104 protein-coding genes, 2 tRNA genes and 2 pseudogenes (1 of these 108 cut by a window edge) are annotated in these 115343 nt (G+C 41.7%); 50 read left to right on the forward strand and 58 right to left on the reverse strand.

Annotation, left to right across the window (positions count from 1 at the left end):
- From NOS7524_RS06710 to gmk, 4 genes are all read left to right on the forward strand, one after another.
- On the forward strand, nt 1-553 hold the 3' portion of the coding sequence (locus NOS7524_RS06710; RefSeq protein ID WP_015137724.1) for a hypothetical protein. The gene continues 425 nt to the left of window position 1, outside the view; the window shows 553 of its 978 coding nt (coding positions 426-978); its start codon lies beyond the left edge, outside the window; it ends in the stop codon at nt 551-553.
- 363 nt (nt 554-916) lie between these two features.
- Nucleotides 917-3244, forward strand: coding sequence for a transglutaminase TgpA family protein (locus NOS7524_RS06715; RefSeq protein WP_015137726.1), 2328 nt, complete (start codon nt 917-919; stop codon nt 3242-3244).
- Between the two features lie 306 nt (nt 3245-3550).
- On the forward strand, nt 3551-3817 hold the full coding sequence (gene remA / locus NOS7524_RS06720) for an extracellular matrix/biofilm regulator RemA (RefSeq protein ID WP_015137727.1): 267 nt from the start codon (nt 3551-3553) through the stop codon (nt 3815-3817).
- Nucleotides 3818-3998: 181 nt separating this feature from the next.
- On the forward strand, nt 3999-4598 hold the full coding sequence (gene gmk / locus NOS7524_RS06725) for a guanylate kinase (RefSeq protein ID WP_015137728.1): 600 nt from the start codon (nt 3999-4001) through the stop codon (nt 4596-4598).
- A gap of 162 nt (nt 4599-4760) precedes the next feature.
- Here gmk and NOS7524_RS06730 read toward each other — a convergent pair whose 3' ends face one another.
- The 3 genes from NOS7524_RS06730 to NOS7524_RS06740 form a co-directional block, all read right to left on the reverse strand.
- Complete coding sequence (locus NOS7524_RS06730; protein WP_015137729.1) at nt 4761-5279, reverse strand: photosystem I reaction center protein subunit XI; 519 nt, start codon at nt 5277-5279, stop codon at nt 4761-4763.
- Between the two features lie 272 nt (nt 5280-5551).
- Nucleotides 5552-5701 carry a photosystem I reaction center subunit IX gene (psaJ, locus tag NOS7524_RS06735; protein WP_015137730.1) on the reverse strand — a complete coding sequence of 50 codons (150 nt, stop codon included), beginning with the start codon at nt 5699-5701 and terminating at the stop codon, nt 5552-5554.
- A 39-nt stretch (nt 5702-5740) separates the two neighbouring features.
- Complete coding sequence (locus tag NOS7524_RS06740) at nt 5741-6235, reverse strand: photosystem I reaction centre subunit III (RefSeq protein WP_015137731.1); 495 nt, start codon at nt 6233-6235, stop codon at nt 5741-5743.
- A 177-nt stretch (nt 6236-6412) separates the two neighbouring features.
- Between NOS7524_RS06740 and tsaD the strand changes: the two genes are divergently transcribed.
- Entirely contained in the window at nt 6413-7462 is a 1050-nt protein-coding gene (gene tsaD / locus NOS7524_RS06745; protein WP_015137732.1) for a tRNA (adenosine(37)-N6)-threonylcarbamoyltransferase complex transferase subunit TsaD, read from the forward strand.
- Between the two features lie 77 nt (nt 7463-7539).
- Here the strand turns inward: tsaD and NOS7524_RS06750 are convergent, their stop codons facing one another.
- Entirely contained in the window at nt 7540-8472 is a 933-nt protein-coding gene (locus NOS7524_RS06750) for an alpha/beta fold hydrolase (protein ID WP_015137733.1), read from the reverse strand.
- A gap of 190 nt (nt 8473-8662) precedes the next feature.
- Nucleotides 8663-9382, reverse strand: a complete 720-nt coding sequence (locus tag NOS7524_RS06755; protein WP_015137734.1) for a hypothetical protein — start codon at nt 9380-9382, stop codon at nt 8663-8665.
- Nucleotides 9383-9769: 387 nt separating this feature from the next.
- Here NOS7524_RS06755 and NOS7524_RS06760 point away from each other — a divergent pair, with 387 nt between their 5' ends.
- The 6 genes from NOS7524_RS06760 (at nt 9770) to NOS7524_RS06785 (ending at nt 14723) form a co-directional block, all read left to right on the forward strand.
- The gene (locus NOS7524_RS06760; RefSeq protein ID WP_015137735.1) at nt 9770-10321 is read left to right on the forward strand and encodes a GNAT family N-acetyltransferase; all 552 of its coding nucleotides are present in this window, start codon (nt 9770-9772) and stop codon (nt 10319-10321) included.
- Nucleotides 10322-10514: 193 nt separating this feature from the next.
- Nucleotides 10515-10588, forward strand: a tRNA-Pro gene (locus NOS7524_RS06765).
- 660 nt (nt 10589-11248) lie between these two features.
- Entirely contained in the window at nt 11249-12082 is an 834-nt protein-coding gene (locus NOS7524_RS06770; protein WP_015137736.1) for a Tic22 family protein, read from the forward strand.
- A 2-nt stretch (nt 12083-12084) separates the two neighbouring features.
- The gene (gene prmC, locus NOS7524_RS06775) at nt 12085-13008 is read left to right on the forward strand and encodes a peptide chain release factor N(5)-glutamine methyltransferase (protein WP_015137737.1); all 924 of its coding nucleotides are present in this window, start codon (nt 12085-12087) and stop codon (nt 13006-13008) included.
- Between the two features lie 43 nt (nt 13009-13051).
- Nucleotides 13052-13648, forward strand: coding sequence for an L-threonylcarbamoyladenylate synthase (locus NOS7524_RS06780; protein ID WP_015137738.1), 597 nt, complete (start codon nt 13052-13054; stop codon nt 13646-13648).
- Between the two features lie 154 nt (nt 13649-13802).
- Nucleotides 13803-14723 (forward strand): sensor histidine kinase, encoded by a 921-nt coding sequence (locus tag NOS7524_RS06785; protein ID WP_015137739.1) that lies wholly within the window; start codon nt 13803-13805, stop codon nt 14721-14723.
- Here the strand turns inward: NOS7524_RS06785 and NOS7524_RS06790 are convergent.
- The 8 genes from NOS7524_RS06790 to hemB form a co-directional block, all read right to left on the reverse strand.
- Nucleotides 14683-15150 carry a GNAT family N-acetyltransferase gene (locus NOS7524_RS06790; protein WP_015137740.1) on the reverse strand — a complete coding sequence of 156 codons (468 nt, stop codon included), beginning with the start codon at nt 15148-15150 and terminating at the stop codon, nt 14683-14685. The genes NOS7524_RS06785 and NOS7524_RS06790 overlap by 41 nt on opposite strands.
- A 203-nt stretch (nt 15151-15353) precedes the next feature.
- Nucleotides 15354-15755: a hypothetical protein gene (locus tag NOS7524_RS06795; RefSeq protein ID WP_015137741.1), complete on the reverse strand. Its 402-nt coding sequence runs from the start codon at nt 15753-15755 to the stop codon at nt 15354-15356.
- Nucleotides 15756-15928: 173 nt separating this feature from the next.
- Entirely contained in the window at nt 15929-16912 is a 984-nt protein-coding gene (gene secF / locus NOS7524_RS06800) for a protein translocase subunit SecF (RefSeq protein ID WP_015137742.1), read from the reverse strand.
- Entirely contained in the window at nt 16909-18333 is a 1425-nt protein-coding gene (gene secD / locus NOS7524_RS06805) for a protein translocase subunit SecD (protein ID WP_015137743.1), read from the reverse strand. Before secD ends, secF begins: the two co-directional genes overlap by 4 nt.
- 176 nt (nt 18334-18509) lie before the next feature.
- Nucleotides 18510-19493 carry an alpha-ketoacid dehydrogenase subunit beta gene (locus NOS7524_RS06810; RefSeq protein WP_015137744.1) on the reverse strand — a complete coding sequence of 328 codons (984 nt, stop codon included), beginning with the start codon at nt 19491-19493 and terminating at the stop codon, nt 18510-18512.
- A gap of 194 nt (nt 19494-19687) precedes the next feature.
- The gene (locus tag NOS7524_RS06815) at nt 19688-19978 is read right to left on the reverse strand and encodes a helix-turn-helix domain-containing protein (RefSeq protein ID WP_015137745.1); all 291 of its coding nucleotides are present in this window, start codon (nt 19976-19978) and stop codon (nt 19688-19690) included.
- Between the two features lie 202 nt (nt 19979-20180).
- The gene (locus tag NOS7524_RS06820) at nt 20181-20651 is read right to left on the reverse strand and encodes a DUF3592 domain-containing protein (protein WP_015137746.1); all 471 of its coding nucleotides are present in this window, start codon (nt 20649-20651) and stop codon (nt 20181-20183) included.
- Nucleotides 20652-21013: 362 nt separating this feature from the next.
- On the reverse strand, nt 21014-21994 hold the full coding sequence (gene hemB / locus NOS7524_RS06825) for a porphobilinogen synthase (protein ID WP_015137747.1): 981 nt from the start codon (nt 21992-21994) through the stop codon (nt 21014-21016).
- A 632-nt stretch (nt 21995-22626) separates the two neighbouring features.
- Here hemB and prfC point away from each other — a divergent pair.
- Nucleotides 22627-24255: a peptide chain release factor 3 gene (gene prfC / locus NOS7524_RS06830; RefSeq protein WP_015137748.1), complete on the forward strand. Its 1629-nt coding sequence runs from the start codon at nt 22627-22629 to the stop codon at nt 24253-24255.
- 130 nt (nt 24256-24385) lie between these two features.
- A complete protein-coding gene (locus NOS7524_RS06835) occupies nt 24386-26587 on the forward strand; it encodes a M48 family metalloprotease (RefSeq protein WP_015137749.1) in 2202 nt (733 codons plus the stop codon).
- A 63-nt stretch (nt 26588-26650) separates the two neighbouring features.
- Here the strand turns inward: NOS7524_RS06835 and NOS7524_RS29860 are convergent, their stop codons facing one another.
- Complete coding sequence (locus NOS7524_RS29860) at nt 26651-26815, reverse strand: hypothetical protein (protein ID WP_171815352.1); 165 nt, start codon at nt 26813-26815, stop codon at nt 26651-26653.
- A gap of 385 nt (nt 26816-27200) precedes the next feature.
- Here NOS7524_RS29860 and NOS7524_RS06840 point away from each other — a divergent pair, with 385 nt between their 5' ends.
- The 4 genes from NOS7524_RS06840 to NOS7524_RS06855 all read left to right on the forward strand — a co-directional run bounded on the left by NOS7524_RS06840 (nt 27201) and on the right by NOS7524_RS06855 (nt 32167).
- A complete protein-coding gene (locus tag NOS7524_RS06840; RefSeq protein ID WP_015137750.1) occupies nt 27201-27695 on the forward strand; it encodes an RNA recognition motif domain-containing protein in 495 nt (164 codons plus the stop codon).
- A gap of 1169 nt (nt 27696-28864) precedes the next feature.
- A complete protein-coding gene (locus tag NOS7524_RS06845) occupies nt 28865-30133 on the forward strand; it encodes a glycosyltransferase family 4 protein (RefSeq protein WP_015137751.1) in 1269 nt (422 codons plus the stop codon).
- Between the two features lie 281 nt (nt 30134-30414).
- A complete protein-coding gene (locus NOS7524_RS06850; RefSeq protein ID WP_015137752.1) occupies nt 30415-31584 on the forward strand; it encodes an aminotransferase class V-fold PLP-dependent enzyme in 1170 nt (389 codons plus the stop codon).
- 223 nt (nt 31585-31807) lie between these two features.
- On the forward strand, nt 31808-32167 hold the full coding sequence (locus NOS7524_RS06855; protein ID WP_015137753.1) for a hypothetical protein: 360 nt from the start codon (nt 31808-31810) through the stop codon (nt 32165-32167).
- A gap of 278 nt (nt 32168-32445) precedes the next feature.
- Here NOS7524_RS06855 and NOS7524_RS06860 read toward each other — a convergent pair whose 3' ends face one another.
- Nucleotides 32446-33219: an MlaE family lipid ABC transporter permease subunit gene (locus NOS7524_RS06860; RefSeq protein ID WP_015137754.1), complete on the reverse strand. Its 774-nt coding sequence runs from the start codon at nt 33217-33219 to the stop codon at nt 32446-32448.
- Between the two features lie 333 nt (nt 33220-33552).
- Between NOS7524_RS06860 and NOS7524_RS28330 the strand changes: the two genes are divergently transcribed.
- Nucleotides 33553-34507, forward strand: a protein-coding gene (locus NOS7524_RS28330) for an IS630 family transposase (protein WP_216087509.1) whose coding sequence is annotated in 2 segments (ribosomal slippage) — nt 33553-33896 and nt 33895-34507 — 957 coding nt in all. Because the reading frame shifts where the segments join, the coding sequence is not laid out codon by codon here.
- Nucleotides 34508-34811: 304 nt separating this feature from the next.
- Here NOS7524_RS28330 and NOS7524_RS06875 read toward each other — a convergent pair.
- Nucleotides 34812-35675, reverse strand: coding sequence for a M56 family metallopeptidase (locus NOS7524_RS06875; RefSeq protein ID WP_015137757.1), 864 nt, complete (start codon nt 35673-35675; stop codon nt 34812-34814).
- Nucleotides 35675-36094, reverse strand: coding sequence for a BlaI/MecI/CopY family transcriptional regulator (locus NOS7524_RS06880; RefSeq protein WP_015137758.1), 420 nt, complete (start codon nt 36092-36094; stop codon nt 35675-35677). Before NOS7524_RS06880 ends, NOS7524_RS06875 begins: the two co-directional genes overlap by 1 nt.
- Before the next feature lie 344 nt (nt 36095-36438).
- Here NOS7524_RS06880 and NOS7524_RS06885 point away from each other — a divergent pair, with 344 nt between their 5' ends.
- A complete protein-coding gene (locus NOS7524_RS06885) occupies nt 36439-37176 on the forward strand; it encodes a 2-phosphosulfolactate phosphatase family protein (protein WP_015137759.1) in 738 nt (245 codons plus the stop codon).
- 279 nt (nt 37177-37455) lie between these two features.
- On the opposite strand, the pseudogene NOS7524_RS06890 reads toward NOS7524_RS06885, so the two are convergent.
- The 5 genes and pseudogenes from NOS7524_RS06890 to NOS7524_RS06910 form a co-directional block, all read right to left on the reverse strand.
- Nucleotides 37456-38266, reverse strand: a pseudogene (locus NOS7524_RS06890) (IS5 family transposase).
- 298 nt (nt 38267-38564) lie between these two features.
- On the reverse strand, nt 38565-38861 hold the full coding sequence (locus NOS7524_RS06895) for a hypothetical protein (RefSeq protein ID WP_015137760.1): 297 nt from the start codon (nt 38859-38861) through the stop codon (nt 38565-38567).
- Between the two features lie 7 nt (nt 38862-38868).
- Nucleotides 38869-39486 carry a DUF3226 domain-containing protein gene (locus NOS7524_RS06900; RefSeq protein ID WP_015137761.1) on the reverse strand — a complete coding sequence of 206 codons (618 nt, stop codon included), beginning with the start codon at nt 39484-39486 and terminating at the stop codon, nt 38869-38871.
- A complete protein-coding gene (locus NOS7524_RS06905) occupies nt 39486-40568 on the reverse strand; it encodes an AAA family ATPase (RefSeq protein WP_015137762.1) in 1083 nt (360 codons plus the stop codon). The genes NOS7524_RS06900 and NOS7524_RS06905 overlap by 1 nt, the downstream gene beginning before the upstream one ends.
- Nucleotides 40569-40786: 218 nt before the next feature.
- The gene (locus NOS7524_RS06910) at nt 40787-43234 is read right to left on the reverse strand and encodes an ATP-dependent Clp protease ATP-binding subunit (protein ID WP_015137763.1); all 2448 of its coding nucleotides are present in this window, start codon (nt 43232-43234) and stop codon (nt 40787-40789) included.
- Nucleotides 43235-43464: 230 nt separating this feature from the next.
- Here NOS7524_RS06910 and NOS7524_RS06915 point away from each other — a divergent pair, with 230 nt between their 5' ends.
- Entirely contained in the window at nt 43465-43761 is a 297-nt protein-coding gene (locus tag NOS7524_RS06915) for a DUF3288 family protein (RefSeq protein WP_015137764.1), read from the forward strand.
- A 72-nt stretch (nt 43762-43833) separates the two neighbouring features.
- On the opposite strand, the gene NOS7524_RS06920 is transcribed toward NOS7524_RS06915, so the two are convergent.
- On the reverse strand, nt 43834-45222 hold the full coding sequence (locus tag NOS7524_RS06920; protein WP_015137765.1) for an MlaD family protein: 1389 nt from the start codon (nt 45220-45222) through the stop codon (nt 43834-43836).
- A 16-nt stretch (nt 45223-45238) separates the two neighbouring features.
- The gene (locus NOS7524_RS06925; RefSeq protein WP_015137766.1) at nt 45239-46021 is read right to left on the reverse strand and encodes an ABC transporter ATP-binding protein; all 783 of its coding nucleotides are present in this window, start codon (nt 46019-46021) and stop codon (nt 45239-45241) included.
- 73 nt (nt 46022-46094) lie between these two features.
- Here NOS7524_RS06925 and NOS7524_RS06930 point away from each other — a divergent pair, with 73 nt between their 5' ends.
- Nucleotides 46095-47615, forward strand: coding sequence for a phytoene desaturase family protein (locus NOS7524_RS06930; RefSeq protein WP_015137767.1), 1521 nt, complete (start codon nt 46095-46097; stop codon nt 47613-47615).
- A gap of 324 nt (nt 47616-47939) precedes the next feature.
- On the opposite strand, the gene NOS7524_RS06935 is transcribed toward NOS7524_RS06930, so the two are convergent.
- From NOS7524_RS06935 to NOS7524_RS06955, 5 genes and pseudogenes are all read right to left on the reverse strand, one after another.
- Complete coding sequence (locus tag NOS7524_RS06935) at nt 47940-49205, reverse strand: IS701 family transposase (RefSeq protein WP_015116159.1); 1266 nt, start codon at nt 49203-49205, stop codon at nt 47940-47942.
- A gap of 37 nt (nt 49206-49242) precedes the next feature.
- Nucleotides 49243-50541: a DUF389 domain-containing protein gene (locus NOS7524_RS06940; protein WP_015137768.1), complete on the reverse strand. Its 1299-nt coding sequence runs from the start codon at nt 50539-50541 to the stop codon at nt 49243-49245.
- Nucleotides 50542-50758: 217 nt separating this feature from the next.
- Nucleotides 50759-51607, reverse strand: coding sequence for an indole-3-glycerol phosphate synthase TrpC (gene trpC, locus NOS7524_RS06945; RefSeq protein ID WP_015137769.1), 849 nt, complete (start codon nt 51605-51607; stop codon nt 50759-50761).
- A 161-nt stretch (nt 51608-51768) separates the two neighbouring features.
- A complete protein-coding gene (locus NOS7524_RS06950; RefSeq protein ID WP_442789476.1) occupies nt 51769-52062 on the reverse strand; it encodes a HetP family heterocyst commitment protein in 294 nt (97 codons plus the stop codon).
- Nucleotides 52063-52201: 139 nt separating this feature from the next.
- Nucleotides 52202-53341 (reverse strand): annotated as a pseudogene (locus tag NOS7524_RS06955) (chorismate-binding protein); the annotation flags it as partial.
- 1431 nt (nt 53342-54772) lie between these two features.
- On the opposite strand from NOS7524_RS06955, the gene NOS7524_RS06960 reads away from it, so the two are divergent.
- Nucleotides 54773-55642: a response regulator transcription factor gene (locus NOS7524_RS06960; protein WP_015137772.1), complete on the forward strand. Its 870-nt coding sequence runs from the start codon at nt 54773-54775 to the stop codon at nt 55640-55642.
- A gap of 78 nt (nt 55643-55720) precedes the next feature.
- Here NOS7524_RS06960 and NOS7524_RS06965 read toward each other — a convergent pair whose 3' ends face one another.
- The 3 genes from NOS7524_RS06965 to rsmA all read right to left on the reverse strand — a co-directional run bounded on the left by NOS7524_RS06965 (nt 55721) and on the right by rsmA (nt 57968).
- Nucleotides 55721-56047, reverse strand: a complete 327-nt coding sequence (locus tag NOS7524_RS06965) for a DUF3082 domain-containing protein (protein WP_015137773.1) — start codon at nt 56045-56047, stop codon at nt 55721-55723.
- 92 nt (nt 56048-56139) lie between these two features.
- A complete protein-coding gene (gene ispE / locus NOS7524_RS06970) occupies nt 56140-57084 on the reverse strand; it encodes a 4-(cytidine 5'-diphospho)-2-C-methyl-D-erythritol kinase (protein WP_041555216.1) in 945 nt (314 codons plus the stop codon).
- A gap of 59 nt (nt 57085-57143) precedes the next feature.
- The gene (gene rsmA, locus NOS7524_RS06975; RefSeq protein WP_015137775.1) at nt 57144-57968 is read right to left on the reverse strand and encodes a 16S rRNA (adenine(1518)-N(6)/adenine(1519)-N(6))-dimethyltransferase RsmA; all 825 of its coding nucleotides are present in this window, start codon (nt 57966-57968) and stop codon (nt 57144-57146) included.
- Between the two features lie 167 nt (nt 57969-58135).
- Between rsmA and NOS7524_RS06980 the strand changes: the two genes are divergently transcribed.
- A complete protein-coding gene (locus tag NOS7524_RS06980; protein WP_015137776.1) occupies nt 58136-58393 on the forward strand; it encodes a HigA family addiction module antitoxin in 258 nt (85 codons plus the stop codon).
- Here the strand turns inward: NOS7524_RS06980 and NOS7524_RS06985 are convergent.
- Together NOS7524_RS06985 and NOS7524_RS31160 are read right to left on the reverse strand one after the other, a co-directional pair.
- On the reverse strand, nt 58390-58641 hold the full coding sequence (locus NOS7524_RS06985) for a type II toxin-antitoxin system RelE family toxin (protein ID WP_015137777.1): 252 nt from the start codon (nt 58639-58641) through the stop codon (nt 58390-58392). The genes NOS7524_RS06980 and NOS7524_RS06985 overlap by 4 nt on opposite strands.
- Entirely contained in the window at nt 58641-59081 is a 441-nt protein-coding gene (locus NOS7524_RS31160) for a DUF6888 family protein (RefSeq protein WP_068969770.1), read from the reverse strand. Before NOS7524_RS31160 ends, NOS7524_RS06985 begins: the two co-directional genes overlap by 1 nt.
- 257 nt (nt 59082-59338) lie before the next feature.
- On the opposite strand from NOS7524_RS31160, the gene NOS7524_RS06995 reads away from it, so the two are divergent.
- Nucleotides 59339-61291, forward strand: a complete 1953-nt coding sequence (locus tag NOS7524_RS06995) for a bifunctional serine/threonine-protein kinase/formylglycine-generating enzyme family protein (RefSeq protein ID WP_015137779.1) — start codon at nt 59339-59341, stop codon at nt 61289-61291.
- Nucleotides 61292-61420: 129 nt separating this feature from the next.
- Here the strand turns inward: NOS7524_RS06995 and NOS7524_RS29865 are convergent, their stop codons facing one another.
- Entirely contained in the window at nt 61421-61573 is a 153-nt protein-coding gene (locus NOS7524_RS29865; protein ID WP_171815353.1) for a hypothetical protein, read from the reverse strand.
- A 17-nt stretch (nt 61574-61590) separates the two neighbouring features.
- Here NOS7524_RS29865 and NOS7524_RS07000 point away from each other — a divergent pair, with 17 nt between their 5' ends.
- A complete protein-coding gene (locus NOS7524_RS07000; protein WP_015137780.1) occupies nt 61591-62145 on the forward strand; it encodes an REP-associated tyrosine transposase in 555 nt (184 codons plus the stop codon).
- Nucleotides 62146-62297: 152 nt separating this feature from the next.
- Here NOS7524_RS07000 and NOS7524_RS07005 read toward each other — a convergent pair whose 3' ends face one another.
- The 3 genes from NOS7524_RS07005 to NOS7524_RS07015 all read right to left on the reverse strand — a co-directional run bounded on the left by NOS7524_RS07005 (nt 62298) and on the right by NOS7524_RS07015 (nt 67618).
- Entirely contained in the window at nt 62298-62939 is a 642-nt protein-coding gene (locus NOS7524_RS07005) for a Uma2 family endonuclease (RefSeq protein ID WP_015137781.1), read from the reverse strand.
- A 142-nt stretch (nt 62940-63081) separates the two neighbouring features.
- Complete coding sequence (locus tag NOS7524_RS07010; protein WP_144050846.1) at nt 63082-66036, reverse strand: PAS domain S-box protein; 2955 nt, start codon at nt 66034-66036, stop codon at nt 63082-63084.
- 121 nt (nt 66037-66157) lie between these two features.
- Nucleotides 66158-67618: a TSC-22/dip/bun family gene (locus NOS7524_RS07015; RefSeq protein ID WP_015137783.1), complete on the reverse strand. Its 1461-nt coding sequence runs from the start codon at nt 67616-67618 to the stop codon at nt 66158-66160.
- Between the two features lie 130 nt (nt 67619-67748).
- On the opposite strand from NOS7524_RS07015, the gene NOS7524_RS07020 reads away from it, so the two are divergent.
- Nucleotides 67749-68273 (forward strand): sporulation/spore germination protein, encoded by a 525-nt coding sequence (locus NOS7524_RS07020; protein ID WP_144050847.1) that lies wholly within the window; start codon nt 67749-67751, stop codon nt 68271-68273.
- A 41-nt stretch (nt 68274-68314) separates the two neighbouring features.
- Here the strand turns inward: NOS7524_RS07020 and NOS7524_RS07025 are convergent, their stop codons facing one another.
- Both NOS7524_RS07025 and NOS7524_RS07030 read right to left on the reverse strand, forming a co-directional pair.
- A complete protein-coding gene (locus NOS7524_RS07025) occupies nt 68315-68581 on the reverse strand; it encodes a CopG family transcriptional regulator (protein ID WP_015137785.1) in 267 nt (88 codons plus the stop codon).
- Complete coding sequence (locus NOS7524_RS07030; RefSeq protein WP_041555607.1) at nt 68578-69168, reverse strand: ParA family protein; 591 nt, start codon at nt 69166-69168, stop codon at nt 68578-68580. Before NOS7524_RS07030 ends, NOS7524_RS07025 begins: the two co-directional genes overlap by 4 nt.
- Nucleotides 69169-70013: 845 nt before the next feature.
- Here NOS7524_RS07030 and NOS7524_RS07040 point away from each other — a divergent pair.
- Entirely contained in the window at nt 70014-71669 is a 1656-nt protein-coding gene (locus tag NOS7524_RS07040) for an MBL fold metallo-hydrolase (RefSeq protein ID WP_015137788.1), read from the forward strand.
- Between the two features lie 422 nt (nt 71670-72091).
- Here the strand turns inward: NOS7524_RS07040 and NOS7524_RS07045 are convergent, their stop codons facing one another.
- The 8 genes from NOS7524_RS07045 to NOS7524_RS07075 form a co-directional block, all read right to left on the reverse strand.
- Nucleotides 72092-72403 carry a DUF6679 family protein gene (locus tag NOS7524_RS07045; RefSeq protein ID WP_015137789.1) on the reverse strand — a complete coding sequence of 104 codons (312 nt, stop codon included), beginning with the start codon at nt 72401-72403 and terminating at the stop codon, nt 72092-72094.
- Between the two features lie 204 nt (nt 72404-72607).
- Entirely contained in the window at nt 72608-72769 is a 162-nt protein-coding gene (locus NOS7524_RS29870) for a hypothetical protein (RefSeq protein ID WP_171815354.1), read from the reverse strand.
- Nucleotides 72770-72935: 166 nt separating this feature from the next.
- On the reverse strand, nt 72936-73151 hold the full coding sequence (locus NOS7524_RS07050; protein ID WP_015137790.1) for a hypothetical protein: 216 nt from the start codon (nt 73149-73151) through the stop codon (nt 72936-72938).
- A 145-nt stretch (nt 73152-73296) separates the two neighbouring features.
- On the reverse strand, nt 73297-74088 hold the full coding sequence (locus tag NOS7524_RS07055; RefSeq protein WP_015137791.1) for a Nif3-like dinuclear metal center hexameric protein: 792 nt from the start codon (nt 74086-74088) through the stop codon (nt 73297-73299).
- Nucleotides 74088-74837, reverse strand: coding sequence for a hypothetical protein (locus NOS7524_RS07060; protein WP_015137792.1), 750 nt, complete (start codon nt 74835-74837; stop codon nt 74088-74090). Before NOS7524_RS07060 ends, NOS7524_RS07055 begins: the two co-directional genes overlap by 1 nt.
- Before the next feature lie 181 nt (nt 74838-75018).
- Nucleotides 75019-75432 (reverse strand): secondary thiamine-phosphate synthase enzyme YjbQ, encoded by a 414-nt coding sequence (locus NOS7524_RS07065; protein ID WP_015137793.1) that lies wholly within the window; start codon nt 75430-75432, stop codon nt 75019-75021.
- A 131-nt stretch (nt 75433-75563) separates the two neighbouring features.
- On the reverse strand, nt 75564-76637 hold the full coding sequence (locus NOS7524_RS07070; RefSeq protein WP_015137794.1) for a glycosyl transferase: 1074 nt from the start codon (nt 76635-76637) through the stop codon (nt 75564-75566).
- Nucleotides 76638-76659: 22 nt separating this feature from the next.
- Nucleotides 76660-77838, reverse strand: a complete 1179-nt coding sequence (locus tag NOS7524_RS07075) for an aminotransferase class V-fold PLP-dependent enzyme (RefSeq protein ID WP_015137795.1) — start codon at nt 77836-77838, stop codon at nt 76660-76662.
- A gap of 174 nt (nt 77839-78012) precedes the next feature.
- On the opposite strand from NOS7524_RS07075, the gene NOS7524_RS07080 reads away from it, so the two are divergent.
- The 13 genes from NOS7524_RS07080 (at nt 78013) to ftsH2 (ending at nt 92732) form a co-directional block, all read left to right on the forward strand.
- On the forward strand, nt 78013-79497 hold the full coding sequence (locus NOS7524_RS07080; RefSeq protein ID WP_041555609.1) for a TM0106 family RecB-like putative nuclease: 1485 nt from the start codon (nt 78013-78015) through the stop codon (nt 79495-79497).
- A 202-nt stretch (nt 79498-79699) separates the two neighbouring features.
- Nucleotides 79700-80878 (forward strand): esterase-like activity of phytase family protein, encoded by a 1179-nt coding sequence (locus NOS7524_RS07085; RefSeq protein ID WP_015137797.1) that lies wholly within the window; start codon nt 79700-79702, stop codon nt 80876-80878.
- Nucleotides 80879-81159: 281 nt separating this feature from the next.
- Nucleotides 81160-81342 (forward strand): hypothetical protein, encoded by a 183-nt coding sequence (locus NOS7524_RS07090; protein ID WP_015137798.1) that lies wholly within the window; start codon nt 81160-81162, stop codon nt 81340-81342.
- A 54-nt stretch (nt 81343-81396) separates the two neighbouring features.
- Complete coding sequence (locus NOS7524_RS07095) at nt 81397-83103, forward strand: ISL3 family transposase (RefSeq protein ID WP_015137799.1); 1707 nt, start codon at nt 81397-81399, stop codon at nt 83101-83103.
- A 32-nt stretch (nt 83104-83135) separates the two neighbouring features.
- On the forward strand, nt 83136-83486 hold the full coding sequence (locus tag NOS7524_RS07100) for a four helix bundle protein (protein ID WP_015137800.1): 351 nt from the start codon (nt 83136-83138) through the stop codon (nt 83484-83486).
- Between the two features lie 124 nt (nt 83487-83610).
- Complete coding sequence (locus tag NOS7524_RS07105) at nt 83611-83985, forward strand: helix-turn-helix domain-containing protein (protein ID WP_171815355.1); 375 nt, start codon at nt 83611-83613, stop codon at nt 83983-83985.
- Nucleotides 83986-84032: 47 nt separating this feature from the next.
- Nucleotides 84033-84557, forward strand: a complete 525-nt coding sequence (locus NOS7524_RS07110) for an IS630 family transposase (protein ID WP_015137802.1) — start codon at nt 84033-84035, stop codon at nt 84555-84557.
- Between the two features lie 252 nt (nt 84558-84809).
- On the forward strand, nt 84810-86414 hold the full coding sequence (locus NOS7524_RS07115) for a serine/threonine protein kinase (RefSeq protein ID WP_015137803.1): 1605 nt from the start codon (nt 84810-84812) through the stop codon (nt 86412-86414).
- 48 nt (nt 86415-86462) lie between these two features.
- A complete protein-coding gene (locus NOS7524_RS07120) occupies nt 86463-88007 on the forward strand; it encodes a serine/threonine protein kinase (protein WP_041555610.1) in 1545 nt (514 codons plus the stop codon).
- 78 nt (nt 88008-88085) lie between these two features.
- Nucleotides 88086-88159, forward strand: a tRNA-Asp gene (locus NOS7524_RS07125).
- Nucleotides 88160-88298: 139 nt separating this feature from the next.
- A complete protein-coding gene (gene gltX / locus NOS7524_RS07130; RefSeq protein WP_015137805.1) occupies nt 88299-89738 on the forward strand; it encodes a glutamate--tRNA ligase in 1440 nt (479 codons plus the stop codon).
- A gap of 325 nt (nt 89739-90063) precedes the next feature.
- Nucleotides 90064-90558, forward strand: coding sequence for a hypothetical protein (locus tag NOS7524_RS07135; protein WP_015137806.1), 495 nt, complete (start codon nt 90064-90066; stop codon nt 90556-90558).
- 287 nt (nt 90559-90845) lie between these two features.
- Nucleotides 90846-92732: an ATP-dependent zinc metalloprotease FtsH2 gene (gene ftsH2, locus NOS7524_RS07140; protein WP_015137807.1), complete on the forward strand. Its 1887-nt coding sequence runs from the start codon at nt 90846-90848 to the stop codon at nt 92730-92732.
- A gap of 48 nt (nt 92733-92780) precedes the next feature.
- Here the strand turns inward: ftsH2 and NOS7524_RS07145 are convergent, their stop codons facing one another.
- The 3 genes from NOS7524_RS07145 to NOS7524_RS07155 form a co-directional block, all read right to left on the reverse strand.
- A complete protein-coding gene (locus NOS7524_RS07145; RefSeq protein WP_235622407.1) occupies nt 92781-92993 on the reverse strand; it encodes a helix-turn-helix domain-containing protein in 213 nt (70 codons plus the stop codon).
- A gap of 90 nt (nt 92994-93083) precedes the next feature.
- Complete coding sequence (locus NOS7524_RS07150) at nt 93084-94610, reverse strand: TRAP transporter substrate-binding protein (protein WP_015137808.1); 1527 nt, start codon at nt 94608-94610, stop codon at nt 93084-93086.
- A 144-nt stretch (nt 94611-94754) separates the two neighbouring features.
- Nucleotides 94755-96071 (reverse strand): aminopeptidase P N-terminal domain-containing protein, encoded by a 1317-nt coding sequence (locus NOS7524_RS07155; protein ID WP_015137809.1) that lies wholly within the window; start codon nt 96069-96071, stop codon nt 94755-94757.
- 726 nt (nt 96072-96797) lie between these two features.
- Between NOS7524_RS07155 and NOS7524_RS07160 the strand changes: the two genes are divergently transcribed.
- From NOS7524_RS07160 to NOS7524_RS07170, 3 genes are all read left to right on the forward strand, one after another.
- On the forward strand, nt 96798-98030 hold the full coding sequence (locus tag NOS7524_RS07160) for an FG-GAP repeat domain-containing protein (protein WP_015137810.1): 1233 nt from the start codon (nt 96798-96800) through the stop codon (nt 98028-98030).
- 166 nt (nt 98031-98196) lie between these two features.
- Nucleotides 98197-98685, forward strand: a complete 489-nt coding sequence (locus tag NOS7524_RS07165) for a hypothetical protein (RefSeq protein ID WP_015137811.1) — start codon at nt 98197-98199, stop codon at nt 98683-98685.
- Nucleotides 98686-98716: 31 nt separating this feature from the next.
- Nucleotides 98717-99097 carry a DUF423 domain-containing protein gene (locus NOS7524_RS07170; RefSeq protein ID WP_015137812.1) on the forward strand — a complete coding sequence of 127 codons (381 nt, stop codon included), beginning with the start codon at nt 98717-98719 and terminating at the stop codon, nt 99095-99097.
- A 10-nt stretch (nt 99098-99107) separates the two neighbouring features.
- On the opposite strand, the gene trmB is transcribed toward NOS7524_RS07170, so the two are convergent.
- On the reverse strand, nt 99108-99755 hold the full coding sequence (gene trmB / locus NOS7524_RS07175) for a tRNA (guanosine(46)-N7)-methyltransferase TrmB (protein ID WP_015137813.1): 648 nt from the start codon (nt 99753-99755) through the stop codon (nt 99108-99110).
- Nucleotides 99756-100371: 616 nt separating this feature from the next.
- Here trmB and NOS7524_RS07180 point away from each other — a divergent pair.
- The gene (locus NOS7524_RS07180; RefSeq protein ID WP_015137814.1) at nt 100372-101487 is read left to right on the forward strand and encodes a metallophosphoesterase family protein; all 1116 of its coding nucleotides are present in this window, start codon (nt 100372-100374) and stop codon (nt 101485-101487) included.
- Between the two features lie 101 nt (nt 101488-101588).
- Here the strand turns inward: NOS7524_RS07180 and NOS7524_RS07185 are convergent, their stop codons facing one another.
- Nucleotides 101589-102800: an FIST signal transduction protein gene (locus NOS7524_RS07185; RefSeq protein ID WP_015137815.1), complete on the reverse strand. Its 1212-nt coding sequence runs from the start codon at nt 102798-102800 to the stop codon at nt 101589-101591.
- Between the two features lie 391 nt (nt 102801-103191).
- Here NOS7524_RS07185 and NOS7524_RS07190 point away from each other — a divergent pair, with 391 nt between their 5' ends.
- The gene (locus NOS7524_RS07190; protein WP_015137816.1) at nt 103192-103428 is read left to right on the forward strand and encodes a Calvin cycle protein CP12; all 237 of its coding nucleotides are present in this window, start codon (nt 103192-103194) and stop codon (nt 103426-103428) included.
- Nucleotides 103429-103552: 124 nt separating this feature from the next.
- On the opposite strand, the gene NOS7524_RS29875 is transcribed toward NOS7524_RS07190, so the two are convergent.
- Nucleotides 103553-103729 (reverse strand): hypothetical protein, encoded by a 177-nt coding sequence (locus tag NOS7524_RS29875; RefSeq protein ID WP_015137817.1) that lies wholly within the window; start codon nt 103727-103729, stop codon nt 103553-103555.
- A gap of 127 nt (nt 103730-103856) precedes the next feature.
- On the opposite strand from NOS7524_RS29875, the gene NOS7524_RS07195 reads away from it, so the two are divergent.
- The 5 genes from NOS7524_RS07195 to NOS7524_RS07215 all read left to right on the forward strand — a co-directional run bounded on the left by NOS7524_RS07195 (nt 103857) and on the right by NOS7524_RS07215 (nt 108310).
- Complete coding sequence (locus NOS7524_RS07195) at nt 103857-104453, forward strand: DUF3177 family protein (RefSeq protein WP_015137818.1); 597 nt, start codon at nt 103857-103859, stop codon at nt 104451-104453.
- 40 nt (nt 104454-104493) lie between these two features.
- The gene (locus NOS7524_RS07200) at nt 104494-104790 is read left to right on the forward strand and encodes a DUF7734 family protein (RefSeq protein WP_015137819.1); all 297 of its coding nucleotides are present in this window, start codon (nt 104494-104496) and stop codon (nt 104788-104790) included.
- 112 nt (nt 104791-104902) lie between these two features.
- Nucleotides 104903-106015 (forward strand): cobalt-precorrin-5B (C(1))-methyltransferase CbiD, encoded by a 1113-nt coding sequence (gene cbiD, locus NOS7524_RS07205; protein WP_015137820.1) that lies wholly within the window; start codon nt 104903-104905, stop codon nt 106013-106015.
- A 223-nt stretch (nt 106016-106238) separates the two neighbouring features.
- Entirely contained in the window at nt 106239-107861 is a 1623-nt protein-coding gene (gene guaA, locus NOS7524_RS07210) for a glutamine-hydrolyzing GMP synthase (protein ID WP_041555611.1), read from the forward strand.
- A 158-nt stretch (nt 107862-108019) separates the two neighbouring features.
- Nucleotides 108020-108310 (forward strand): nucleotidyltransferase family protein, encoded by a 291-nt coding sequence (locus NOS7524_RS07215; protein ID WP_015137822.1) that lies wholly within the window; start codon nt 108020-108022, stop codon nt 108308-108310.
- 21 nt (nt 108311-108331) lie between these two features.
- Here NOS7524_RS07215 and NOS7524_RS28010 read toward each other — a convergent pair whose 3' ends face one another.
- The 4 genes from NOS7524_RS28010 to NOS7524_RS07235 all read right to left on the reverse strand — a co-directional run bounded on the left by NOS7524_RS28010 (nt 108332) and on the right by NOS7524_RS07235 (nt 115198).
- The gene (locus tag NOS7524_RS28010) at nt 108332-111034 is read right to left on the reverse strand and encodes a PAS domain-containing protein (RefSeq protein ID WP_015137823.1); all 2703 of its coding nucleotides are present in this window, start codon (nt 111032-111034) and stop codon (nt 108332-108334) included.
- A 2-nt stretch (nt 111035-111036) separates the two neighbouring features.
- Entirely contained in the window at nt 111037-111492 is a 456-nt protein-coding gene (locus NOS7524_RS07225; protein ID WP_015137824.1) for a response regulator, read from the reverse strand.
- Nucleotides 111493-111589: 97 nt separating this feature from the next.
- Nucleotides 111590-113842, reverse strand: coding sequence for a sensor histidine kinase (locus NOS7524_RS07230; protein WP_015137825.1), 2253 nt, complete (start codon nt 113840-113842; stop codon nt 111590-111592).
- A 453-nt stretch (nt 113843-114295) separates the two neighbouring features.
- Nucleotides 114296-115198, reverse strand: coding sequence for a cation diffusion facilitator family transporter (locus tag NOS7524_RS07235; RefSeq protein WP_015137827.1), 903 nt, complete (start codon nt 115196-115198; stop codon nt 114296-114298).
- Nucleotides 115199-115343 lie beyond the last annotated feature (145 nt).

The raw sequence follows: 115343 nt of genomic DNA on the forward strand, positions 1-115343 counted from the left end.
TCAACAGATGGTGACATCTTCGCTACCTATAGGGGCAAAATTAGTACAAGTGGTGGAAGGCTTGTTTCCCAACGAGTCCTACTCAATTAACAATCTCGCTGGTTTGGTGCTAAGAAGCAGCTATCGGTCTGCGGATACTCTGGATGCAATGCCCAATATGCAGAGTGATTACTCAGATTTAGGGGCGCATCAACAAATGGCGCTGTCTTTAATGGCAGCGAAACAACTGTTAGATAACCTCACCTTACCAGTTTCACCCAGCAATCCAGTAGTAGAAAGACTCTGGTTGACTAGCGCAGGTGCGTTAACTCTGAGAGTAGAACACCATTCCCAAGGTGAAATGACACAGTTGCGTGTTTATGGTGATTTACCTACTCAAGGAATTTTGACACTGCGTGGTAATGACTCCATAGCAATGGCACAGTCATCGATTCCTGGTAGCTTGAGTGTAGAAATATCCTGCAAGCAACTACACCCAACTTACACTTTAGAAGTTGAGTGTCCAGAGCTTGATCAAGAACCGTTGTTGTTTGTAATTAATCCCACAATCTAGCTGAGATTACCATCGCTAGCACACCATGATTGATCAACACCAATAGATAAGAAAATTATCGTGGTTTTGCATCTAATATTTTTCTCAACAAGCGGTCATTAGGGCTTCTACAATCACCCGCAAAGAGAATGAAAATTTACAAGACATCTATGACTCCCAAAGGTTACTTTCGGGGAGTTCCTGTTTTCTTTAAGGAACTTCCCGAAAGTTTGTCTCTATCAGTCAGAGCTTATACAATGGGACTCTTCGTTATCGGAGGGTCTAGGGGTGTGAGGATTTTGAGTGCCTATACCCCTGACCTCAAACCTTAAATTTTGTGTAAGTTCTATCAGCATCTACTTTATCGCTTCGCTGGAATTAGAAATGTTTAATTTAACCAGGTTGAATCGATTTTGGCATCTACCTGTAAGTCATAACTGGCGACATCATCACCAGGGATCGCCATTACCGGAAGTAGAAGATTCTATTTCCTTGCGGGTATTAGTGCTAGCGTTGGTAATCACAGGGATTGTGGCGATGGATATTGCCTCCGAGACTACATTTAGTCTGTGGGCAATACCACTGAGTTTATTGGGTGCAGTTTGGAGTTACTACCGTCGTCGTCAAGCTAATGTCACCGTCAAGTTTTGCATTGCTATCGGGATGTTGATGGCTTTGGGTGCTTTCTTTGGACGGTTGTTTGGCGAATTGAATGATACACGCTTGGCTTTGGCTGAGTTATTAATTCAACTGCAAATCCTGCATAGTTTTGATGTGCCTCGGCGCAGAAACTTGGGCTATTCCATAGTTATTGGTTTGATTTTATTGGGTGTGGCGGCAACGTTGAGTCAAACGTTAGCATTCGCACCTATATTATTATTATTTTTAGCGATCGCATTGCCGACGTTAGTAGTAAATTACCGTTCACAGCTAGGACTAAATCAGTCAACAGTTAAAAGTCCAAAGTCCAAAGAATTTAAATTATCTCAACGCTTACCTGCTTATTTTTTACTATTTACTGTAGTTGTGGGGTTGGGGTTGGTCGTATTTGCATTTTTACCCCGCTTCCCTGGTTATCAACTGCGGACTTTTCCTGTAAGTTCTCCCATTGAGGTGAAAGGCGGCTTTACTGGTCGCACTATTATTAATCCCGGTTATGTCCGCCAAGGTAATGCGGAAAATCAAGGTAATGGTAATAGTGTAGAACCAGGTGACAGTGGTCAACCAGGCAAGGTAGATAGCGGTTTTTATTACGGTTTTAATAGCAAGATTAACCAAAACCTGCGGGGAGAGATGAAACCCCAAGTGGTGATGCGGGTGCGATCGCAAGCGGAAGGATTTTGGCGGGTGCTGGCTTTTGATCACTACACAGGTAAAGGTTGGGAAGTTTCCCGCAATGATGATGTCACCACTATCAAGCGATCGCCTTGGTCTTATCAGATTCATTTATCTCCACCCGCTATCTCTGTCAAAACCAGGGAAGTAGTACAGACTTACACTGTAGTTTCAGATTTACCCAACCTAATTCCGGCGATGTCGTATCCTAGGGAAATTTATTTCCCTACACCTGTGATCGCCGTTGACAAGGAAAATGGCTTGCGATCGCCTGTGGGATTATCGGAAGACCTCACCTATACAGTAATTTCTGATGTACCATACCGCGATCGCACTTTATTAGGCAAAGCTACTACAAATTACCCGCGCAACATCGAAAAGTATTATTTGCAAATACCCCCAGAAATTGCCCCCAAAGTTAGACAACGTACCGCAGAAATTTTAGCTAACTACAATCGGGAACGAGTCGGGAAATCTGAGAAAACCTTAGATTCAGCCTATGAAAAAGCTCTGTATTTAGCACAATACATCAAGCAAAATTATTCAATTCCTGAAAATCCCTTAGATTTACCTTATCTGGATGAAAAAGACGACTTAGTAGAAGCGTTTTTATTCAAACATAAAGGCGGCTATCCAGACCACTTCTCAACTGTTCTCACAGTCATGCTACGTTCCATTGGTATTCCGGCGCGGTTAGTAGCTGGGTTTGGTGCAGGGGAATTTAATCCTTTTACGGGGATGTATGTAGTCAGGAACACTGACGCTTATGCCATGACGGAAGTTTATTTCCCTAAGTATGGCTGGTTTACCTTTGACCCCATCCCCAATCATCCCCTGATTCCACCTTCCATCGAAGAAACTCAGACTTTTAGTGTGTTGCGGCAATTTTGGCAATGGGTAGCTGGGTGGCTACCTTCACCTGTGACAGGTTTTCTTAACAACGTAGTTGGAGCAGTATTTAGCTGGATGGGGAAAGCGATCGCTTGGTTTTTCGCTTTATTTACTCAAGGTTGGGTAGGTATATTAACTGGCTTAATTTTGTCCACTACCACCGCTTTTTTCAGTTGGCTAGGTTGGATGCAGTGGCGACAGTGGTTGAATCGTCGCCGCTTGAGTAAACTACCCCCAATGGAACGTCTGTATCAACAAATGCTGCAATGGACATACCAAAAAGGTTTAGGTAAACATCCAGCACAGACACCTTTAGAGTATGCCCAAGCATCATCACAACATCATACTCCGGCAGAGGCTCAGGTAATAAATGAGATTTGCCAAGCTTATGTTAGTTGGCGTTATGGAGGTAATACTCCGAACCTACATCAACTGCGACAAAAATGGCAGCAGATGAAAAATTCTCACCGCCATCAGACACAATAACTTAAGGAAATAATATTGATAATCTTCCCCAAAATATTAATATCTTGGGGAAGATGACGCTATTGGCAAATTACTTTTAGATACTATTAGTAATTAAACGTAGCACTACCTCTGATTGGTATAGTTTTTCCTGTCTCTTGAGGCATATTTTATGGCAATTTAAAGGAGAAACTCTTGAAAAAAGCGGCTGTTATCAAAAAACTCAATTTAGCTAGATTGAATGCGTTGTAACTCCCATTTTTTAGGGATAACATGGGAATTAATTCATTACTAGCTTAGTACACCACATGGGGTGTCAGTCTTTTTATGGAGATACAGTTAATTAACATTGGGTTTGGTAACATCGTCTCGGCCAACCGAGTTGTTGCCATTGTCAGTCCAGAATCTGCCCCGATTAAGCGGATTATTACCGATGCTAGGGACAGAGGTCAGCTAATTGATGCCACTTATGGTCGCCGGACTAGGGCTGTAATCATCACCGATTCCAGTCACGTAATTTTATCGGCGATTCAACCAGAAACAGTAGCTAATCGCTTCGTGATTTCTAGGGAGCATCATACGGTAGAGAATTGATCAGGGGTAGGAGTAAAACCCCACCTCTATTTGCACCACATCAGCAGTACCATGTGAATTAGATAGGTTTTCTGTCACTCGTGCTACAAATTCGTGAGTTAAGGATTGCCCTGGCAACACGTATCAGATTAAATTACTAATCTACGCATGATGTATTTTGATTAATTCACAGGTTTAACGGATGATGCAAGTTTTACCCATCCAGAGTTGTGCTACTACCACAGAAATTGCTTTGTCAGGCAAACTAATTGTTTTAACCGGGCCTAGTGGGGTCGGTAAAGGTACTTTAATGCAATCGCTTTTACAGCGTCATCCGGAACTTTATTACTCTGTATCCGCAACGACTCGCGCCCCCCGCCCAGGGGAAATTGATGGCAAAAATTATTATTTTATTAGCCGTAGTAAATTTGAACAATTGGTTGCTCAAGGCGAATTCCTAGAGTCGGCAGAATTTGCTGGTAACTACTATGGCACTCCCCGTGAAGCTGTGCTGAATCAAATTCAGTCTGGCCAGTTAGTGCTACTAGAGATTGAACTAGAAGGAGCAAGGCAAATTCGTGCTTCCTTTCCTGAAGCTTTGAGCATTTTTATTTTGCCGCCTTCCTTTGAAGAGTTAGAAAAACGCATTCGGGGACGGGGACAAGATTCCGAAGCCGCGATCGCCCGTCGTCTACAACGCGCCCATGAGGAAGTGCAAGCGGCTGATGAATTTGATATCCAAATCGTCAATGATGATTTTGAAACTGCTCTCAACGCCATTGAAGCAGCTGTGTTTGCTTGAACAAGTTGATCAGCATCACACCCAAACATACCAAAGAATGAATTTTTGTGTCTTTGTGTTTCAGAAGCGATTTCTGACCACATAGGTATAGAGAAGTAATTAGGCATGGGTAATAGTCAAAAATTAATGACAATCACCAATGCCCAATTACCAACCAGTAAATTAGCCTATTAGACCTTGGATGATAGCCAAATTGCTGGTTAAGAAGTAGGCTACTACCGCACCACCAATACCACCAATTAAGAAAGCACTGGCGAAATTGTTCCAGCCTTCTTTGGAGCTAAAAGCGTCTGGAGTATTGGGTACAGTTACACTAGCAAGTGCTTTGGGTGGGTTGCTGTTAGCATACAAAGATAGACAAGCGGTAAGAATCACCACCAAGCCAATAGATGCCAGCAATCCAGCTAAGTTAGCATTAGTAGCATTACGCAGGGGGCCTAATTTAGCAAAGGGACCAAATAGCAGGTAGCCATGAGCCATACCTACTTCTAGTCCACGTCTAAAGGGAGTTAGACCAGGGCGATAGGCAGGCAAGTTATTGATGAACCATTTAACTAGGGGATAAGCATTAACTGGGGTTTCCAGATTACCGATTTGCGGATCGCGTCCGGCAGGAAAAACAACTTCCCGGTTTCTAGGATCGCTAGGAGAATTTTTTGATGCGTCTACTGCTTGCGCCATATTTTATGTTTGCCTCTCAAATAAGAATGGTGGCATTTTTATATTAATAATAATTGTAGCTAAAGATGTTTTTTGCTAGGCAAGTTTAGAAAAATTAATTTAATAATTGAAAAAATATAAAACTCGTAAGCTGTGACAGCATTACGAGGTTAAAAAAAACTAATTTTACTGCCTATTTGGGCGATTATTTACTTAATAAAATTAAGCAAATTAATCACACAATTTTAGGCAAAAAGCAACAGATGAAACTGTCTTAAAATCCCGGTTTCAAATTATGGTAGAGGATGGAAAAGTAAGTCAGGGAAAAAGCGATTAAATTCAATCAAAATACCTGCTGTGATTGTCAGCCAGATAGTAGCTGCAACAGGTGCGGTGGAAATAAACTTAATCAAATAGCTGCTTTGGTCAGTTTTGTCCGCCATGATGTTAATCTCCAAAAAAAGTGTGTGAACTAAGCTGAATTAACGGGGAGAAACAGTAATTTCTGAGTCTTTAGCAGTTAACTCACCAGAAAGCAATTCTTTCACTGCTGCTGCTGGCCAAGCAAAGCCTGTAGCAATGATAGAGAGTGCTATACCCAAATCGATTTGGATTTCTTTTTGCTCAGTGTCAGATTCTTTTTTGATGGCTTGTAAGTAGGCACGACCTACCCAACCAATCCAACCAGCAATGTACAAGAACAGAATGCTAGGAATCAGGAAGTCGCCAGCGCGATCTAGACGGCCATCAACAATCAAGTGAGGATAGCCTTCGGGGCCGCATAGCGCCTGAGAATAACGTTCAAAACGCTTTTTACCAGATTCTGGATCGGCTGTAGTATTACGGGCATTTTGGGCTAGTGCTTGAAATGCAGGATTGTCTTTACAAGGGGTTAGATCGGCTCCTAGGGCTTTCGCAGGAGGAGCGAAACTAAATGAAAGACAAATCACTAAAATCAAAGCAAACAATCTTCGCATGGATATGTTTCCTTTTATTACAAAAGAAAAAGTTTTTTGTACAAAACGAAGCGGCTTGTACAGTCTTTATTTGCTTAACTAGCAAGTCATCATACTCTTGGGCGGGAATCGAGTAAAGTTAAAGTAAATAAAAGTTAAAGCTTCTCAAACAAGTCTCGATTGTGGTAAAGCCCTGGAATGACAACTGTTTTAGCCATAGAAACTAGCTGTGATGAAACTGCTGTGGCAATTGTTAAAAATCGTCAAGTTTGCAGCAGTATTATCACCTCGCAAATCCCCATACATCAGCAGTATGGTGGAGTAGTACCAGAGGTAGCTTCGCGTCAACACTTGGAAACGATAAATGGAGCGATCGCTCAAGCCTTAGAGCAAGCTCAATTAGATTGGGGAAAAATCGATGGGATCGCTGCCACTTGCGCTCCTGGACTGGTGGGAGCGTTATTAGTGGGATTAACAGCCGCCAAAACTTTGGCAATCTTGTACAATAAACCATTTTTGGGAGTTCATCACCTTGAAGGTCACATTTACGCTACTTATTTGAGTGAGCCAACTTTAGATCCCCCTTTTCTTAGCTTACTGGTTTCCGGCGGACATACAAGCTTGATTTATGTTAAGGATTGTGGTAGATACGAAACCCTAGGTGAAACTCGTGATGATGCGGCTGGGGAAGCCTTTGATAAAGTATCTAGGCTCTTAAAGCTGGGATATCCTGGTGGCCCAGCCATTGATAAACTAGCGCAAGTGGGTAATCCCCAAGCTTTTGCCCTACCAGAAGGGAAAGTGTCCTTACCGGAAGGGGGTTTTCATCCCTATGATGGTAGTTTTAGCGGCTTAAAGACGGCGGTACTGCGTTTAGTACAGCAACTAGAGAAAGAACAGGGACAAGTACCCGTAGCAGATGTAGCAGCCAGCTTTCAGGAAACCGTAGCCAAGGCATTAACCAAAAGAGCGATCGCCTGTGCCATTGACTACGGCTTAGATACAATTGCCGTTGGTGGTGGGGTAGCAGCTAACAGTGGATTAAGAAAACACCTACAAGCAGCCGCTACACAGCATAACTTGCGCGTCCTATTTCCTCCTTTGAAATTTTGTACCGATAACGCTGCGATGATTGCCTGCGCCGCAGCCGATCATTTATCTCGTGGTCACACATCCCCTGTTACCTTGGGTGTAGAGTCGAGGCTACCCCTGACTCAAGTTATGAAGTTATATCAGCCAAAGTCTTGAGGGAGCAGAGGGGCAGGGGAGCAGGGGAGATTTTTTCCCAATAATTCTTTAATTTTGAATTTTGAATTGATTGATGCCTATTGCCTATTGACTACTGATTCCTGTTTTGTCAGAATCGCCCGAATGTGATTAGCAACAGCATCTGGCTGTTCTAACATTGCCAGATGTCCACAATCAGGAATTTCAATCACATTGTCTCCACAATATTGGAAAAGCCTATGAAAACTAGCTAAATGACGAACATATTTAGGTTCCATCACTTTATCATCAGCACCAGCTAAGAAATACACTGGCTGTTTTAACTGAGAGACTAACTTGGGTAAACGGTTGACTTCTTCCTCAGTGGTAGACTCTAACAATGCTCCCAAAGCCGCTTCGGGATCAGCCACGACGAAATCAATCACTCGCTGACGCGCCCAATAGCGATCTAAAGGACGAGAGACAGTAACTCTGGTAAAAAGTAAATCAATTAACGGTACTTGGGATAACCAACGGGGACGGACTTGTAAAAATCGCTGCCCTGCCGCACGAAACTGTTCAAAAGCTTCCTTGAGGTAAATACCGCCACCTGCATTGATACAGATCACACCCTTGACAATTTCAGGCATTTGAGCAGCTGCCCACAGAGCGATCGTCCCTCCCAAAGAGTGACCAATCAGCCAAGCACTATTGATATTTAGTTGTTGCAACAGGATTGTCAAATCCTCAGCATAGGCAGCTGGCGTATGGAGAGACTCAAAAGATGAACTCATAGCCCGAATTGAGTTAGCAGAAAAACTGACAGCACTTTCTGCTGGACTAGAGTCAGTTTCTAGCGGGTACTGAGACTCACCAAAACCTCGTAAATCATATGACAGACACTGCAAACCAACTGACAAGCGGGAAATGACAGGTTGCCAGTATCCACGACTATTAAGCCAACCGTGGATGAATACTAAAGTATCAGGACAGGATGTGGGAGCTGTTAGCTCGTAGGCGTGTGGAAAGCCCAAAATTTCAATAGTTGCCATATTTATATCGTACCCTTAAGGGTGGGTGCGACCAAATACCGAATGAGAGAAGGCGGGAGTGGGGGAAGTAGGGGGAGCAGAGGAGCAGAGGAGCAGGGGAGAAAAACTAATCAATCTTGCCTATTGCCTATTGCCTATTGCCTATTGCCTACTAACTAATGACTTTGATCGCACTTGCTGAAATTCTTGATTACTTACCCAACAATCTCAGACGTACACCTTCGGCAATTTTGTGTCCCAGATACTCAGGAATCAGACTTTCATTCGGCCCCAACAAGTAAAGAATTAGCCGTGTACGTCCACGCCAAACTAACAAATTGGCATTGACAACCAAAAGGTCTTCTTGCCAAATGGCGTACATAACTTTGTAAAATAATCCTGGTTGATTATCAGCCTCAATCACTAAAGCTGGAAGATGAAAAACTGGATCAACATAGAACTCAGTTTGTACCTGTTCTAAACCCACATCTAGGTTGAATTCTACTGCCAGCATCTCTTCTACCTCAAACCGCCCTCCTAGAGCCTCACGAATGGCTCGACAAACATTTTCTGCGGTTTTCTCTGTCAAGGCTTTGCTTCCACGAGAGACCAACAGTTTGATAAACACTAACATTGGTGGTCGAATCTGTCCGTATAGACTCAAACTGTGGATAGTCAGCCCGTAAGCCGCCAACACACCAAAAATATCGCTGAGGAGAAATGATTGATTGCGGTAGGCAAAATGCAAAGCACTTTTACTACCTTCCGGCTTCAACTCAATTACGGCACGTCTGGATTTATAAAGACGATAGGCTAGCCGCAAATTTTGCAGTTGAATCTCACTGCTTACAAATTGCTCATAAAACTGGGGAAACGCTCGATTAAAGCGTTTGAGAAGTTCCAGTGTCGAAGATTTTAAACCAGAAGCCATCGTTAGGGGTAAGACTCACTTGCGGGGATTGGGGAGCCAGCCGCGTGGGCGGGTTTCCCGACTTTAGCGGACTGGCGTGACTGGGGATTGGGGACTAGGTAATTTAAGTATCACCCACTACCCATCAACTCATCCCTTCATTTATATACAATTCAGTGTAAGTATTCTCGCCTTTTTAGGAATTTCTCCTAGCCTTTACAACAAAGTGCTAAAGTTGAAAATGATTGGTGTGAAACACGCCGTAACTAGCTGTTACCATTGATAATCCCGAAGATACCCAAAAAAATTTGCGGGTGAGGGTTAAGCAATGGTATTAGACTGTAAAACGTGAATCAACACTTTTAATAGTGGCAACCAATTCAGTTATACTACCCGAACCACGTCGGCATGGGTTTTTGGAAAACTTGGTTTAGTACCTCTGAATCTGCGACAAGTAGAACCACCTCTTTTGAAGAGCATACACTAGACGCTAAGGGCAACTCTAACGCCAATAGCGATGCCTCCGGAGCTACACGGAGTGCAGAACGCATTGTTTTCAGTACAGAGCGAGACATCGACCTGTATGAACTAGAAGAACTGTGTGATGCCGTTGGTTGGTCACGTCGTCCTCTGAGAAAAGTTAAGAAAGCTATTGAGCATAGTTTTCTCGTAGCCTCCATGTGGCAGGTACGAGGAAACCAAAGACGGCTAATTGGTTTTGCGCGTGCTACCTCAGATCATGCTTTCAACGCCACTATTTGGGATGTGGTTGTTCACCCAGACTTTCAAGGTAAAGGACTGGGTAAGGCCCTGATGAAATACGTACTTAAAAAACTGAGGAGTGAAGAGATTAGTAATGTAACGCTCTTTGCCGATCCTCATGTTGTAGATTTCTATCGAACTATGGGTTTTATGCCAGATCCGGAAGGTATCAAAGGTATGTTTTGGTATCCTCATTAATTCCCCAGATCAAAAATAGCTGACTACAAAAAAGTCAGCTATAATGATATAATGTTCCTAACCTTGACTAACGTTATCGTAAAACTCGCCCTAGAATTTTAGTTAAATTCTGGGCATAACTACAGTAAAAAATACTTGCGTTTAGCAATTAGTAGTTTTTCCTGTAAAATTATGTTAAAATTAGCCTAAACATCGGGATGTAGCGCAGCTTGGTAGCGCGCCTGCTTTGGGAGCAGGATGCCGCAGGTTCAAATCCTGTCATCCCGATATAACAAGGTAAATAAGAAAACCCCAATCTGTTAAATGATATGGGGTTTTTCTGTAGGTAAGTTTAGAAAGTTCAAGTTATTGTTTGTATTTATTCATATTGCGCCTAAGTATAAATTTTAAATTAAGTTGATGAAAAATACTGAAATTAACTGTATTTTTGCGTAAAATAATCTTTGTCTGTTCATGGCCATAGCTTATTTGATGTGAACCAATGAAATTTTTTCTTTAAGAAAGAATACAAGCTAGATAAATTCTATGTATAAAAAGAAATATCTAATATGCCAAGAGTGGGTGGAACGATTCTCTATTGCATAACGTCACTCAGATTTGAGTAAAGACAATAGAATGGCATTGGCAAACTCAACAACAAGCTACATATAATCAGCATCTACAGTAAGGCGTAGTGAATAGTAAAGCAAAGCTGAGGAAAAGCTCACTCCAGCACGGTCAACAGGTAACAATGTCACTAATGGAATCTATAGGGGTTGGAAAATATCATGTATTCAGAGTAGATTGTTAGCATTTAACAATGCTCATGACTTTTTCCCATATCCAATGGATTGCTATATAACTGATAAAAGTTGGTACCAAATTGGTGCTGTGCAAATCAAACTATTTGTTTAAACTGAATTGAAATTATTGATGTAAGGAGCAATCATGAAAGCATTGGTTCGCTGGGGCGCAACATTAAGTTTAGTTGGAAGTACACTGCTAGGAACAGTTTTTGTAGGGAATTTCCCAGCACTGGCATTGTCAGAACAACAAATTAAAGAAAAATTAGACTCTGTACCCGTATATTTAATTACAAATGATAAGGGTTTACCATTGAGCCGTCCTTTACCAGCAGGGCAGAACGGACAAAAACCTGGGGGTTCGGTCACAGGGGCTTATTTGAGTCGGCAAGAGGCACAAGCTTTTATTAACGAGCTGCGGAACGCCAAAGGTAAAGACCCAAAAATGGAGGAAATGGTCAAAAGCCTGCAAGTGACAGCAGTGCCTTTGGGGGTAATTTATCAGCAATTACAACAAACAAAAACAGATCCCAATCGTCTTTTATTTGCATTTAAACCTGTAGATCAGGAACTTAAGGGTGCGATGGATTTATTACGTCAAAGCGGTCAGAAGGTAGAGCAATTTAGAAGTGTACCGATTTTTGCGGTGAGATTTGCGCCAGATCAAGGTTACGTACCAATTCAATTAGGGTCTGAAAAAGAACAAGCTGTACCATTGTTTTTAAGTAAACAAGACGCACTAGGTTTATTGAATCAGGTCAAGCCAAAGTTTCCTAAAGCCGATATTCAGGTAATAGATGTAGATGGAGTTATCAAGACATTACAGGACAAAAATGATGCTTGGCTTAACCAAGTTGTCTTGGTTCCCTCCCCAGAATCAAGAGAGTATATTAGAACATTACCCAGAGAGAACGGAACGAAGGCTCCTGCTAATAGAAATAACAACACCCGGCCAGCACCACAGCCCAATCGACGTTAGGCATGGTCTATAAAAAGCTAAATGTAGTTTCTGGTTTACAACTTTGGCAATGGCGCAACAGAGCGATCGCTACTGGAATAACTCATCAGGTTTCAGTAGCGGAAGTTGATTGGCTACTGCAAGAGATAGCTGGGTTAGACCGCTTGTCCTTACGTTTGCAATCTTTTAAAGACCAAACTCAAATTTTGATGAATTTGTCTTTAGAAGAGCTAGAAAATCTGTGGCAGAGACGCTTGCACGATCGCTTGCCAGTCCAGTACATTGCCGGAACTACACCTTGGCGCAATTTTCATCTGAAGGTGTCGAGCGCGGTTTTGATCCCCAGACCAGAAACAGAGTGCTTGATTGATTTAGCTGTGGCAGCTGTGGCTAAGAGTAAATCAGCACCACACCTACAACAAGGACTATGGGCAGACTTGGGAACTGGAAGTGGAGCGATCGCCTTGGGACTGGCAGATGCCTTTCCAGAGGCAACAATTCATGCTGTGGATTATAGTCCAGAGGCTTTGGCGATCGCCCAAGAAAACGCCCATAATTTGGGTTTAGCCAAGGGAATACAATTTTATCAAGGGTCATGGTGGCAGCCGTTAACCTCTCTCAAAGGACAATTTAGTGGCATGGTGTCTAACCCACCTTATATCCCTAGGGATATGGTGCCTACATTGCAACCAGAAGTCGTAAACCATGAACCGCATTTAGCTTTAGATGGTGGCGTTGATGGTTTAGATGAGATCCGCCACCTGATAGACATTTCACCTAGGTATTTGCGTCCTGGTGGGGTGTGGCTGATTGAAATGATGGCAGGACAGGCTCAGACAGTGCGAACACTGTTACACAAGCAAGGTAGCTATTGTAATATTCAAATTCATGCTGATTTAGAGGGTGTTGAACGGTTTGCTTTAGCCTACGTAAGTGCTGAGTTTTGAGTTATGAGTAATTAAGTGGTTTACATAACTCTTGGTTCTCAGTATGACAAAAGTTTCGTTAGATGCTTTAATAGCGGGTACTCGTGCCGGTGCTGTAGTCAGTTTTCCTACTGATACTGTTCCCGCATTGGCAGTGATGCCAGAACAAGCGGCGTTGATTTTTGCAGCTAAACAGCGCAGTCAAGATAAACCCCTGATTTTGATGGGGGCTAGTGCGGAAGATTTATGGCCTTATGTCCGAGGTAATGAGCAAGAATATCAGATTTGGCAGCAAGTCGTAACTCGGTATTGGCCAGGAGGATTGACGTTGGTGTTACCCGCTAGCGATCGCGTCCCACCTGCGATGAATCCCACTGATCCCACTACAATTGGGATTCGCGTCCCTAACAGTGCGATCGCCCAAGCTATTTTGGCGCGAACAGGCCCTCTTGCTACCACTAGCGCCAATTTTTCAGGACAGCCACCTTTAAAAACTATGGCAGAAATTGATGTTCAATTCCCTGGAGTTCTGACTTTAGAATCCATAGCTGAAGAATATTTGAGTGAAAATACTGAAAATAATCTGCCTTCAACTGTGGCTAAATGGACTGGTATGGATTGGCAAATCTTGCGGCAAGGTACAGTCAACTTAGATTTTTAGGCTGAAAACTAGATTAGCCAATAGGGTTGTGAGTTGCAAAACAGTGACTTGCTGTGATTTTTATGACAAACTGACAGATAAATGATGTTCTAGGAAATTCGGAAACTGATTTTTCAGTTTTGTGGTCAATTAACAAGTTAATAACTGCCTAATTATGAATTGGAGTAACTGGGTATATCTAGGTGCAGGATTGGTAATGGGGATCAGTTCTCGTTGGTTATTGGCGAGGTCTGCCAAGGCTAAGTCCCACCAATCTCCAGAAGAGTTGACACAGCCTCAGCACACACCACAAATCCTAGAAGAGTTCAAAAACACGCAACTGGCTTATCACATGGCCAGGGAAATGAGCCAGTTTAAAGCGGGTTTTTTGGCGCGGACTACCCATGAATTGCGATCGCCTTTAAATGGTCTGATTGGTTTACATCAGCTAATTTTGTCAGATTTGTGTGAAGACCCAGCAGAAGAGCGCGAATTTATTGGCCAAGCTCACGAGCGGGCGTTAAAGCTGTTACATCTGATGGATGAAATTCTCAATGTCGCTAAGACAGAACACGGAACTAATAAATTAGATATTCAGCCGCGGCCTTTAGCTGATGTTTTACAGGAAGTTTATAACTTAATTTATATGTTGGCGGTAGATCGCAATTTGAAGTTGCGAATTTTGCCTCCTGAACCTGAGATTTATGTCTTGGCAGACCAAAAATGGTTAAGGCAAATATTGCTAAATTTAGTAGATACTGGGATCTCTCAGATGACGGAAGGCAGTATTTGTATTTCCTGTGGCATCCCATCTGCAAGTAATTTTGTCTATATTTGGTTAGATTTACCGACTCACGCATTAATCAGCGATGAGTCGATAGATTTACTCAAAGGTGAAGACAAATCTGTGGAAATTGAGCTAGAGAAAACTGCTCTTTCTCCAGGAATGAAGCTATTACTCAATCAAAATCTTTTAGCCGTGATGGGTGGTAAGCTAGAAATCCTACCATCCACCAATTCTGGAGAAGCGGAGCAGTTGACAAGATTACAGATATCTATGCCCTTAGCGATTCTTGAAGCTGAACTTCTCCAGTAGTCAAGGTGCTAATTTCTGATTGGTTGTATAGCACCATAGTTGTAGTGTGATTAGTTTGGAATCCAATTTTTTCGTAGAAATTTTTTTGTTCGGTAGTCATCAAGTATACGCGCTCAACCTGCATCCGGGGATGACTCAACACTGTTTCTACTAATTTGCTTCCTAATCCTGTGCCACGATAGTCTGGATGAATCACAACATCCCAGATTGTGCCTCGGTATATACAATCAGAAGTTGCTCTAGCAAAACCAATCAGTCTTTCTCCATCCCACACAGAAATTACTGGGTCACTGTTAGCAATAGCTATACTCAAATCCTCAATACTGCGTCCTTTCGCCCAAAATGCTGCCAGATTAAATAGCTCTTGGAGTTGGTAAAGGTCTACTTCAGACTGGCGATCGCAAAATTGAATCTGAGGGTGGTTCATTTGTAGGCACTCCGATGTGGCAGTATTTTTACTGTCTCTACATCATATTGTGCATGAATTTACTGAATTCGGATATTTCCATGCAACAAATTCTGACAGAGGGAGTGGGGAATGGGGACTAGGGGAGTAGGGTAAGAGAGAGAAAAGAGGTTTTTAGTAATTTTGTAGGCTTACCCCTCCGTAGCCAAGAGTATTTTGAATTGTTAATTGTTAATGACCCACTTCCATAAAGGGTGAGAGGGGCCTTGCTTTCGGATTTGGAATACTTGTTTTTCTAAACGTTGTTTTTCATCCTGTGGCAATCCCACTAAAATATTACGGCTTTGCCAGACTAAAACACTAGCCGTCATACCAATACAAAAAGCTAAACCTATGGCAGACAGGGGATGGTATAACAATCCATAGCGCACACCCACCCAAGTAAAATATTGTTGCCATAACGCAATTTCTGCCCGCAAGTTCCACAAGCATAGAGGCGCAATTGTCAACCATAAAAAGCTAACAAACAGCCATCTTCCATATACAGTTAATTGGTGTAGCCTGTGAACTTGTTGGGCTAAAGATTGGTCATTGCTAAAAGTTTCAGGTTCTTCGGGTTGAGCCATAGGCGATGGAGGGGATTGGGGATTGGGGATTGGGGATTGGGGATTGGGGATTGGGGATTGGGGAGATGTAGCTTGAGCTTCTCTTGCGATGGCGTAAGCCTACCCGCAGGGTGGAAGCAGGGGAGCAAGGGAAATAACTATTGCAAGAGTGCCTATTGCCTACTAATTATTGCCTACTCCACAGATGTATCAGTGACTCCGGTACTTGCTACCACTGTAGTTTGACCTGTACGTTCTCGCCACCAAGTTAGGAGGGTGCTAGCAACAAAAATACTGGAATAGGCTCCGGCGATGAAGCCAATAATCAGAGCTAAGGCAAAGTTTTTTAAGGTTTCGCCACCAAATATAAAAATAGCGAATAATGGCAACATGGTGGTGAGAGTTGTATTGATTGATCTACCTAATGTTTGGTTAACTGCATCATCAACAATTTCAGTAATTGGTCGGTTGGGAGTTGCTTTTAATGTTTCCCGAATGCGATCGTAAATGACTACTGTATCGTTGACGGAGAAACCTGTAATTGTCAGGAGAGCCACAATAAAGAGGCTATCTACTTCCGTACCGAAAACTAGACCAAAAATTGAGAAGATTCCTGTGGCGACGAGTACATCATGAAACAGGGCGATGATGGCAAATATGGCATAGTCTAACTGGAACCGGAAGGTCAGATAAATAATTATGCCCAAAAAAGAGACAATCAGGGCCATGATACCGGATGTAAATAACTCTCGCCCTAAAGTCGGCCCTACTGTGTCGATTTGATTTTTTTGCTCGTCAAAAGTGCCTACTTTCTCGCTTAAGGCGGTTTGTAATTTGGTACGCTGTTCGCGATCTAAATTTTTTGTGCGAATTAAGATGCCGTTTTCTTGGCGTGTTTCTTTATCAGCGATAATTTGGATGCTGCTATCGCCAAGTCCTTCTGCTTTAGCGACTTCCCGCACAACGTTAATATCTATTGGCTGGTCGCAGTTGCCTGGTTTGGTACAATCTCGTTCCAACTGCAATCTTGTACCACCGACAAAATCTAAACTCGGACGTAGGGGTGCGCGAATGCTGGGGTTTTGCCAAGAAATCACCATTGAGATGATACCAGCCAAAATGACAGCACAAGAAATAGTCCACCAGAGCGATCGCGATTTGTTAATACTGAGTTTCATTGAGCTACCTCTGCCTTATTAGATGCACCTGATGCTGGCAGGTTCGGACAAAACAGTTCTGGTTTCCGCAGTGCAGGAATTGAAATTGCTAAAAACATTAAGCTACGACTACAGGTAATAGCACTAAACATACTGACTCCTACACCCAAAGCCAGAGTTAAAGCGAAGCCTTTGACTAAACCAGCCCCCAGCCAAAATAGGGCTGCACAAGCAATCACTGTTGTCACATTGCCATCTAAGATGCTGGAAAAAGCACGGTAAAAGCCAGATTCTACGGAACGATATAGGGATTTACCTGCTCTTAATTCTTCCCGTGTGCGTTCAAAAATGAGTACGTTTGCGTCCACTGCCATACCGATACTGAGAATAAAACCAGCTATTCCCGGTAGGGTGAGCGTCACACCAAGTAGAGCAAAGCTAGCCCAAGTCAAGATGGCATAGATGATTAAAGCCACATCGGCGATTAATCCTGGTATTCTGTAATACACCACCATAAATATTAATACTAAAATCAGTCCACCAATGCCGGCATAGATGCTGCTGGTGATACTGTCTTTACCCAAGGTTGCGCCAACGGTGCGGATTTCAGCAATTTCTACTGGTACGGGTAAAGCACCACCGCGTAGTTGTACACCTAAGTCATTGGCTGTTTGAGCAGTAAATCTACCTGTAATCACAGCAGAACCGCCTGTAATCCCGGTAGCGGCGAATTCTGGCCCAACTACGGGAGAGCTGATGAGTTCATTATCGAGAAAAATACCGATGCTGCGTCCTGTACCTGCCAAATTTTTGGTGAGTTCGGCAAATAGTTCACCACCTTTTTGATCGAAGCGAATGGCAACGTTCCAATTGCCACCTTGTTGGGTGGGTTCGCCGTAGGCATCTTGGAGGTATTTACCATCAAGCGGTGGGTTTGTACTTTCAAATAATTCCGCGATCGCTTGGGTATTTTTCTGTAAATCTTCTAAATTTTGATTAATTGCGGCTTGATCGTTACTTTTTCTTAATTCTTCTTGCTGAACTTTTAGTTGAGCGCGTGATTGTTGAAAAGCAAATAATTGGGTTTCTGTATTGGGTTTTTGTTGACGAAATTCTAACTGTGCTGTCCCTCCTAGCACCCTTTCTGCTTGTTCTGGATCATTCACCCCTGGTAACTGGACAAGGATTTTATCTGTACCGACGGTTTGGATGACTGGTTCGGAAACACCAAGACCATTAATCCTACCTTCGACGACTTTTTTGACTCCATCCAGTTCACGTTCAGTGATTTGCTTAATTTGCTCTGAGGGTTTGACCTGAATTGTGAGCTGTGATCCACCTCTTAAGTCTAGCCCCAAGGGTACAGGAATCATGGCAATCGCCGTCATAGCGGCGATTACCAATAAAAGAACCAAAGCTAATAGCGATCGCTGTCTCTGCATACCATAACTCGCAACTGACAAACGCTATAATAACGCTCTTTGCATCAGTTATGAGTTGGAATTGGGTACTGGGGATTAGGGATTGGGTATTGGGTATTGAGCATTGGGAATTAGTTTTTCTTCCTGCATCCCTGCTTCTTAAGAGTCCCCAGTCCCCAGTCCCCAGTCCCTATTCCCTAAACTCTCATAGCAACCATTTTCTGTACAGCTTCTACAATTTGCTCTGGCTGTACGATTGTCAGACGTTCTAGTGTGCCGTTGTAAGGGGTGGGGATGTCTTGGGATGATAATCTCAGCACTGGGGCATCTAATTCATCAAATAGGCGATCGTTAATTGAGGCGGTTAGTTCTGCACCAATACCCCCAGTTCGCATACATTCTTCTACCACAATGACGCGATGGGTTTTCCGCACGGATGCACCAATAGTATCAAAATCTAATGGTTTGAGGGATATTAAATCAATTACTTCTGGGTCGTAACCTTGTTTTTCTAAAGGTTTGACGGCTTGCATGACATGGTGACGCATCCGTGAATAGGTCAAAATCGTCACATCTTTACCGCGACGGACAACTTCTGCTTTATCCAAGGGCAGTAAATATTCTTCTTCTGGCAGATTTTCTTTCAGATTGTAAAGTAAAACGTGTTCAAAGAATAATACTGGATTATCATCACGGATAGCGGATTTCAATAGCCCTTTGGCGTTGTAAGGGGTGGAACAGGCTACAATCTTTAATCCTGGTACGGCTTGGAAGTAAGCTTCTAGACGTTGGGAATGTTCTGCGCCTAATTGTCTACCTACACCACCAGGGCCGCGAATCACCATAGGAATTTTAAAGTTACCACCGGAGGTGTAACGTAACATCCCAGCGTTGTTAGAAATTTGGTTGAAGGCTAGGAGCAGAAAGCCCATGTTCATGCCTTCAATAATTGGCCGCAAACCAGTCATGGCTGCGCCTACTGCTATACCGGTAAAGCTGTTTTCAGCAATGGGAGTATCTAAAACTCTCAATTCACCATATTTTTGGTATAGGTCTTTGGTGACTTTATAGGAACCGCCATAGTGTCCCACGTCTTCACCAAGAACAAATACACTGGAATCACGAGCCATTTCTTCATCAATGGCTTCCCGCAGAGCGTTAAAGAATAGTGTTTCTGCCATTTAGACCTTTTTTACGACTATTGTTTTAGAATCTTATCGCGCCAACGTTACCAATACCGTGAGCGATCGCACTACTACCACCAAGGTGAATTTTCTAACTTAAACGAGTGTTTTGTGTATTTTTAGACTTGAGTGGTTAATAGCTTGATTTTTGCTTTGCATGAGTAATTACGGATTTTCATCTAGTCAGGCTATCAGCTGCAAACTGGCGAATCAGTTACCTGCGTTACCTGATTGTCTGGGAAGCGTCTTGGCCTTCCTGGTTTGCGTTTATGTCGTTGATTAACCGACTTTTCGCTGGCATCTGCCAATTCTTCAGGTGTACATTGGAACAGGCGTAAAGCTGCCAAGTATTTTTTTGGTGTCATTGTCGGCTCAGTGCGCCCAGCTTCCCAATTGCGAACGCTGGTTTCACTGATTGCAAGCCTGAAGGCAACTTCTGCACGGCTAAGGCCAGCACGTTCTCTCAGGACTTGCATATCCATATCTCATGCTCCTTAAGAAAAATGTTGAGTTTTTTACTAAATCAATTGACATTTGATGTCAACGTAAAGCCATTAAAAATTTATTATCTCTAATTATTTTATAGCGATCGCTTCACCCTATGACAAATGCAACTCATAATTTCTGTAACGTTTCATACAAAATTTGCTGTTGAACGTGAATAATCATTGTGAGTAGGGTGCATTAACTATGGTCGGGTGGCTCACCGAAAGACAAGCATATAGGTGACAACTGACGCAGGCCAGAAACTAAACTCAATCCACCCATCCCAAACGCCATCCAAGAAGCAATTGACTCAAACGGTTGCACTTCACGCGCAGTAGTTGCTGGTTGCTTGGGGTCGTAACGGACTGTTACTATTTTGCCTTGACTGGCGCGGGAGGAATCATAATTACCTGTAAAGCGGATGCGATCACCCTTGGAGAGAAATTCTATCACTGGCGCATAGGTGTCTTTTTGCTCATTTTTACTATTGCGATCGCGACGATGGACGGTATGCACCACCCTACCCTGTGTTTCTGTTAGTGTTGCACGTTCGTGTGCAAATTTGTTATTTACCCAAAAACCTGTCCCGATAAACACCAGTCCAATTACCAGACCAAGAGTTCCACTAAATTTATCTTCAAATGTAATTTGGCGAAGTTTCACATTCATTGGTGTGACAATAGCAAAAAAAATAAATTTCCAGAGTATCGGCTATTCAATTTACAGAAAATTATCTGCAAATTATGTGAATTAAGATGATAATTTAAACTAATTTGTAATTTGCAATGAACTGGGTATTAGGGATAGCTATTGAGGAATAACTGTATCTCAAATCAAGATATGTCAAAGTAACACAATTGAAGAATCACGGAATAATTGGATTGAAGCGTTGGGATTGTTTTTTTATCCATTTAAATTTTATTAATTAGAAATCTCCAAAATTAATGATGCGTGACCTGAAATATTTGTAGAGATGTATTAATACTACGTCTCTACAAATATTTTTTGGAGATGTCTAAACATCATGCAAATTACCGCAACCATCTGGCCGCATCTTTGGCATGGTAGGTTAAAATTAAGTCTGCGCCAGCACGTTTGAAACTGGTTAAAGTTTCCATGACTACGCGCTCTTCATCAATCCAGCCATTCAAGGCAGCAGCTTTCACCATCGAATACTCACCAGAAACGTTGTAAGCAGCAACTGGTAAGTTACTTGCTTCCTTGACGCGCCAAATCACATCCATATATGCTAAGGCTGGCTTGACCATGAGCATATCAGCCCCTTCCGCAATATCTAACTCAATTTCTTTAATGGCTTCACGGGCGTTACCTGGGTCCATTTGGTAGGTTCTTCTGTCGCCAAATTGGGGGGTAGACTCGGCTGCATCTCTGAAGGGGCCATAATAAGCGGAGGCATACTTGGCAGCATAAGATAAAATCGGTGTGTCTTGGAACCCCGCCTCATCTAAAGCAGAACGAATTGCCTGTACAAAGCCATCCATCATCCCAGAGGGGGCGATGATATCCGCGCCGGCTTTGGCTTGGGATACTGCTGTTTTCTTCAATAGTTCTAGGGTGGGGTCGTTGAGAACCCGTCCTGTTAAATCGCCAACTTGTAGATAACCGCAGTGTCCGTGACTGGTATATTCACATAAACAAGTGTCGGCAATGACAATCAAATCTGGTAATGCTTCTTTTACGGCCGTTGCTGCTTTCTGCACAATTCCGCAATCATGCCAAGCGCCAGTAGCATCTGCATCTTTATCTGCGGGGATACCAAATAAAATAATGGCGGGTATGCCTAGGTCATAAACCTCTTTCGCTTCTTCGACGATTTTATCTACGGAAAGTTGGTAGACTCCAGGCATGGATTTGACTTCATTGGCAATACCATCACCAGGTACAGCAAACAATGGGTAAATTAAATCATTGGTGGTTAGTACAGTTTCACGTACCATCCGGCGTAGTTGGGGATGAGTACGTAGACGACGGGGGCGATGGGTGGGATACATAAAGTTTCGTGAAGAAATACAATCAAATGGACACAAAACAAAGCGTCACAAAAGTCGGACACAACTTTGCTATTGTCGGACAGACTACAGGCAGTGCTTAACTGTCCTTTGCCCTACTCTTGCTCAAGCTGTGGGGCAATTTTGTATTTTACAGTAGGCTGGAGGCAGGATAATTTTGGATTTGAGATTTGAGATTTGGGATTTGCATCAGTAAAGATAAAAAAATCTCAAATTTGCCCCATGAATAAATCAAAACAATTGAGATATGAATTAACGCTCAATTATCTATTTCTAAATTCTCAATTTTCTGGGAATTATTATGATAATTTTTATTAAAAAAATGGGCATGAGAATAGTGAAAGGTTTGACTGGCGATTAGAAGTGGCAGTTTGAGTGCAGCCTTGCATCAAATTGAGGGGGATTGAGGGGGTAATTTTAAACGCATTTGCTGATAAGCGTTCCCGCAGGGTAGGGGCGCGGAGGGTGCAAGTTGAGAGTAATTGGAAGATTACGGTTGAATTAATATAAAGGCGGTTAATTAGACGATTAATCAGTGGGGTCGTTGTTTTAAGATTAAAGGACTCGCTAAAGTAGAAAAATTAAGTTACGTAACTAGGAAGTGAATACAGTTTATGTCAACTGAACTTCAGACAGAACTTGGTCAAGCAGTTGAACTTCGTCGCAATTTTGCGATTATTTCTCACCCTGATGCTGGTAAAACTACGCTAACAGAAAAGCTACTCCTCTACGGGGGTGCAATTCACGAGGCTGGTGCTGTTAAGGCACGTAGGGCGCAACGCAAGGCTACATCCGATTGGATGGCGATGGAACAACAACGGGGTATTTCTATCACCTCTACAGTATTACAGTTTGCTTACCAAAACTGTCAAATTAATTTACTCGATACCCCAGGACACCAAGATTTTAGTGAGGATACTTACCGGACTCTGGCGGCGGCTGATAATGCTGTGATGCTGATTGATGCGGCAAAAGGTCTTGAACCTCAAACCCGCAAGTTATTTGAGGTGTGTAAACTCCGGGGTTTACCAATCTTTACTTTTGTTAACAAACTTGACCGCCCCGGTAGGGAACCACTGGAATTATTGGACGAGATTGAGCAAGAATTAGGGCTGCAAACCTATGCCGTTAATTGGCCGATTGGCATGGGCGATCGCTTTAAAGGTGTATTTGATAGAATCAACCAGCAAATTCACCTGTTTGAACGCAGCGCCCACGGCAGTAAAGAAGCCCGTGACACAACTGTAGATTTGGGTGATCCAAGAATTGAGGAATTATTGGAACAAGACCTGTACTACCAACTGAAAAATGATTTAGAACTATTAGAAGGCGTAGGCCCCGACCTGGATTTAGATTTGGTACATCAAGGAAAAATGACCCCTGTGTTCTTTGGTAGCGCCATGACGAACTTTGGGGTAGAGTTATTTCTTAAGTGCTTCCTTGACTATGCCCTTAAACCAGGTGTTCACATCAGCAGTGTTGGTGAAGTACCCCCTACTTATCCAGAATTTTCTGGGTTCGTTTTCAAACTCCAGGCTAATATGGACCCGAAACATCGCGATCGCGTCGCTTTTATCCGGGTCTGCACTGGTAAGTTTGAAAAAGATATGACAGTTAATCATGCCCGCACTGGCAAAGTCGTCCGGTTATCACGACCGCAAAAACTCTTTGCCCAAGAACGGGAATCAATTGATGTCGCTTATCCAGGGGATGTGATCGGTTTAAATAATCCAGGTGTTTTTGCGATCGGCGATACAATTTACACGGGGCAGAAACTGGAATATGAAGGGATTCCGTATTTTTCGCCAGAACTGTTTGCGATTCTTCGCAACCCCAATCCCTCAAAATTTAAGCAATTTCAAAAGGGCATCTCCGAATTGCGGGAAGAGGGTGCAGTCCAAATCATGTATTCAACTGACGAAGCTAAACGCGACCCCATTATGGCAGCTGTGGGTCAGTTGCAGTTCGAGGTGGTGCAGTTTCGCTTACAAAACGAGTATGGTGTAGAAACCATACTAGAACTACTACCTTATAGTGTGGCTCGTTGGGTAGAAGGTGGCTGGGAAGCTTTGGAAAAGGTGGGACGTATATTTAATACCACCACAGTCAAAGACAACATGGGCCGCCCAGTTTTACTGTTCCGCAATGAATGGAACTGTCAACAATTACAGGGAGATCATCCAGAGTTAAAACTCAGCGCGATCGCCCCAGTGTTTTCTAGTCAAAAAGCAGAAGATGAGTGAGTAGTGAGTGATGAGTGTTATTCTTCTCCTCTCCTTCTAGAAACTCCTGGGTTGATGTACACGGCATCTGATGATTCGCGCTTTGACATAACCGTGGATCAAATCACACAGATGGAGTACCAGAATTTCTATGCCTTCACACGCTAAATCGTCTTTGGAGGCTGGTTTATTTGCCCTCAAGCAGGGTAATTACCAAACAGCGATCGCCCAACTTGAACCTTTAGCTAGCTATCAGGGCAATGGCACTGCTAGCTTACAAGCTAGGGTAGGGTTAGTGATGGCTTATGCACGCAGTGGCGAAGTCCGTAAGGCGATCGCCCTGTGTCAGACTCTCACTGATAGCCAAAACCCAAAAGTCAAAGAGTGGGCAGAAGTGGCCCTAGTACATTTAACTAAAAACCAGAAAAAACGCCAAAAATCAAAAAATGCCCAGGTTACTGCCAGATCACAGCAGGCTGTAGCCCATAAACAATCCCATTATTCATCCGCTTTGCCCTCTGTGGGTTTCCAAAATCAATTTATAGAAAGACCTAATGTAGCAACTAATACTTTATTTGGAGGCACAGGTTACGCCAAAACTCAGGAATTTGGGATTTATTGGCGGCAAGCTAAACGCGCCAAGGTGTGGCAGCCTCTACAAAAGCCCAGCTTGATACCCTTAAAACTGCTAGCAGCCGGAACATTCATGGCCTTGTTTTGGGTGCTGCGAGAAATCCTCAAGTTCACAATGGGTGCAATTAACTGGAGTTTAGTTAAATTGCCCTACTTGTCACCTTTGCAATTGTTATATCGTGATCCTACTCCAGTGTTACTAACTGTTTTGTTCATAGCGATCGCGATATCACCTTGGCTATTAGATTGGTTGTTAACCCAGTTTTACGGACAGCGAGAATTATCTAAAGATGCCTTGCACAACCATAGTCGGGAAACGCTGCGTGTACTGCATCGCTATTGTCAACAGCGACACTGGCCAGCACCCCAACTACGAATTTTACCAATAGCTGCACCAATAGCCCTCACCTATGGCAATTTACCCCGGACTGCCCGGATTGTAGTCAGTCAAGGACTATTAGACCAACTAGCAGATGATGAAATTGCTACCATCTATGCTATGCAGTTAGGGCAGATTACCCACAGGGATTTTGTCTTGATGTCTTTACTGCTGCTAGTAACCCTACCAATTTACAAACTCTATCAGCAGATTGCAGTTTGGGGAGACAAAGTTTCAGGGGGGATATGGCATTGGCCATTCACCATCGTATCCAGTTTGGTGTATGGATTGTGGTGTGTGTTGAGTGGTACGGCTTTAGTGTATTCTCGCTTACGCCTGTACTATAGCGATCGCCTAGCAGCTGAAATCACTGGTAATCCCAATGGCTTGATTCGGGCCTTACTGAAAATCACTATTGGCATTGCGACTGACATTCAAAAAGAAGAATACACTCCTGGACAATTAGAAAGCTTAAATCTGTTAATGCCAGTAGGTTATCAGCAAAGTGTGGCTTTGGGTAGTGTAGCCGGTCATCTCACCTTTGAATCAATGTTGATGTGGGATAATGTCAACCCCTATCGGCGTTGGTTTACCGTTAATAATACTCATCCATTAATTGGCGATCGCATCCACAGATTATGTCAGATAGCCCGTCACTGGCATATAGATCCGGAACTACATTTGACTAGCCAGCAATCCCTCAGCGAACAGACATTGAATGTTACTCGTCAGTCTTTCTTGGTGCAAATTGCACCCTTTTTAGGGATTCCTTTAGGATTTGTGTTTGCGGGTTTGATTTGGTTTTTGTGGCAAACTGCTTTCACCATGAAAATTTTAAATCTCAAATGGATTTACGAAGATTGGTCATTTGTCACAGGTTGCCTACTCATCTGCTTTAGCATCGGCATGGTAATCCGGATGAACTCTTTTTTTCCAGACATCAAAGCCAATGGTATACACACAGAAGAACAGTTCCTGTCTCTGTTAGCCAATCCTTCCGGCATTCCCAGTGATAGCATCAAGGTGCGATTTGTCGGGAAACTCCTAGGTCGTCAAGGTATTAGTAATTCTTTAGCCCAGGATTTAATTTTACAGTCCAGCAAAGGTTCAGTAAAACTCCACCATGTTTCCTGGTTAGGAAAACCCATCCATCATCAAGAATTGATTGGTCGGCAAGTGATAGTTACAGGTTGGTTTCGCCGAGGTGCAACACCCTGGATTGATATTCAAACCTTGCAAACCCAAAGTGGTAAAACCATCCATAGTCCTCATCCCATCTGGTCTACCGTTCTAGCAGTCGTAGCCCAAGCTTGGGGGGCTTATATTTTCTTGATGGGCTAGGTTGTGATCCCCATTTCTCCCTACACCCCTAGGGAATGTAAACAAACATTGCAAATCTTGCTGCTAGGTGTTACATTTGTTTACAAAATCTCTGGTAAATAAAATAAACAGCGCCCCAGCTTGGTCATCACCAGTGGCTGCTTGCGCCAATCTATCTTTGTTTATCCTCCTAACACAGCAGTAAATCGACCAGCCACTGGCTGGTTTTTGTTTCCCAATATCTACCATCTTGAGAAAATAAGTACTTTATGCTACGGTGTGTTAATACTATTGCTAGAAAAGTATATGCTGAACTAGCTACGTAGATAATACCGTGGTAATGTAAGGAATGGTATTTAATTCTGCGGGCAAGGGCATTGAAAAAAAATGCTTACGGCAAGAAGCAGTAAAAAACAAATTTATAACCTTTAGAATTAAGGTGGTATTAGTGGAGCGTTGTGTACGCTTTTTGATTCAAAAAGCTTGATCCCAACAAAAAACTGTATTGTATAGGTTGACAGTTTGGAGTAAAAAAATTGGTTTACGGCAATCTTGGTCAATAGCATTTAAAAGCCAAAGCCAAGTCATGGTTTTCTTGCCCTGCCATGTTCATTCAACTCTGGAGGTATAGTTCATGTCCGTTCGCCTATATATAGGCAATTTGCCAAAAGAAGAAATAGATCGTCAAGAGCTGCAAGCAGTGTTTGCTGCCGAGGGTGATGCTGTAACAACTAAACTCATTAAAGACCGTAAAACTGGTAAGTGTCGCGGTTTTGGGTTTCTGACAGTCAATAATGATGAACAAGCTGACCAAATTATTGAAAAGTACAATGGTCAATTGTTCAAAGAAACCCCAATTAAGTTAGAAAAAGCATTACCTCGCACAAAAGGTGATGAGGGCGATGAGCAAGCAGCACCTACAGCAGCAGGTAGTGCTACTCCTACACCTAAAGCTAACAAAGAGGGTAGTCGCCGTGATAAAGGTGCTAAGAAATCTCGTCGCGGTGGTGGTGGACGTGAAGGCAGTTCTACGTCAACATCTGATTCAGATGCTATTCGTCCAGATCCACGCTGGGCTTCTGAATTAGAAAAGCTCAAGCAAATGCTAGCAGCTCAAACCACAAATTAAGTAACAAAGGAGAGAAATTAAAAATTAAAAGTCAGGATTTTTTGATTTTTAATTTTTAATTGTCAATTCTGATCAGCTCAATTAAGGATGAATTGTGGCTATTGTTGAGAGTGCGATCGCTCATGTTGGGTAGAATATATTGATTCAATCAATTTGTCCCAACAAGTTGGTTGTTTATTGATTGAGCATAAAGTTTTGCCTACAGTGGCGATCGCACTTGTTCAACTAAATTAAGCTTTTCTGAATCTTCCAGAGTCCAAACCACCAGAGTGAGGGCAAGGTAACACTCCTCAACTGGAATCAATTCTAACTCAATAAGTATTTATTACCCCTCCAGTCTCACTAGGCTCACAATCTAGGCTGAAGGGGTTTTGAATTTTTAGATGTTGAGTAATGAGTAATGAGTGGTGAGTAATGAGTAATGAGTGGTGAGTGGTGAGTAATGAGTAATGAGTGGTGAGTGGTGAGTAATGAGTAATGAGTAATGAGTAATGAGTGGTGAGTAATGAGTAATACCCATTACTTCAAAATTAAAGACAGTTGGAGTCGGGGATTTAAACGCCAACTCAACTGATACTACGTGTAGATGTAGGGGTCATTTAACCCTTGAATTTACGATAAACTGTATTATAAGATACATATTTATTATTTAAATATTAGTAATATTGGACACTCTACTTACTCATATCAAAGTAATGCCAAATAATTCGGTGTAATTAAGCAATTTCTTTGATATTTCGAGTAAGTTAGAAAAATTCTTCGTAAATTCACAATAATTCTCATAAATGAATTAAGTGGAAATACGGTTGTGAACATTTTTCCTAAAAATCTATAAGTGTTTTAAAACTGATCCAATATTCAGTGAATTTCAGGGCAAGGCTTTATTTATTCACTGCATTGAGAGCAGTATTTTTGCATACTTAATTAGCAAGAAAATAGAATTTCATCTATCACAAGTATTAGATATAAGTATGACCATAGATATATAGAAAGATTAAATGTAAATACTGAGTAAGAAACTATGACTCTGTTAATAAATAGATAAAAATGTGGGACATATTAAATTAAAATAAACATTACTCAATGTTCCTACAGAATTCAAGTAAATGTGCTGTCAGCACACTTGAAACTTCCCGCTACTTGATTACAATCAGCAACACACACAAACTATGAACTCTAACACTGAAAAACGTATAGCTTTGATTTCAGTTCATGGAGACCCAGCAATTGAGATAGGAAAAGAAGAAGCTGGAGGGCAGAATGTTTACGTGCGTGAAGTGGGTAAAGCATTAGCCCAACTGGGATGGCAAGTTGATATGTTTAGCCGCAAAGTGAGTCCTGAACAAGAAACAATTGTGCAGCACAGCCCACTTTGTCGCACTATTCGGTTAACAGCTGGGCCAGAGGAATTTATACCACGAGATAATGGTTTTAAATACTTACCAGAGTTTGTCCAACAATTGCTGCAATTCCAACGGGAAAACCACATTATGTATCCGTTGGTGCATACAAACTACTGGTTATCTAGTTGGGTAGGAATGCAATTAAAAGCAATCCAAGGAAGTAGCCAAGTTCATACTTATCACTCTTTAGGAGCAGTTAAATACAAAGCTGTAGATACAATTCCTTTAATTGCTACTAAGCGGTTAGCTGTAGAAAAACAAGTATTAGAAACAGCCGAAAGAATTGTGGCTACCAGTCCCCAAGAACAGCAACATATGCGATCGCTTGTGTCTGCAAAAGGCTACATTGATGTGATTCCTTGTGGTACAGATATCGCTAAGTTTGGCTCAGTAGACAAACAAACAGCCAGAGCCGAATTAGGCATTGCCCAAGATGCGAAAGTTGTATTGTATGTAGGACGTTTTGATCCGCGCAAAGGCATAGAAACTTTAGTGCGTGCTATCAATGAGTCGCAGTTACGGGATTCTGGCAAACTCAAACTAATTATTGGCGGTGGATTTACCCCAGGTAACAGCGATGGTAGAGAGCGCGATCGCATTGCCTCAATTGTGGAAGAATTGGGTATGAGTGAATTTACAACTCTTCCTGGTCGCCTCAGTCAAGATATCTTGCCAGCTTACTATGCTGCGGCTGATGTTTGTGTTGTTCCCAGTCATTACGAACCTTTTGGACTCGTAGCAATTGAAGCCATGGCTAGCGGGACACCAGTAGTAGCCAGCGATGTTGGTGGACTGCAATTTACAGTAGTTCCAGAAAAAACAGGTTTATTAGTACCACCCAAAGATGTAGCGGCTTTCTGTGTTGCTATTGATAGAATTCTGATGAATCCACAATGGTGCGATGAATTAGGTCAAACTGGTAGAAAACACATCGAAGCTATGTTCAGTTGGGGTGGTGTGGCAGATCGTCTGAGTGAACTATACACTCAAATTTTGGCAACAAAACTACCAGAAAGAGCATTAGTTAGCCAATAAAACTATCAAGCTCTTTGGTAATAGGTATGAGGGAATCGGTAATATTTGGCAGTTGAGATATCAAACTTGTGGGTTAAACCAACTGGAGAGGTATTTCAGCTAGACTGGGCTAGAAAAACTTGGTTAACTTACCTTTTCCCTTTTACTTTTTACCCTTTGATATAAGTTAATTATCTAATACTTTTTAGCTAATATTTTGCTACATCAAAATATTATATTTTTTTGGCTTGAAAGCATTGGGGTAAAATATCCCCTGTCCCCTGTCATCTGTCTCCTATTTAATGCCTCATCCCTCTGAATTTCAGAAATTTTGGTCACTTGATCCAGCCATAACTTTTCTCAATCATGGTTCATTTGGCGCTTGCCCACAAGCAGTTTTAGCAATCCAACAACGGTTGCGATCGCAATTAGAACAAGAACCATTACGCTTTTTTGGTAGAGAGTGGGAACCACTTTTAGATGATGCCAGAAGCAAACTAGCAGCATTTATTAACGCTGATATTCAAGATGTGGTATTCGTTCCTAATGCTACGACTGGTGTCAATTCAGTGTTGCGTTCCCTCACTTTTGCACCCGCAGACGAAATCTTGACAACCAATCACGAGTATAATGCTTGTCGCAATGCACTGGATTTTATTGCTAGTCGTACAGGTGCGCGGGTAGTCGTGGCGAAAATCCCCTTTCCCATAGAATCGCCACAGCAGGTAATAGCCGCCGTACTTGAGCAAGTTTCATCTCAAACACGGTTAGCATTAATAGATCATGTGACTAGCCAAACTGGGTTAATCTTCCCCATTCAGGAATTAGTGCAGGAATTGCAACTGCGGGGTGTAGATACCTTAATAGATGGCGCTCATGCACCAGGGATGATTCCTCTCAATCTGCGAGAAATTGGTGCAACTTACTACACCGGCAACTGTCATAAATGGCTGTGTGCGCCAAAAGGAGCAGCATTTTTGTATGTGCGTCGCGATCAACACTCAGCAATTCGTCCTCTGACAATTAGCCACGGTGCTAACTCACCACGCAATGATAAAAGTCGGTTTCAGTTGGAATTTGACTGGACAGGTACAGATGATCATACAGCCTATATGTGCGTCCCAGAGGCGATCGCTTTTATGGGTTCGTTATTACCTGGTGGTTGGCAAGAATTAATGCAGCGTAATCATCAACTGATTTTAGCTGCCAGAAACTTACTTTGTGAAGCCTTAGCAGTATCTTTGCCTTGTCCTGAAGAAATGATTGGTGCGATGGCAGTTGTGCCAATGCCTACAACATTAGAAAATCGTGATTTCATGTCTGTGCATGATGCGTTATTTGATCAGTATGGCATTCAAGTACAAGTAGTGCCTTGGCAAGAGTCTCCTAGATTGCTAATTAGGATTTCCGCACAGATTTACAATACACTAGAGCAGTACGAATATTTAGCAAAAGCACTCCTAAATTTGTAGAAAAATTAAGTATTATTGATAATTTTAATCAAAAATGCTAACTTAGCCGGATTTTAATTTTTAGGATTTGAATATCTAGTATACTATTAGTAGAAAATCATTATATTTTCTGTGTAAAATAGCATTACTCCCAAAAAGCCAAGTTACTATAATTCCATTAGCTTTTTGAGTAGCATTTGCCCTGAAATAGCAACAGGTTGTGTTCTGTGCAGAGGGGGCTACTATGAAAAAGAATGTGTACAATATATTCTCCAGACTGGCTATAGCTGTAACAGTTGTATTAGCAACTTTATTAATCACTACACCAGTAGCTGCGAATGAAACTCAGCCGATTAATGTTGGTGCAATTCACCCTAGAGAGCCAAACTTTTTCAGTCGAGGCAGAGAGCAGTTTGAAACAGAAATTCAACTTTTAATGATGAGAAGTGGAAAAGTAACAGATAATCTTTTGAAAGTTAGTCCTGAGATTATTCAGATACAAGACAAGCTATCACCTTTAGAAAAATATCAGATTGAGCCAGGGAATGTTGATAGTGATGAATCACCAAAATTGATTAATCAAGATAGTCAAATTAGCCCTTAGTTGCTAACTGGAAAAACTAGCGATCGCTTCAATATTTTTTGACATCTCCATCAATATTTCCACATTTCAGACATTCTAAGTTAAGTAAGTCGGTGAAAATAAATCAAACTACGTTAAGCAATGTACAAATATTGGAATCCAGTTCGTAGTAAGGACTACTCTACAGGAACGCTGTGTGAACAGTCCTTACTACAAACCTTGAATTATTTACGCTGTTCTACTTAAACAAGTTTCACCACCAAGGATGAAATTATTAGTTCCTACTCCTACAATTAAGTTTAAAATGATGGTATTTCAAATAATAATAAAGATAGAATAAAATCCATAATAAAAATTGCTACCCAAGTAGTGACAACTGCGGTGGTTGCTGATTCGCCTACTTCTCTTGCTCCTCCTCTAGTTGTCAGCCCCCAACTACAGCCATTGATAGAGACTATAGCCCCAAAAATTAACCCTTTTAGCAAAATAATAAACACATCGGATGTTTCTAAAAAACTTCTAACTGACTCTAAAAATGTTTCTGGAGTAATTTGGTAAAATTGTGCAGCCGCAAAAATTCCGCCACTGATACCCATCACTAAAGCAAAAATCATCATAATGGGCATCATTAAACAGCAAGCGATAACTCTCGGCAGCACTAAATAATCAATGGGGTTAGTTTTGAGCATATATAGCGCATCAATTTGTTCTGTGACGCGCATTGCACCTAATTCGGCGGCGAAAGCAGAACCGACTTGCCCAGCAATAATACTAGCAGTCAAAATAGGAGCTAATTCCCTACAGAAAGCTAATGCAAAAGCTCCTCCTATGGTACTCACAGCACCGAATTGTACTAATTCTCTAGCGGTTTGAATAGTAAAAATCATGCCAGAAAAAACACTTACAAGCAGAACTGGCGAGACGCAACCAGGCCCCGAAGTTACCATGTGTTCCATGATCTTGCGGTAGTAAGTTTTTCCTTGGAGTAAATGTAGGCAGACTTGACCAAAGAGCAGCACTGTGGCTAGACAACGTACAATAAATAATTGCTCTAAATTTTTTTTTGGTTGCAAATTTACCGCCCTTAAGACTGATTTTTTTGCCCTTATATTAGCAGTGCATAGTACATAATGGAATTTGCTGAAGCTGAATTTAGCAATTCAATAATCTTTTATCAATCATAGATATATTTGGCTGAGTAAACTGTATGAACTAAGCATTGACACATAAATAGTTATGTGTATTGCATATATTAGCTACAAAATTTAAAGTTTTAATAATAATTAAAATTCCCTACATAACTAATATTAATTAAGAAAAATTTAGTAAAATATTGATTATAGCGTTTACCGGTCTAATGAAGTACACTAAATCAAATAAAACTGTACATCTTCGCCAGGGTAAAAATGAAAGCATATTCGCTCGATTTACGCCAAAAAATACTTGATACATATAAGACAGGTGGAATATCACAACGTCAGTTAGCCAAAAGATTTTGTGTAACTTTAAGCTTTATTGAGAAATTACTTAAACAATATAGAGAAACAGGAAGTATCGCGCCTAAAGTCAGGATGCAACAAACTCCACCAAAGCTAAATGAAGAACAATTGAATGTTCTTTTTGAAATAGTAGAAGCCAAGAATGATGCCACTTTATCAGAAATTCGTGAGCAACTCAAAGAGAAGACAGGGATAACGATTGGTATTTCCACAGTAGACAGAATGTTACAGAAGATGGAAATCAGCTTAAAAAAAAACATTGCACGCCGCAGAAAAGGAAACTGAGAGAGTTCAATTATTAAGAGTCCAGTTCTGGCTCTTAATTCAAGGAATACCTGCTGATCATCTGATTTTCCTTGATGAAGCTGGAGCTAATCTATCTTTGAGCCGACATTCTGCTCGTTCCCCTAAAGGTAAAAGAGCGCATGGTTCTCGACCTCAAAAACGCAGTAAAAATGTTTCGATAATTGGTGCAATTGGTCTGAGGGGTGTGATTAGTCAATATAGCATTTTAGGTGCAACTGATGGGCTGACATTTGAGGCTTATATTGCTCAAAAATTAGTTCCTAAACTTAAGGAAGGTGATTATGTAATCATGGACAATTGCTCAATTCATCAAGGTGGAGATATTGAAGCACTCATTGAGGCTGCCGGAGCTAAGTTGATTTATTTACCACCATATTCTCCTGATTTTTCCCCTATTGAAAATTGTTGGTCGAAGCTGAAGAACATACTACGTTCTCTTGGTGCTAGAAGTTATCCAGATTTAGCAAAAGCAATTGAAATGGCTTTTAACCAAATCTCTTTAAATGATATTTATAATTGGTTTACCCACTGTTGCTACTGTACTTCACCAGACTGAGAAACGCTATATTATATCTAGGCGTAAGGACTTACGCCCCTAGACAATCTATTTGCCGCATTTTTGGCAAACTGATACAAATTCTTTCTAGAAATATCAAAGTCAAATATTACTAGATTGATATACCTAAATCATAGTTAGTAGGGTGCGTCAGTATGAATAATTTCTTGGTACAGCTAGGTTTTCTCGCACTGACGCACCCTACATTTTGGATATTTTTTGATCTGGAAGTCCCATAAATAATCAGTGGTGAGTTGAAATTGTTTAATCACCACTGATTATTCCTAGAAATCTACTCTGAAAATTAGGTGTGGAAGATCAGACTGACTAGGGGCAGAAAAGCCAACAGAAAGCTATTCCAAAACTGCAATTGAGCTTTTGGGGTTGGCTGTGGTGGTGCTAATAGGGCTTCTATTCTCTGTTCTAAGCGTAGCTTGCCGCCGGAGGTGTCACCTACACTAGCACCTAAAGCAGCACAGCAAATTTCTGATGTGGTTAAGGCAGTAGCATTACTCACCACCAACAACAGTGATTCGGCGAGTAATAAGGGATCTACCTGGGATGCGGCATAACTATCAGCACGTAGTTCTCGCAACACTAAAAGTTCTTGCCACAAAGGTTCTGTGTTAGGCAACCAAGCAGTGCAGGAACGTACCCAACCCAACCAGAAAAACCAAAATGTATCTCTGTAGTGGTGATGTCCTTGCTCATGGGCTAAAACGCTTTTGACATGAGCAGGGGAGAGGGTTTCTAGTAATCCTTGGCTGACTACTAATTCGGGTTGCCAGAAACCAATTTGTCCAGCAAATAAGGCTGGGGTGCTGAGTAGTCTGACTCGCTTACCGTCAACATGAACTACAGGACAGTTGCGGGCTGATTGTAGCGACTGCCAGCCTTGGAAGGCTAGTTTCAGGCACAAACCAGAAAAAACACTCAGGGACAATAAAGTTAGTATATAGCTCATCCATCCGGCATTTATACCGACCATTTGACCTTGAGGCCCCATGCACAGCACGGCGATCGCTGTCATCACCATCAGCAACGGTGGGAAGAGGAAGAAAAACAGGGTTCTTTGCCAGCGTACATCCCAACTACCTGGGGTATTAGTCCAAGAACATCTCAAAATCCCAGAAACTGCCAAAGCAGCCAAAATCATCAACAGGTGCATTATTGTTCCTCCCTGGCTTGGCGTGCCGCTTGAATGCGTTTAGCGATCGCTTCTATTTGCTCACTAGCCGCTTCATCCAGACTATCAGCAAAAGCTGCAACCACATCAGGATTACCTACGGCTAGAAATCGTTGTAATTGTTCATGGGCTTTGATCACTTGTGCCTGTTGCTTTGTCAGTAGAGGCCGCCAGTAGAAAGCCTTGCCTTTTTTATCACAGACTAGCCAGCCTTTTTCAGTCAGGCGACGCATCACTGTAGTTACAGAAGTGTAAGCTAATTCTCGGTTAGGGTCAGCCAGAATGCGATCGTGGACATCTTTGACTGTGGCTGAACCCAGTTCCCAAATAATATTGAGAATTTCTGCTTCCAAAGGGCCTACAGACAATTGTTTAGGGCGATATTCGGGTAAAGGTGCCATAGGGATTGGGGATTGGGGATTGGGGATTGGGGAGCCAGCCGCGTGGGCGGGTTTCCCGACTTGAGCGGACTGGCGTGACTGGGGATTGTTTCCTGCTTTCTGCCCCTATCTTCTTTCAGATTACCTTTATTTAGACTCAAGCTAAAATTCTACGGCGTGAAAAGCCTACAACTAGGGCATGAGTATCTCTCTTCTCTAGCCTCTAGCCTCTACCCAATCACCCATGATAGGAAATAATCTTTCCTAACCATAAGAAATACCCTGATTTTTCCTGTGATTATGGTGATTGACACCCATTAGAATGTAATCTCGGCAGTAGTATTGAGAGCAGGTGTAACCCGCGCGTGAAGCTATTTGTATACCATACCCCGGAATTAACTCCCCAGGATCAAGTTCCTGACTGCGCGATCGCAGTCGATGTCTTACGAGCCACTAGCACAATTGCCACTGTTTTATCGGCAGGGGGCGAAGCTGTGCAAGTCTTTAGCGATTTAGATCAACTCATCGAAGTGAGTGAACAATGGCCTCAACAAAAACGGCTACGAGCTGGAGAACGGGGAGGTGCAAAAGTTGCTGGTTTTGAATTAGGTAACTCTCCCCTCGACTGCACACCAGAATTAGTGCAAGGGCGACGCTTGTTTATTAGTACCACTAATGGAACTCGCGCTTTAAAACGGGTACAGGACTCACCCACGGTTATGACAGCCGCCTTTATTAACCGAGCCGCAGTAGTACAGTATCTGATGGATAAGCAACCTGAGACAGTTTGGATTGTGGGTTCAGGTTGGGAAGGCAGTTTTTCCTTAGAGGATACAGCCTGTGCAGGTGCGATCGCTCACAGTGTGATCGAGAAATCCCAATTACCACCTGAAGAGATAGCTGGTAACGATGAAGTGATGAGTGCGATCGCGCTCTACTCCCACTGGCAAAACAACCTTTTGGAATTACTCCACCACGCTAGTCACGGCAAACGTTTGTTACGCCTGGAATGCCATGAAGACCTGAAATATTGTTCCCAAACCGATATTTTAGCTGTCTTGCCCACACAGCAAGAACCAGGAGTATTTAAAAGTAAACCTTAAATATGCAAAATAAATAGCTAAATAGCTCCCCTTGTCTTGTTTATTTGCCCTGTCTCGGCAAAACTTGCCAAGGGACTAATAGCAATTCGCAATTCGCAATTCGCAATTAAGAAAGCCAGATTTTACAGCGAAAGCTTAGGTATTCAGTTTTTCGTTACCCAGAAGGAATGGGCGAGCCTTCGTCAATAGTCTCCAGTCCCTTCCAACCCCAATGACCAATCCCAGACCAATTATAGTGGTTTCTTAGAGGATGTTTGAAAAGTTTTAGGGAGTCAAAAATTAAGCCAATCGCTTCACCATAATACGGATCATTGCAAGATAGATAAAAGTTTCTGAGGTTTCGGGCAATAATTCATAATCTCTGACCAATCGCCGACATCCCATGAACCAGCCAAAAGTGCGTTCCACCACCCAACGTTTTTTGAGTAAAACAAAGCCCTTGCTTTGCTCTGGTCGCAGCACCACCTGTACAATCCAGCGACAAAAATTCATGACCCACTGCATGAACGGTTCCCCATCAAAGCCACCATCAACCCAGATGGTGGTTAACCGAGATTGTGGCTGAGACTGTTTAACTCGTTGGAGAACTTGTTTGCCTCCTTCTCGCTCACCGACATTGGCTGCTGTTACCAAAACCCGCAGCACTAACCCCAAGGTATCAACGGTCATAAATCTCTTGCGTCCTTTGATTTTCTTGCCAGCATCAAAGCCTACTGATTGACTCACCATTGCCGCACTCTTGACGCTTTGGCTATCAATTATCGCTTCCGATGGACTCGGATGACGTTCAATTTCGATTCTCGTCCACTCTCGGAGACTATCGTGAATGTGCAACCATGTCCCGTCTTTACGCCAGTTTCGGAAATATGTGTACACTGTTTGCTCTCGTAGGAAAGTCCCCAGGTAGCGTAGGCGTAGCCCGCCGTAGGCATCGCCATCTCACTCCTTCTAGCAGGATGTAAAAAATTGCATTCAGGACTTCCCACATATCGACTTCACGCTTACGACCACCCGGTTTCCCTTCTGGAATCAAGTCGCTAAGAAATTCATATTGTGCGAGGCTCAGGTTACTGGGGTAAGCTTTACTCATGTCGCTCTCTCGGTGCTGTTGATTATCTATTCACAGCGTATACTGAGAGAGCTTTTTTACAACATACCTGACTTTTCAAACACCCTCTTAGCTACGGCTGAACCAGATATAAATGATGAAGTTTGGTTTACCTGTAAAGCTAATGCAGTAATGATAAAAAGACTTAACATAGAAGAATAACTTCTATGACTATAAATTTAATTTATAAAATGTCTGAAAATAAGCATATTTAATAATAAAAAATACCGTTACAAAAAGCTAAACTTTTAAAATAAATTGCCTTTGAAAATTACTTGATTTAATCAATTGTCTCTTGCTGAACAGGATATACCATTGTAATTCGGGAATTATCTGAATCAATTGATGGAATATTTTGTATGGATTTATACCTTATAGCAAGTTGTTTAAGAAAATCCAGTTCTTCACCCTCAAGATTATTAAATAAGTTGTGATATCGCCAACCACGCTCATAACGACTGAGCATTTCTTCTGGAGTAAACCGATAGACATCTGCTGTTTGCCAACATATTGACTCCAAAAAAGGTAGCTTTTTGGGGACAATAATAGGATTGTTTGTTGGTTTGGCAGTTGTCATAGCTCAATCATAGAGATTGTAAGAACTGTTTAATACTATCAAATGCAGGACTATTCCAAGGTAAGTAACCAGCTTGCGCTGCTTCTCCCAAACGTTTATCTGGCTCTATTTGTGATGACAACCAAGCACGTATACGTGCCTTGGCCATATCTTTGGTTTTAGGTTGTCGTTTTGCCACAGTATTAACACACTGAAAATAATCATCTACACATTGCATAGCTGGATCTGTCTTTACTGCCTCTAAACAAACATCTTCTAACATTCCATTATCTTGATAATCTGGAAGAATTAGGACACTTATTTGAGGATTATTTCCTGTAATTTCATTGGGTTTAATTGGTACAGATAATCCGGCATTTTTTAAATAACTGCACACACTGTCAAATGCACTTTTCGCAGAATCATCAGCATCTCTGGTGATGCCTAAAGAAACAATTTCTCTATAACCTGGACGCAAATATAGTTGTTGTAAATAATTTCCTAGCCCTTGTTTACCTCCATAGTTTTCTACTTGAACATCAGTAATCTTAAGGTAATTCAATAATGCTTTAAAAAATAGCACTTCCTCCGAACCTTCACCAATTAGTAATTTTGGCTGAGAGAGTTGTTGAGATTTACTAGACATTAGCGAATCTCCCAGTCAAATTCATCAGAAGTTTCTAAGGCTTCTTTATCGTATGTCAATGCTTGAATTCCATCTTTTACCCGTTCAAGTCGATGGTAACGAAAATCATACTGTTCACTTTTTTCAAATGCTTCATGAGCTGCAAGTATACATTCTCGGCTATGAGTGGTGGCAAATATTTGTACATCTGCTCGGCGAGCAGCATCAGCTATTGCTCTCCAAACATCAGTTAAAACTGTGTGATGCAAACCATTTTCAACTTCATCAATTAAAACAGTTCCTCCTTGAGCATTAGCTATTGCCAATATAATTGAAAGTAAACGTCCTATTCCTTCTCCCATCAATGGTAGTGGTACAAGCTCACGCATACCTATATCCCCATTAATGATTGGCTCACGCTTAATAACCAATAAGCTCAAACGTCGCAGACGAGGTTCTAACAAACTCAGTGTTTTTAATACTTCGTCTTGCCTTCCTACTCGTTCTAAGTGGCTAAAACGTTCAGCATCTTCTATTGGAGAACGTGTACTCGTAGTGAGATATATACCTATTGGATATTTTTCTCGGCGATAACGCGTACTAAGAAGTCTCCCATCAGCTCTTAAGGAAATACTGATAGGTTGTATCTCATTAGGGTCTTTATATTCCCATACTAATCTGTCATATGATCTGACTTCTGTTGTTAATGATTCGTCAGTTTTAAACCTGCCATTTTCATCAGTTAAAATTGGTAAATCTTCTATCTGATTTTCTTCTGATTCAGGAAGAAATATTTTTAGAATTCTTTGTCTGTCATTTTCTCCTCTGCCAATTATTTCAATTACTTTATAAATATCTTGATCAAAGAAAAATCCTCTCAGTTCTTCAATATGTTCAAATCTAACTCCTCTTGGAATACCCCGCAGGCGATTGACCTGAAATAGTGATTCAGGATTAGTTGGATTGATAAACATGAAAATAGCTTCTAAGAGTGATGTTTTACCGACGTTGTTTTTCCCAGCAATTAAATTTACCCTTTCCAGTGGTTCAAGCTGAAAGTTCTGGAAGCAGCGAAAGTTTTTTAATGACAAAGAACGTAACATAACTTAATTTCTTGCCTCCGAATTTTTGAAGTTTCTTGCTGTTAGTAACTTATCTTTTATTTACTTTAATTAATTGACTTGTATGAGGTAGCTTCCAGTAATACTTTTTCAGCATTGCACAAACCTCATCAATCAAAAACCTCTGGTAGCAATATACCAGAGGTAAAGTTATACAATCCTATTTCACAGGATTCACTAATAGACAAATGGCTGAAATCTTAGCCAGCATTCGCCAAGAGCAACTCGCGTTTTTCTGACTGACGTACCTGTACTTGACCATCATCATTGACATCAACAATGGCTGTACAGCCTTCTCTGAGTTCGCCAGCCAGCATTGCTTCCGCTAGAGAATCTTCTAGGAGGCGCATAATAGCCCGGCGTAATGGCCTAGCACCGTAGCTGGGGTTATAACCCTCTGTAACTACCAAGTCTTTGAACCGTTCGGTAACTTCTAAGATGATGCCTTTTTCAGTTAAGCGGCTAGCCACTTCCCGCAGCATAATGTCAGCAATTTGCTTGACTTCATCTTTGGATAGTTGAGTGAAGACGATAATTTCATCTACCCGGTTGAGGAACTCAGGACGGAAGTAATTTTTCAGTTCTTCGTTGACTAGGTTACGAATGCGATGGTAACTAGCTTCTGGTTGATTATCAAACTCAAAGCCTAAACCGCCGCCACCTTTTTCAATTACCTTAGAACCAATGTTGGAAGTCAAGATAATTAAGGTGTTCTTGAAGTCTACCTTGCGACCTTTAGCATCAGTGAGGTGTCCGTCATCCAGAATTTGCAGCAGCATATTGAAGACATCGGGGTGTGCTTTTTCGATTTCGTCGAACAGCAACACAGTGTAAGGTCTGCGGCGCACGGCTTCGGTGAGTTGTCCGCCTTCGTCATAGCCGACGTAACCAGGAGGCGAGCCAATCAGTTTAGATACAGTATGGCTTTCCATGTACTCAGACATATCTAGCCGAATCATGGCATCTTCAGCACCGAAGAAGTAGGCAGCTAAGGCTTTGGCTAATTCAGTTTTACCAACGCCGGTGGGGCCGGAGAAGATAAAGCTAGCGATGGGACGGTTGGGGTTCTTTAAGCCAACTCTAGCCCGACGGATGGCACGAGAAACAGCTGTAACTGCTTGTTCTTGACCGATAAGCCGTTTATGCAGGGTGTCTTCTAGGTGCAGCAGTAACTCTGATTCAGATTCTGTAAGTTTGTTGACTGGTACGCCTGTCCAAGAAGCGACGATTTGAGCAATGTCTTCTTCGTCTACAACGATGGGGTAAATGACTTTCTCTACTGAAGCAGCTTGTAGTTCTGTTTCTAGGGCAATTTCTTGGTCGCGCAGTTCTCCAGCTTGATCAAAGTTTTGCAGTCTGACGGCTTCGTTTTTAGCTTTGGTAACTTGAGCAAGTTTGCGCTTGAGTTCTTTATCTGTGGAAATATGGGAGTTCCGTAGACGGACACGAGAACCAGCTTCATCAATTAAGTCTATGGCTTTATCTGGTAAGAAGCGATCGCTAATATAGCGGTCTGACAACTCAGCAGCTGCCACCACAGCCTCATCGGAAATTTGCACTTTATGGTGCTGTTCGTAGACTCCCCGCAAACCGTAGAGAATCTCAATGGTTTCTTCTACGGATGGTTCTCCGACTAAAATTGGTTGGAAACGACGCTCTAGGGCGGCATCGCGCTCGATGTGTTGACGATATTCATCGAGGGTGGTAGCGCCAATACACTGGAGTTCACCCCGTGCTAAGGCTGGTTTGAGGATATTAGCTGCATCTAAGCCGCCTTCTGTACCGCCAGCGCCGACTAAGGTGTGAATTTCATCAATTACTAGGATGATATTCCCAGCCGTGCGGACTTCATCGACAATTTTTTTGATGCGTTCTTCAAAATCTCCGCGAAAGCGTGTGCCAGCAACTAATAACCCCATATCGAGGCTGATAACTTGCTTACCTTCCAACACTTCGGGGACATCTTGGTTAATGATACGCTGTGCCAATCCTTCAGCGATCGCCGTTTTACCCACCCCTGGTTCACCAATCAACACGGGGTTATTCTTAGTCCGGCGACCAAGAATTTGGATAGCACGCTCAATTTCTTTTTGACGACCAACTACGGGGTCGAGCTTACCTTCTTGGGCTAGTTTGGTGAGGTTTCTGCCGAATTCTTCTGTGGTGAGGGTTTGTCCGCGTCTGGGGCTACCACCACCTACAACCACAGTTGGGTCTTCACCTAAACGCCGAATCACAGCAGAACGAACATTTCTCAGGTCAACACCCAGGTTTTGCAACACTTTGGCGGCGACACCTTCACCAGCTTCGGTTAGTCCTAACAGTAAGTGTTCTGTGTTGATATAGTTATGTCCCAGACTGTGAGCTTCTCGAAATGACTGCTCAAATAGGCTTTTGACTTTGGGGGTAAAAGGAATTTCTGGTGGTACAAACCCAGAACCCCTACCGATAATTTTTTCGACTTCGCGACGTGCGTCTTTGAGAGTTACACCCAACTCAGTCAGCACTTTGGCAGCAACCCCAGTTCCTTCTCCCATCAAACCCAGGAGAATTTGTTCAGTTCCTACGAAGTTGTGTCCCAGGCGACGTGCTTCCTCCTGAGCGAGCATAATGACTTTGATGGCTTCGGAAGTGAAGTGTTCAAACATAGCGGGTTCTTGCTCCCTTGCTGCTTGGACTTTGGGCGATTTAAAAATTCACCCTTATCTAAACTTTTTTGTATTTTCTTAAAGACAATGTATCTTTATCTATTATGTGGTGGCAGTGGTGAGAGCCGTATTAGCTCAGGTGTGGTTGCCGTCATCTTTAATTATGGCGCTTTAGGCTGATTTTAGCTCTCAACTCGGAATGAATTAATAATTTGGTGCAGGTATAAACAATGGCAGAATTACACGGAAGTAAAGACCAACAACACCCACTTTACAACCGCGATCGCCCTCTTATTGATATTCTACTAACTCAAACAGCCACAGACTACAATTTAGCGGAATTGGCTAGGCTGAGAATTCGTTATCAAGGCTTCCCAGGCGCAAGGGACATACAACAGGACTTAGATAAAGTTTTGCAACAATGGGGATTAACCGAAGCCGAATTATTTGAAAAAACCCGCCAATTACACGATATTGGAGGAATTTATAAGAGTCGAGGCAAAAGAGAAGAGCAGGATTGGAATTAGTTTATAGGCAATAGGCAATAGGCAATAGGCAATAGTTATTCTCCTCTGCTCCCCCTGCTCCCCCTGCTCCCCCTACTCCCTACTCCCCCGATACTCTCGTAGCTGCTGCAACAGTCTCTGTTGGGATGTTTGAGGGGGGTTAACCGTACTTTCAATAGCCACAGGTGCTGGCTTAGTGGTGAGTGCTTTTTGTTTTGGCGTGGGGGGGGAAATTGCCACCTCTGATTGGTTGACGGCTGCTTTTGCTGATTCTAAAGTTGCTGCTACTTGGACTTGCTGCTGCATTTGGTCTGTGGAAGAAACCAATGTACTTAAACCATTAACTAATTGCCGCAAATTCTGGCGGAAATTGGGATCTCCTGTTAACTCATCCAAATCAGAAGTAATTTTTTGGGTATTTTCAAATGTCACCCTGGCGGAATCTAGGGTTTGTTGCAGCAGCACGGCATTTTTAGGATCATTTAAGGCTTTGGTAGCATCTCGCAAATTAGCTGAGGCTTGCGCTGCGTTGGCTGAAAGACTTTCTAAATTGTTCAGTAACTCTCCTTGAGTTAAGCGATTGAGGGCAGGTGATAAGGTAGTGACTGTCACCCGCAATTGATTGCTGGTTTCGGCAATATTATTCAAAGTACCAACCAGTACCGAACGATTGGTATTAACTAGGTTATCTAAGTCAGTGAGTAATTTACTGGCTTGAGTGGCAGTTGTGCCGAATTGACTAGCAGTGACACCCAATTGGTCTACTGTTTTTGTAGTCGAGGCTGTCAGTGCAGTAGTGGCTTTCTGTACGGAATTAGCTGTGTTAGCAAATGTACCCAACTGTCCTTGAAAGCTTTTGCTCAAACTGCGGATATCTCGGCTGAGTGCGGCAACGCCAGTAGCGGCTTCTGAGGAAGTTTCGAGGAGTTTATTCACCCTTTGATAAAATTCGGGGTTATTGTACACAGTTGCTAACTCAGTAGTGCTACGTATGAGTTCATCAAGACTGATACCAATTTGTCCTTTGAGCCGAGAACCATTACAAACGATGAGACTGGGGTTGCAATTTTTATCTAGGGGTTTGGCGATGGTTTCCCCAGTGGGTAATGATGTTTTGGGTGTGATGTCAATTATACTTTCACTAATTAATCCACTTTGGTTAGCTTCAATCACTACATCACGGGGAATAATTAGGTCAGATTGGGCGATTTCAATTTCTACTTCTACCGCATTTGGCCCTGGTTGAATCCGGGAAATATTGCCGATTTTCACACCGCGATAACGAACCGGTGCGCCTCTTTGCATCCCACCAGCATTAGCAAATTCCACAGTTGCTTTGTAGGAACTGCGAGCCGCAGTAAACCGATTTAACCATAAGATGATCACTACAAATGCACCTAGTCCCAGTAAGACTAATAAACCCACTGAGCCTTCTCTCAATGTTCGCTTAGATGCAAAACGGCTGGTGATAAAATCTCGCATATTTTCCTTTGCCCAACTAACCCACAACCTGAATTGGCCCTTGCACACTCCCACTCATAAATTGTTTGATTAATGGATGGTCTGTGCTATCTAACTCACTAACTGTACCTTGCCACTGTACTTTACCTTGATAGAGAAACACTATTCTATCGGCAGTCCGTCGAATTGTACTGTCTTGGTGGGTAACAATAGCATAGGTACCACATACACCTTGAGTTTTTTGCAAGTCACGGATTAAATCTTCTATCACTGTCGAAGCAATGGGGTCAAGTCCAGCTGTCGGTTCATCGTATAGTAAAAGTTCTGGCCCTTCGTCTGGATTATCGGGGTTAGACATAATGGCACGGGCAAAACTCACCCGTTTTCGCATTCCTCCGGAAAGTTCCGAGGGATAGAGATGACTAATTCCCGGTAAACCTACCATGTCTAATTTTTCTTTGACTAAATCGCGAATGCGCGATCGCGGTAAATTAGAATTCTGATACAGTAAGAACCCTACATTTTCTTCTACAGTCAGCGAATCAAATAATGCCGCCTGTTGAAACACCATGCCAATACCAACCGACTCATTAGCATCTTCAATCAACCCCTCTCTTTTTATTCCCTGCACATAAATTTCCCCCTCATCAGGAGTAATTAACCCTGCAAGTACGCGTAAAATTGTCGATTTACCAGTCCCGGAAGGGCCAATAATCCCTAAAGCCTCTCCTCGATAAATCGTCAAGTCTACATTATCTAAAACCCGATTGTTACCAAAGGATTTAGAAATACCTTTCAGTTCAATTAGTGGTTCTGTCATTAGTTAATAGTCAATAGTCAATAAGCAATAGGCATTGGCTATATAATCTCCTCCTACACCCCTACACTCCTTCATGATCCACTCCCCACTCCCCACTCCCCACTCCCCAGTCATAGTCATCGGTAGCGGTATCGGCGGTTTATGCGCTGCGGGTTTGTTGGCGCGTTATGGGAAGCGGGTAATTGTGTGTGAAAGTCATACAATTGCGGGTGGTGCGGCTCATAGTTTTAGACGACGCGGGTTTGAATTTGATTCTGGCCCCTCCTTTTATTGCGGTTTAACCGGTAATGAAAGTTTAAATCCTATTAAACAGGTTCTTGATGCTTTAGGTGAATCCATCCAAGTTATACCCTATGATCCTTTAGGACACTACCACTTTCCGGAAGCCAGTTTTGCAGTTTATAGCAATGCTGCACAATATCGTCAGGAAATACACAAAATTACACCCCTAGGTGCAGAAGAACTCCAGCAATTTGAACAACGCTTGTTGGGATTATACGAGGCTATGAAGGGTATTCCCACCATAGCACTGAGGGCAGATTGGCAGGTGATTTTGGTGTTGTTACAACGTTATTTGCTATCTTTGGCGAAAATGCTGCCTTACTTGTCTCTGGTGCAGTCGTCTGTGGGTGATGTTATGGATGCTACAGTTAAAGACCCTTGGGTGCGGCGACTGATTGATTTGGAGTGTTTCTTACTTTCTGGGTTAAAAGCACACGGTACAATTGCCCCCGAAGTAGCATTTATGTTAGGTGAACGTTCCCGTGCTGGGGTTGAGTATCCTGTGGGGGGAAGTGCAGCCATTGTTAAGGCTTTGGTGCGGGGGTTGGAACGTTGGGGTGGTAAGTTACGTTTAGGATGTCACGTTGAGCAAATTTTGGTAGAGTCTGGAAAAGTCACTGGTGTGCGGTTGCGAAATGGTGAAATTTTGTCAGCACCAGTTGTAATTTCTAATGCTACGCTTTGGGATACCTATAATAATTTACTACGCCCTGAAGATTTGCCTGGGGCTTACCGTCAAAGTGCGTTAAATACTCCTACTGTGGAAAGTTTTATGCACTTACATTTAGGTATTCGGGCGGATGGTTTAGAGAATTTAACGGGACATCATGTGGTAGTTCATGATTTCAACCAAGATATCAGCACACCGGGTAATACTTGCATGATTTCTATTCCTAGTGTGTGGGATAAGAATTTAGCACCAGAGGGGCATCATGTGGTTCATGCTTACACCCTTGAATCTTTCGCCGGATGGAAACGCAATGATGAGTATGAGGTGAAGAAACGAGAGAAAGCGCAATCTTTATACCGTGCTTTAGAGCGTATTATTCCTGATATTAGAGAGCGTATAGTATTAGAACTTATTGGTACACCGTTAACTCATGCCCATTATCTACGACGTTATCAGGGAACTTATGGCCCGGCGATCGCCGCAGGTAAGGGTATGTTTCCTAGTACACAAACGCCAATACAGGGTTTGTATCGTGTGGGTGATAGCACTTTACCGGGAATTGGTGTACCTGCTGTGGCTGCCTCTGGTATTTTATGTGCGAATAGTTTGGTGAATGTGGGGCAAACAGCAGAGTTACTGTGAAAGGGAGACTTTGATTTTATCAAAGAAAGGCAGAGGGCAGAGGGCAGAAGGCAGAAGGGATTTATCCCTTCCCTGATTGCCCGATAGCGTTCGCGGAGCGTCTCGTAGAGAAGCGTTAGCGACGCAGGAGCGTCACCATCTGCGCGACGGTCGGGAGCAAGGGTTTGACCCCCACCAAATTTTCAATTTGGTGGCTCTCGTCATGGTTGGTTTTGAATCCCCATCTGTTGCGTCAGCTTCCCGCAGGGTACGAAACCTTCTGCCCTCTGCCTCCTGCCTTCTGCCTTCTTCAAGTAGCAGTTTCTAGCGGGACTTAGACAAAAATCAAGCCCAAATGTAACCCAAACTAGCTTTGTAAGCAGCAAACACGTCACGATTTAAGTTCAACCAATCAATAAATCGAAAAGACATGGCTGTTCTGAAAGCTTCTAAAGCTTCAGTAAAAGTATTTAAAGGTTTGTTTGCCCACCGTCGTCTTAATCCTCCAGTTAACTGATGCCAAAGAATAAAAGTATAGGCACAGAAAACCAAAATAAAATGGCGCAGTAAACTCCTTTTATCACGAACTTGATATTCTTTAAGTCCTAACCATCCTTTAGCTTCCCTGTAAAAAACTTCTACCCAATTCCTTTGAGAATATGTATCAACTATCCATTGTGGTGTAACAATTGATGAAGATATATTAGTGATGAAGTAGTCAATATCGGTGGCTGCTGAGAAAGTAGAAGCATTCATGACGATAGCAATATTTCGCTTTCCAGTTAAACTTGATATTTCCACTTCACAAGTTACTACCCATAATGTTTTGGGTTTATCCAAATCTGTTTGAATTTCTGTGAAAGCCTCTTTGGGTAAGCTCTGGGCTAATTCATCTAACCGAATTGTTTGTTGAATATTATCTGTTTGATTAACTGTTACTTTTCGATTTTTAGCTAATCCTCCTAAATATTTTAATTGCCGTTTTTCCAACTCTAATAAAAATGATGTATTGTTGCCATATCCAGCATCTACAATTACTATCCCAGGTTGATATTTTCTGTTTAGGGCTTGATCTATTAACTTGATTGCTAGTTCTGGTTTTTTCTCAAATAGAGGATCTTGTTTTCCTTGAGCTAAAGAATCAGCGTGTTGATATAACTCTATATCTAACGGTAAGCTTTTTCTGCCATCATATAAATGCGTTGTTACTACTACGATTCCATTATCTGTTTTGCCAATTTCTCCAATATACTGTCTCCCCACACCAGCAGTAAAATTACCACTTTTTCTATGACCAGAATCATCAATTATTAAGCTAAAACCTCTACTAATTCTCGTTTGACTGCACTTATTCATGATTTCCAATCGACGCTCATTCACCTGCCCACTAGACCAAGGTGCTTCGGTCAAAAAGTGATGTAATCGGTGGTAAGTTACACCTACAGCATTATCCGCCATTTGAAACAGGTTTTTTCTCTCACTTTCCCCCAGTAATCCCCCTATATAGTGTCTAAACTCTCTTTTTTGAGCTTTATGAGTAAACACATCATCAAATCTTTGACACCATCTTTCAAAGCACGGGGGCATCGCTGTGGGAGTGGTTTCTTTCATGAGCTTTTTCTAACGTGAAAGCTATGTTAGTTAAGCATTATACTCTTTTTGGGCTTAATTTTTGTTTAAGTCCCGCTAGTACGTTGACATCCACTAAAGGTGTGACGTTAAAATCTTGCTTTAATAATTGAGTTTGAATTGCTTGGGTGAGGCGATCGCGAATTTCTTCACTAGAGGCTGTAACTTGCGGTTGACGCTGCACGTAAATCACACACAGGAGGGTATCCTGATCGGCAATATTGGCTCGTGTGAAGCGCACATTCGACTCAACTAATTTTACTAAACCAACTTGTTCTACAGTTTTTTGGACTTCGGCGTTGGCACGTTGGGCAAGGCTAGAGCGTTGGAGATTGGGAGAATTAATAAACTGCCAAGTGAGCAAACCCGCCAAGGCGATGATAGTGATCACCAAGGCAGAAAAGAATACTCGTTTTTTACCTCGCTGATAGCGAGTTCCTTGAGCAGACAACCCGAACATTCGGAACATGAGAGCAGCCGATAAATTGATACCACATAGTTGCAAAAACAGTAAGAATAGTCCCGAAATTACCATATCCCATCTGCCAATGGCGCTAGCCATACCAACAATTCCGGCAGGTGGGGCTAAGGAAGCAGCAACTAACATTCCTGTAGCTGCCCCAGATACTAAACTACTGCGCTCTGACTGTACCAAGTTGAGTGCGCCTGCTGCTCCGGCTGCCAATGGTAAAATCACTGCCACGGCTGAAACTTGGCTATTGTCTAGCATTAAACTCGTAGGAATTTCTTGCCTTAGTATTAGACTCAGTAACCAAGTAGTAAAAATTGTGACCGCTAAAGCGGCAAAATATCGTAAAATACTCCGCCCCAGGAGTGTGCGATCGCCCCAAGCAGTAGCGATGGCTGTATTCATTGCTGGGCCTGCAAACGGTGCAATTAGCATCGCTGCCACCAGCAAATAAGTTGTATTAGTATACAAGCCAATCCAAACTACAAAGCCGGCGACTACGGCGTAACTGAGAAAGCCTTGCCAAGAGCCAACACTTTGCAAACCGGAGAGCAAAATCTCAATCGGACTGCGTACCTCGACATCTACAACTTGCTGCGGTGCTGACGATGCAGGCGGTTGCAGAGCCATCACACCAGTTGGGATGAGTGTGATGTGTACTTTGGGTAAGTCTTGCAGTTGTTCTACGAATTTCCCCACCTCTCGATTAGAAATGTGAGCAATCACCACATCAATTGGTTCGTCGGCATGGGCTGCAAATTGTGCCAAGTTTGCGCCGTTATGAGATTTAGCGATATCAATAACAGTTTGTCCGTTGCCTCGTGGCACTTGGATCATGAGTTGACGCATTTTCACCTCCTACCGCTAACCATCGTGCTTTTGCAGGCGATCGCTCTACTACCCAAAGAAATATTTTGTGAAAACAGGATTGAAAACTGGGATTTTTGGACAAAATAAAACCCCTGGTTGCGCCAGGGGTAAGGGTTTCGCTGAGATAAGTAATGACTACTACACTTGATCTAAAGTCAATTCCAGAAGACTTATTAAAAATGTTGCTGGTGGTGGGTTATTTCTGGTTGAACAAATGGCGTACAGCCTGCTCAATGTCTGTTTCCTTAATGAGTGACTCGCCAATCAAAACAGCATTGGCACCGGATTGAGCTACTAAATTTAATTCAGCGTGTCCATACAGTCCCGATTCCACGACTACCATCACACCCAAATTTTGCAGATGCGATCGCCTAGCTGCTAACAGGGTTTGAGTGGTGCTGATATCGATGCTAAAATCTGATAAACTTTGGTTGTTAATGCTGATTAAGCGAATATCATCTAGCTTGAGTACCCGATCCAACTCAGCTAAGTTATGCACCTCCACTAAAGCATTCATCCCCAAATAATGAATTATGCGTAAAAAATCTTGCAGTTCTCTATTTGTCAGCATGGCGGCAATCAGCAAAACTGCATCTGCTCCTGCGGCTCGTGCTAGATAAATTTGACAGGGATCAATAATAAATTCTTTACATAATAACGGCAGTGAGCTTCTTCTGCGAAGCAAGCGGAGAGTTTCATAACTACCCTGAAAAAATGATGTTTCGGTAATCACAGAGATACAAGCTGCTCCACCTCGTTCATAGGCTTGGGCGATCGCTACGGGATCAAAGTCGGCACGAATTAACCCATAATTAGGTGATGCTTTCTGAATCTCGGCAATCAGGCTAGGTTGATGAGGATTCTGCTGTAAAGCTGTTAAGAAATCTCGCACAGTGGGTGCAGCAGTTAACTGGCGTTGCAAAGAAGCTAAAGACATCTGTTGATGTAGTTGAGCTACTTCTTGCTTTTTCTGCAATAAAACCTCTCTGAGAATGGGTTGCAGGCGGGTGGTATAAGTGGTGCTGGTGCTAACTGAATACATCATAGACTGCCATAGGGGATAGGGTGACTAATACCAATTCAAAATTCAACAGGGAGTTTAAATCTGTTGCTGAATTTTGGGGAGTTGGTATAAGAACAGGTATAGAGGTAGTGCTGAGTGATGAGTGCTAAGTAGATACCCCACTCAGCACTCAAGCCATAACCTTAGTGTGTCAGTCCTACATTTTTGCCTGGCATCCAGCTTGATTTCACATTAAAGACTTCTTGACTATCGGCTTGATTGGTTTTTTGTTTGTCGTTGAGATAGTTATTTTTGAGTAAGCGAATATAAGTGCGATATGGAATGTAGTCTACGGGATTGTAGCCAGAGAACCGCAGCAGTAAAACACACGCCCAAGAATACTTGCCAGCCATGATGGCTTTGACTATTTGTTCTACTTGTTCGTTATTGATTTTTTTAACGTTCTGTGAGTTGTTGTTGATGTCTTTTTGATGCAGCATAACCTTCCCTGATGAAACAATTTGGTGGTTTTTATGGAAAATTTTGAATGAAAAAATCAAATGTTTTTTCCTTAAACACCTGTCTATTTTTCAGCTATACAATCCTTGTGAATGATTTTTAAACCAACTTCCCCTCCTGGAGTAGTCCTTCTACATGATCTACTCTATGAATGAGGTGGCTATACAGTTCTATTTGGCGACGACTGATTACCCGTACTGATGTCGGCTCACAAATCCGTGATTTATCATTACGATCTACGTCAGTACACATGGTTAACTCAGCTTTATCTTTGTATGAGTTAATTAACTGACGAATTTGGGCAGCAGCGTCTAAGGCATCTGTGCCTGGTTTAATAGTGCCACTAATAGGACAGGTTTCCACACATCTGCTTTCTACACGCACAAACATTTCTGGTGATGCACCGATTAAATATTCCCCACCCAGATTTAAAAGGAATCCATCAGGACTACTGGGTGGTTCACAGGCTGTAAAAAAGTTTTGACTCGGAACTACTTCAAATAAGTTACCCTGGCGGAAGTAGTCGAGAGCCATTTCTACGAGGTTGGCATACTCGCCTGTGGCATGATCGGCAGTTTGGTTTGGTAGAAGACGTTTACCCTGATAGTCAATGAACTCGCCTGTCCTTGGTAGATGCTCGTTACTACCATGTGTTGTGGCAAAGTCATACTGAAGACGAAAGGCTCTTTGGAGATAGTAATCGACAACTATTAATTCATCGGGCAGATACAACACCAAATCTTGTTGGTTAATTGGTTCCAATTGCAAGACTAAATCGTCACCAAATGCTCCATAGAGTCCTAAACGCTCGTCTTCATCACTAACAAAAGTCTGGAGAATTTCACGGATAACGGTAAATGCGGATGGTTGTTTGTTGCGTTCTTCTTCTGTAAAGAACTGTTTTGTGGGTTGGATATAACCTGTGATCTGATGATGATTGCTGTTGATTTGTAGGATCTGTGAGTGGGCGGATAAACGTTGCAATAAGATTGGTAGTAACACTTGGGCGCGATCGTTGAGTGAGGAGAGGGTAAATGTGTTCTCCCTTGTCGTTAGTTCCAGTGGTGGATTGACAAATCTGATCGCCCATCTTTTATATCGCCCTGGATATTCGTAACTACTTGTCAACAAGGCTCCACGCCCATGATTGAGGTGGAGGAGAATTTCATCTAATGCAGTGTCTATCTTTTCTTGTGTGATATGCCGAGATACTCGAATATCACCAAGAGTTGTGTAAGAGAGTGAATCGCAAATCATGGGATTGTTTGTTGATCTGGATGCTGGATGGAGTATGGCGCGATCGCCTACGGTGGGCGGAATGCCATCTCTTTGAGAGGCTGCGCCAACGCCTATAGAGGGACGATTTAACCAATTTCACTATCTCAACTAGAAGATTTTGACACTACAGCACAGGTAAACCAGCACAAAATGCTGTCTTTACGAAGACAGGAAGCAGATAAGTGCAAATGGTTTTTTGAAAATAGGGGTGAATTTAACTAGCGAGCGTTTTTATCTTCTAGTTAATCCAACCCCTAAAAATGAACCGTTTTGCAGAAGTAGCTTCTTTGCTAAGATTACTCAATCTTTAGCAGTAAATATATGATGTTTTTTTTGCTAGACTTATCTCTTTTTTCGTTCCTTAAATTTAAAATTTACTTTTACTCCTCAGACATAATATATATAAATTTTTTAGTAACACATAATTATACCACTGTATTTTCAATCAGCAATAATTGTTGATTTAACAGATGAATTACTATAATGATTTAATTTCATAGCAATTATGTCTGTAATTTTAGCAACAGCACAAATATTTAAAAATATTTTTCTTAAATAAACTTGCCATGAAATATCTTTTTCATCATGCTTGCTTAGTTGGATTCAATAATTTATATCTTTTGATGGTTGTAGCGTATAGCTAATATTTACATTGAAGTGATAAATATCACCAAGTAAATATTCATCCGCTTTGATGGTTAAATTGACTTGCGTAGGCAGGGAGTAGGGAATAAGTCTTTTCATTGGTACTGAATTTGTTAGCGCCAACGCTAACAAAAATCAAATAAGCGTCCTTTGTTTACAGATAAGTACACTGCTGAGATTATTCTTAAGCAAGAAACCAGTTATTAAATGCCTATTAAGCCGTTGTTTGCTAACTTGCGGAGTGAGACAGTCATTCTAATTTTTGGCATAAACAAAGCTTTTTTTCTCAATGTCTGTATTGCTTAATACATTACTTTGTAATAATTTCTATTTCTTAAGAGAGAGATTTTATAAATACTTAGACAGATGTTGAAAGTAAAGCTACTCCTCATGACAGATGACTCGGAATATTATTATGTAGTTCAATCCGTGATGAAGTGATATCGAAAAATTAGACTGATGATTTTAGAAACCCATTAATACATAAAATAATTTATAATATTACTAAATTATAAATTAAACTTTTAGAGTTGAAGTAAATTCATGTTACACATTGATAATTAGTAGCCTTCATTTATTGATGTCACAGCATTTATAAAGGAAAAAATCTATTATTTTTATTTAGATTTATTTGCTAATATCAAAAGTAATTCAATAAATTTAAGTATATCGGTTACTTATTAGATTTAATTAACAAGACGTTTTAAACTCTGAATATAGTTACGGAGTTAATAATTCTCGACCACAAAATCTGGTGATAGAAAAATGATGCACGAATCGTCTAAAACAATCCTCGTAATTGAAGATGAGATCGATACTCGCCATCTCTTCTTAAATATTCTTGAGGCTGAAGGTTTTGACACAATAGGTGCGGAAAACGGTGGTGTTGGTATTCTTCTGGCACAAAAATATTTACCTGACTTGATACTTTGTGATATTGTCATGCCAGACATGGATGGCTACAGTGTGCTGAAAGCGTTACGCCAAGATCCTCTGACGGCGATCATTCCCTTCATTTTTCTTACAGGTAGTAATAATAAGGCGGCTGTGCGTAAGGGGATGGAGTTGGGAGCAGATGACTTTATCGCAAAACCGTCTACTATAGAAGAAATACTCAAAGCGATCACGATCCGATTAGAAAAGCAAGCTCTCCTCAGATATTGGTATGCGACTAAATCCCACTCCCTTCCTGATGCCCTAGCTCTAGAACCTGAGTCAATCTTCCCATCATTACCACAACTACAAGAAGTTTTTGATTATATTGAAGCGCACTATCATCAAGGAATCACTTTATCGGATGTAGCTGATGCCGTTGGTTATTCAGCCGCTTATTTAACTAATAAAGTTGCTAAGGAAACGGGAGATACTGTCAACGGCTGGATTCTCAAGCGGCGGATGGCAGCAGCACGTCCTTTATTAAAAAATACCAATAAAACTATCGAGCAGGTTGCTACAGCGTTGGGTTATCAAAACGCCTGTCATTTCTCCCGTCAGTTTCGCCAATATCACGGTTTACCGCCCAAAGCCTGGAGAAAGCAGCAACAGTCCTCTCAGTACCTCAAAAACACAAAGCTACCACTGGGGAAGACTTTCCCTCAATGGGATAAGTGTGTACCTTTGGGCGGAGTTAAGTAAGTTGGGGATTAGGGATTGGGTAAATAAAAAATTTTACCTTGTCTCCCCCATCTCCCTCATCTCCCTACTCCCCACTCCCTACTTCCCACTCTTAGATTTGGTGAGGTTTTGGAATAATAGTTGTATTGCTAAAGCGAATAAACCGATTGCGACTATACCAAATATCCCAGTTCCCAGAGCTACTATGCCGACTACTAAGGTACGAACGGCAGAGGTGAGGTTGACTACTAATTGGTTATCAGAATGGATGGGTTTTTTAGCAAAAGTTGTAGCGATCGCAATCATCAGAGAATATAAAGCATAACCCAAACCGCCGGAAATTAGCGCCCCAGTTACACAACGTAATGGGGTTGGCGGAACTTGTGTGGTAGTATTTGCTGTTGGTGTTGTATTTTGGTCAGTCACGTTGCTTCGCTCCGAATTCAAAATTCAAAATTAAGAGATGCTGAATTTTGGAGAATTAGATAAAAAATTTCCCAGTCCCCAGTCCCCAATCCCTACCCTAAATGAATACCCTGTGCAGTTGTGCGAGTTACGAATAATTCTAAATCTTCATCGGGGATGGCTTGTCTGATTTGCACCTTTACTTGTTCTGCTTGCTCTAATGTTTCACACAGAGCAAAAACTGAGGGGCCTGAACCTGACATCATTGTTCCTAACACACCTGCTTGAGCTGCAAATAGTTCTCGGAGTTGTAAGACTTGGGGATAGGCTGGCAATACTACACGCTCTAAATCATTGTGCAATTGTTGAGCAATTTCTGTGGCATCTTGATCTAAGATGGCTTTTACCATTGCACTAGAATGAACGGCGGCGGCTCTTGCTGCTAAGTCATCGGTATTTCTGAGATAGGAACTACCAAATTGTTGACGGTAGGTTGTATATGCCCAAGCGGTAGAAACTTCTAAGCTCCGATATTTTGCCAATACTATATATATATGGTTCAAACTAGGAAGCGGTGCAAGTTGTTCTCCTCTGCCTGTGGCTATGACTGTACCACCTGCCACGCAAAACGGTACGTCAGAGCCGAGGGTTGCACCTAGTTCTTCTAATTCGGATTTAGTTAGTCCCAAGTTCCACAATAAATCTATCCCGACTAACACGGCTGCTGCATTAGTGGAACCGCCAGCTAACCCAGCTGCTACAGGTATATTCTTGTGGACTGTAATATCTACTCCGCCATATTTAGCCAAGGCTTCCGGAAATTTTTTCGCCATGAGTTCGGCGGCGCGATATACCAGATTACTTTTATCTGTGGGTACTTGGGGATGGTTGCAATGAACGCGGATAGTTTCATCACTAATTGAGTGTAATTCAATTTGGTCAGCGAGGTCGATACTTTGCAGGATCATCACTAACTCATGATAACCATCTGGTCTGTCACCGATGATTTCCAAATACAGATTGATTTTGGCAGGTGCAATAAGGGTGTAACTACGCATGAGAATTTGGGTATTGGGGACTGGGGATTGGGGACTGGAGACTGGGATGTTTCTACTCCCTATTCCCCACTCCCTACTCCCAACAAGTTTGCTAATTCTACCCATTGCTCGGTGCTGATTTCTTCAGCTCTAGCTTGGGGGTTTATATTTAATTGTTCCAGTAATTGGCTCAGGCGATCGCGGTCTACAACTGATTGCAAATTATTCCTGAGCATTTTACGTTTCTCCGCAAAGCCTAACTTTACCAAAGTCTCTAGTCGTTTTGGGTCATTCGCGGGAGTTGCTATTTGTCGGGGACGCAAGCGCACAACTGCGGAATCTACTTTTGGTGGTGGATAAAAAGCACCTGCTGGAACATGACAAATTAATTCACATTCAGCTAAATATTGCACCCTCACCGATAACGCTCCAAAGGTTTTTGAGCCAGCTTTGGCATATAACCTTTCGGCTACTTCCTTTTGAATTAACAATACTATGGAATCAAAAGGTTGAGGGTTAGGGTTGGTGATTGTTCCCAAGAGTTTTTCAATAATTGGCCCCGTGATGTTGTAGGGGATATTAGCAACAACTTTATTTGGCTGTTGGAATTTAGGAAATGCTACCAAATTAGTGTCTAAATCTAGAGTGAGAAAATCACCTTGCAGCAGTAAGAAATTTTCCTTCTTGCCTAATTGTTTTGCTAATAACTCACATAAATCTCGGTCGATTTCTACTGCCAGCAATGATTGCACCAAGGGTAATAAACGCCGAGTCAGGATACCTGTACCGGGGCCAATTTCCAGGATGCGGTCATTTGTACTACACTCTGCCGCCTTGACAATTGCGTCGAGTGCCTTTTCACTTTTGAGCCAATGTTGAGCAAAATACTTGCGCGGTCGTACCATTAATTTTTCTTGTTATATTTAAATCTCAGCTTTTGACAAAAAATCCATTTCTTACTTTTTGCTTACTTTTGGCTGTCAATCTTTCGGGCTTTTTGTTGATTTTAGTATTGACATTAAATATTTTATATGGTATTCGATTTGATGCGATCGCCTGAAGCTAACTAGCAATGAGACTACCAAAATATCGTCCTCCTACCCATCCTGGGGAAATTTTAGTCAAAGATTTTTTAGAACCTTTGGGAATATTACCAGATGAACTTGCTCAAATAATTGATATTCCCAATGAACAGATAAATAAACAGCATAGAATCACACCAAGCACTGCGTTAAAGTTAGCAGAACTATGGGGAAATAGTGTAGATTTTTGGATAAAACTGCAAGCAAATTGGGAGTTATACCACACCAGTCAATACCAGTCAATTTAATAATCTTGAGAATGAGCAACCTTAGTGACAGTAATTAATAAATCCTGTTCTTGGATGTGATAAACAATTCGATATTCATTGATAACAACTAAATATAAATTTTCCCCAACAGCCAAATTTCTCGCTCCTTCTGGAATTGGGTTAGATGCTAAATCTTCTAATTTTTTCATCACCTGTTGTTGCACTTGAGAATTTAGCCTCTCAATCTGCTGCACAGCTGTCGATAAAACTTGTACTTGATAGCTCACTATCCTAATTGCCTTTTCAGGTCTTCAAAAGATATGGTGTTGATTAATGCTGACTCTAAAACTGCGTGAGCATCTTGTATATCGATTTTGTCACGCTTGGCAGTAACTAACTGCTGCAAATGTTCCATTGAAGTGATTTCAATTCCTGGTTCTTCCCTCAGCTTGTGGGTTAACGCATAGAAAGCTTCATTGTCATCTCGGTGTTCCAAAACATAAGCTCTTAACTCTTGCTTCGTCATCGCTGCAAAATTTGGCTTGGTCATAAAATACCTCACACTACCATTGGGGAGTATTTCTAACTGAGTTTCATCTCCAGCTAGGATGTAAATACGGTGAGTAGTTTCATCTATTCTCACCAAATGAATTGAGCAGTACATATTAGTCAAATGGTAGCAGACCCTAAAAAGCCCCTTCGCTTGTTCTGCCGTTGGCTCTTGCATAATTTCTAGTAAACTACCTCTGCGATCGCTAATCAACCTAATATCATCATCTCAGTCACAGAGTCACAAACAGTGAAGACACATAATATAGTCTAGCTAAACCTGCAATAGTTAAAACCAGCGATCGCCATCACAAAAACCTCCCCCCTCTCTCCGCGCCTTTGCGCCTTTGCGCCTCTGCGTGAGATCATCCTATACATAAAATTTATGCGAAAATACTAAACAGAACCCCAGTGGCAAAATAGACTTAAAAAACCATGCCCCAGACTGGTGACATCCTCCGCACCCGCTATAAAGTAGTTAAAATCCTCGGAAGTGGTGGATTTGGCGACACCTACTTAGCCCAAGATATCGACCTACCCAGACAGCCGAAGTGTGTAGTCAAACACCTCAAACCCAATCCAGACCCTAAAGTATTAGAAATCGTCAGAAGATTATTTGACAGCGAAGCCCAAGTATTATACCGTCTAGGCAATGATAGCGACCAAATACCCCGACTGTTTGCCCACTTTGAAGAACAAGGGGAGTTTTACCTAGTCCAAGAATTTATCGATGGTCAAGACTTGAGCTATGAAATCATTCCCGGTGAAAAGTTAACAGAAATAGCAGTTATCAAACTATTACAAGAAATATTAGAAGTATTAGCAGTAGTCCACAAACAGAATATTATTCACCGCGACATCAAACCCCAAAACTTAATGCGTCGCCGACAAGATGGTAAAATCGTGCTAATTGACTTTGGTGCAGTCAAAGAAGTTGAAACCATGACGGTGAATAGCCAAGGTCAAACAAGTTTGAGTGTCGCCATTGGTAGTCTGGGTTATATGCCCAGCGAACAAGCAGCCGGACGACCAAAATTAAGCAGTGATGTATATGCAGTGGGGATGTTAGGGATTCAAGCATTAACAGGGAGACAACCCCACGAACTACCAAAAGACCCCACCAACGACGAAGTAATTTGGCAAAGTTGGGCAAATGTCAGCGAGAAGTTGGCAGATGTGTTAGATAAGATGGTGAGTTATTACTTTCGGGATAGATACCCTTCAGCCGTGGAGGCGTTGGCAGCACTCAAATCACTACAGCCACAACAGCCACAAGTAACGCCAACTATACTAATGCCACAGCCACAAACGCCACGACAACAAGTACAGCCAACTATACCTACACCACAGCCACCCCCGCAACAACAAGTACAGCCAACTATACCAATACCACCGCCACCCACACCACCATCAACACCAACAAAAATAATCACCCCAAGCTGGTCACGGCGCAAGGTAATACAAACAGTTGGGTTTGCGGGTGCGGGGTTGGGTTTAGCAATCATAATACCGCGCATATCACAGTCTAATTCAGTTCCTATTAACCCGTCTCCTATTCCCCCTAGTAGCTTGCAAACCTTTCGATTTGAAACGGTGATAGTAAATGCAAGAGGGAACATCACCAACCGCCAAAACCAGACAGCAAGATACTTTGCAGAAGACTTAGGCAATGGTGTCACCTTGGAAATGGTGCAGATACCAGGGGGAACATTTACAATGGGTTCACCGGAAAACGAAGCACAACGACAATCAGATGAAGGTCTCCAGCGAGAGGTGAGAGTACCCGGCTTCTTCATGGGGAGATATGAAATCACCCAGGAACAGTATCAAGCCATCATGGGAACAAATCCTTCCAACTTCAAAGGTGAGAAAAGACCAGTAGAAACAGTCAGTTGGGATAATGCGGTAGAGTTTTGTGAGAAATTGAGTCAGAAAACAGGAAAAACCTACAGGCTACCTAGCGAAGCCGAATGGGAATATGCTTGTCGTGCAGGGACAACTACGCCGTTTTATTTTGGGGAAACCATCACCCCAGATTTAGTCAACTACAACGGTGAAATTTCTTACGGCTCTGCACCCAAAGGTGAATATCGTAGACAAACAACAAATGTAGGAATATTTCCACCGAACTCTTTCGGTTTATATGATATGTGTGGTAATATATGGGAATGGTGTCAAGATGTATATAATGATAGCTACCAAGGTGCGCCGACAGACGGCAGTGCGTGGTTAAGAGGTAGCAATAATAACATAAGAGTGCTGCGGGGCGGTTCCTGGTACAACTATCCTGACACTTGCCGTTCTGCGTCTCGCAGCCTTAATAACCGCAACGTCGACTTCAACTCTATTGGTATTCGTGTTGTGTGTGCCGCCGGGAGGACTTCCTAGCCCTTTGCGCTCTAGCCCTTTAGCCCTCTGCACTTCTTATTCTTTTCCCTTCTTCTTCCCCCGCCGTCAGGCGGAAAAATATTTTTTCAAAATCTGGTGTCTAGATACAAAGACCATTATACACCAAATTTAATCGCGTGGACTTAAGAAACCGGGTTTCTCGTGAAGAAAACCGATATGTCGCGGAGAACCTAAAAGAAACCCGGTTTCTGGCTTCGCGCGGGGAACCCCGGTTTCTCCCAGATGACGATCGCTAATTGGCAAAGATATAACTGTAATCAAAACAATTATCTCAACAAATGCCAATTCGTGATGTAAAGTTTCAAGCGGGAAACTACTACCACATTTACAATCGAGGTAATAACCGCCAAGCGATATTTTTTGAGCGTCAAAATTACCTATTCTTCCTACGTCTTATGGAAAGACACCTTGTGAATAAGGGTGTAGAAATAGTTGCTTACTGCTTGATGCCAAATCATTATCACTTATTGGTTTACCTAAACACAGATAATTTATCAAACTTAATGCAGCCATTTATGTTGGCTTATACAAAAGCTATAAATAAACGTTTTAAGAGAGTTGGTTCGTTGTTTCAAGGGCGTTTTCAGTCTATACACATAGATAGCAATGAATATTTATTACACCTATCTCGATACATTCATTTAAACCCGGTTAATGCTAATTTAGTGAAAAATCCTCAAGAATGGGAATTTTCCAGCTATTCAGAATATATAATGCCACACAATCATGAGATCATCAAAATTGATAAAGTTTTACAGCACTTTGTTTCATTAGACAGTTACCGTCTATTTGTAGAATCTCCTAGAGAAACTGGGTTTCTCATGGAAACCTAAAACTAAAAGAAACCGGGTTTCTCGTGCGGCCAAACTGATATTTTTGCGATCAACCTAAAAGAAATCCGGTTTCTCGCGTAAGTCTGCCAGTGGTGTCAGCAGTTTCGCAGTCATAGGTTCAACCGAAAATCTGATGGCTTTATTCTAGAACATCAGCATAAATGTGAGCGCACCCAAGCCCGGAAAGCTTTCATCGCGGCATTTCTACCGTCTATCCTACTTCGCACTAAGTATTCAGGAATAACTTGAGTAATTGGTAAATCTGGAAAAATCCGACTGCTTGTAGATTCTACATATTTACCATCAATCAAAACATTAATTACTAACTTATTTTTCAGCCAACGCCATAATTCTGGAACTCCCAACAATTCATAATTATTAAAACGAGTGCGGGAAGTAATATCAATTTCAATGGCTAAATCTGGCGGAGGATCAATAGTTAAATCAATTCTATCTTTACCGCGAACAGCAGCTTCATTTTGGATATAAAAGCAATCGTCAGGTTCTACCCCAGCATCCATAATTTCTTGGTCAAAGGTTGTAGACCCCAAACTCCAAAATTCTACATCTAATTCTTCTAGTAGAGCCTTGACTAAATCTCCAATAATAACTTTAGCTACCTCATGCTCTGGTAATGGAGCCATTATTTCTAGCACCCCTTGACTGTAAGACACTCTAGAACTGCGATTTTCACCCAATTCTGCTAAAATTTTTTTATATGTAGACCAAGATATATTTTTAATTAATAATTGATGACCGATAGGTACAATTAGTTGTTTGAGTTCAAGTAACATAATTTTATCTCGCTGCTAAAGTACCATGTTTAAATGAATATAACATAACGCCTAAATAATTTCGCCCACCAGCAGCGTTAGCGGAGCGTTACGCAGTAAGGTTTTTACCTTTTTCTCTTCTTGATTAACTGTCAATTGTCAACTATAAACTAACTTTGTTCTGACTAATAGGAATCTCAATCACAAAGTCTGCACCTTGACCTGGTTCTGAATGACAAGATAATTTACCACCATGTCTATCTACCACAATTTGGTAACTAATAGATAATCCTAAACCTGTACCTTTACCAATACTTTTAGTAGTGAAGAAAGGGTCAAATAACTTGGAAACAATGGCAGCCGAAATCCCCACACCATTATCTGAGATTCTAATCCTCACCCAGTTATTCTTGATTAATTCCGTCCGAATATGAATTTTCCCCTGCTCACCCAGAAAGGAATCTTCCAAGGCATCAATAGCATTACTCAGAAGATTCATAAACACCTGATTTAATTGACCGGGATAGCATTCGACTAGAGGTAAATTACCATATTCCTTAATCACTGAAATTTCTGGATGCTCTGGTTTAACTTTCAGGCGATTCTGCAAAATCATCAAGGTACTATCAATACCTTCATGAATATCCACCTGCTTAAATTCAGCTTCATCTAAGCGGGAAAAATTGCGTAATGATAGGACAATTTCTCGAATGCGCTGAGTTCCTACACGCATAGATTTGAGCAGTTTTACCAAATCTTCCTTGAGAAAATCCAAGTCAATATTGATGATGGCTGCTTGAATTTCTGCTGGAGGATAGGGAAAATGTATTTGATAGAGTTCTACAAGATGCAACAAGTCTTGAGCGTATTCACTGGCTGGAATCAGATTACCGTGAATAAAGTTCACTGGATTATTAATTTCATGGGCAACACCTGCAACCATATTACCCAGTGAAGACATTTTCTCACTTTGGATAAGTTGAGCTTGGGTTTGTTGCAATTCCCGGAGAGTGTCTTCTAAATTTTCGGCTTGTTGTTGCAACTGCATTTCGGCTTGTTTGCGTTCTGTAATATTTAATGTTGTCCCCACAAGTCGATAAACTCTACCTTCACTATTTTTGAGAGGATTAATTTTAGTCAGCCACCAAGTTTCTTGATGGCGGATAGTTAAACATTCTTCATAAGTGCTAGTAATACCAGCTTCTACACAGTTTTTGTATCGTTGACGCACTGCTGCACCTTCAGCAATACCATGTACATCTTCAGGAGTTTTACCGATAACCTCAGCTAGAGTAATTCCTGTAGCTTTTTCAGCAGTGGAATTCCAGCCAGCAAAACGAAACTCGCCGTTTTCTAGAACATCAACGACAAATATAATTTGATCAACACCCTCATAAATACTCCGTAAAAATTGCTCTTGCTCTTGTAATAGAGCTTCTACCTTTTTACGTTCACGAATATCACGGGTAATAGTGGCAATACATAAGGGTTCGCCAGTTTCTGGGTTCTTGATAGGAAACAAGTTTTGATCAACAAGTATCACTTCTCCAGTTTGGAAGTGTTGGAAACGATACTCACCTTGCCATACACCTTGTTGTATTGCCGCAGGTATCATCTGTTGTTGTACATATTCTCGGTCTTCTGGAAAAAAGAATTCCGGAACTGTAAAATCTTGAGTAGAAGTCAAATCATCTAAACCAACCAGCTTTCGTCCAGCTTCGTTGAGAAATATCGGTTGTCCTGCTAAATCTGCTAAACCGATGAAATCACTGCTATTTTCAATCAGCGAGACAAACATTTGGCGTTCTTTTTCCGCTTGTTTGCGTTCTGTGATGTCTGTAACTGTAACTACAAGTTGAGCAATGCGGGAATGATTATCCCAAAGAGGTGTGACATTTATCAGCCACCAAGTTTCTTCATCATTAGCTAAGAAATTTTCCTCAAAGAATATGCTCCTTTTCGCTTCAATACATCCTCTGTAGCGTTGGCGATAGAGTTTAGCCATATCTTGAGGTAGTGCTTGTGCCATTGTTTTCCCCACCAAAGGTTCTAGAGGCATGGGGCTATTTCTGAGCATGGCAGGATTAAATTTAACGTAGCGAAACTCTGCTCCATCATCCAAAACATCCAAGACAAAGATGCCGTAATCTACACCTTCCCAGATACTTTGTAGAAATTGTGCCTGTTGTTGCAGTTGTTGCTGTGTTTGTTGACGATCGCTGATATCTAGTAAATAACCATACCAGACAATCTCCCCTCCGACTCGGCGTTCCGGTTTAGAGACAGCCTTAATCCATTTCTCTTGCCCAGAGGGTGTAATTATCCGCCATTCATATTCAAAGTTTTGTAGAGTTTTTGCAGAACGAGCGATCGCAGCCTGAACATTTAGTATATCTTCAGGATGAATATCTGCAAAAGTCACAGAGGCATCATTTTGTAACTCATGTGCTTCTCTGCCTGTAATTTCTCGACACCCAGAAGAAACAAAAGGGAAAAACATCCTACCATCAGGGTTGAGATGAAATTCATACAGCATCCCTGGCACATTATCTGCTAGTCGTTGCAATCGTGCTTCACTCTCCGCTAAAGCTTTTGTCCGTTCCGCAACTCTTGCCTCTAATTCCTCATTTAAACTCTTGAGTTCGGCTTCTGCTTGTTTACGCTCCGTAATATCCAAAAGTACACCACAAAAGATTACCTCCCCTTCATCATTTCTGCTAGGGGTTGAATCGCCTTGCCACCAGCGAATCTCACCATTAGCCTTCACCAAACGTCCTTCATAGTGCCAAGGAGTAACATTTTCTACCGCCTCTGTCACAGAAGTAACATAACCCTCAGCATCCTCTGGATGGACAAGCGCAAAAAAACAATTTAAATCCTCCATCATTGCCGTTGTAGTGATACCTGCCAACTCCCAGATAAAATCGCTGATAAAGTCTACGCGCCAGACACCATCACGATTAGTAAATTGAAAAATAGCCCCAGGTAAATTAGTTGCTATATCCCGTAACCGCCTTTCAGTATGCTCCCTATGTACCACTAGCTGACGTAGCCCTTGTAACTCTGTTTGCAGAGATTCATAAATATTTCTATCTATAGTGATCAGATGTTCAGCCATAGTTGCGCCACTTCCCAGCTTAGAGTCTGAAGGTAACATCAGTATCTATATTTCCCAATCTCCAGCCAACAACAACAAAATTCCCGAATCTCAACTCTGCGTTCCTCCGCGTTTAAGTAGTTTAACTAAACAACTCCCCCAATTGATGTTGAATCAATAATTGCTTTAAGGTAGCATTTTCAGCTTTCAAAGCTAAATTTTCCGCTTCCAACTCACTAATCCTCTCCTTCAAAGCTTCCTTACTCGTACCCTGTTTGTAAATCACCACCTCCTTATAAATTTCCAAATTAGTATCTTCATTCATCCATCTTTGATATGTTTTTGTATGCTCTTGTACCGTATGCCCCATATAATCAGCCATAGTCTTGATTGGCACACGCAAGCGATGACCACGGATAGCATAAGCATGACGTAAATCATAAGGTCTAAAGCCGACATCAGTATTTCTAAATCTGACATGAAGTTTTGCTGTTTTATTACTCAGCTTTCCTTCGTTATAAGGCAATCTCACATTTTTTAATTTAAATAACTCTACCCAATGAGGATGTAAGGGAGGAATACCACAACTGCGCTCACCAGTTTTTGTCCCTTCCGTCAGACTAGGATTTAAATTTACCAAATGGAAAGTGTTGCTTGGCTCTAGAAATGCTGCAATATCTACTGCAAATAATTCATGAGGTCTTAACCCATAAGTAGCCAACATTCCATATACCCATTGCCATTGTTCGGGTAGGGTAAGATTATCTTTACTCGTATAAACTGATAAAGGCGTACCAATTTTGAAATAGCCTTGAATAACTTCTTCATCGGCAGGAACTTTACGGATACTAGGATGAGGTTTGGGAGTAGCATAGGCATAAATAGTTTTGAAATTATCCATACCACAAAATTCACAGAATTTCTTCAATTGCCACACCAAAAAAAATCTCGATGATGTATGGGGTTTAGTTTTTTCTAAAGCCTCCTCTAAAGCTTGACAAGACATAGGTACATCTTGAGGTAATTTTTTCAAATGCCTCAGATAATGACTTTCCCAAGTCTTAATTCCTCGTCTATTCTGCTCATGAGTCTTCCAGAATTCTTGCTCATATTCCTGAATCAATTCCCGAATGAGCTTAGAAGATTGTTCCGCATCTCCTAACTCAATTTTTTGCGCTTGCTTCCCTAATAATTCTGGAGTCCATTGGAATTGTTTTGTAATTAACAATAAATCTAATTCCCGTGCTTTTAATACCGCCATTTTTACTCCGGCATCATTAGCAGTAAAACCGCAGGAAATGGTATATTGTTTATTAGGACTGCCTTGTTTACCAATATCCCCAGGTCTACAGGGAAAAGTCCCTTGTAAACCGATAGTTTTAGGACTCGTAAGTTTCAATTTAATCTTAACTCTATCTAAACTTAAAGCTGCATTAGCTTGTTGCACTGCGTATTTAATTCGGAGATATTCCCGTTCCAACTTCGCTAGTTCATCCGCAGCAGGTTGTTTAGCTTTCCATTGCTTCCATTTAGATGGTTCCCACTGCTCAAGGGGTGTCCCTTCCCACTCACATTTACGAGGGTTAAAAGTATTTGCAGGCATAAAATTTTCTCAACCAATATCTTGGTTTTGAAGATAGCTAATAACAGCCAAGAAGTAAAGTTTGTAGCAAATTTACACGGAATAGATGCTCATGATCCTGAAGTTAAAAGACAGATACACAAGCCGAATTATGAATATGAGTAGCAGGTCTTTTTTACCATTCATGATGATAGCGATCGCAGCTAGCACCCTTAGCTGTACTTCTAACATATCAGAAACCAATACACCATCTCCTAGCCCAACCCAGAGCATAGAGCGATTCCGAGCCAAACCAAACAACACTAACACCTCTAGAGCCGCCTCTGGTAGTACGGTAAATGTCACTTTATATACCAGCGATGTTCAGTGCCAGGAATTTGTACCGCAGAAAGTAGCCGTACCAGCAGCAGAGTCTGTAAATAGTGCCGTAGGTAAAATCATAGAAGAACAAGACACCGCCGACTTTAGCTTGTCGGGATATCGCGTCAGAGTCAACAATGGCATAGCTACCGTTGATTTGCGATTGTCACCCCAATCAAAACGTAAATTCACCTCACTTTCTAGCTGTGAACAGTTTGCCTTATTTGGCAGCCTCCGCAAAACCCTCACCAGTAATTCCCAGTGGAAAATTAAAGAAGTTCGCTTCACCGAAAAAGGCCAAGAAATTGTGCTTTAGTCAATAGTTATTCTCCCCTGCTCCCCTGCTCCCTCTGCTTCCTACTCCCCACTCCCCACCTTCAACCATTGCTCAATCAACTCCGCAACAATATCACTCATCTGCCTTTCCTGAGACGCAGCCGCAGCCTTCAATTGTCGATGCAGTTGCTTAGGTAAGTAGATAGTTGTACGGGTATAAGCGGGATCAGTGCTTTTAGTAGTAGAACTCGATTGCTCATCTGTAGACTGTGGTTGCTCTCGCTGTTGACGACTGCGAGCAGCATCAATTAAATCATCAAAACGGCTAGTTTTTTTCTTATTATTCACGGTAAAATCTCCTTCCCTGCTTCGGCGTAGCATCGCCAAGCAATTTGAGCGTAAGTATCTTTGAGAGCATTAACTGGAACTCCCTCTAAAGCAGCACGTTGGAATACCGCTAACCGTCGAATCCCCGACTTGAACACAGGTAAACCTGCATTTAATAGGGTGACTCTCGCTTCCTCTCCGGCTTTATTGGGATTAGGAGGGACAAGAGTAAGCAATATTTTATACTTTGCTTTAAGTTTTTTCAGTAAATCAACCATGTGCAACGTCGCAGCTAAGGCGATCGCATCTGGGGTAGTCGGGATAACCAACAAATCGCATCCTTTAGCTAGAGTTTTTAGCTCATCCGCATCTGGACGGGCCGGGGTGTCAATCACTATATGCTCATAAAGCCCCGCTAAATTGACTCCCTGCTTCTCATCTGCCACCTTAAAGGGCAAAGAACCCCGATTTGACCAATCTAAAGCACTAAGGTTTAAATCACCATCTATTAACAGTGTGTCAGCTTTGCTCTGGAGATATGTAGCTAGATGCAATGCTGTCGTAGATTTACCGACACCACCCTTAAAAGCCGCTACAGTGATAATCATTTTTTCGGTGAACGCAAATAATTTTTCGATTTTACTCCACATCTAAACATCTGAACATTTCATTTTTATCTGTATCATCTGAATATTTAAACATTTAGACATCTAAATTACTTAGTATTTTGATATTTAAAATATGATATGTAATTATACTTATATTTTAAATACAAACTATTTTAAGTAAAATGTAGAGATAAATGTAATTTTAAATACAGCAATTTACTTGCTAGTTGTGGCAGTCGTGAAAGATTGAATATCAAGGAATTTACACATTTCTACCTTTTTTCTACCTACCCACTGCAACTAATGCTTTGTAACGGCGTATTACGTTGATGGACAGGTGAGCCGAAAAGTTTTACAATCTGACTGAATGTAGTAAATCTACTTATTGCCCAATCAACCTCAGCATAGTAAAGATTTTCTGGCGATTCCGCTAGAGAATAGTGCCGACCTATTAATATAAAAAAGTATTGATGAGAGGGTTATAAACCAATGGATGTAAAGCTAATTTTGGTGGGTTTAACAGTTATATTTACTATTTCGTGCCTATTTTTTGGGACGAAAAACGGATTTTATGATTCCGACAACTATCACGGCAATGGCTCTGCTCATTGATTACACAAACACAAAAGGCAAATTCCCTTGGCCTCTACTTTGAGAGCTTCTTGTTACCCAAATTTTCCACACCAGTGCGGGTTCGCAAGAGGTGTCCTCTCCAATCAAACATCTATATTCATAGGCTTTAGGGACGCACTACAAAATTTACCCCTAGGCTATAAAACCAAAATCCTTGTCAAACTGGGCTTTTGGGAGATGTTAACGACAATGAGGTTGGAGAGGAAGGACGCATGAGGGATAATTTGTCAGCACACTCTCGTGTTGATACACAGGAAACAGCAACTGAATTAGAATGCTTTCCCTATAGTGTGCAACATAACAACGAGGGTGTGTGTTTACTGGTGCGGATGGGGCTACATCGCATTATGCTCGATTGTGGTATGGCGGACATTTCCTCTTTGAAAGAGAGTGTCTCTAAATCGTCAGAGCTACCAGCAGATTTAGTATTAGTCACTCATGCCCACCCAGATCACGCTAGAGGGTTACTCTCACTGCATCAAGCCTTCCCTCATTTACCCATATATGGCAGTGAAGTAACCAGCAAGTTGCTGCCTTTAAATTGGCTAGAGCAAGATCCGCAAACAATACCCCAATTTTGTCATGCCCTACCACTGCGATCGCCCATTGAACTAGATGATGGGTTAGTAGTGGAAATCTTTCCCGCCGGACACTTACCAGGGGCGGTAGCAATTCTACTTACCTACACCACAGAACAACGTATTTATAAACTCCTGTACACAGGGGACTTTTTCTTATCAAACTCCCGATTAGTGGAAGGTTTGCGGTTAGAAGAACTACGAGGACTAGATTTAAATGTACTGATTATTGAAGGAACATACGGCACATCCCGCCACCCCCACCGCCGCAACCAAGAAAACCAACTAGCCGAACGAATTAATCGGGCGATCGCAGATGGTTGTTCTGTGCTAATCCCCACACCAGCTTTAGGTTTGGGGCAAGAACTATTAATGTTGTTGCGTTCCCATCACCATTTCACCGGCAGAGATTTAGATATCTGGGTTGATGGTGCTGTGGCGATAGGGTGCGACGCATACTTGGAATTGTTACCCCATTTACCCCCATCAGTACAAAACTTTGCCCGCCATCAACCCTTGTTTTGGGATGAACGAGTCCGTCCCCGTGTGCGGCGGTTGCAGTCGGAACATCATGCGACTATGGGCAAATCTCCCTGTATTGTTCTCACAGATATCACCACGGATTTTAACCAATATTGTCAACCTGATACTGGGCCTTGGCTAATCTTACTACCAGAAAAAATAGATGTAAAAGTTAAGAAAGAATATGCAGCACCCACAACCATCGAAAGCTATCTCCTAGCACAGCACAGTGATGGTCCTGGTACTACCCAGTTAATTCACAACCTGCGTCCTCAACACGTTGTCTTTGTGCATGGTTCTTCCAGTTACCTAGCAGACTTAACCAGCTTAGAAGAATTACAAAACCGCTACCACATTCATTCACCATTACCGGGGACACGCGTTGAACTGCCCATTGGGGAAACTTTTTTACAACCAGCCGCCCCAGAGACAAACTATGAAGGTGAACTGACAGAATTAGGCACAGTCATCACCATTACCCTCCCCGAAGCCATCACCGCCGATCCCCGTTGGCGACAATTTGCTGACACAGGTTTAATCGAAGCCCGTTGGCAGGGAGAAGAATTAGTATTGAGGGGATTAACTCAACGAGAACTGCTAAATCAAAATAGCGATCGCTATATTACCCCTGATCTCGATTGCTGCGGTACTTGCCGACATCAAAGAGGACAAAGATGTTGGAATCCTGCTTCACCTTTATATAACTTTAGAGTCACCTTAGAAGGTTATTGTCCAGCTTTTGAACGGGGATCAGGTAATAGTCAATAGTTCTTCTCCCTGCTTAGGGAATACCAAAAAATAAATTATCCAGAATTGACAGTTTAGTAGGGTGCGTCAGTGTCAGAAAACCTAACTACACCGAGAAATTATTCATACTGACGCACCCTACATTTAGAATATTTTTTCTCTGGAAGTCCCTTATTCCCAGTCCCCATCTCCTAACTATAGCAGTTGCCACATAGATGATTAGGACATCAAGCAATCATAAAACCATTACACTAAAAGGCTTTCAAGTCTGTAACCTGTAACCTGTCCCCTACTGTATATCAATAATAAATCCTGAGTACGATATTATACTCAGGATTCAGATTGATTGAGAACTGGATCAGTTAGGAAGGGACAAATGAACAGAATCGTTTGCAGAAGAATGAAGCATGAAAAACTGTCTCCCCTCCTACCTCCTGCCTCATTTACTCAGGATTAGATTCAGGATAAGGGTTGTGGATACGCTCGGCTTCGGGACAATCTTCAGTCATGAGTGGCTCTATGTTACCGCGAGGAACTGAAGCTAGCTTTTGAGTGACAGCACCGATGCTTTCAAGACGAACCATCTCCTCCCAAGAGCAAATTTCGTCTTCTTCCTCTGTTTCATAGCGGAGGGTGACTAAATCTCCCTCTATGTCAATGATGCGGGCGCGCTCTATCCAGCGTTGCTGGTCCCGCAAGAAAACACATACCTCCCGCCCATCGCAACACAGTTGATAAATCTTGCGGTGTAGCATGTACTGCTTCTGCCTTTTTAAACAACGTAGTTAAACTTTTGAAAATCTGGGTTTTACCCCAATCAAATGACACCCCTAGGAGGTTAGCTTCATGGTTCAGCATCACTAACCCAAAGACTTAATCGAATATTTCATAAATCTAGGTAAATATTGGGTCATACACTGATGGTTACTGCACCAAGATTCTATCTCCTTTAGGGTGATTTAGCGAATGTCTACTTCTTCATAGAAGTCAAACAATTCGGGAGTTCTACTCACCAGATGAATATTTGCTGGTAAGTCTTTCCTACCATTATGTGATAATAAATACTCCAGAACAAGCGATGATTGCGGTTGTTTAATTTGCCTACTTGTAATCATTGGCATTGCTGAGAAGCCTGGGGCCTCGGCTTGACTGTTACCCCTATGTATTTGATCTTAACTCATTCTTTTGCTGGTCATCACGGTTTTCTACAATAAAGCTCCATGAGTTTTGAGTTTAAGATTTTTTCCTGACACAGTACAGCTATCTGAATGCCAGCATGGGGCAGTATTAGCAAGATTTGTACTGGGTGAGAGATTCTAAGAGCCGTTGCGAAGATCCTTCTTGTTTAATCTTACCTGTCTGCACCGCCTCATATAAATCTGCCAGAACTGCCAAATCTTCTGGCTGATAGCACTTAGTAGCCAGCACTTGATGGAGTAAACCCTCAGATTCAACACTAAGATATCCAGTTTGGAAAGCAGATTCAATGAGTGCGCGAATCATCGTGATTGGGGTAGAGTACGCGATTTATTACCTCTAGTTTGGAATACTTTACATTTTTAAGAATTGATGTAGAACAGCAAATTATTGTGATTTTAGTTACATATTTTTGTGATCCGGATCACACCTTCTGTCTCCTGCCTCCTGGTTAAGATTGAAAAAACTGGCGGAAGTCTTCATCCTTGGCACTTAGTTGCACCCAGTCTAGATTTAAAGACTGGAATTTTTGTACCAAGCGATCGCAGGCGGGGCGTTCGGTGGCATAATGTCCAGCATCGATTAAGATGAGGTTGCGATCGCGGCTTTCTTGAAATTGGTGGAATTTACAGTCAGAAGTCAGATAAGCTTGTGCGCCTGTTTTCACCACCGCACCAATAAAACTAGCACCCGAACCACCCAACACCGCCACCTTGGAGATTGTCTGCTGTAAATCAGCACTGGGGGAAAAGATTAAATCTGGGGGATTGAGGCGATTTTGAATCACTGTGAGTAATTCTTGTAAAGTCAAAAATGGCTCTAATAATCCCACGCGCCCATAACCTAATCCGGCTTGGGTGGGTACAATTGGGGCAACATCTTTTAGTTCTAAAATTTGCCCTAAAACGTCAGCAGTACCATCTGCAACCTGATCAAAATTGGTGTGGGCGGTGTAAATACCTATATTGTGGGTGAAGGCTAACCGCGCCATTTCCGCAATCGGTTCACCAGTACAAAGAGATTTGGGAGGATTGAAGATGAGGGGATGATGGGCAAAGATTAAATTAGCATTTAAGGCGATCGCTTCTTCCATGACTGCCAAAGTTGGTGTTAAACACACCAAAACCCTAGCCGACTCTTGTAAAACTCCCGACTCAATCTGCCAGCCACAATTATCCCAACTTTCGCACCAACTTGGATTCGCCCAAGCTTCAAACCAAGTAATTAAATCAGCAATTTTCATCAATGTTTTTGGGGTTGAATGTTCAACTCTAATGCTAATTGCTCCCGCATTTCCTGGAAAGGTTTGTTCCAGATGGGGCAAGCGTTCCAATCCCAAGCAGCCACAGGGATAAGTTCTGCTGGCGCTAGATGAGTTAACAACCGATATTCATCTTCTGGTTCACGGGAAAATGTGAAAGGATTCCGAAATCCGTTATCACACAACTTATAGGGCTGGGAGTTATCTAGATGAATACGTTGTATCAGTTCCTGAGATTTCGTTAATAAATAATCTAGAAAAATTAAGCTAAAAGGTTCTATATCAGCGCGTGTTGCTGGTTCTCGCTGTACCCATCTTGCCCAATCGAAACCATACATAAAATCATGGACATAGCGAAATCTAATTTCATTCTTACTACCAAATAATTCCGAGAGTAAGACTATCTTTTCACCAAAAGTTTCTATAAAATTAACCGCCCCATCTTCAGCCGCTAAAGCTTGATGCAGCATACTACTAACCATAAAATCAAAATCCCAGAAGATATTTTCTGGGAAGTTTTGTATTTGAGAGATAACTATATTTTCTAATGTATTTTGTAAAGCCTTAATTACTTGAGGATCGGTAACTTTTTCCGTAATTAATTCTCCTATTTCTACAAAGCTAGTAATTATTTTTTTATGGGGATTAAGGGTTAATAGATTCACATTATGTTGACTGAGAATTTCATCAATAAATTGAAAAGCATGATTGGGTGCAGTGTGTTGCTTCATCTTTATTGAAATAGCCTAAAAGCTGCAAATCTCAGTGTATCTCTAAATTTGTAATTTATTAAACTAATATTAAACAAACTTAACTATTTGCATAAAAAAATCAGCAAATCAGCATCACAAAGTAAAGGTTTAGGTATCTATAGTAAACCTGCAATGAATATTTAATATTTTGCTGACGAAACTATCCCGAAATATGGACAACTAATTCTCTGGAATGACTACGCTGGCGATGTTCCCAAATATAAATTCCTTGCCAAGTTCCCAACACTAAATGACCACGATTAATTGGGATATGTTCAGAAGTATGCGTCAGTGCGGTGCGGATATGTGCCGGCATATCATCAGCACCTTCAGCGTCATGAATATATTGCCCTGATTCGGGTACAAGTTTCGCCATGAAGTCGGCTAAATCAACAAGTACATCAGGATCAGCGTTTTCTTGAATGACTAAACTGGCGGAAGTGTGGCGTAAAAATAACGTACAAAGTCCAGTTTCTACTCCTGATTCGGCAACTATCGCTGCAATTTTTGAGGTAATGTTATAAAAGGATTTGCCGTTAGTAGTAATTCTCAGAAGTTTTTGGTAGTGAGCCATATTTGAAATTACTAAAAAGCTTAATTTGGTTGTTTTTTTCTGTTGGGTTAGAGGTAGATAGAATACCTAATGAACTTACCAGTAATGCAATAATTATCATTGATGATATTATTGTAGATAATTTTATTACCCTAGAAATAATTAATAATAGCTTGTGCGATCGCTTGATTTCCATTTTTAGCAATAGGTTGGGATTGCTTTGGTGGTTGTGGTGGTTGATGGAGAAAATCCCAAGTGCCGTGAAAAAATTCCTGTGGTGTCACAATTTGATGAGAATTGTAATTTGCCAGCCCTTGCAAAAGATAAGGTGCTTCCGCAAAATCATCACGGGGGATGGTGACAAGAGGCACGTCTAGCAGGGTAGCTTCAGAAAATGTACCGTAACCAGGTTTAGAAACAACTCTGCCACAGATAGTCATAAAATCAACGGGGCGGAATTTGCGATCATTAATTTTGATCACATTGGGTAAATCTGGGGCAGACTGATCAAAAACCACAAATTGCCAATCGGGAAAATGGCGGAGGTTTTCGTAGGGAATTTGTTGTAAACCCAAACCGCCAAAGGTTAACAAGATAGTTTTCTCTGGATGTGCAGTAATACCCCAAACAGAACGAATTTCATCGGCAGTGTACCGGGGAGTACCACCAGTTAAGCCTACATCTATAATATGGGGGAAAGCTTGTAAAGGTTCATGAAAGGGTAGACGAAACAAGCGATCGCACTCTCGATAACACTCACTAATCCAATCAGCAATAGCTACAAATTCCCCACCCCAGTCACGATAGATACAATCCCAGCCAAAATTACTCATCATCCAGCAAGGTATACCCGCTTTTTGGGCAAATAAAGGCGCAAGAAACGGAATATCCGCCAAGATCAACTGCACACGATTTTGGCGAATAAAATTTACTTCGGAAGCAATTAACGAATTTTGCTGCTTTTTAATCTCCAGCAACTTCGCCAAAGTCGCCTCCTTATCCATATTTAAGCTATCGGTTTGCACCACACCCAAATCAAAAGCGCGGGGACGATGGATAAAATCACCGTCTATGTAGCATTCCAGCAACCACCGAGGCGCAGTAGTCACCATAATTAACAGCACTTCTGGACACAACTTTTGAATTGTCGCCGCTACTGATGCGGTGCGGGTAGCATGGCCAAAGCCGTGATTTGTAATGGCTACGTATAAAATTGGGCGGTTCATGTTTGGGGGTGGGGATGAGGGACTAGGAAGAATATCTACTGACTGCTGCTACTAATTGGTCGATTTCCGATTCTAAAGTTAAATAGTGGACGGTGGCGCGGATACAACTGGGATCGGCAATGGTACGGGTTAATATACCTTGAGAATCGAGAAACTGCACCAACTTTAAAGGTTGATGGTTAGTCAGTTGGAAAGAAACAATACCGCATTCTGGGGGTGCGGTGCGGAGACATTCCACATTCGGTAATGCGGCTAAACTTCTCCAAAGATATTCACTATGGCGGCGAATTTGGGCGTAACGTTCCTGGGGTGTTCCCCATTGTTGATGAGTAGCGATCGCCTCCCGCAAACCAAAGTACAATGGGTAAGCTGGGGTAGATACTTCATAGCGTCTCGCATCCGGTTTCCAGTCCACAGGTTGGGATTGGCTATCAATCGTAATTCCATACAAGCCAATAAAAGTTGGATGCAAACTCTCTAAAACTTCCGGACGCACATACAAACCCCCCACACCTTCGGGGCCACATAACCATTTATGACCAGTAAAGGCATAGAAATCTACCCCCAATTCTGTTAAGTTCAAAGGTAAAGCACCCACAGATTGGGCAGCATCCACCAGTAAGAAAGAATTATTGTTTCTGCATACCTCCACAATTTTATCTAGAGGTAGCACCTGACCAGTATTCCAAAATACATGGCTCAGTACCACTAAGCGGGTATGAGGACGTAAATTTTGGGCAATAATTGCGACTGGATTGCCCTCATTTAACGTTGCTTTCAAGGGACAAATACTAACCTCTACCCCAAATCTACGGCTAATTTCCTGAGTCGCAGCAATGACTCCAGGGTGTTCGCAGTCTGACAGCAAAAGATGATCGCCAGCTTGCCAGGATATCCCCCACAAGGCAATATTACAACCCACAGTCACATTATCAGTAAAAGCGATTGTATCAGATGTGACGTTTAACTCAGAAGCGATCGCTTTCCTGACAGTTTGGATTTGTGTTGTTAACCAACTACCAGCCTCACTCCCAAAGGGGCCGATATGCTGGATGTGAGCGATTGATTGAGAAATAGTATCCATAGTGACTTTTGGCATCGGCCCCTGCCCACCATAGTTAAAATAAGTCTTATTCGCTAAAGCCGGAAACTGTTCACGATGAAGATGCAACCTAGCCTGTGTCGTGGAAATATTAGTCATAAACAACTTAAAATTCAAAATAGCGCATTTTCTTAGTTTCCCATTCTCTCAGGCAGTAAGTATTAAATAGAGGTTAGGAGAGGAAGCAGGGGAGAATAACTAATGACTATTGCCTATTGCCTATTGCCTACTGCCTCCTACTGCCTATTGCCTACTGCCTATAAACTAGAATTAATGCTAATTAATGCCGAACACCTCCTGCAATACCAACGCTGTAAACGTCGCCCTGTTTTAGATATTCACGGTGACAGAAGCCAACGAGATGCGCCTAGTGAATTGTTGCTGAAGCTGCAACAAGACAAAATGCTGCATCACCACAGTATTTTGACTCAGTACACCTATCACCAACCAAATTATCCCAGAGGCAACTGGGAAGCTGGACAAGCGGCAACCTTAGAATTGATGCAGCATGGAGTTGAATACATTTATAGAGGCGTGCTATTAGCTAATTACAGTCAGTTAATAGATACAGAACCTGACGTAAACTATACTCTCCTCAGTCGTCCCGATTTACTTGTCAAACAACCAGGAGAATCCCACTTGGGAGATTGGGTATATACACCCGTAAATATAGAACTCGGTAAGCGTCCCAAACAAGAATATCAAGTTGTCACCGCCTTTCACGCCCAAGTTTTAGCTAGAGTGCAGGGAATTACACCGTCAACAGCTTGGCTGATATTGCGGAGTAAAAATCCTCACTATCTGGTGGATTTGTCTAAATGGACACCCCAAATGCAGGTAATTTTACAGGAATTCATTCAAGATTTAGAGGTGACAACTGCACCAGAAATATTTATTTCCCGTCAGAAGTGTAATCTTTGTCTTTGGTACAGTCAATGTTATGCGATCGCTCAGTCTCAACAACACCTCTCCCTCTTACCAGGAGTCACACCCATTCGTTACACCCAACTGCAAACCCTCTCCATTACCACGCTAGAATCTCTCGCTGATACCAACCCCGCCATTTTAGAAAATCTCACGGGTTTTGATTCTCAAGTTGCAACTAAATTAGTGATTCAAGCCCAATCAGTCTTAGAAAAAAAACCCTTAACTTTCCCTTTTCCACCCCCCAAGGGCAATATTACAGTTAACGCACCCGTAGAAATATACTTTGATATTGAAGCCCAACCAGATTTAAATTTAGATTATCTTTTAGGGGTTTTGGTGGTGAATAAGCAAACCAATACCGAAACATTTTATTCTTTCTTGGCGGAAAAACCAGAAGAAGAAGAATTCATTTGGCAACAATTTTTAGACTTAGTTTGGCAATATCCAGAAGCCCCAATTTATCATTTTTGCGTCTACGAACTAGATACAGTCAAACGCCTAGCAAAACTGTACCGTACTCCTCACAAATCCGTACAGCCCGTACTGAATCGGTTTATCGATATTTATGAACACTTAACCCAAACTGTAGCTTTACCCATAGAAAGTTATGCCCTCAAAGCCATTGCTCGATGGTTAGGTTTTGAATGGCGTGACAAAGAAGCTAGTGGAGCCAAGTGTATTTACTGGTATGATCAATGGTTAGAGACAGGCGATCGCACCTTACTAGAAATCATCAGTCGTTACAACGAAGATGACTGTAGAGCCACCCGCATTGTCAAAGACTGGCTAGTGACATTTGTGCAAGATAAGTATCATTTAAGACGAGCTTGAACATAGGAAGTAGGGGAAGCAGGAAGGGTTTGCAGTTGAATGGAATACAGACCTAACCCCTAACCCCTTCCCTACAAGGGAAGGGGAATACAACTCAAAGCCTCTCTCCTTGTAGGAGAGAGGTTTGGAGAGAGGTCAAAACTGTGCTACACCCAACCGAGAACTGCTATAGAAGGACGGGGTTTCAGACCCAGAGGTTTCGATGAAAAAAATCTGGAAATTGCCCAGAATCATTTATTTAGCGATCGCTATTTTAATTATCAGCTTCTTTGTAACTAATTTAGACACAGGTGCTGTTGAAATTAGTAGCATAGAGTTTATTGGAGAAGCCACATTGCCCAAAGGATTATCCTTTCAAAAAACTGAAGTTGGGGGATTATCTGGTATTACCTACGATGCCCAAAATGACCTATATTATGCTATTTCCGACGACAGGGGACAAAAAGCTCCCGCCCGTTTTTACACCCTTAAAATTGATTTAAGTAAAGGTACTTTGCCAGATAACGGAGTCACACCAGTTGGTGTCACTACCCTATTAAATAATAATGGTCAAACCTTTAGCTCTAGGGAAACTGATACAGAAGGTATTGCTGTCACCAAAGCAGAAACAGTATTTATTTCATCTGAAGGTGATGTTGCTCAATTAATTCCACCTTTTATTAAAGAATTTAGCCTATCCTCTGGTAAAGTTCAGCAAACACTACCCATACCCAACAAATTTTTACCTGATAAAAATGGTAAGCAAGGTGTCCGTAATAATTTAGCCTTTGAAAGTCTGACAATTACACCAGATAACAAATATTTATTTACGGCTACCGAAAATGCTCTGATTCCAGACGGGCCAGCAGCTCAACCTAATATCGGCAGTCCTTGCCGAATTTTGCAATATAATCTCCTGAGTAATCAACCAGAGAAAGAGTTTCTTTACCAAACTGAACCTATAAGCTCATTCTTCAATATCACCGGTAAATTTGCCAGTGGATTACCAGATTTACTGGCTTTGGATAACCAAGGACATTTCCTCAGTATAGAGCGATCGTTTACAGGTTTAGGGTTTGCTGTTTTATTATTTCAAATTTCTTTAGAAGGAGCGAATAATATTAGTAATATAGATAGTTTGTTGGCAGTCGATACCAAAAATATTAAACCAGTCCAGAAAAAACTACTCTTAGATTTAAGAACTATAGATGCACCACTAGACAACATAGAAGGACTAACTCTCGGCCCGCAACTCCCCGATGGGCAACGGGCATTAATCCTTATTAGCGATAATAATTTTAATTCAATACAACGCAATCAAATTCTGGCTTTTAAGGTTAAAACCGAATCACCAATTACCAGATTATTTCGCCGTTTCTGGCCGCTAAGTAGAAATAACTAAACCCGATTTCTCACTCAACTCTGTACCTCTGTCTTAAAAAATTCTGAACAGAGGCAACTTCCACAGCATCCGAAAAGCAAGCTACAGACTTTTCGCTGTGTCTCTATGGTTTAAGAGGGAAAAATTGATTTACTCATAGCTGTACCCAATGAGATTAGGACATCAGGAAACCATAAAACCATTACCATCAGAAGCTTTTAAACCTGTCACCTGTCACCTGTCATACCAATTCACGAAAAGTATGATACAGATAAATAAGGAATAAATATTAACGAGCAAAGATGGCTGGAGTAACCAAAGTAGAAATAAAAGAGTCAGTAGAGGAATTACATGAGTTGCTCTTAAAACAAAAAACAGCATCAAGTTTTGAACGGATTCAAGGTTCTTGGCAACTTTTGGTGATCTTGGTTGGGGGAAGGCAGAGGGCAGAAGGCAGAAGGCAGAAGTTAGAAAGATATAATTGAGATACGTCAAACTTCACTCCATCAAACATTTGAGGGATAAGCCTCAGCTTGGTTATGTCAGTGCTAAGTTATCTATTACCAGATTCAGCAAACCTGAAACTTGAAAATTGCATTCTTGACGAGATAAAAACTCAGATAAAGTTGATTGTTTCTGCTATCAATAGAGTAGTTAATTGTCCAGTTTGTAACCAACCAACTCATAAAATTCATAGTCGCTATGAGCGAAAGTTAGCAGATTTACCCTGGGCTGATTACAGCATTACTTTACAGTTAAGGGTGCGGAAGTTTTTTTGCCTTAATAAATTGTGTAAACGGCGCATTTTTGCAGAAAGGCTGACCAATGTTACCGCACCTTGGGCGAGAAGAACTCTACGTTTAGCTCAAAGACTGAGTGCGATTGGTTTAGCTAATGGTGGTGCAGCAGGGGTAAGACTCTCACAGGACTTGGGGATAAAAGTTTCTCGCAACACGCTATTAAATTTAGTCCGCTCAATTCCACTACCACCCATCGTAACGCCACATACTCTTGGGGTAGACGACTTTTGTTTTCGTAAATGTAAAACTTACGGCACAGCACTAATTGATCTCGAACGCAGACGACCAATTGCTCTACTCAAAGATGCAAAGGCTGAAACTTTGGCAGAATGGTTAAAAGCTCACCCTGGTGTCAAAGTCGTCTCACGAGATCGGTCAAAAACTTATGAAAGTGGTATTCGCCAAGGTGCGCCAGAAGCCATTCAAGTTGCAGACCGCTTTCATCTATTGCAGAACTTATCTCAAACGCTTTATCAAGTCTTTGGTAATCACGCCAAAACACTAAAAGAAGTGGAAAAACAAGTCTTTAATACTGATACTAAAGTGCATTTAGAGGTGGAAACAGCAAACAACCTTTCCATGATTGCTGAGACTAATAAGAGTCCAGTTGTGCCAAGGTTTCCCCAAAACACATCTTTAAAAAGAAAAGTTCAATCCGCCAAAGCACGGGATAGACGCAGAGAAATCCATGAGCAAGTTTGGAGACTGCGGTCTATTGGCTTATCAGGGCTAGCAATCGCTCAAGAGCTGGGAGTTTCTAAAACTACCGTATTCAATTACTTGCGTAGCTCAACTTTTACCGAACGTCGTGAACGTAGCGACCACGGTCTGAGTCTTCTCAACCCTTATCATGATTACCTCCTCAGTCGCTGGAATAGCGGGAACCACAACACCCAAGAACTGTTTGAAGAAATTCGCACCTGCGGCTATACCGGTAGTTATGCCACGGTCGCTCGCTTCACTCGTTATCTCAAGACCTTGCCCGGATTTGAGCCAGCAAAAGGTTCAAGAAAAAACGCTTCCCCCAGGGTTAGCTCTTGCGCCCATCGTCCTCTCACCCCCAGTCGCGTCACAGCTTTAGTCTTGCGACGACCAGAATTAATACAGCCTAATGAGCGTGAAGTCATCGCTCAACTACAAAAAGCCCATTCGGATTTGAAGTCAGCTATTGAACTAGCACAACAGTTTGCATCTCTTGTGCGTCAACGCCTGCCTGAGCAGCTCGATGCTTGGTTAAACAAAGCTAAAAACAGCTTGGTTTCTTTGTTGCGCTCCTTTGCTGTTAGTTTAGAGTCTGACTACGATGCTGTGAAAGCAGGTGTAACTATGTCAGTTAGTAATGGCCCAGTTGAAGGGCATATTAATCGACTGAAAATGTTAAAACGGCAGATGTATGGTCGCGCCAAGATAGACTTACTAGAACGACGATTTCTGTTGGCTATTTGAAAAGAAAATTTTGACAATTTACACTTGATTATATGAGTTATAGAAATCAGTTTATCTGGCAAAGGGCAGTTCAACTTGCTATCAATTGTTATAAATTTACCCGCCTATTTCCTCAGTCAGAATTGTACGGTTTAACTAGTCAAATACGCCGTTCATCCGTATCTGTAGCGTCTAATATAGCTGAAGGCTATGGTAGGCGTTCCAAACCAGAATATATCCAGTTTTTACATATTGCGCTAGGTTCTTTGAGAGAACTTGATACGCAATTAATCATTGCCAAAGAAGTAGATTTAGCTGATAAAGACCTTTTCACTCCCGTATTAAATGAAGTTGAGGAAATGCAAAGTATATTAGTTGCTACTTTAAACAAACTCAAGGGTTGAAATTATTACTTCTACTCTTCCGACTTCTGCCTTCTGCCCTCTGCCCTCTGCCTTCCCCCGGCTAAGATCACCAAAAGTTGCCAAGAACCGGATTCAAGCTTTGTATTTGCTGAAAATAGGACAAGTGAAAACAATACAAGATGTAGCGGTGGTAGTAGGAAGGGCAAGGGTAACGGTACAAAGATGGTTAAAAAATTATCAAGAGTCGGGAATCAAGGGTCTATTAACAACTCTAAAGAGTCCAGGGCGACCTGCAATAATTAGCTTACAAGTAAGAGAGCAGCTAGACAAAGAGCTTCAAGAATCGGAGGGATTCAAAAGTTATGAGGAAATCCGAACATGGTTAAAAGCAGTAGAAGGGATAGAAGCATCATATAAAGTAGTACATGATACAGTGCGCTATCAAATGAAAGCAAAGCTAAAAGTGCCGCGAGCAGTAGGTATTAAATACGATAGCGAAGCAGAATCAGAATTTAAAAAAAACTGCCACAATACCTAGAAGTAATAAAAAAACACGTCATAGCACCAGTAGATAGGCAAAAAACAATGAGATATTGGTGTGGGGACGAAAGCCGTGTGGGATTGAAGACTGAAGCTGGGAGACTAATTACTAAAAAAGGAGTCAAGCCCATCGGCATTATGCAATGGAAGCGGGATAATTTTTACTTATATGGATTAGTGGAACCCTTAACTGGAGAGTATTTTATCTGGGAATTCTCTCATTTGAATACAGCCTGTTTCAATATTTTTTTAGAAAAATTTTCCCAGACTTATGCTCAAGATATTCATATTCTTCAGTTAGACAATGGGGCTTTTCATTTAAGTCAGCATCTGAAAATACCAGAAAACATAGTTTTGTTATTTCAACCTCCACATACACCTCAAGTTAATCCAATAGAAAGATTGTGGGAAGAAGTTAAAAGGCATCTAACTTGGGAAAGCTTCTCAAATTTAGATGAATTAAGAGAATTTATCTGGAAGCGATTGGAACAATTAAACACATCAGTTGTTGCTTCTATCACAGGTTGGGATTTTATTCTTGATGCTTTATTTGTATCAGGCTTTTCGTGAATTGGTATCACCTGTTACCTGTCACCTGTCACCTGCTATAACAGTAATTTTACGTAATTGATTGTAAAAACTGATTTAGTTAATTTAGGGATTACGTAAATTTCCTCATATCTTTTGCTTCATCAATATGTTACATAATATTGATGAAAAGCTAAATAGTTGTCTAGAACTTTTCACATTGCCTAATTATTTCTAAGTAAATTAAAGCCTTACAGGATTTAACAGTTATTTGATAGCGTAAAATTTCCAAATATGGTCAATTCCAAAACCGAACCAGATGTTTATATTGGAAAATTTTTAAACAATCGCTATTTAATAATAGATTTGATTGGTAAAGGTGGCATGGGACGAGTTTACTTAGCAGAAGATGCAGCTAAAGGTGGTAAACAAGTTGCATTAAAAATTCTCATGCTCAGTTTAGCAAATCAACAATTATCCCAACGCTTCGCTAGAGAAATTTTTATTGGCGCTCAATTGGGACGGAAAAGTAAAAATATTGTGCGCTTGTTGAGTTATGGACTGACAGAAGACAAAACTCCATTTTATGTAATGGAGTATCTTCAAGGTAAAAACTTAAAGCAGATTCTCAAACTTCAACCATTAACCATCGAGAGATTTTTAGATATTTCTTATCAAATTTGTTTAGGCTTAGAATGCGCTCACCAAGGTATTAGCCTCAAAGGTGAAATTTATCCTATTTTACATAGAGATATTAAACCAGAAAATATATTTATTATCGCAGATACTAAACAAAATGAAATTGTTAAAATCCTTGACTTTGGTATCGCCAAATTTTTAACAGAACGCAGTGGGATGACACTGACAGATTCTTTCATTGGCAGTTTACCTTACTGTTCTCCAGAACATATGGAAGGACGCAAACTACTTGATATCCGTTCTGATATCTATAGTTTGGGAGTTTTAATGTTTGAAATGTTAACTGCAAAACATCCATTTCAAACACCAACTAACTCTTTTGGTAGCTGGTATCAAGCCCATCGCTTTCAAACTCCACCTACATTTACAGAAGTTGATACTCAATTAAAAATTCCCCAGGAATTACAACAGTTAGTGATGAAATGTTTGGCTAAAGAAGTAGGCGATCGCCCACAAAATATTAACCAAATATTACAAGCATTAGAACAAATTAAAACCAAAATAGAGGCTCCTACTACTAATATTCATCATGATGTTTGGGAAACATTACCTACAGTGCAGTTAGTACCAGTAACTTCTATCTCAGAAAAAGAATGTTTACAAAAAACTTGGCCAAAAAATAAACCAGTAGGTTCAATAGGATTTCCCCACTTATTACACACTACTCAAGGTGTAATTCCCACTTATTGGGCAATGTTACCGAAACAAGAAATTGCCAAGTTTTTAAATAAAAATCATAGTACAGAGTTTATTAATAAAATCACTGTTTACCCGATGATTCTGTGGGTGACAGTGCTATATGATACCCAACTATCCCTAATTCGCTGGTTATCTTCTTTTGTAGACTTAACAGAAATTAAAGGTCAAAAAATTGCCAGAGTTTTAGCAGATACAGGATACTATCATCTCCTGTTTTTTGCCATAGAAGAACCTGTTAATTGCACTCATGTTCTCACCTTAACCCTCACTGCTAAACAACGCCAGCAGCTTGTAGATTGGTTGAATATCAATCAATCTACAGATGTAAATGAAGATATGTCATCTCAGGAAGCTAAAACGATTCTCAAAGTAGAATATGAAAAAATCAAACTAGAGATTATGAAAAAATTTGCCGATCACAATCAAATAGCGAAACTAGAATTTAAAAATTGGTTATCTAAATTATTTGAAAATTTTCTCCACTTATTCAAACATAAATAACGGATATATTTGAATGTTTAACAAATGGCGATATTAGAGGTCATAAAAGTGAATCAAAGTGCATTTGTATCTCCACAAAGTACAGGATTAATCGCCAATCGTTATCAACTGCAACAATTAATTGGTAGCGGTGGGATGGGGGAAGTTTTTTTAGCCACAGATGTTTTACTAGGAGGAACACCAGTTGCAATCAAATTTCTCACACAAACTGTATCTGATGCCAAAATTCGCAAAGACTTCGCTCGTGAAGCACTGATGAGTGCAGCCTTAAGTCAAAAAAGCTTACATATTGTCAGAGCCTATGATTATGGTGTGAGTGAAACAGGTAAACCTTTTTATGTGATGGAATATCTCAATGGTAAAAGTTTAAAAGATTTAATTCCCCTGCCATTACCGAAATTTTTAACTTTGGCACGCCAGATATGTTTGGGTTTAAAGTGCGCTCATGAAGGTATTCAAATTGATGGTAAGATTTACCCCCTAGTACATCGAGATATTAAACCAGCCAATATATTAGTTGTTCCCGATCCCATATTAGGACAGTTAGTCAAAGTTCTCGATTTTGGCATAGCTAAATTTTTAAATTATGCAGCTACATTGAGTACCAACAAAGGGTTTCATGGTACTTTACCCTACTGCTCTCCAGAGCAATTAGAAGGAGAAAAATTAGATAGTCGCTCTGATATTTATAGCTTGGGTGTAATGATGTTTGAAATGCTCACCGGAGCTAAACCTTGGCAACCAGAAACCGATTTATTTGGTGCTTGGTATAGAGCGCATCACTTTGAAGCACCCAGAAATATTACAGATGTTAAGCCCCAATTAAAACTACCGCCACAACTCAACAACTTAATTATGGCTTGTCTGGCAAAAAAAGCCAGCGATCGCCCTCAAACAATGGCAGAAATTCTCGAAGTTTTAGACAGTATAGAACAGTCGCGATGTGCCAATGTACCAACAACATTAACTCCTATAACTACCCCCAAAATTGCCACAGGTTCCCAGTTACTTCTAGCTATAGAAAAAAATTATCAACAATTTATCTGGCCACAAGATAAACCCAAACAAGAAATTGTTTTCCCTTATTTAATCAATACTCCCCAAGGAAGTGCGGCTACACTCTGGCTAATGTTACCAGCCACAGAAATTCGGAAGCGTTTAAATTCTAAGTTACACAACCGATTTATCTTTGTCACATCACCCCATCCCATGCTCCTATGGGTGACACTACTTCATAATCAAGAACTAGAACCCAAGTGGCTACCATGTTACATAGATATGCAAAATACCCATAATCGGCTGCTGGTAACATCCCTAGCCGACAATGAAAGTTATCCGCTCATTTGCTTTACCCTAGAACCACCCCATACTTGCACCCAAGTTCTCAGAAGTGACATTGATCCTAGCCAACGACAAAAGTTGAAGATTTGGGTAGAACAAAGCCGAAAACTACCACCAACCAATCAACCGCAGTCGAGTAAAAATCTGCTCAAGCAGCAGTATAAGCAAATGCAGTCACAAATCCTCCAGCAGATAGCATCAATGTCGCAAATCGTCGCCTCAGCCCGTTTGAACCAAAAGCCAGGAACTTGAAAAAAAAATTCTAAAAAACTGCTATCTGAGGTTGACAAATCCTGTGGAGTTAGTCATAATAGGGAAGTTGCCAATTAAGGGACTGTAGTTCAATTGGTTAGAGCACCGCCCTGTCACGGCGGAAGTTGCGGGTTCGAGCCCCGTCAGTCCCGTTCAGAATTATAACTAACAAGTGCTGAGTTGATTCAGTTAAGAGTCTTGATTGTAGAGTTAATGTCCTCACTCACCAAGCATGACTCTATACTCAGCACTTGTTATATTTATTCATGCCTTGCGAAAGAGAGAACTACCGTGACTGTTAGAGTCAGAATTGCACCCAGCCCAACGGGTAATTTACATATTGGCACAGCCAGGACGGCTGTTTTTAACTGGTTATTTGCCCGTCACCACGGCGGCACATTTATTCTACGAATTGAGGACACAGACCTAGAGCGATCGCGCCCCGAATATACAGAAAATATTATGACGGGGTTGCGTTGGTTGGGACTTAATTGGGATGAAGGGCCATTTTTCCAATCCCAACGCTTAGATATGTACCAAAAAGCAGTACAACAACTGCTAGACCAAGGTTTAGCCTATCGCTGCTACACCACACCCGAAGAATTAGAAGCACTGCGGGAAGCCCAAAAAGCCAAGGGAGAAGCCCCCCGTTACGACAACCGCCACCGCCACCTCACCCCAGAACAAGAAGCGGAATTTCAAGCCCAAGGACGCAGTTTCGTCATCCGCTTTAAAATTGACGATGACAGAGAAATCGTCTGGAATGACCTAGTAAGGGGCAGAATGGTGTGGCGCGGCAGTGATTTAGGCGGTGATATGGTCATTGCCCGTGCCTCAGAATCGGGAAGTGGCCAACCTCTGTACAACTTTGTGGTTGTCATTGATGACATGGATATGCAAATTACTCATGTCATCCGGGGAGAAGACCACATCGCCAACACAGCCAAGCAGATTCTCCTGTATGAAGCTTTTGCAGCCAAAACCCCAGAATTTGCTCATGCACCCTTGATTTTAAATATGGATGGGCGCAAACTCTCCAAACGGGATGGGGTGACATCCATCTCCGACTTTCAGCGAATGGGCTTTACAGCCGAAGCTTTGGTTAACTACATGACCTTACTAGGTTGGTCGCCACCAGATTCTACACAAGAAATATTTACCTTAGCAGCAGCCGCCAAAGAGTTTAGTTTTGAGCGCGTCAATAAAGCTGGGGCAAAATTTGACTGGGCAAAACTGGATTGGTTGAATAGTCAGTATCTCCACAGTATGCCCATAGATCAGCTAACAGATTTAATCATTCCTTATTGGCAAGAAGCTGGGTATAAATTTGATAGTGGTAGAGAACGTGCTTGGTTAGAGCAATTGGTAACTTTAATTGCTCCTAGTATGACTCGGTTAACAGATGCTGTGGCCATGAGCCAAATGTTTTTCCACGATACAGTCGAAGCGAGCGCCGAGGGTAGCCAACAATTGCAGCAAGAAGGCTCTAGTGCTGTTCTCCAAGGAATTATCACCGCCTTAGATAGTCAATCCCAACTCACAGAGACGGTTGCCCAAGACATCATTAAACAAGTGGTGAAAGGTCAAAACGTTAAGAAAGGCTTAGTCATGCGATCGCTGCGAGCTGCCCTAACTGGAGACGTACACGGCCCCGACCTCATCCAATCTTGGTTACTCCTGAATCATATTGGTTTAGATAAACCACGCTTAAATCAGGCGATCGCCTCTTAATATACAAGGGTGCGTCAGTATGAGTAATTTCTCGGTACGTTAAGGAAGTCTCTGACTGACGCACCCTACTAGCTACCCAATTGGCAATCAAGCAACTTGCCCAAAAGACAGTTAAAGCTTTAGCAAATTTTTAGATTTGGGGACACACATCTGTGTGTGTTTCCATATCAGGAAAACCAGCCAAAGTTACAGCAAAATACCGCTCATGTACTCATGAATATTCCTTCATCAAAAATCTAAAATTGCATAGTCAAATTCTCTCATTGGGGGAACTTATTCAGTAAAATTCATGTCAACCCCAATACTGAGAAAGTATATAAATACAATGTCGAAAACAACGCTAAATAGAGGAATTAGATTATCTTTAATGATAGTTACGCTTGGTGTTATATCGGCACTTCCGCATGGAAGTAACGCTCAAGAAACGCCACCGATATTTGGAGATATCACTATCAGCCGCAAATTTTCTCCAGACCCCCTGAGAGTTAGGGGTATGAGTGGAGGCTCAGTAGCAGGAAAGCAAATTGCCGGCAGAATCGAAACACCCACTGGCCCCTGTAACGGATTCGTGGATGAAACACCAGACCACACCATCAAACTTACCAGTAAATTTGACTACCTGAAATTGCAAGTACAAGCTCCACAAGACACCACCATCATAGTCAAAGGCCCTGGCGGTACTTGGTGTAACGACGATTTAGATGGCAAAAATCCCGGCATAGTTGGCGAATGGCTACCAGGAGATTACCAAGTTTGGGTAGGTTCCTACCAAAAAGGTAAATATTTTCCTTATACGCTGCAAGTGACAGAAGTTAAGTAGGCAATAATTATTAGGCAATAGGCAATAGGCAATAGGCAATAGTTTTTCTCCCCTGCTCCCCTGCTCCTCTGCTCCTTCCCAGCCCCTGCCTTCTCCCACAATCACCATGTTGTATTAGAATTAAGTTAAATTTAATTAAGATTCTTATCAGCATCTGAGATTTATGGCGATGCGTGATCAGATATCAAATTAAACAAAATGGATTAATAAACATCCGTTGTACAACTATCTAGTGACGACCGTTGCTAGAAATAACTAATCGTAGTGGCATCTAGAGGCAAATTAAAATGAAATTCTCTTGGAGAGTCCTCGTACTCTGGACATTGCCAGCTTTGGTAATTGGCTTTTTCTTCTGGCAAGGAACATTTGCAGGGAATCCTGCCGACATGACTAGGAATGCAGCTAACACCCGCATGACCTATGGTCGCTTTCTGGAATACTTAGATGCTGGTCGCGTTAATAATGTAGATCTCTATGAAGGCGGTAGAACAGCAATTGTCGAAGCCGTTGACCAAGATATCGAAAATCGCATCCAACGTTGGCGGGTAGATTTGCCAGTTAACGCTCCTGAGTTAATTAGCAAGCTTAAAGAAAAACACGTTAGTTTTGATGCCCATCCAGTCCGGAATGATGGCGCTATCTGGGGATTGTTAGGTAATCTGATCTTTCCAATTTTATTGATTACTGGATTGTTCTTTTTGTTCCGTCGTTCTAACAACATCCCTGGCGGCCCTGGGCAAGCCATGAACTTTGGTAAATCCAAAGCGCGGTTTCAGATGGAAGCCAAAACTGGGGTGAAGTTTGACGATGTAGCAGGTATTGAAGAAGCTAAAGAAGAATTACAAGAAGTCGTCACCTTCTTAAAGCAGCCAGAAAGATTTACAGCTGTAGGCGCACGTATTCCTAAAGGTGTGCTGTTGGTTGGCCCTCCGGGAACTGGTAAAACCTTACTAGCAAAAGCGATCGCTGGGGAAGCTGGTGTGCCATTCTTCAGTATTTCCGGTTCTGAGTTTGTGGAAATGTTCGTAGGTGTGGGTGCTTCCCGTGTCCGCGACTTGTTCAAAAAAGCTAAAGACAATGCTCCCTGTATCATCTTCATCGATGAAATTGACGCGGTAGGTAGACAACGGGGTGCAGGTATCGGTGGTGGTAACGACGAGAGAGAACAAACCCTCAACCAGTTACTTACTGAGATGGATGGTTTTGAAGGTAACACCGGCATCATTATTATTGCCGCTACCAACCGTCCCGACGTATTAGACGCAGCATTGTTACGTCCCGGTCGCTTTGATAGACAAGTCACAGTTGATGCACCAGACATCAAAGGACGCTTGGAAATTCTGCAAGTTCATGCTCGCAATAAGAAACTTGACCCCAGTGTATCCTTAGAAGCGATCGCTCGTCGCACACCAGGATTCACCGGTGCAGATTTAGCTAACCTACTCAACGAAGCCGCCATTCTCACCGCGAGAAGACGCAAAGAAGCCATCACCCTCGGCGAAATTGATGACGCAGTAGACCGGGTGGTAGCTGGGATGGAAGGTACACCTCTTGTAGACAGCAAGAGCAAACGCTTGATTGCTTACCATGAAGTTGGACACGCCTTGGTAGGGACTTTATTAAAAGACCATGATCCAGTACAGAAAGTCACCCTCATCCCACGGGGACAAGCCCAAGGTTTGACTTGGTTTACCCCCAACGAAGAACAAGGTTTAATCTCCCGTTCCCAACTCAAAGCCAGAATCACAGGTGCTTTGGGTGGACGTGCAGCCGAAGATGTAATTTTCGGTGCGGCGGAAGTTACCACCGGTGCAGGCGGTGACTTACAGCAAGTAACCGGCATGGCACGCCAAATGGTGACACGGTTCGGGATGTCTGATTTAGGCCCTCTGTCCTTGGAAAGCCAACAAGGGGAAGTATTCTTAGGTCGTGACTGGATGAGCAGATCAGACTATTCCGAATCAATTGCGGCTCGCATTGATTCTCAAGTGCGGACAATTGTAGAAGAATGCTACGACACCGCGAAAAAGATTATGCGGGAACATCGCACCGTTACAGATCGCTTAGTGGATCTGCTAATTGAGAAAGAAACCATTGACGGTGATGAATTCCGCCAAATTGTAGCTGAGTACACCGAAGTACCGGAAAAAGCTCAGTATGTACCACAGTTATAATTAGCTGAAAAAGTTAGACGATAGAAGGCAGGAGGTTTCCTGCCTTTTTTAATGCTTAAGTGACTGATTACACAAGCGAATTTTTGTACCGTTCATCTCAATGATTCCTTCTTGAGACAGTTTATAAAAGGCGCGAGAGAGCGTTTCGGGAATTGTGCCTAAGAGTGCAGCTAGTTGTCCTTTGGGTAAATCGAGTTCAACTACATCAGCATTACCATTGCGATCGCAGTTCTGTTGACACTGCTGCACCTTGGTATTCAAAATATTCGCATTGAGATGTATCTTATACCACTTTGAAAAAAGAATGCGACAAGGGGTATCTGTCGCAAACATTTTTTAAATCGGTATTAGTTAATGGAGATTAGACCAATCTCTGATTCTAGTTTTAAAGCTGTTCCATTCTTCATAAATTTCCTTAAATACCGCATTTGAAGAATATATTTTTAAGAGTTCATTGGTTTTATTTTCAGCTTCTTGCAGAATCGGATCACTAAACCTGACTAATTTAATCCTACCCAATTTTTCCAATTTGCGTAGTTCTTGCAGTTGTTGACTATTACTGTTATCGTACTTAGCTAATATTTTGGTATAAGTTTCTAAACAAACAGCTTTGAATATGTCTTTATAATTCAGTGGTAGTTGTTGCCACGCTGTTTTATTCACCAACATATCAAATGTTGTGCTGGGTTCCCACCAACCAGGATAATAATAGTATTTTGCTACATTCTGCAATCCTAATTGCCAGTCATCATAAGGACCAATCCATTCCGCAGCCTGGATTTTACCTTGATCAAGTGCTACGACTATTTTATCAATGGGAATTGCCCCACCGGGTAAATCTTTATCGATTGTCAACCCAAAATATTTTCTTAAAACCTCTCCTCCCAAACCGGGAATACGCATAGTTAATCCGTTAAAATCAGCTACAGAATTCACCTCTTGTTTAAACCATCCTCCCATTTGTCCACCAGTGGCTGCTACAGGAAAAGGAATCACGTTTAAGTTTAATTTTTCTGCATAAATTCTTTGGATAAGGGTGAATTCATCACTAGGACTTTGTTTATAAAGTAGCCAAGCACTTTGTTCTTGAGGCGTTAAACCAAAAGGAATGGCACACCCAAAAAACAGCACTTTATATCTATTATCGTTATAGTAAATGCCACTATAACCACAGTGAAAAGTACCATCATGAACCTTTTTTAATATTTCCTCTGTTTGTATTTGTGTGGTGGTATCTATATCAATACGAAAGTGACCATTAGTGATATTTTTGATACGCTCACTGATGATTTGAGGCACTTCAGAAAGAATTAGTTGCGTGGGATTTGACTTGAAAACACTCACCATTTTCCAGTTCACAGTGGGCATACTGACATTTTGACGCGCCAACCAACCCGCCGTTAGTCCCGCCGTTGTCCCTAAACTTGTCCACATGAAATTACGGCGGCTAAAACCGGGAAAGGATAACGGTTGCGTAGGCGGTTTTGCTGGTTTACTATCTGGTGGTTTGTGTCCTGTAGTAATTGTTACGACTAAGCCCTTAAATTTGCCAGCCGCAGCTTCTATGGATTGGATATAACTAGCATCGGCTGGCGTAGTGCTGGCGGTTATTTTCAAGAGACGACATATCTCTTGTGCTTTGTCTTCGCCAATTTCGTCAATAATAGTCTTGGGTAATTCCTCTGCATAGACTTGCAGTTCTGCCCATTTGTCGTGGGGAATTTCATTTTTTTTTAGTTGTTCAGCACTGTCACGTAGACACTGTTCAATGCTGCGAAAGTAATTTTCAATACGTTGACGCTTGTTATCTTCAGCTTGCTTGAGGCGATCGCTAAACTCAAAAAGCTTTGTAACAACTTCGACTAATTCCCCTAGCATCCTGAGTATATTTTCAATTAAGTAATATTTCTTAAGTATATCTACAGTTATAGCAAATAAAATCAAATAAGCGTAATCAATCCGTTATAGCCTCGCAGATCAACTTTGTTAAAACTAAACCTGCTGATGCAGGTTTAGTTGAGCCTAACTAATTCTCTCCACTTCATCCACCGCTTTAGGAACACCAGCCGTTAACACTTCACGTCCTGTGGCTGTGACTAACACATCATCCTCAATGCGAATCCCAATACCCACCCAACGCGGATCAGTTTCTGGTTGTTCTTCCGCCAGTTTCGTATCTGGGACAATATAAATTCCCGGTTCTACCGTCAACACTTGGCCTGGTTGCAAAACCTGCGGTTTATCTTCACCGTGTTGATAAACACCCACATCATGCACATCTAAACCTAACCAGTGACTGGTGCGGTGCATATAGTATGGTTTGTATTTCTCTTCCTCAATTAGTTGATCCACTTCGCCTTTGAGGATACCCAGTTCTACCATACCTTCTGTCAGGACACGCACGGCAGCATCATGAACTGAGTTAAAAGTATTACCAGGTTGTACTTGCGCGATCGCCTGTTTCTGTGCTTCTAAGACAATCTCATATAATGTCTTTTGTTCTGGCGTAAATTTACCGCCTACAGGAAATGTCCGAGTAATATCAGAATTGTAATAACCATAGGCACAACCCGCATCAATTAACAGTAAGTCTTGCTCCTGCATCTGGCGGTTATTTTCAATGTAGTGCAGCACACAAGCATTCACACCAGAAGCCACAATCGAAGGATAAGCCGGCCCCATTCCGCCCCGCAAGCGAAAGATGCGTTCCATCTCCGCTTGAATTTCGTACTCGTAACGTCCCGGTTTAGCGATCGCCATTGCATGATTATGTGCTTCAATTGCGATCGCAGCTGCTTGACGCATCATGTCTAATTCAGTTTCGCTTTTGATCAGCCTCATGCTGTGCAGCACAGTGCTGGTATCTTCGATGGCAATTGGCCCTGTTCCCCGCCGGGGATAAGTCCGTAGTAAACTCTGGTAATGATTAAGGATTTTTTCATTAAACGCGCGATCGCGTCCTAAATGATAGTAAATGCGATCGGCTTTTTCTAAATACTGGGGTAACTTCTCATCCAATTCGCTAATTGGGTAAGCCTCATCTGCACCATAAAGTTCTTTGGCTGCATCTACCCCACAGCGATAACCAGTCCAAACTTCTTTTTCTCTTTCCTTGGGTTGGACAAACAACACAAAACGATGTTCTGCATGATGAGGTGCTAACACAGCCACCGCTTGCGGTTCATTAAAACCAGTCAGGTAGAAAAAATCACTATCTTGACGATATGTGTATTCGACATCGTTGTGCATTACTGCCATTGGCGCACTCCGCAAAATCGCAGTTCCATTACCAATTTTTGCCATTAACTGCTCACGACGCTGCCGATATTCTAATTGCATAGCTAATCTATTGGTGAATTTAAGTATATTTTTACACTGCCAGCCACTACAGATGATAGTTGCTGATTGTTAAGTTATTCTAGCCAATCTTGATTCCACCTTCAGCACAGATAATGATTGTGCAACCTGATTATGGTATCTGAGTCAGATTTTATGGCTGGTTAGTGATTTATGAGACACAACATTGAGCCAAAAAAATAATAGTTAAACATTATAAATTCTGTATACAATTCTGCAATTAAATAATTGAAGTTTTTGGTGTTCATATTATACAGAAAATTCTATATTATCTAATTTAGAGATTTTCTCTTGTCTGTTTATTTATAACATTTAGTATACAGCCAAAAAATATTCGATAAAATAATCATTTTTTCAATTTGATTTGTATAAACATGATTGAAGCTGTAAATGGATAATTTGGCTGTTATAAAGTCCTTCGCTCATCAAAACCTGGATATCTAGCCAGAGACAATGCTTATTGTCTTCAGATACAAATCATCTGTATTTGTTGGTAAATGCTGACATATAACTATATATTCACTGTCAAACAATAATCAAGAAATCATCATAATTATGTAGTTACCAAGATGTGTTTAAAGCATAATTTTTATAAAAAAATAATGTCTTAAAACGAAAATATTTTTTCAAAGAAAATGTTATTTAGAAACAGAATTTAACCCACATAAGGAGTTAAAACTTTAATCACACCAATCATAAAAACACACTATGCCTAGCGGAAGTAGCGGTTCCAATCAAGTAAATGATTTGTTTGAAAATTCTTTGGCAGCTTCAGCAAGATTGTTAGCAATTCCTCAAGGTAAATCTGATTTTGAGAGCTTATCATTCACAACAAACAGCTCCTCTTCTTCACCGTTAAATTTGCTGCCACCACTGACTGGTAGCCAGAACCCAAACCCCAATCCTTATATAACTAGCGCCGCCGTCTCACCTGACTTTAACGGTGACGGTAAAGTTGATAGAGTTTGGATTAATGTTCAAACAGGTGAGATTTTAATTCGCCTGATGGATGGTGCAACAACTTTACAACAGGCTTCTCTAGGTCAATACGACTTATCTACCTGGAGTTATGACATCGCTGATTTCAACAGTGATAATAAAACCGATTTCTTGTTGCGTAATAACGCCACAGGTGAAAATGCTATTGCACTGATGGATGGCACCAACGTCGCTAGCTTTGCCTATCTAGACAGAGTTGATGCAGGTTGGAACGCTAGCATTGGTGATTTCAACGGCGATCGCAGAACCGATATCTTCTGGAATAATGCCACCACAGGCCAAAACGCTATTTGGACTATGGATGGTACAACAGTCACCAGTGCCAACCTTCTCGAAACCACAACTCCCGGTTTGACTGCTACTATCGTTGACTTCGATGGTAACGGTAAGAGTGATATCTTCTGGCGCGATAGCACCACTGGCGAAAACAGCGTCTGGTTTATGGATGGTTCCCAAGCCACCAAGTATTCTCTCCAAGCACAAGACACTTCTTGGAGTTACACCCTGGGTGATTTCGATGGCAACTTCACCACTGATATTCTCTGGCGTAACACTGTCACCGGTGAGAATAAAATTTGGACAATGAATGGTATCTTCGTTACTGAAGGCGCTGTCAATACACTCGGTGCTGGCTGGACAGCTAAAGTTGCTGACTTCAATGGTGATGGCAGAACCGATCTCTTCTGGCACAATGAAACCACTGGCGAAACCACTGCTTGGTTAATGAATGGTACTGCTATTGAAAGTGAAGCTTTCTTACCAAGCAATGCTCCTGGTTTGAAGCCATTCCTCGGTGATTACAACGGTGATGGCAAGACAGATGTTTACTGGCGTGATCAACAAACAGGTACAGATAAAGTTTGGACAATGGATGGAACCTTAGCAAGTGAGGCTTCTGTTGCTGCTGAAAGTCAATTAACTCCAGAGTGGTACACAGGCTGATAATTATAGGGGAGTAGGGAATAGGGAATGGGGAATAGGGAAAAGATTTCTCTGACTTCTCCTCTCCCCCCTACACCCTTACACCCCTAAACCCCCACTCTCCACTCCCAATTTTCCAGACAGTGAGGTTAAAATCACAGACAAGGTTTCAATCTGAAGTGAAATTATGAAGACTGCTGAAAAGCTGGCTGCGGGGTGGTTATTAACACTCGGATTCACGTTTCTAACAGCATCTGTCTCTGCTGTGGTGGAAAGAAACACTATGTTCCAACCAATTTCCACAGGTGAAAATGAGGAGTTGGTACAGGAATATATCAATAAAGAAAGAGCATCTCTATTAAATGCTACCGCTACACAAGGTCTAATTTTTGGTTTGCCCACCATGATTTTAGGTTCATGGCTGGCTTGGGGATTGTACGTGCAGAGCAAAAATGATAAGAAAGCTCTTCAGCAACAACTAAGCGATCGCCTACAATCTACTTTTTATCAAATGATTATAGAAAATCAAGGTAGGATTACAGTTTTAGGTTTTGCTATGCAGTCACAACTACCTGCAACCGTAGCCAGACAATATTTAGATAATAAAGCTAAAGAATTCAATGCAAATTTTAAAGTCAGTGAGGAAGGGTCTGTATCATATCATTTTGATGTCTAAATTTTGAATTCTGAATTCGGAGCGAAGCGACGTGACACAGATTTTCATAAGCCTAGCTGCCATCTTAGGCGGTTTGTCAGTTGCCGCCGGTGCTTTCGCTTCCCATGCACTGCGGGAAAAAATCAGTGAGCGATCGCTAGAAATTTTTGAAGTAGGCGCTCGCTACCAAATGTATCATGCTCTAGCTTTGTTGCTAGTAGCCATCTTAATGAGTCGCATCCCATCCCCGCCAACCACTTTAATAGCTAGTGGCTGGCTTTTTATCGTCGGTATCGCTATTTTTTCCGGCAGTTTATACGCCCTCAGCCTCACAGGAATTAAAATCCTGGGTGCAATCACCCCCTTGGGTGGTGTCGCCTTTCTTTTAGGCTGGGGTGCTTTAGCGATCGCCGCTTGGCATTTGAAGTTTTAATGCCCAATCCCTAATCCCCACTCCCCACTTTTTCAAACAAAGCCCGATAAACAGGTTCACCTTTTTTTTGAGTGGCGGCTTCTCTTTCTGTGCCTACTGGGAGTGGGTTTTCTGCTAGCCATTCTCCTGTACCAACTCTGTGAAATGCTGAGTTAGCAGCAAAGCGATCGCACATTTCTACCGCTAGAAATTCCATATCTGATTGCAAAAATACAACTCCCCCAACAGCTAAATAATTAGCCAAATCTGCGACTAATTCTGGTTGTACTACACGACGTTTAGCATGGCGAGTTTTAAACCAAGGATCAGGAAACTGAATTGTTACACGCTGTAAAATCCCTGGTGGAAGAGAAGATAACAATAATTGCAAAGAGTTATTCGCATTGCAAAATACATAATGGAGATTCGTTAAACCCAACTCAGAACCTAACCTATTCGCTTCTACTACCAGAGGTTCACGAATTTCTAAACCGAGGAAATTCCAGTTTGGTTCTACCTGCGCCATTTGCAACACAAATCTTCCTCTAGCACAGCCTATATCTAAATTAAGTGGCTGGTTAATATTAGTATAGATTTTCTCCCACTCTATGGAAGTAACTGGTTTTTGATACTTTTGAGCCAATGGATTAACGTGTTGACGGACGCGGATAACTGCCAAATTTAGATACTCCTTGAAATCACAATATTGAAAACTTAATTAAGATAATTCCAGGTTGGTAGTAAGGACTTTAGTCCTAAAAAAAGGACTAAAGTCCTTACTACGAACTCAATTCCACTAATTTTACATTGCTTAACATAGTTCGATTTATTCGCGCCGACTTACTAACAATTAAGTTCACAAATCAAAGTCAAACATCATATATTTCTGATGTGAATATTGCACATCAGCAAAAATTCCTTAGAGGTTGTTTGAAAAGTGGTTGGCTGTGACTTTAGGCACTTATTGATCCCCCCTAACCCCCCTGAAAAAGGGGGGAAAACTTCTTGAAGTCCCCCTTTTTAAGGGGGATTTAGGGGGATCTAAAAGTATTTGATACATCATTAAGAACTTTTCAAACATCCTCTTAGTGTATATTCCATCGGCTAATTGTATACAAATATTAAGTATATAGGAATCATATTTAATTTAAAAAAATTCCATACACCTCATATTCCCTCTTCCCAGTCCCCAATCCCCAATCAATAGGCAATCCTACGCAGATTGCCAAAGCAGAGGTTATACTTTTGGAAAAAGTGTTACTTTAACTACCGTTTTTAACAATTTTCTGAAATCAATGGTGCTAAACTTTCGTTTTGCCGTCGTCAGCGATTTACACATCGCCCTTCCTCACACTATCTGGGATCACCCTAGCCGATTTCATTTAGTGGAAGTAAGTATTCCCGCTTTTGACAGTGCCATAGAACATTTAACACAACTTGATTTAGATTTTATTTTACTGCCTGGAGATTTAACACAGCACGGTGAACCAGAGAATCACCTTTGGTTACAAGAACGTTTAGCGAAACTACCTTTTCCCGCTTATGTTGTCCCTGGTAATCATGATGTTCCTGTGCTGAGAGCCAATGAGCAATCAATCGCCTATAACGATTTTCCCCAATATTATCGCAAGTTCGGCTATGACAATACCAACCAACTTTATTACACTCAGCAATTGTTACCTGGAGTGCGATTAATTGGGTTAAATTCTAACTGTTTTAATGAACAGGGTGAACAAATAGGGCGTTTGGATAGCCAACAACTGAGATGGTTAGAAGAGGTACTAGCATCAGTAAAAGACGAACTGGTGTTAGTAATGATACATCACAATGTCGTGGAACATTTACCTCATCAATCCCGGCATCCTATGGCCAATCGTTATATGTTGGCAAATGCCCCGGAATTATTGCAGCTACTCCGACGCTATGGAGTCAGGCTAGTATTTACAGGACATTTACACGTCCAAGATGTGGCTTGTGATGATGGAGTATATGATATTACCACTGGTTCTTTAGTTAGCTATCCTCATCCTTACCGTGTGTTAGAGTTTCATCGCAATCAACAGGGTAAGGAATGGTTGCAAATTCTGTCTCACCGCGTAGAGTCAGTACCGAATTTCCCTAACTTGCAACACTTATCAAAGCAATGGATGGGCGATCGCTCCTTTCCTTTTTTAGTAAAATTACTGACGCTACCGCCATTAAATTTACCAGTTAATCAGGCACAAGAACTAGCACCGAGCCTGCGAGATTTTTGGGCAACCATTGCTGATGGTGATGCCATGTTAGATTATCCCCATTTTCCCCAAAAAGTGCGCCACTACATTCAAGCTTATGGTGCGATCGCTCACACAGGTAGCCCTGCATTCATCGATAACAACAGCACCCTGCTTTTAGACAAGATGGGGAAGTAGGGGGAGATGGGGAAGTGGGGGAGATGGGGAAGTAGGGGGAGATAGAAGCATGATTATCTTTCATCCCCCTCATCCTCCTCATCCTCCTCATCCCCCTCATCCTAATCCCCCGCCATTTCCCGACAAATCCCAAACACTGAGGTGTAACCATGTAGAAAAGTTCTACCCCCAACTGGGCCAATTTCGCCACCGCAGAAAAAGCCACCCACAGGGATAGCTGGGAGGTAACTATTAAATAACTCAGAATCAAAATTGGGTTTGCCGTACAATCCTTCACCACGTCCCACACAGGAAAACATTAAAGCAGCCGCAGCAGATGGAGAGCCTTGTTGTTGATACCGTTCTAGAAGGAACTTCAAATCATCAGCAGAGGCTTGAGCATCCCTTAAGTGAAATTGTAAACGCTGGCCTGGACGGACAAGATCACCAATAGCGATCGCACCTCCGGCTGGATCTACACCTAAAATACTGCGAATTAAAAAATCACCCTGTTGCAAAGACAGTTTAAATTCATCCATTGCTACACCCACAAACAAAGAATGCTGTGCCAACATTCTCTCTTTTTCACTCAGGCTAGCAATCAAATCTCGCAACACTACCAAAGGTACTTTCTCATCGATTTCCAAAATAATATTCCGATCAGCCTTAGTAACTTGTAGTGGCTCACCAATAGGTTTACATCCTTGCGCCACAATCGTTTCTAAAACAATATTGCCACTCAAAGCCAAACCCACAGTCCCATCACGATAGAGAGTATCATTACAAAACAAAGCCAGACGACCCCCCAAACCCCCAGCACTGGCTTGTCCTCCCACAATCACCGAGCCAGGATAAGCAAAATCTAACCCCTGCAATAAATCGTTGATGCCTGAAGAAAAAGCACTAGAGAGCAAAATAAACTGGGGTTTTGCCGATGGTTCTACATCAATTAAATCAATCCAAGCATCTGGCGGACTATCCAAATCAGGTAAATCTTCAGCAACAACATGAAAAACTTGTAAATCTACCCCTGGTAGATGGGCTAAAGTCAAGCTGAGGGCTGCTTCTGCTTCTAATTCTTGGGTTTGTCCACTAGCTCCAGTTCCAATGACACCACCCCCACTGCACCCAATCAACACAGGTACAGAAAGTTTTTCAGCTAACAAGGGCAACACCCTAGAATACTCACTGGCAAAAGCAGAAGAAATGAACACCAGCCCCAAATCCGCAGGTGCTGTTAACAACGAGACAGTACGTTGTACCACCTCTGCTACAGCTGCTTCTAAGGAAGGACGGGTTGATAGGGCATTTGCCCACTGCATATGATCTGCCATGAGTTTTGGGCTTCTTTTTCTTTTGTGGCCAGTAGTTTTTGATTTCTATCCTGGGAAGAATGGCATCCTCCGAACCACTGAAATTTAAACCAAAGTTTCCCTCAATAGTTCAGGTATTGCTCACCCAGTAAACTAAGTGTAGTATTTCCTAGTAGATGCACCCAATATAGTGTATTGTTAGGTTTTTGCAGCGCCGACTCTATCAAATCTTAAAAGATAAATAGGAATCTAGTACAGATTTCACAGATTGTTGTAATTGTTATCAATACATGAGGCTTTAACATTGGTTGATTCAGCTTATTGGGTAAAATGGTGATTGATTGAACAAAACACTAGCAATTTTTGAAACTTTTCTATACTGGTACTAACATCACACAACGAGACTAAAGCAATGACCGATACTCAAGCAAACAACTTACAAAACCAAATTGAAGCAGAAGTAGAACAAGCCCGTGCTGTCTGTGATCTCTCAGGTAGCAACTCAGCCGAGTGTGCTGCGGCTTGGGATGCAGTTGAAGAATTGCAAGCTGAAGCCTCACACCAACGCCAAAACAAGCCCAAAAATTCCCTAGAACAATACTGCGATGACAACCCAGAAGCAGCTGAATGCCGAGTTTATGATGAATAAAAATTAAGTCTAGACTTTTTTTGATCTGACACGCAAGCAACCAGAAGTTGTTGACAAATATTTTTCACCTGTGTACTTTTTACGCTACCCTTTGGGACTGGGGACTGGGATTTTTACTCAGCACTCATGAATAAGCGTAACAAGCTTGTCGCCAAAGTGTAGATGCAGCAAGTCTACCGGAATTTGCTACAGTGGGTGCAAAATATTTATGTTCAGGCTCTGTGAGTTGCTTGTTTTTTTTCTCAAAAACACAGTGCAACTTGAGGATCATGATGGCAGCAGATGTAACATCCAAAGTCATGACGCTCAACTCACACCATCTCAAATCCTGCAAAGTATAGGTGTAGCCCTAAATTTATTGATAGGGATTGCCTCTATTGCCAGAGTAGCTTTTAACGTAAATATATATTGAAAGTCTGACAAGAACTATGCAAAATGAAGTTTGGTTTCGTCAGTTAGTCTGGATAGACTACCGATTGGCAGTATTATTTCTCATGCTCATTCCCATCATTTTGTTGATTTGGGCTTATGTGCAGAAATCGGAAGCGATACAAAGACTGTTGATGATCTATTGGCGAGTCTCCAGTCTACTAGCCATCACGATTTATTTGATGATTGCTCAATACCCCATCAGCTTTATTTCTGGATTGATAGGATTGATTCTCATTCCTATTTCCCTCTGGTTCTGGGTGGATCTCAATGATGAAATTGAATATTTACCAAGTAGCCCTTTAAAGTTAACCTTTAGATCTTGGCGCTGGGCTATCACATTTTATTGTATCTTAGGTGCAATAGCTTTTGTGCCTTTTGTGAGTTGTGCCTTTTCTAGCACTGCGCTCAAAACTCCTGAGTGTCTTGTCTGGTTTGAAGCTCCATTGCTATTTAAAGAGTATTTTCATCACAATAGTAAACACACAATGTTAGGCTTTTTGGGTATAGTCGGCTTAGTAATTTATGTACTTTACTTAAGCTACTTTGTCCTCGTTAAGCTGGGCAAGCAGGGACGCTCGGCAACACAACAGTAAACTGTCGCTGCGCTGCAATTCTAAATTTCAAGTTTCTAAGATGAGTTCCATTGGCAAGCGACTAGAACAATACACCAACAAACGCCCGCAAGAAGTCCTACTGGTGACAGTAGAAATCGCGGATGAGCAAGATAAGGTAGCGATTTTCAAAGGGTTTTCCAGTTCTTTGATGCGTCCAACTGCATTTGATCCTGAAGTCCCAGTCATCCCAGATGAAGCAACAATTCTGGGTATTGACCGGATAGCTAGCCCCTATAATCCTGAAAACCCCCGTTATATCGAAAGACAAATTTCGTGGGAAGCGATGCAGGTTCTACTTTTGGAAGTAGGGGTGTAGGGGGAGATGGGGGGGCAGAGGGAGCAGAGGAGCAGAGGAGCAGAGGAGAAAAACTAATAACTCTTGCCTATTGCCTATTGCCTATTGCCTATTGCCTACCAACTAATAACTCATGACTTCTGGATATACTTTACCTGTTTTTGCCTGTGCTAGTGCTGTGGCAGCTTTGCATTGGTTACGTCACCGTCAACCTTTACAAGTGGCGAGCATAGATTTAATTACGCCTGCACAAACAGCAGATATTCCTGTAGAACAGGTGGCAGGATTATCTGAAAATATGGCTTTGGCAATCACGCGCAGTGATCCGGGTGATAATCTGGATTTGACTAAAAATACTCCGGTTTGGGCGTTGGTGTCATGGAGTCCGGGTGCAGGTGAGCAAGTCACTATTCAGGGTGGTGAGGGAATTGGTAAGCAGCTGAATGCAGATAATCAAGCAGCTATTTATGGTTATGCTCGCAGGTTGCTGCAAGAGAATTTGTCTCGATTACTAGCACCAGCAGAAAAAATTACGGTGACTATTATCTTACCAGAAGGGCGATCGCTCGCAGTTCGTACCTCTAACGCTGCCTTTGGTGTGGTGGAAGGACTTTCCTTACTGGGAACAACTGGAATTTCTCAGCCTTTAAGTACACCTGAGCAATTAGAAACTTTTCGCACACAATTACAGCAACAAGCCAGTAGTTTTAACAGTCTGGTATTTTGCATTGGCGAGAATGGCTTAGATTTAGCGAGAAAAATCGGTATTAACCCTGAGAAATTGGTAAAAACTGCTAATTGGTTGGGGCCAATGTTAGTCGAAGCCGATAGGTTGGGGGTTAAAGAAATCTTATTGTTCGGCTATCACGGTAAGTTGATGAAGCTGGCTGGCGGGATTTTTCACACCCACCATCACTTAGCTGATGGGAGACGGGAAATTTTGGCAGCCCACTGTGCTTTAGCAGGATTAAGCCAAGAAGATATAGAAATAGTATTTCACAGCCCGACAGCAGAAGCCGCACTAAAACATTTAAGAACCTTAGATAGTGCTACAGGTAGTGATTGGGTGAACCAAGTTTACAATGCGATCGCCGAAACTATCGATGCTCGTTGCCAAGAATATATGCAAAGTCACAGCAGTACAGGCCAAGCCATGACCGTCTGTGGATCGATTTTATTTGATCGCGATCGCAAAATTATCGTAAAGAGCAAAACAGCTTGTAACTTAATTGGAAATTTATGTTAATTTAATATGAATAATCATAAATAAACCAAATAAATAACTTTTTCAGTAGCCACCCTAGGGTAATTTATACCTTTTAATACCTCAAATATTGACCAAGCAAACCTATTCTACCTAGCGTTTGTCACAGTCTCATCTACCGTTTTCTGTCTAACCAAGCAGAAAAAACGGTAAAACACCTAGAACACAGAGCGACCATCTACTAAAACTTGCACTTTCCCCCATGATGAATACAGTGGTGACTCTACCAACCGAACAAGCCCCGCAAGCAGTAGAAGAGTTTGGGCGGCTTGAGCGTCAAATCATCGTCATTTTAGACTTTGGCTCTCAATATTCTGAACTGATTGCTCGCCGTATCCGCGAGACTCAAGTATACTCGGAAGTTCTTTCTTATCGCACTACCGCAGAGCAATTACGCAAACTGAGTCCTAAAGGCATTATCCTTTCTGGCGGTCCCAACTCAGTTTATACTGATGGCGCTCCCCAATGTGACCCAGAAATTTGGAATTTGGGAGTTCCCATGTTAGGTGTATGCTACGGTATGCAGCTAATGGTGAACCAACTCGGCGGGGAAGTAGCACAAGCTGACCGAGGTGAATACGGCAAAGCAGCACTATATATAGATGATCCGACAGACTTACTCACTAACGTCGAAGATGGCACGACTATGTGGATGAGTCACGGTGATTCTGTCACCAAAATGCCACCAGGATTTGAATTGCTAGCCCATACAGAAAATACCCCCTGTGCTGCCATTGCTGACCACGACAAAAAGCTGTATGGTGTACAGTTCCACCCCGAAGTAGTACATTCCATCGGTGGTTTAGCCCTAATTCGCAACTTTGTTTATCATATTTGCGAGTGTGAACCCACCTGGACAACAGCCGCCTTTGTGGAAGAAGCAATTCGGGAGATTCGCGCCAAAGTTGGGGATAAGCGCGTACTTTTGGCTTTGTCTGGCGGAGTAGATTCTTCTACCCTAGCCTTCTTGCTACACAAGGCGATTGGTGATCAGCTAACCTGTGTGTTTATTGACCAAGGCTTTATGCGTAAGTATGAGCCGGAACGGTTAGTGAAGTTGTTCCAAGAACAGTTTCACATTCCCGTAGAGTATGTTAACGCCCGCGATCGCTTCCTGGCAATGATGGCTGGAGTCACAGACCCCGAAGAAAAGCGCCGTCGCATCGGGCATGAATTCATCCAGGTATTTGAAGAAACATCTAAAAATCTTGGACCTTTTGACTATCTAGCTCAAGGTACTCTATATCCAGACGTAATTGAATCTGCTGATACCAATGTTGATCCTCAAACTGGGGAACGGGTAGCAGTGAAAATTAAGAGCCATCATAATGTCGGTGGTTTGCCTAAAGACTTAAGATTCAAATTGGTCGAACCCCTGCGGAAATTATTTAAAGATGAAGTCCGCAAAGTGGGACGTTCCATTGGTTTACCAGAAGAGATTGTCCAACGGCAACCATTCCCCGGCCCTGGTTTAGCAATTCGCATCTTGGGTGAAGTCACCGCCGAACGGTTGAACATTCTGCGCGATGCTGATTTGATTGTACGGCAAGAAATCAACCAACGCGGTTTGTATCATGAATACTGGCAAGCGTTTGCTGTCTTGTTGCCGATTCGCAGTGTAGGCGTAATGGGTGATCAACGCACCTATGCTTACCCGATTGTGCTGCGAATTGTCAAGAGCGAAGATGGTATGACAGCCGATTGGGCGCGTGTACCTTACGATGTGCTGGAAGTGATTTCCAACCGCATTGTTAATGAGGTGAAAGGCGTGAATCGCGTGGTGTTCGATATTACCTCTAAGCCACCTGGAACCATCGAGTGGGAATAATTCGTAATTTCATAGTCAATCAATATTAAGTAGGGTGGGCATTGCCCACCTTATTTGTTTTGAGGCTATTTAAATTTGAGTTGTTCTCTACCGTATGAATTTGCTGACAATGCAAAGCTAGAGTATAGACATACCCCACAAACTTCAGGTCTTAGGTTATGGGAATTGATGAAATACTAAAAGCCTATCGGAATGACATTTTCAGGATTGCCGCTCAGTACGGTGCGTATAATATACGGGTGTTTGGCTCAGTGGCTAGGGGCGAAGCAAGGCCAGACAGTGATGTAGATTTTTTGGTGGAACTTGAACCACAAAGAACTTTATTAGACCAAATTGCTTTGATGCAATCATTAGAAGAGTTGTTGGGACGCAAGGTAGATGTAACTGAACCAGAGACTCTGCATGAGTACATCAAAGAAAAAGTATTAAAGGAAGCAGTGGTTCTATGAAGGATGATTGCCTTTACCAGACTATAATTGCTGTAACGGTAATTCAATGGTAAAAGTAGCCCCCTTTCCTTCACCAGGACTGGTGACGTTAATTGTACCGTCGTGCAGTTCTACTATGTGACGAGCGATCGCTAAACCTAGTCCTAAGCCCCCTTGTTTATGGTGACGTTCTGCCTGACGATAACGTTCAAAGACGTAGGGTAAAAACTCTGGATCAATACCCATACCTGTGTCAGTGACAGTAATGTACGCTTCAGACTCTTTACGTAATAGCTGGACTGTGACTTGTCCCTCATCTGGAGTGAACTTAATGGCATTGGAGAGAAGATTGCCTAAAACTTGTAGCAAGCGGTTGACATCACCAGTGATAGTTGGCACTGATTGATCTAACACAGATTCTAAAATAATATTTTTAGTATTGGCTGATGGGTACGCCGTCTCAATTGCCACGCCGATAATTGCCGCCAAATTAACTTGATTTAGTTCTAACTGTAAATTACCTCTGAGGATACGTGATATATCTAACAAGTCCTCCAAGAGTTTTCCCTGAGCATGGGCATTGCGTTCAATAGTTTCTAAGGCTCGGAGAAAATTAGTTTCGTCAAACTGGCGATGTCGTAGCAATTGCGCCCAACCGAGAATAGCATTCAGTGGCGATCGCAAATCATGAGATACCATAGCCACAAACTCGTCTTTAGTCCGATTAGCAGACTCAGCTTCCGCACACGCGGCTTTTTCTAGTTGTAACAGTCGATCACGTTCCGCTTCTAACTGTTTGTAATCATCGATATCTGTACTTGTGCCGAACCACTCGACAATTTGTCCTTGCTCATTTTTGATAGGGACGGCTCTGGCTAAATGCCAACGATAACTGCCATCATATTTTTGATAACGTAGTTCCTGTTCGTAAGGTTCTCCTGTTTGCATCGCAGTCATCCATTCCCGCATAACTGACTCGATATCATCAGGATGAATGATTGTTTGCCAACCGAAACCGCTTATCTGCTCAGTCGTCATCCCAGTGAATTCACACCATCGTTGATTGACATATACGCATTCGCCTTTGACATTTGAAATCCAGACAAGTTGGGGTATGGCATTAGATAAATAACGGTAGCGTTCTTCACTTTGGCGTAAAGCTGTCTCAGCGCGTTGACGTTGGGTAATATCAAGTACAAAACAGACAGCATAGCCTTCTTCCTCTCTACCTTCAATTTCAGCAATTCCTACTAATACCGGAACACGAGTACCATCTTTGTGAAAATACTCCTTTTCAAACGGGGTACAAGCTCCACCAATTTGCAATTCTTGAATTTTTTTCTGGTCGAGGTCTTGGTATTCTGGTGGTGACATCCTATCCCAACGCAGGTTTCCGGCCTCTAATTCTGCACGAGTATAGCCCAACATTTCTAAAAAAGCATCGTTTGCTTCGTATATCCTTCCACTGAAGTCACCGAAATAAATGCCGACTATATTAGATTCCACAATGCGGCGAAATTTGGCTTCGCTTTGACGTAATGCAACTTCGGCGTACTTGCGATCGCTAATATCTGTTGTACTTCCAACTACTCGTACTGGCTCCCCTAGTTGATTTCTAGTAATTAATCCCTGATCCAAAACATAAATATACTGATTATTCTTGTGACGGACTCGATACTCGATTGCATACTGATTTTGTTTGGCAAAAATACTCTGGAATTTTTGTACTACAAGGTCTAGATCATCAGAATGAATTCGCTCTTGCCACCATTGAGAGGTAGGTTCTGCTTCCTCTAAGGAGTAGCCTAAAATCCGCGTTAATCCTTCAGTTCTCGTAACTTGATCTGTCTCAACATCCCAGTCATAAATAAGAGAATTAACGGCTGAGGCTGCCAGATGAAAACGTTCATTACTAGAACGTAATTCTTTTTCTGCTTGCTTGCGATCGGTGATATCAAAAGCTGTACCCACTATTTGGCGAGGCGAACCGTCAGCATTCCTGGTAAATATGGAATTACGACTACAAAACCACCGCCATTGGCCGTTGGCGTGTCGCATTCGGTACTCATGTTCGAGAACGTCGCCATCCGCAGCCGAGTTAAATCGTTGGAATACACTGGGAAGTTGAGCAAAGTCATCCGGGTACATAAATTGAGCTAGGAATTCTTGACCCCAAGCTTGAATTAATTCCGGAGAATAACCCAACAGGCTCGCCACCTGACCATTAAGATAAACATTCCGTTGTTCAACTAGGTCATAAACATATAAAACCCCTGGAGTTGTTTCAGCAATGCGTTCAATAAACTTCTGACTTTCCCGCAGCTGTTTCTCACTGCGGTGTAGCTCTTTACTTAAATGTGCTTTTGTAATAGCTGAGTGGAGAGTAGAGCGCAAACGCTCTGCGGTTGTTTGTCCTTTCACTAGATAGTCATGGACACCACTTTTCATCGCTTGCACAGCAACCTCTTCATTACCGTAACCCGTCAACATGACTACAGCTGGCATAGTTTTCTTAACAAACTTTTGGAGTTCCGCCAAGAATTCCAGCCCATCCATGTCTGGTAATAAAAAGTCGAGTAAAATTCCATCAGGTGAAAACTGCTGACATAATGCCAACGCTTCTTCTCCCGATTCTTGTTCAATAATGGTATAGCAATGCTCTTGGTCTTGCTGGAGATAGCGACGATAAACCTCCCGGTCTTCAGGAGAATCATCAATAATTAAAAGTGTTAGCGGTTGCGCCATAACTACTTGCTAAGAGCATCAGGAAGAATTACGATATCCAGCCAATAAATTAAAAAGGTTTGAATTGTTTTTACCAGTCGATTGATATCAATTGGTTTCAGGATATAACTAGCAATACAGTATCGGTAACATATTTCAATATCTTTGGGGTTAGAAGATGTCGTCAGCACAACTATAGGTATAGATTTCAGGTCTTGATCTTGCTTGATTTGGGCTATGACTTCCCGCCCATCGGTTCCTGGTAAATTAAGATCCAGCAAAATAATTGAGGGACGCGGGGCGGTTTTGGGGTCACTGTAATCTCCTGTATGGTAAAGAAAATCTAGGGCTTCATCCCCGTCTCGACAACGAAAAATCGGGTTTAACACCGTTTCTTTCTGCATGATGCGCCACAGTGCTTCAAAGTCTTCATCGCTGTCTTCAATTACGAGTAAAGGTTGGGCAGTGTTGCCAATCATGGGCAAGGGATGGGGGATGGGGATTGGGGATTGGGGATTGGGTATTGGGAAAGTAGGGGGAGCAGGGGAGAATCTATTGCCTATTGCCTATTGCCTATTAACTCTCCAATGTGAAATAAAAAATGCTGCCTTGACCATAATTTGATTCCACCCAAATTTTACCGCCATGCCGTTCTACAATTTTTCGGACTATGGTAAGTCCGGCTCCTGTACCACCACCATATTTATTTGGCCCGTGTAATCGTTTGAATATACGAAAAATTGACTCAAAGTGTTTTTCGCGAATGCCAATGCCGTTGTCTTGTACGTAGAATGTGATTGGTCTTGGCAGAATGTCTAGATAACCAATTTCAATCCATTTATCGGCTTTATCGTTGTATTTAATGGCGTTAACAATTAAATTACTAAAGACTTCGCCAATCTGGATGCGATCGCACTCAACTGTCGGTAGTAGTCGAGGAATACGAATTTCCACCCCTGACTCCTCAATGCGGGCGCTTAACATATCTAAAATACGATGCACTACATCATTTAAGTTAGTCGGCTGCATGGAAAGATCAGCTCTTCCCAACCGTGAAAAATGCAGCAGTGAATCAATTAAATCCTCCATGCGTTGCGTTAAACGAATCAGAGTCCTTAATTTTTCTTTGCCTTCTTCATTGAGGGTATCACCATAGTCTTCCATGAGGAAATTAGAGTAATTATGAATCCCCCGTAGTGGTTCTTTCAAATCGTGAGATGCAATGTAAGCAAAAGCATCCAATTCTTTATTGCTGCGTTCTAATTCAATATTTAATTGTGCTAGTTCATCCGCCTTGCGTAGCACAACCCCAATAATGGCATTTCTCAACTCCAGTGCTGCATTCACTTCATAAGACTGCCAAGGTAGTGACTTCAACAGTACCGTCTCTTTCCACAACTCAAAAGATTTACGGGGTGATAGACGCACACCACCATTTGACTGTACTTCTACAGGTTTATGAGGATTACCGCCCCAATTGACAGTTCGCACTACCTCTGGACGAAACCATAAAACATAGTTTTTTTGAGTTTTAGAAATAGAAAGTGCAATTAAACCACTAGCTACATCTCGTAATTTTTCTGCATCTGGATAAACTGTTGCTAAGGAATCGGTGTAAAAAATTTCTTCATGGATGTTTTGATTAATCCACTCTACTAAATCATGAATATCTTCTTTTGTAGGAGTGTTACCAACAATAAAATATTGACCATTAAAACAAATGGCAGAACCCTCTGCATTAACTAAGTTAAGAATATTCGGTTTATATTTGATTAACCCGTCAATAAAATTATTTTCTACTGACATATATTCTACTAACTTGCTATGCACGGATTTAGCTTGAATTTTTGCCTCTGCATATTCGCTCTCTTCTTTAGCACTCATCTCTACAGAAGTTATTTGCCCTAAGAATTCGCAAGCACTACGCATTTCATAAGGAATATATTTCGGTGATTGATGATGGCAAGCAATTAACCCCCATAACTTCTTGTTTTTCATAATAGAAATGGACATAGAAGCCGTCACGCCCATATTCTGCATATATTCAATATGTAATGGCGAGACACTCCGCAACACTGCTCCACTTAAATCTAAAGGTTGGTTATTTAAGGGGTTATTTGTAGGTAAAATCGCTGCTGGTTGATAATTAGCATTTGGTATCAGTCTGAGCAAGTTTTCAGTATAGAGCTTTCTAGCTTGTGGCGGAATATCAGATGCCGGATAATGTAAACCTAAGTAGGATGTGAGATATTCGGGCTTTTCTTCAGCAATCACTTTACCGTGCCAATCTTCATCAAAGCGATAAACCATCACTCGATCAAAACCAGTAATCTTTTTCACCTCTTTAGCTAATATTTGACTAAGTTCAGTGACATTAACTGCGCTTTGAATTTTCAACATTGATAGCTTTACCAAGTGATAAAACTTGAAAAAAGCATTGTTTTTTTCAGATAAATTAGGTTCTAATTCTAAAATTAGAAAACCATTAGACCGATGAATTATAGCATCAAAGTTCACAAGATTTTCAGAAACTTTTATGCTGAATTCAATAGGATTGATAATTGGTAAATCTTCATGTAATAAACAATCTTTCAATAAATTAATTTGTTCTGTTTCCAGCAAGCAGTCTAGACTTTGATTGAGTAATTGTGCTGGATGTATGCCCAGTAAATCAAAGGTATTATTGCTAACTTGTAAAATCGTCAATTCTGATTCTTCTAAGGCAAAAAGAACACCATGAGGCTGAATATAGCCAGGAATATGAATTGGCTCTTTATTACAGTTGCTGAGGTCAACCGGAAATGGAATTGTAATATCGTTAGTATTCACCTTTCAGTCCTCATGCTGACTTTAATCTACCTGTAATATGACAGTCTATATTTGTGGGTCTAGCACTCCTGCTGATTTTAATTCACAACAGTTTACATTCTCAGCATAACAATTAGTGTAAATATGATTAATCATACCTGCACTCCTGAATCTTGTTTATGGCAATAAGTTAGTTTAAATTCTATTAAATCTCCTATTTTTATATGTAAATCTCCGTTTATGGCAATTTTTATAAAAATAAAGTTTTATTAAGATAAGTCAATTACACTGGTGATTTTTAAAAGATTGAATTAGAGCGTAGATATTTTAGCTGATTAATACAACGTAAAATTATTTGGTCGGTCGCCTGATTCTATGAGGGAAGGTTGAATCTAGGCGATCGCTACTATTTTTACCTGTACTCATGAAAGCGGGTTAAAAACCTCAACTTCTATTCGCCTCTACCTACCCTAACTATTTCGCTCCTGACTCAAAGCTAATATTTTCCGACTGATATGTTGGTGGCTCGACATGAATGACAATCCTCACCGGACTGAAGCGTGCTTCTATTTGGCGTTCTACTTCTTCAGTGATGCGATGAGCCGTTTCCACATCTGGCGCATCAACTATTAAGTGCATTTCCATAAAAACTTGACGGCCGAGAACACCCCGTGAGGCAATGTCATGACAGTTAATTACCCCAGGCACAGCAGTTGCAATGGCGTGTATTGCTTCCGGTGCGATCGCCATGTGATCCACAAGCCAAGGTAAATTTTCTTTTAAAACTGACCAACCACTCCAAAATACCAACAATGCCACCGGAAAAGCCAACACTATATCTAGCCATTGATAACCTAACCAAACCCCTATCAAACCACCGATAACTGAGATTGTTACCCACACATCACTCATCGTATGGGTAGCATCAGCGATTAAAATTTGGCTACCTACCCGCTTACCGACACTACGTTCATAAAAGGCGACAAAGATATTCACACCCAAAACAATTAGCAATAACCACAACTCAGGCGGTGAAATTCTCACAGGTTCACCACCTTTAAGAATGCGCTCAATCGCACCTTGGAGAATTTCAAAACAAGCAATTCCCAAAAACGCCGCGATTCCCAAAGCTCCCACAGCTTCAAACTTGTGGTGTCCATAAGGATGCTCGCGATCGGGATATGGCGAAGAAAACCTACTGGCAACTAATCCTAAAATATTGTTGGCGCTATCTGTCACGCTATGCAAAGCATCAGCCAACAAGCTCAGAGAACCTGTCATGTACCCTACAAATGCTTTTAGTCCCATCACCAACAAGTTGAGCAGTAGGGTAATGATTAAAACCTTTCTTACTTCAGCACGGTTATCGTAGGTCATAGATAATTTTAATACTCTCTTCTATGACTTCTAAGTGTACTTCTAATGTAAAGGTTTAAATACAAGACAAATGTGTCAAAGTCTTACACAGTAAAGATTAGATATCGCTATAGGTATATAGAATATCCCAAATTTATTGAGATTA

This window comes from Nostoc sp. PCC 7524 (assembly GCF_000316645.1).
Classification (GTDB): domain Bacteria; phylum Cyanobacteriota; class Cyanobacteriia; order Cyanobacteriales; family Nostocaceae; genus Trichormus.

Bases quoted from the DNA above. Each gene is read 5' to 3' on its own strand.
- NOS7524_RS06715 (WP_015137726.1), top strand. From the start codon at position 917: ATGTTTAATTTAACCAGGTTGAATCGATTTTGGCATCTACCTGTAAGT.
- remA (WP_015137727.1), top strand. From the start codon at position 3,551: ATGGAGATACAGTTAATTAACATTGGGTTTGGTAACATCGTCTCGGCC.
- gmk (WP_015137728.1), top strand. From the start codon at position 3,999: ATGATGCAAGTTTTACCCATCCAGAGTTGTGCTACTACCACAGAAATT.
- NOS7524_RS06730 (WP_015137729.1), bottom strand. From the start codon at position 5,279: ATGGCGCAAGCAGTAGACGCATCAAAAAATTCTCCTAGCGATCCTAGA.
- psaJ (WP_015137730.1), bottom strand. From the start codon at position 5,701: ATGGCGGACAAAACTGACCAAAGCAGCTATTTGATTAAGTTTATTTCC.
- NOS7524_RS06740 (WP_015137731.1), bottom strand. From the start codon at position 6,235: ATGCGAAGATTGTTTGCTTTGATTTTAGTGATTTGTCTTTCATTTAGT.
- tsaD (WP_015137732.1), top strand. From the start codon at position 6,413: ATGACAACTGTTTTAGCCATAGAAACTAGCTGTGATGAAACTGCTGTG.
- NOS7524_RS06750 (WP_015137733.1), bottom strand. From the start codon at position 8,472: ATGGCAACTATTGAAATTTTGGGCTTTCCACACGCCTACGAGCTAACA.
- NOS7524_RS06755 (WP_015137734.1), bottom strand. From the start codon at position 9,382: ATGGCTTCTGGTTTAAAATCTTCGACACTGGAACTTCTCAAACGCTTT.
- NOS7524_RS06760 (WP_015137735.1), top strand. From the start codon at position 9,770: ATGGGTTTTTGGAAAACTTGGTTTAGTACCTCTGAATCTGCGACAAGT.
- NOS7524_RS06770 (WP_015137736.1), top strand. From the start codon at position 11,249: ATGAAAGCATTGGTTCGCTGGGGCGCAACATTAAGTTTAGTTGGAAGT.
- prmC (WP_015137737.1), top strand. From the start codon at position 12,085: ATGGTCTATAAAAAGCTAAATGTAGTTTCTGGTTTACAACTTTGGCAA.
- NOS7524_RS06780 (WP_015137738.1), top strand. From the start codon at position 13,052: ATGACAAAAGTTTCGTTAGATGCTTTAATAGCGGGTACTCGTGCCGGT.
- NOS7524_RS06785 (WP_015137739.1), top strand. From the start codon at position 13,803: ATGAATTGGAGTAACTGGGTATATCTAGGTGCAGGATTGGTAATGGGG.
- NOS7524_RS06790 (WP_015137740.1), bottom strand. From the start codon at position 15,150: ATGAACCACCCTCAGATTCAATTTTGCGATCGCCAGTCTGAAGTAGAC.
- NOS7524_RS06795 (WP_015137741.1), bottom strand. From the start codon at position 15,755: ATGGCTCAACCCGAAGAACCTGAAACTTTTAGCAATGACCAATCTTTA.
- secF (WP_015137742.1), bottom strand. From the start codon at position 16,912: ATGAAACTCAGTATTAACAAATCGCGATCGCTCTGGTGGACTATTTCT.
- secD (WP_015137743.1), bottom strand. From the start codon at position 18,333: ATGCAGAGACAGCGATCGCTATTAGCTTTGGTTCTTTTATTGGTAATC.
- NOS7524_RS06810 (WP_015137744.1), bottom strand. From the start codon at position 19,493: ATGGCAGAAACACTATTCTTTAACGCTCTGCGGGAAGCCATTGATGAA.
- NOS7524_RS06815 (WP_015137745.1), bottom strand. From the start codon at position 19,978: ATGGATATGCAAGTCCTGAGAGAACGTGCTGGCCTTAGCCGTGCAGAA.
- NOS7524_RS06820 (WP_015137746.1), bottom strand. From the start codon at position 20,651: ATGAATGTGAAACTTCGCCAAATTACATTTGAAGATAAATTTAGTGGA.
- hemB (WP_015137747.1), bottom strand. From the start codon at position 21,994: ATGTATCCCACCCATCGCCCCCGTCGTCTACGTACTCATCCCCAACTA.
- prfC (WP_015137748.1), top strand. From the start codon at position 22,627: ATGTCAACTGAACTTCAGACAGAACTTGGTCAAGCAGTTGAACTTCGT.
- NOS7524_RS06835 (WP_015137749.1), top strand. From the start codon at position 24,386: ATGCCTTCACACGCTAAATCGTCTTTGGAGGCTGGTTTATTTGCCCTC.
- NOS7524_RS29860 (WP_171815352.1), bottom strand. From the start codon at position 26,815: ATGGTAGATATTGGGAAACAAAAACCAGCCAGTGGCTGGTCGATTTAC.
- NOS7524_RS06840 (WP_015137750.1), top strand. From the start codon at position 27,201: ATGTCCGTTCGCCTATATATAGGCAATTTGCCAAAAGAAGAAATAGAT.
- NOS7524_RS06845 (WP_015137751.1), top strand. From the start codon at position 28,865: ATGAACTCTAACACTGAAAAACGTATAGCTTTGATTTCAGTTCATGGA.
- NOS7524_RS06850 (WP_015137752.1), top strand. From the start codon at position 30,415: ATGCCTCATCCCTCTGAATTTCAGAAATTTTGGTCACTTGATCCAGCC.
- NOS7524_RS06855 (WP_015137753.1), top strand. From the start codon at position 31,808: ATGAAAAAGAATGTGTACAATATATTCTCCAGACTGGCTATAGCTGTA.
- NOS7524_RS06875 (WP_015137757.1), bottom strand. From the start codon at position 35,675: ATGCACCTGTTGATGATTTTGGCTGCTTTGGCAGTTTCTGGGATTTTG.
- NOS7524_RS06880 (WP_015137758.1), bottom strand. From the start codon at position 36,094: ATGGCACCTTTACCCGAATATCGCCCTAAACAATTGTCTGTAGGCCCT.
- NOS7524_RS06895 (WP_015137760.1), bottom strand. From the start codon at position 38,861: ATGACAACTGCCAAACCAACAAACAATCCTATTATTGTCCCCAAAAAG.
- NOS7524_RS06900 (WP_015137761.1), bottom strand. From the start codon at position 39,486: ATGTCTAGTAAATCTCAACAACTCTCTCAGCCAAAATTACTAATTGGT.
- NOS7524_RS06905 (WP_015137762.1), bottom strand. From the start codon at position 40,568: ATGTTACGTTCTTTGTCATTAAAAAACTTTCGCTGCTTCCAGAACTTT.
- NOS7524_RS06910 (WP_015137763.1), bottom strand. From the start codon at position 43,234: ATGTTTGAACACTTCACTTCCGAAGCCATCAAAGTCATTATGCTCGCT.
- NOS7524_RS06915 (WP_015137764.1), top strand. From the start codon at position 43,465: ATGGCAGAATTACACGGAAGTAAAGACCAACAACACCCACTTTACAAC.
- NOS7524_RS06920 (WP_015137765.1), bottom strand. From the start codon at position 45,222: ATGCGAGATTTTATCACCAGCCGTTTTGCATCTAAGCGAACATTGAGA.
- NOS7524_RS06925 (WP_015137766.1), bottom strand. From the start codon at position 46,021: ATGACAGAACCACTAATTGAACTGAAAGGTATTTCTAAATCCTTTGGT.
- NOS7524_RS06930 (WP_015137767.1), top strand. From the start codon at position 46,095: ATGATCCACTCCCCACTCCCCACTCCCCACTCCCCAGTCATAGTCATC.
- NOS7524_RS06935 (WP_015116159.1), bottom strand. From the start codon at position 49,205: ATGAAAGAAACCACTCCCACAGCGATGCCCCCGTGCTTTGAAAGATGG.
- NOS7524_RS06940 (WP_015137768.1), bottom strand. From the start codon at position 50,541: ATGCGTCAACTCATGATCCAAGTGCCACGAGGCAACGGACAAACTGTT.
- trpC (WP_015137769.1), bottom strand. From the start codon at position 51,607: ATGATGTATTCAGTTAGCACCAGCACCACTTATACCACCCGCCTGCAA.
- NOS7524_RS06960 (WP_015137772.1), top strand. From the start codon at position 54,773: ATGATGCACGAATCGTCTAAAACAATCCTCGTAATTGAAGATGAGATC.
- ispE (WP_041555216.1), bottom strand. From the start codon at position 57,084: ATGCGTAGTTACACCCTTATTGCACCTGCCAAAATCAATCTGTATTTG.
- rsmA (WP_015137775.1), bottom strand. From the start codon at position 57,968: ATGGTACGACCGCGCAAGTATTTTGCTCAACATTGGCTCAAAAGTGAA.
- NOS7524_RS06980 (WP_015137776.1), top strand. From the start codon at position 58,136: ATGAGACTACCAAAATATCGTCCTCCTACCCATCCTGGGGAAATTTTA.
- NOS7524_RS31160 (WP_068969770.1), bottom strand. From the start codon at position 59,081: ATGCAAGAGCCAACGGCAGAACAAGCGAAGGGGCTTTTTAGGGTCTGC.
- NOS7524_RS06995 (WP_015137779.1), top strand. From the start codon at position 59,339: ATGCCCCAGACTGGTGACATCCTCCGCACCCGCTATAAAGTAGTTAAA.
- NOS7524_RS07000 (WP_015137780.1), top strand. From the start codon at position 61,591: ATGCCAATTCGTGATGTAAAGTTTCAAGCGGGAAACTACTACCACATT.
- NOS7524_RS07005 (WP_015137781.1), bottom strand. From the start codon at position 62,939: ATGTTACTTGAACTCAAACAACTAATTGTACCTATCGGTCATCAATTA.
- NOS7524_RS07010 (WP_144050846.1), bottom strand. From the start codon at position 66,036: ATGGCTGAACATCTGATCACTATAGATAGAAATATTTATGAATCTCTG.
- NOS7524_RS07015 (WP_015137783.1), bottom strand. From the start codon at position 67,618: ATGCCTGCAAATACTTTTAACCCTCGTAAATGTGAGTGGGAAGGGACA.
- NOS7524_RS07020 (WP_144050847.1), top strand. From the start codon at position 67,749: ATGAATATGAGTAGCAGGTCTTTTTTACCATTCATGATGATAGCGATC.
- NOS7524_RS07030 (WP_041555607.1), bottom strand. From the start codon at position 69,168: ATGATTATCACTGTAGCGGCTTTTAAGGGTGGTGTCGGTAAATCTACG.
- NOS7524_RS07040 (WP_015137788.1), top strand. From the start codon at position 70,014: ATGAGGGATAATTTGTCAGCACACTCTCGTGTTGATACACAGGAAACA.
- NOS7524_RS07045 (WP_015137789.1), bottom strand. From the start codon at position 72,403: ATGCTACACCGCAAGATTTATCAACTGTGTTGCGATGGGCGGGAGGTA.
- NOS7524_RS29870 (WP_171815354.1), bottom strand. From the start codon at position 72,769: ATGCCAATGATTACAAGTAGGCAAATTAAACAACCGCAATCATCGCTT.
- NOS7524_RS07050 (WP_015137790.1), bottom strand. From the start codon at position 73,151: ATGATTCGCGCACTCATTGAATCTGCTTTCCAAACTGGATATCTTAGT.
- NOS7524_RS07055 (WP_015137791.1), bottom strand. From the start codon at position 74,088: ATGAAAATTGCTGATTTAATTACTTGGTTTGAAGCTTGGGCGAATCCA.
- NOS7524_RS07060 (WP_015137792.1), bottom strand. From the start codon at position 74,837: ATGAAGCAACACACTGCACCCAATCATGCTTTTCAATTTATTGATGAA.
- NOS7524_RS07065 (WP_015137793.1), bottom strand. From the start codon at position 75,432: ATGGCTCACTACCAAAAACTTCTGAGAATTACTACTAACGGCAAATCC.
- NOS7524_RS07070 (WP_015137794.1), bottom strand. From the start codon at position 76,637: ATGAACCGCCCAATTTTATACGTAGCCATTACAAATCACGGCTTTGGC.
- NOS7524_RS07075 (WP_015137795.1), bottom strand. From the start codon at position 77,838: ATGACTAATATTTCCACGACACAGGCTAGGTTGCATCTTCATCGTGAA.
- NOS7524_RS07080 (WP_041555609.1), top strand. From the start codon at position 78,013: ATGCTAATTAATGCCGAACACCTCCTGCAATACCAACGCTGTAAACGT.
- NOS7524_RS07085 (WP_015137797.1), top strand. From the start codon at position 79,700: ATGAAAAAAATCTGGAAATTGCCCAGAATCATTTATTTAGCGATCGCT.
- NOS7524_RS07090 (WP_015137798.1), top strand. From the start codon at position 81,160: ATGGCTGGAGTAACCAAAGTAGAAATAAAAGAGTCAGTAGAGGAATTA.
- NOS7524_RS07095 (WP_015137799.1), top strand. From the start codon at position 81,397: ATGTCAGTGCTAAGTTATCTATTACCAGATTCAGCAAACCTGAAACTT.
- NOS7524_RS07100 (WP_015137800.1), top strand. From the start codon at position 83,136: ATGAGTTATAGAAATCAGTTTATCTGGCAAAGGGCAGTTCAACTTGCT.
- NOS7524_RS07110 (WP_015137802.1), top strand. From the start codon at position 84,033: ATGAGATATTGGTGTGGGGACGAAAGCCGTGTGGGATTGAAGACTGAA.
- NOS7524_RS07115 (WP_015137803.1), top strand. From the start codon at position 84,810: ATGGTCAATTCCAAAACCGAACCAGATGTTTATATTGGAAAATTTTTA.
- NOS7524_RS07135 (WP_015137806.1), top strand. From the start codon at position 90,064: ATGTCGAAAACAACGCTAAATAGAGGAATTAGATTATCTTTAATGATA.
- ftsH2 (WP_015137807.1), top strand. From the start codon at position 90,846: ATGAAATTCTCTTGGAGAGTCCTCGTACTCTGGACATTGCCAGCTTTG.
- NOS7524_RS07150 (WP_015137808.1), bottom strand. From the start codon at position 94,610: ATGCTAGGGGAATTAGTCGAAGTTGTTACAAAGCTTTTTGAGTTTAGC.
- NOS7524_RS07155 (WP_015137809.1), bottom strand. From the start codon at position 96,071: ATGCAATTAGAATATCGGCAGCGTCGTGAGCAGTTAATGGCAAAAATT.
- NOS7524_RS07160 (WP_015137810.1), top strand. From the start codon at position 96,798: ATGCCTAGCGGAAGTAGCGGTTCCAATCAAGTAAATGATTTGTTTGAA.
- NOS7524_RS07165 (WP_015137811.1), top strand. From the start codon at position 98,197: ATGAAGACTGCTGAAAAGCTGGCTGCGGGGTGGTTATTAACACTCGGA.
- NOS7524_RS07180 (WP_015137814.1), top strand. From the start codon at position 100,372: ATGGTGCTAAACTTTCGTTTTGCCGTCGTCAGCGATTTACACATCGCC.
- NOS7524_RS07185 (WP_015137815.1), bottom strand. From the start codon at position 102,800: ATGGCAGATCATATGCAGTGGGCAAATGCCCTATCAACCCGTCCTTCC.
- NOS7524_RS07190 (WP_015137816.1), top strand. From the start codon at position 103,192: ATGACCGATACTCAAGCAAACAACTTACAAAACCAAATTGAAGCAGAA.
- NOS7524_RS29875 (WP_015137817.1), bottom strand. From the start codon at position 103,729: ATGACTTTGGATGTTACATCTGCTGCCATCATGATCCTCAAGTTGCAC.
- NOS7524_RS07195 (WP_015137818.1), top strand. From the start codon at position 103,857: ATGCAAAATGAAGTTTGGTTTCGTCAGTTAGTCTGGATAGACTACCGA.
- NOS7524_RS07200 (WP_015137819.1), top strand. From the start codon at position 104,494: ATGAGTTCCATTGGCAAGCGACTAGAACAATACACCAACAAACGCCCG.
- cbiD (WP_015137820.1), top strand. From the start codon at position 104,903: ATGACTTCTGGATATACTTTACCTGTTTTTGCCTGTGCTAGTGCTGTG.
- guaA (WP_041555611.1), top strand. From the start codon at position 106,239: ATGAATACAGTGGTGACTCTACCAACCGAACAAGCCCCGCAAGCAGTA.
- NOS7524_RS07215 (WP_015137822.1), top strand. From the start codon at position 108,020: ATGGGAATTGATGAAATACTAAAAGCCTATCGGAATGACATTTTCAGG.
- NOS7524_RS28010 (WP_015137823.1), bottom strand. From the start codon at position 111,034: ATGGCGCAACCGCTAACACTTTTAATTATTGATGATTCTCCTGAAGAC.
- NOS7524_RS07225 (WP_015137824.1), bottom strand. From the start codon at position 111,492: ATGATTGGCAACACTGCCCAACCTTTACTCGTAATTGAAGACAGCGAT.
- NOS7524_RS07235 (WP_015137827.1), bottom strand. From the start codon at position 115,198: ATGACCTACGATAACCGTGCTGAAGTAAGAAAGGTTTTAATCATTACC.